Origin of the sequence: Allohoeflea poritis, from assembly GCF_027889715.1 — a bacterium.
Lineage (GTDB): Bacteria > Pseudomonadota > Alphaproteobacteria > Rhizobiales > Rhizobiaceae > Hoeflea_A > Hoeflea_A poritis.
In genome coordinates, this window is sequence record NZ_JAPJZH010000001.1 from 115,344 (window position 1) to 228,541 (window position 113,198).

Here is a 113,198-nt window from a genome sequence, read left to right on the forward strand (position 1 = left end):
CATGTTGCTCGATGAACCAAGCCTTGGTCTCAGCCCATTGCTGGTCGGTGAGATCTTCACCATCATCCGCCGCCTCAACGAGGAGCAGAATGTAACGATGATGCTGGTGGAACAGAACGCCAAGGTCGCGCTTGAAGTGGCCCACTATGGCTATGTTCTTGAACTTGGGCGTATTGTGATGAGCGGCGAGGCCAAAAAACTGCAACAATCGAAAGACATTCAGGAGTTTTACCTGGGTGCGCAGCAGGAATCGCAGCGCGGACAAAGACGCTGGAAACAGCGCAAGACCTGGCGATAGGCCGAAGGGAGATACATATGGGCAACATGGAGTCCATTCCGCCGCAATCGAAGATCAATGGCGTGAGCGTCAATACGGATCTGGAAAAGGGTCCTTATTTCCTGGACGGCTGCGACACACTGCCGAAGTTGTTTCATCAACGCTGCAAAGAGCTCGGTGAGCGCACCTCCCACCGGGAAAAAGACTATGGAATCTGGTTGTCCTACTCATGGAATGATTTTTTCGAGCATTCCAAACTGATCGCACACGGATTGATCTCTTTAGGTCTCGAGCGCGGCGAAGTCGTTTCGATCCTTTCCGAGGACAACAAGGAATGGGTTTATTGCGATCTCGCAATACAGTGCGCGGGCGGCATCGCCTCAGGCATCTACACGACCGATTCCTCGAGCCAGCTATCCTATCTCGTCAACGATTCAGACAGCCGGTTCCTGTTTGTCGAAAACGATGAGCAACTGGACAAGTACCTGACCGTGCGGGATCAGATGCCGGGCCTGAACAAGGTCATCGTCTTCGACCGCGAAGGCCTGCACGATTATCACGACGATCAGGTGATGTTCATTGAGGAGTTGTACGATCTCGGCCGTGTCCACGCCAAGAAGCATCCGGAATTGTTCGAGCAGGAGATCGCCAAATCGAAGCCTGAGGACATCTGCATCCTGGTTTACACATCCGGCACGACCGGTCAGCCGAAGGGTGCCATGATATCGCACAGCAATGTCATGTTTTCCCTGTCCATAGGCGCGTATACGCTTCCGGCTTTCGAAACCGACGAGCAGGTCTGTTTCCTGCCACTTTGTCATATCCTCGAACGCTTCATATCGGTGCTTTCTCCGATCGCCGCCAGATCGACGGTGAATTTCGCGGAAAGCCCGGAGACCGTTTTTGACAATGTGCAGGAAGTCAGCCCGCACATATTCACCGCGGTGCCAAGGGTCTGGGAGAAGATCTATTCGCGGATCTCGATCATGGTCGGCGATGCGACTCCGTTCGGCCGCTGGGCCTTCAAGCTGGCAACCTCGGCCGGTCAGGCGCGTGCCACGCTGATTGAGGACGATGAACCTGTTCCGGCACTGCTTGAATTGCGCTACCGGATCCTGGACGCGCTTGTGCTGAAGAACATCCGCAGGATGATCGGCATGGACCGGCTGCGGCGCGGCACGACCGGCGCTGCGCCGATCTCGCCGGACCTTTTGCGCTGGTACAAGTCAATCGGCATCGACGTGTTCGAGGGCTACGGCATGAGTGAGACCGCCGGTATCATCTCGCTCAACATGTACGGAAAGAACAAGATCGGTACCGTCGGACAGGTCGTGCCGGGCGGCAAGGTACGGATCGGCGAAGGCGCGGAAATTCAGTACAAGGCCGGCAACGTCTTCGAGGGTTACTGGAAAAAGCCGGACAAGACGCGCGAAACCATGACCGACGACGGCTGGCTGAAAACCGGCGATGTCGGGCACATTGACAATTCGGGTTACGTCAACATCACGGGCCGGCTGAAAGACATCATCATCACGGCTGGCGGGAAAAACATCACGCCGGCTGAGATCGAGAACAAGCTGAAATTTTCTCCTTATATTTCCGATGCCGTGATCATCGGAGACAAGCGCAAGTTCCTGTCCTGCCTGATCATGATTGACCAGGAGAATGTCGAAAAATTCGCCCAGGACAGACGTGTGCCCTTCGGAGACTTCGCATCGCTCTGCGCAACTGCGGAAGTGCAGGAACTGATCGGCGGGGTGGTCAGCGAAGTGAACGATGAATTCGCCCGCGTCGAACAGATCAAGGCATTCCGCCTGATTGATGTCTTGCTGACCGCCGAAGACGATGAATTGACTGCCACCATGAAGCTCAAGCGCAGCTTCGTGGAGGATAAACACAAAGCGCTCATTGACGAGATGTATGCCTAAGCCAAATTAGAGATCTGCATTCCAAGGAGGAAACAATGAAGAATCTCATGAAAACAATGGCTTTTGCCCTGGCTATGTCTGCGGCCTTCCTGCCGCAGTCAAATGCCCAGACGCAAGGAGTCACCGACACGGAAATCCTGATCGGCTCGAACAACGACCTTTCCGGACCGTTCGCAGCGTTCGGCGCGCCGGCGATCGGCGCGGCCAAGCAGTATTTCGATGAGGTGAATGCCGCCGGCGGCGTGCACGGCCGCCAGCTCAAACTCGTGGCGGAAGATCACGCCTATCAGATGCCGAAGGCCATGCAGAACATCAACAAGCTGGTCAACTCGGACGAAGTCTTTGTCATGCTGCTTTCGCTTGGCACGCCGATGAACATCGCCAGCTTCCCGCTGCTGGAGCGCAAAGGGATTGCCAATATAAGCCCGCTCACATCGGCGCGTCAGATGCTCGAGCCGCCGGCACCATACAAGTTCGCCGGGTTCTCATCCTATTACGATCAGATGAAAGCCGGCGTGAACTACCTGAAAGAGAACAATGACAGGAAGGTGTTCTGCGCCATGTTCCTGCCGACGGACTTCGGCAAGGAAATCCAGGAAGGAACCAAGGACGGGGCAACCGAGCTCGGACTTGAATACAAGGCCGAGACGACCCACAAGCCCGATGAACAGGATTTCGTGGGCTCCCTGACCAAGCTCAAGGATGAAGGCTGCGACGCGATCGCCACGGCGCTGACCGTGCGTCAGACGATCACCGTTCTCGGCACGGCCAAGAAGATCGGCTGGGATGACGTCGACTTCATCGGTTCCGCAGCGGCCTTTCACACGGCAATCGCTAAGGTTCCCAACGGCATCACGGAAGGTTTTTATGCAGCCGCCGGATGGCCGGACCTGAACACACGGCTCGACGATCCCTATGTCGCAAAGTGGGTTGAGGACTACACGGCCGAATTCGGTGAAGCGCCCAGCACTGGCGCGGTACTCGGCCGTTCGGCAGCCGAAAACCTGGTCATGGCACTTGAAGCCGCCGGGCCGGATCTGACGGCGGAAAGCTTCCTGAAAGCCATGGAAGGCCTTGACTATATCGACCGCATCACTGGTGTGAAAACAGACTACAGCACCACCGATCATCAGGGCGGCGATGCGATCATCATCTCCAAAATCGAAGGCGGTGACTGGCAGGTCAAAGGCCAGAAATAGTCCTGCGCGAAATGCCGGCCGGCGCTGTTAGAGGCGCCGGTCGAAAATGACTTTACACAATTCCAATACAGCCCGTCTCAGAGAGTTTTCCCGGTGAGTGTCATGTCCGAAGCCGTTTCCTATGAAGTTGTGTCCGATGAAGCCGGCGACATTGCCGTCATCTCCATCGACAATCCGCCCGTCAACGCGGCAAGCCATGCCGTCCGTCAGGGCCTGGCCGATGCCACGAGCAAGTTTGCCGAAGGTTCCGCGAATGTCGCGGTCCTGGTCGGCAAGGGCCGCACATTCATCGCCGGAGCCGATATCCGGGAGTTCGGCAAACCAATGCAGGCCCCGGGGCTTGGAGACGTTATCGACGCCATCGAGAACCTCGACAAACCGGTTGTCTGCGCAATCCATGGCACGGCGCTCGGCGGGGGGCTGGAAACCGCCCTCTCCTGCCACTATCGCGTCGCCGTCAAATCGGCCCGCGTAGGGCTGCCGGAAGTTCTTCTTGGCCTTTTACCGGGCGCTGGCGGGACGCAACGCCTGCCGCGACTGACCGGCATCGAGACGGCTGCTGAAATCATCACGTCCGGCCGGCATGTGCCGGCGCCGGAAGCGTTGAAACTGGGCATCATCGATGCGGTCGATGATGGCGACGATCCGCTGACGGCAGGATTGACCTTTGCCCGTCGCGTGCTGAGCGAGAATATGCCCGTGCGCCGCACGCGTGAGCTTGAAGAGAAGGTGCTTGCCGCACGCGGAAATCAGGCGCTCTTCGATGAGTTGCGTGCAGGCGTTAAAAGGAAAGCCAAGGGGCAATTGTCACCGCAGCTGTGTCTCGAGGCGGTAATCGCTTCGGCGGAACTTCCTTTCGCAGAGGGACTGAAGCGCGAGCGCGAGCTGTTCATGGAGCTTATGGCTTCTCCGCAGCGTGAAGCGTTGATTCATGTATTTTTCGCCGATCGGCAGGTCGGCAAGGTGCCGGAGCTTGAAACCGGCACGCCGCGGCCGCTGGACCGGGCCGCTGTCATTGGCGGTGGCACGATGGGATCGGGCATCACCGTTTCCATGCTGTTTGCCGGCATGCCCGTGACGATGATCGAACGGGACGAGGAGAGCGCGGCGTGCGGCCGGCAGAATGTCGAGCGCATACTCGATGACGGCGTGCGGCGGGGCAAGTTCGACCAGGCGCACCGTGATCGTCTGGCCAATGATCTTTACAGCGTCAGTTCCGACATCTCCGCGCTCGCCGACGCCGATATCGTGATCGAGGCGGCCTTTGAGAATATGGAGGTCAAAAAGGACCTTTTCCAGCAGATCGACCAGCATGCCAAGAATGGTGCAGTTCTTGCCAGCAACACCTCCTATCTGAATATCAACGAAATTGCTTCGGTGACCGGCCGTCCGCAGGACGTGCTCGGACTGCACTTCTTCTCGCCGGCCCATGTCATGCGTCTGCTTGAAATCGTGGTCGCCGACAGAACCGATCCGGACGTGGCGGCGACCGGCTTTGCACTGGCCAAGAAACTCAAGAAGGTCGGTGTACGCGCCGGCGTTTGCGACGGCTTCATCGGCAACCGCATCCTCGAGCGTTACCTCTCGCAGGCTGCCTATATGGTCGAGGACGGCACCAGCCCCTACGATATCGACAAGGCAGTGCTGAGTTTCGGATATCCCATGGGGCCGAACCAGATGGGCGACCTCGCCGGCCTCGACATCGGCTACGCCAACAGGAAACGCAAACGCGAGGAAGGCTGGGAGGGGCGCTACGCGGCCGACTATATGGACCGGCTCGCAGAGCTCGGGCGGCATGGACAGAAAACCGGCCGCGGCTTCTACATCTACGAGGACGGCAGCCGCGTCGGCAAGCCCGATCCGGAGGTTCTGGAGATCATCAGCCAGGTGCGCTCCGAAAAGGGCATCACACCGGTGGCGCTGGATGAAGAGACAATCATGCGGCGCTACATGGCTGCCATGATCAATGAGGGCGCGCGCATCGTCGAGGAAGGCATCGCGCTGCGCCCGCTCGATGTCGATATCACAATGCTCTACGGCTACGGATTCCCACGCTGGCGGGGCGGTCCGCTGAAATATGCCGACATGATCGGCCTCGACAAAGTGCTCGCCGATATCCGTGAATTCGAGAAGGACGACCCGGTGTTCTGGAAACCGGCACAGCTTCTCGTAGACCTCGTGGAGCGCGGTGAGAATTTCGACAGCCTGAACAAAAGCGCCAACCGCTGAGGATCAGATATCATGCGTGAAGCTGTAATCGTTTCGACTGCCCGAACCGGAATCACCAAGGCCTTCCGGGGCGGTCTCAACATGACCCACGGCGCCGAGTTCGGTGGAGCCGCCGCCCGTGCCGCCGTGCAACGATCGGGTGTCGATCCCGATCTGATCGAGGATACCGTCATCGGTTGCGGTTTGCCGGAAGGAGCGACAGGCGGCAATATCGCCCGGCAGATTGCAATTCGAGCCGGAATGCCTGTGACGACCGCCGGAATGACCGTCAATCGCTTCTGTTCGTCCGGACTGCAGGCCGTGGCGCTCGCCTCTCACGCCATTACGCAGCAGGGAGCGACGGCGATGCTTGCCGGAGGGATCGAGTCGATCACTCTGGCGCAGGGCAATGCCAACACCCATATGGCGCAGAGCCCCTGGATCCTGGAGAACAAGCCGGCAATTTACCTGCCGATGATCGATACCGCCGATATCGTCGCAGACCGTTACGGCATCAGCCGGCAGGCTCAGGACGAATATGCCCTGTCCTCGCAGCAGCGGACCGCCGCCGCGCAGGAAGCCGGCCGCTACGCTGACGAGATCATCCCGTTTTCCACCGTCATGGCGGTCAAGGACAAGGAAACGGGCGAGATCTCGAAGCACGAGATCACCATCGAAAAAGACGAATGCAACCGGCCCGGCACGACGCTTGAGGGCCTGCAGTCCCTGGAGCCTGTTCGTGGCCCCGATCAGTACATTACCGCCGGCAATGCGTCGCAGCTCTCGGATGGTGCATCCGCCTGTGTCCTGATGGAAGCGAGCGAGGCCGAGAAACGCAACATCGAGCCGATGGGCGCGTTTCGCGGTTTCGTCGTCGCCGGCTGCGAGCCGGATGAGATGGGCATCGGCCCCGTCTTCGCGGTACCGCGCCTTCTGGAGCGCGCGGGGCTCTCGATGGACGATATCGGCCTTTGGGAACTCAATGAAGCCTTTGCCAGCCAGGTGCTTTACTGCCGGGACAAGCTGGGCATTCCAAGCGAGATCCTCAACGTCAATGGCGGCTCGATTTCCATCGGTCACCCCTATGGCATGACGGGCGCCCGCCAGGTCGGCCACGTGATGTATGAGGGCAAGCGCCGGGGCGTCAAGCATGTGGTGGTGACCATGTGTATCGGCGGCGGTCAGGGCGCGGCCGGCCTGTTCGAAATCTACTGATGGAGCTCGATCATGGATCTCAACTACACCGACGAGGAACTGACCTTCCGCGACGAGGTCCGTTCTTTTCTTGATTCCGAACTGCCGGCCTCGCTCTCCAACAAGGTTAAGGCCGGCAAGCGCCTGACCAAGGAGGACATGGAGAACTGGCATGCGATCCTGAACCGGCGTGGCTGGCTGGCGGAATCATGGCCGGTCGAATATGGCGGCACCGGATGGAACGCTGTCGAGCGGCAGATATTCGAGGATGAGTCCTGCGCCGCGGGCGCACCGCGCACGGTGCCGTTCGGCTTGAAGATGCTGGCGCCCGTCTTGATGAAATACGGGTCGGAAGAGCAGAAGAACCACTATCTGCCGCGCATCCTCGACGGCACCGACTGGTGGTGCCAGGGCTATTCCGAACCCGGCGCGGGTTCAGACCTTGCCTCGCTCAAGATGCGCGCGGTGCGGGACGGCGACCACTATGTTGTCAACGGCCAGAAGACCTGGACGACGCTCGGCCAACACGCCAACATGATTTTCTGCCTCGTGCGCACCTCGACGGATGGCAAGCCGCAGGAGGGTATATCCTTCATCCTTGTGGACATGGACACGCCGGGCGTGACCGTCCGGCCGATCATCCTTCTGGAGGGCACGCACGAGGTCAATGAGGTGTTCTTCGACGACGTTCGCGTGCCGGTGACCAATCTCGTGGGCGAAGAAAACAAGGGTTGGACCTACGCGAAATACCTGCTGACGCATGAACGCACGAATATCGCCAATGTCGGCGCCAACAAGGTCTCGCTCGATCACCTGAAATATATAGGCCGCACACAGAAGAAGCGTGGCCGTCCGCTGATCGAGGACCCGCTATTCGCGGCGCGCCTGGCGCAGATCGAGATGGAGCTCGACGCCATGGCGACGACCAATCTGCGGCTGCTGTCATCGCCGGACAGTGTCGCCAATGCGGGCCCGATGAGCTCCATGCTCAAGATCAAGGGAACGGAAATCCGCCAGGCACTCAACGACCTGACGCGCCGGGCGCTCGGTCCCTACGCCATGCCGTTTGTCTCCGAAGCGCTGGATGCCGGATTCAACGAAGAGCCGATCGGGCCGGACTACGCGGCACCGGTATCGCAGGAGTATTTCAACAACCGCAAGATCACCATCTATGGCGGTTCAAACGAAATTCAGCGCGGCATCATTACCAAGATGATGATGGGACTGTGAGGCATCATGGACTTTAATCACACCGAAGACCGGGCCATGCTCAAGGACATGGTCGCGCGCTTTATTGCCGACAACTACGCCTTGGAGGCCCGCAACGAGACGGTCAAGAGCGCCGATGGGTTTTCGCGGGAGATTTGGGCCCGGTTTGCCGAACTGGGATTGATCGGCGCCCTGTTCAGCGAGGATGATGGCGGCTTCGGCGGTACCGGCTTCGATATCAGCGTGCTGTTCGAGGAACTCGGCAAGGGCCTCGTGGTCGAGCCGTTCCTGGCAAGCGCCGTGCTTTCGGGCAGCGTGCTGGCGCAACTCGGCAGTGCGGAGCAGAAGGCACTGATCGGTGAAATCATTGCCGGCTCCAAACTGCTCGCCCTCGCCCATGGCGAGCCGGACAGTCATTACGATCTTGCGCATGTCGGAACGTCGGCCGTTCGGGACGGTGACGGTTGGTCGATCAACGGCAGCAAAGCGGTGGTGTTTAACGGCGACAGCGCGGATTATCTGATCGTAACAGCGCGCACCTCCGGCGATACCTGGGACGAGGACGGAATCTCGGCTTTCCTGCTCCCCGCCGATACGGAAGGAGTCGCCATTCGCGGATATCCGACAATGGATGGCCTGCACGCCAGTGAAATAGCGCTGGATACTGTCCAAGTACCCGACAGCGCGCTGCTCGGCGAAGCCGGCCAGGCATATCCGGCAATCGAAATGGCTGCGGCACGGGCCAATGTCGCCCTGGCCTCGGAAGCGGTCGGCCTCATGGAAGTGTGCCGCGACATGACGCTAGACTACCTGCGCACACGCAAGCAGTTCGGCGTACCGATCGGCAAGTTCCAGGCGCTGCAGCACCGCATGGCAACGGTTTTGACCGAAATCGAACAGGCACGCTCTGCGGCCATCAATGCAGCCGGACGGTTGGACCAGCCACGTGCTCAAAGAGAGATGGCGATCTCGTCAGCAAAGGCCCTGAGCGGCCGCATCGGCAGGCTGGTGGCGGAAGAAGCCATCCAGATGCATGGCGGCATCGCCATGACCTGGGAGTACGGTCTTGGCCATTTTGCCAAGCGGCTGATCATGATCGATCACCAGCTGGGCGACGTGGACTATCACACCGCCAGGTTTGCCGAGTTTTCACGGCAAGCGGCCTGATCCCGCTCCGGCGATGAAAGTCATTCGCGACCAGACCGGCACGCAGCAGACGCTGGGCTATATCGTGGAGATCGATGCGGGAACCCCGCGTGTTTATCTCGATATCGATCACCGGCACATCAATCGCGGCGACAGCCTGCATGGCGGGGTTATCGCCACCATGCTCGATGCGGCGTCGGGTTACGCGGTGAGCCTTTCGGTGGACGGCGAAACGCTGCACTACACATCGACATTGTCACTGACCGTGAATTACCTTTCGCGGGTTGCCGAGGGCCGTGTCGTGGCCACCGCGAAAGTCACCGGCGGCGGCAGGAAGATCGTTTTTGTCGATGCGCTGCTGTCCACGGATGCGGGCGTCCCGGTCGCATCAGCCACCGGAACCTTCAAATTATACAGGGACAGCGTGCGCGATTAAATTCGATGGACCGGAAAAGGCATTGGCAGGGATCAATGATCGTGCGCCCACGGTGTCTCGATTGTGGGAGCTTTTGGCGAGGATTTGATATACGAGACGATCACGCGCTCGATTGCGTCTCGCGCCAGCTTATTGTGATCGGGCGAAAAGCCCAGAGTCGCGACGTAACTCCAATGCGCGTGCATCATCGAAACGAAAACAAAAGATAGCTCCCTGCATGCGGCGGCATCCAGCTCCGGGTGCGCAATCGCCAACTCATGAACGATAACCTGACCAAGTATTTTGTATTTGTCGCGCAAGCGCTCCCTCAAGGACTCCGAGCCCACCGCATAGGCGAACAAGGCGTCATAAGCCTCGAGATTATCAGGCATCGGGTGGTCCTCAGCCAGGCCAAAGAAAAAATCCAGGAAGAACCTGAGGCGCTCAACCTGACGGACTTCAACGATACCTGAAACCAGGCTGTGCTGATAAACCAACATAAGATGGTCGCATAGATCCAGCATCAAGGCATCGAGATGCGGATAGTAATATCTGACAAGCTGCCGGGACAGACCCGCTTCGTTTGCCACGGCTTCAAATGACAGCATCTGCAGGCCCTTGACCGTCAGCAGTCGCGTGGTGGCGTTCAGTATCTGAGTTTTTTTGTCGTGGGTCTGATCGTCTTCTTTTGAATCGTTATCCAATTGCCCCTCCCGGAAACCGCGTTGCCGGACGCGATCATACGAAAAATTTGAGTCCGGGAAATAAATTTGAGAGGCGTTTTCGAATTGAAAGTGTACGATTTTTCAGATCACCAACTCGAACTTGTTCAAGCATTTGTTGTTAATGAACTTGTTTAGGTTGCAACGTTAATTTCGCCGGCGTTATTTTTCGAAATGAAAGTGCCGGCGTCAATTGACTATATCCTACTGATTTTAATAGTATTTAGTCAGTCGTTTTACTCGGATCTCGGGTGATTGCGACTGCGAAACTCGATTTTGAATCTCGAAATTGGCTTGAACTAAACCTGGGCGCGTATCGTAACCGGGGGGAAGGTTTATGCGCTCGATGCTACCGCGCCGCATCCTTACACAAAGATCCTCTTGCGCCGGCTCAACACCATCCGTCGGCCGGACGCGGTGGCAAACTTCAACACGACAGCCAATCCGATCAAGGGCAACCGTGCCGCAAACGACTGAGGGAGCGGGCCGGATGTCGTTGGTCCGATTGGTCAGGAAGCGATCATTCCGGGGGAAGACATTACATTGTATCGGTCCTGTCTGAACAACCATCACCCGTCCCATCGCCGGCGCCTTCTTTGTGGCACGGCATTGACGCTGCTATTCGCGGCGCTCGGCGGAACACCGTCACAAGCACAATGTGTCGCAACGGGCAGCACGCTTAACTGTTCGGGTGATCTGTCCAACGGGGTGAGTTCGTCGACCAACGATCTCGACACGTTGAACATCTTCGATTTGACGACCGACATAGGCCAGCGCGGCGTCGACTTTCGAAACAACGCTGGCCTGGACATCAATTTCAACGCCGTCCTGAACGATCCGTTTGCTTTCGCCTTGATGCCGCCAAGCAATGGCTCGTTCCGTAACGGTTTTCACATCAGAACCGATGGCAGCATCACGGGCACCCTGACAGGCGATGTCACCGGTCCGACACTCAGAGGCGGCAGCATCGGTGCTCTTTCGAGCGCCCTGATTCAGAACTTCGGAGCGATTGGTCTCGACGCAGGCGGCGCCATTGATTTTCAACATGATGGCCAAGTCAATGTTTCGCGCGAGGATATCTCCAGGAGCAGCGCTGCCGGCAGCAACCGTGTCGACCTGACTGCCGGCCGCTTTGCAGCCATCCGGCTGGAATCCGAAAGCGGCAATGTTGATGTTGTCAACAACGGCAATATTACCATCGATGGCGGTTCGCGGACCGTTGCCAATGACGATACCTCCATGGACCCGACGGGAACCGCGACCATCACCTTCACCAATGGGGTGTCGGAGAATATCGGCCTATTTGCTCAGGGCAATGACGATCTGAATATTCGGCAAACCGGCGACATCACGATTACGCGTGGGGATGCATCGGCCTTTTCGCGCACGCAAGCGAACATTGCCGATGCGCAGGCCGATGCCAGCGACAGCTTCGGCATCTATATTCCCAGATTTATTCTAAGAGGCGGAACCGTAGATCCGACTCTGCCGGTCTTTGAAAATATCGACATTGCAATGACCGGCAACATCTCAATTACCGGTGGTGAATCGCGTGCGGAAGCCATCGGTTTCAACCTTGCTGCAGACGGCACCGGGCAAGAGGCCGTTGCGCAGGCGATCCGCGTTTCCTCATTTGCCGCCGGCGTCAATATCGCAAATGGCGAGGCCGTTACCTATGTGCAGACCGGCAATGTTTCGGTCACAGGCGAGAATAGCACTGCCGAGGCCTTCGCCGTCGGTTCGGCAATCGATGACGCAAACGGCCCGGTACATGCCGATGCACGTGGTCAGTCCGCCCAGGGATATTCCGTCAGACCCGCTTTCACGTTCAACGGCCCACGGCCGGACACAACACGCGTCGATCTGACCGTAAACGGTGATACCACTGTGGTTGGCGGTGACGCGAGCGCCCGGGCGACGGGTACCGATATCGCCACGCTCAATCAACTCGCGCTCGATCTGCCTAACAACCAGGCCAGCGAAGCTCTGGAGTCGTCCGCTGGCGGCGCCATCGGCATTTCCGCTTCCGCCAATGCCCTGAGCCTCGATGTCAATGGTACAATCGACGTGACCGGGGGAAACGCAAGCGGTGAACTTTCCGGCGCCGGCATCAATAGCGAAATCGTTGGCGGCAATGCGACGGGGCTTTCCTATTCGTCCAGTCAAACTCAATTCATCTATGTCCACGATCAAATCATCACGGCCACGGGCGGCAATGCGACCGCCACGCTGAACGGTGACGGCCTGTCCACAACTGTCAGGGGTGGTTCGGCAACAGGCCTGCAATCGTCACTGAACGGCATCACCGGCAGTTCTCACACGCAGCGTGCGGCGATCACCGTAACCGGGGGTGATGCGTCCTCCACCGGACCGGCGGATGCAACGGTGGACGTCAATGGCGGTGGGGCAATCGGAATCTCCGGTTCAACCTCGGGCCCGATCGCCCAGGGCAACGAACGGGCGATGTTCCGCAACGAAGCCGTTGTCACTGCACGCGGCGGCAATGCGACCCGTAACAATGGAACCAGCAGCGGCATCAGCCGTGGTGGAGCCGCCACCGGATTTCGAACAACGATTTTCGGGCCGCTGGCTCCGTTGGTTCAACATGCCGGTACTATCGAGGCAATCGCCGGCACCGGCCCGGAACGGCGAGGCACTGCGAGCGGCGTGTTGGCCACAGATTTCGGTGCCGCCAGTATCGGGACGGATGGCAGCCAGGTCGGGAACAACGTCATCCTGGAGGTTACCGGCGATATCTCCGTTACCGGAGAAGGCGACAGCTTCAGTTTTGGGGCCTCGGACTTCAGCGGCGGCGTCATCGCGAAAATGAGCGGCAATGCCGATATATCCGTCGATGGCGCGGCTATCAACGCCGCTGGAGCCGGTACGACAGGCATCACTGTTGCGGCCCAAACCTCAACCGTCAATGTCGTCAACGGCGCCACTATTCGTTCCACAGGCACTGACGCTGCCGGCATAATGCTGGCGCCCAGCGAAAACGTCTTCGTGCCGGAACAGAAAATCGCCTCTACCAACAGGGTGAACATCGCCGACGGCGCCAGCGTCGTAGCCGAAGACGGCACAGGCATTCGTGATGTCGGCACGACGATGATCAGCGTCCGCAATCCGGACACGCTGGAGTTCGAAGAGGTCGAAGTTGAACGCGACAACGCGACCACAATCGACATTGCCGGCATGGTGACGGGGGGTAACGGTACAGCGATCGATCTGGGCAGTGGGGCGGACACGGCGATCTTCCGCCAGACCGCAGTCATCAACGGCAACACGCTGCTCGGCGTCGGCGAGGATCGTTTCCTCTATCAGGGCTTCACCGAGACCAAGGCGGTCGACGGCGGAGCCGATCGTGACAGGGTTGTTGTCAACGCGGCTTCCGGCACCGACGACATGTTTGACCCGACCGTCAACATTCCCAACTTCACCAATTTCGAGGCAATCACGAAAACCGGTGCCGGCACGCTGACCATCAACGGCGTACCGTTTACCGGCCCGCTCGATTTCGAAGTCGATGAAGGGCTTGGAATCATCGGCAGCGATCAGCCGAATATCGGCGTTATCGTTGCTTCCGGCGCAACTTTCCGGACTGACCAAAATGTCGGTGACATAACCAATCTGGCGGGCGGTCTGGTAGAGGGCACCGGGACGTCCGGCAACTTCACCAACAGCGGGACATTTTCGCCGGGAAACTCCATTGGAACCTTCACGGTGATGGAGGATCTGATGCTGCAGCCGGACGGCACGCTTGCCGTCGAGATCGAAGCCCCCGATCAGGCTGACCTTGTCGACGTCGGCGGCACGACGACGTTGGATGGCACGCTTTCGGTGACCGGAATCGGCATGCTGAATGCCTTTAGCGAAGGCCAGACCTATACGGTCATTGACGGCGACGGGCCGGTGTCCGGGGCGTTCGCCGAGGTGATCGACAATCTGCCCGATTTCGACGTGGTGCCGGAGATTGTAAACGACGGCGGCGGTCAGAATGTGGTGCTGGCTCTTGCAGTCGAAGGCTCCGGCTCCGATACCGACCTGTCCGACAAATCGATCGTGCCCAACGGGCAGCAGGCGCAGGTTAAAACGGGCCGGGTGTTCGCCGGCACGCTGGAAGATCGCATGGCGGGCGCCGAAACCGCGCGGATTGCTGTACTCGACAATGGCACGATCAATGCCTATGCGCCGCAGCCCAAAGCCCCTGCTCCTGCTGCGCTTGGCGGCATCTACAACGCCGATGCCGGTTTCGGCGATATCGTTGCCCGGCCAGTCCGCACCGCCTGGTTCTCGGGGATCGGCGGCTTTGGTGAAGCCGATGCGACGGCGTTTGCTCCCGGATACCAGAATGACATTTACGGTGTTGCCGCCGGTGTCGATATTGAGCACAAGACCGAAGGCTTCGACTGGATCATCGGCGGTGCGGCCGGCTATACCGCTTCGGATGTGACATCAGGCTCCGGATCGAGCGATGTGGATACGTTCCACCTTGGGGTCTATGGCCGCATCGACCGGGGCCCGGCGCGGCTTTCGGCGCAGATTTCCTATGGCTTCCAGTCCTACGACTTTGCCCGCGTGATTCCCGTCGGCGCTACGACGGCAACCGCCGCAGGCAGCGCGGACGGCCAATTGTTCACCGCCGCGGTCAAGGGCGCATACGACATCGCACCACGCTTCGGCTGGGGTCAGGACTACGGCCTGCGCGTCGCGCCGGCCGCCGCCCTCGGTTATGTCTATACCCGCCGTAATGCCTTCACCGAGACCGGCGCGGGCATCCTCAACCAGGCCTATGGCGCTGATGTTTTTGAGCGCGGCTATCTGCGCACCGGTGTCGAACTGGGCGCGGCAGTGACACTGGACAACGGGAGCACTTTCCGCCCGCATGGCGGCCTCTACTGGGAATGGGGCTTCGGCGACGACAACATTGTCGCGAATTCAACCGCGCCGGCCGTGCCGGGCAGCGCCTTTGCATCACCCGGCGCCATTGAAAGCGACGGCGGGCCAATCATCGAAGCGGGCTTCGATCTCGATTTCACAAGGGATGTCTCCGCCCAGGCCAACTATGAGGGCGCTTTCTCCGATACCGGCAACAGCCACCGTTTTTCAGGCGGCATCAAGATCAGGTTCTAGGCCGTGTCCGGATGGGTTTGAACATTTTGCCGAGATGATTTTGGTCCCTGGCCAGGCGGATTGCGCGCTGTGCCGACGCGCCCCGCACAAGCGCGAACCAACGCCGCCAGGGGCCAAAATCGCCCGGCTCAATCTTCTCTGAGCTTCGGCACGTTGCCTTTGCAGGGTGGCAAAACCGGCTCACCGGTTGTCGACAAGCGATTTCTCGCTTCATCGGCAGCAAGATTTCATCAGAAAATCTCACTGGACACTTCCTTGGATTGCATTCAACACTATGTTGCAGTGCAGCACCAATGAACGATCCATGGAGATTTGCCGTGTCAGATGCAAAAACCGCTGTTGTTACCGGTTCCTCGAGCGGTATCGGTCTCGGCATCGCCGAAGGATTTGCCGCAAAGGGCATGAATATCGTCATGAACGGCATCTCGCCAGCGGAGAAGGTTGAACCGCTTCGTCAACGCCTGGAGGAGACACATGGCGCCAAGGTGATCTATGTCGAAGCCAATATCATGAAGCCTGAAGGCGTGCGTGCGCTCATGGCTTCCGCTGCGGAGGCTTTCGGCCGGGTTGACGTTCTCGTCAACAATGCCGGGATTCAGCATGTCGCACCGGTCGAAGAGTTTCCCGAAGACAAGTGGGACGCGATCATTGCGCTCAATCTTTCCGCCGCCTTTCACACGATCCGCGCCGTCGTGCCCGGCATGAAGGCGAGCGGTTGGGGCCGTATCATCAACATCGCCTCGGCTCACGGTCTTGTCGCCTCGCCTTTTAAGTCTGCCTATGTGTCAGCCAAGCACGGCCTTGTCGGGCTGACGAAAACCGTGGCGCTGGAAGTTGCCGAGCACGGTATAACCGTCAATGCCATCTGCCCCGGCTATGTTTGGACGCCGCTTGTGGAAAGACAGGTGCCCGATACGGCGCAAGCCCGCGGCATAAGCGAGGAAGAGGTCAAGCGCGACGTTCTCCTGGCCGCACAGCCGACGAAAGAGTTCGTAAGCGTCGAGCACCTGTCGGCCGTGGCCAGTTTTCTGTGCTCCGACGACGCTTCATCCATTACCGGCGCATCACTTCCGGTTGATGGCGGCTGGGTCGCGCAATGACGACGATGCCGCGCGCCGAAGGGGATGGCCCGTCATGAGCAGAAAGCAGAAATGCGTCAATCTCGCGCTGCAGGGCGGCGGAGCGCATGGCGCCTTTACGTGGGGCGTGCTCGACCGATTGCTGGAGGATGGCCGCCTCGACATTGAAGCAATATCCGGAACATCGGCCGGCGCCATGAACGCGGTAGCCGTCGCGGACGGGTTGGTGCGCGATGGCCCGGACGGTGCCCGCGCGACACTGGAGCAATTCTGGCGCTCGATCAGCCAGCGATCGGCAATGAGTCCCATCCAGCGCCTGCCCTTCGATGTGCTTATGGGCAATTGGAGTCTCGACCACACACCGGGCTATCATTTTTTCGATGCAATGACACGTATCGCATCGCCCTATCAGTTCAATCCGCTCAACATAAACCCTTTGCTCCAGCTTCTCGAAGAATGCATTGACTTCGAGCGGGTGCGCAGTTGCAATCAGATGAAACTCTTCGTTTCGGCGACGGATGTCGAAACGGGCCGCGTGAAGATCTTCGATCGCAACGAACTTACGGCTGAAATGGTGATGGCCTCGGCCTGCCTGCCATTTCTTTTCCAGGCCGTCGAGATCGATGGCGTGCCCTATTGGGACGGCGGCTATATGGGCAACCCATCGCTGTTTCCGTTTCATACGCAGTCCGAGTCCGGGGATATCATCGTCGTGCAGATCAATCCGATCGAGCGCAAGGGTGCGCCGCGCACCGCGCAGGAAATCCTTAACCGCATCAACGAGATCAGTTTCAACGGCAGTCTGCTGCGGGAGTTTCGTGCGATCGATTTCGTTCGGCGCCTTATCGAAGAAGGCAAACTGTCACCGGAGCACTATCGCAAGACCCGGGTGCATGTGATCGAGAACCAGGAAGAACTGAAACCGCTGGGCGCCTCCTCGAAGGTCAATGCCGAATGGCAGTTTCTCGTCCATCTTCGCGATATCGGGCGTCAGACCGCCGAGGACTGGCTGGCGGCCAACTACGGCCAAGTCGGCAAGCGTTCCACGGTTGATCTTCGCGCCATGTTTCAGGGCATCGGCGCTGAGCACCATGGTTAGCTCGGCGCCTTTATACTGAAAGTTTTTCGCTTTGCTGCGGCGCCAATCTGTAAACTGTTCAACAGTAGTGATAAAGTACAACGAATCTGTTCAGTAAAACTTTAGTTTGCGTGCGCTTTTCGTCCTGATGCAACGCTCTATTTGGAGCAAGAAAGGAGGATGAGACCATGCGTATACTCGGTTTATCCATCACGGCTGGCTTTCTGATGGTTGCGTCCTCGCTCGCGAGCGACGTGGATATGGATCTGGCCACAGCAAGAGGTGTTGTTGAGAAACAGATCACCGCGTTCCTCAACGACGATATCGATACCGCTTATTCCTTTGCCGCGCCTGGCATAAAGAGGCTGTTCCCCGAACCGCAGCGCTTCATCGAAATGGTCAAGCGCAATTACCAGCCGGTCTATCGCCCCGGGAACTACGCGTTCGGCCGCTCGCACAGCGCGACCGGCGGTAAGACAATAGCTCTGGAGCTGCTGATTACCGGGCCTGAAGGCAAGGACTGGCGGGCAATCTATATTCTCAACAGACAGGACGACGGGAACTATCAGATTTCCAGCGTCCGTCTGATGAAGCTGGAAAGCTCCGCGATATAACGGCACGACATTTCCAAGCGATCACGTCGAACGGACGATGAAATGCCGGTCGACCGCTTGCGCTGCCGGCCTGTGCATCAGCCTGCCACGGACGGTTCCCGCTCGCGCTTTCTGAGATAAATCATCGTCAGCCGGTAAAGTACGACCGAATTGAAGATATGCCAAAGGAAATGCGTGCCGAGCGGAACGACGCGGCAGACGGGCTCGTCTGCCATGCGGAAGCCGATGGACACCAGGAAAACGCCGCCGGTGACGATCAAGCCCATGGCCAGTTTCCTGTCGCGCCCAAGCATCAGCAATCCGACGATGAAAATTGCCAGGAGAGCCGGAACATATCCGGAGGATGATCCGACGAGAGGTTCAATGAGCGGCACGACAAAATAGCTGACCGGGATGTAGGCAAGCGCCACGACCGCACTCTGCCAAAGCGGAAGTCCAAGATAATACCGCACGGCCAGAAACAGATAGCTGAGAATGAAGATCAGGATCGGGATGACGTCCGCCGCCAACGACCAGATATTGGCGAATGTATGGAACAGGAACGATCCGATCCCGATGACGGCGATCCAGAAACTCAGATAAAGGACCGCGGGCGACCGTGCCGTGCTTTTCTGCCAGGCAAGCAGAAGCAGAATTGCCGCAATAACGAAAGCCAGATTGGTGACGGCGTTGATCGGTTCGGCCCAGAATGCGGTGCCGACCCGTTCGCAGTAATTGTCGACGTGTTCGTGGATGGCCCCTCTCCCGCTTTAGAACTTCTCGACCCAGGGCCGCACGGTCACCTCGTTGGACCAGGCCGAGCGGTCCTGATTTATCAGATCCAGATAGGTCCTGGCTATGGCATCGGGATCGAGCATGGAATCGGGCCGGTCGGCCGGCTCGGTCCGTCCGGGATTGCGGATGCCGCCGTCGATATTGATCCAGCCGACATGGACGCCTTGCGGGTGCAGTTCACGCGCCATTGACTGGGCAAGGCCGCGCTGCGCAAATTTACCCATCGCGAAGGGCGCCGAATGCGGAAAGCCCTTCACGCCGGCCGAGGCACCGGTGAAGAGAATGGTTCCCCGCACGCCATCTTCATCGCTCTGAGCCAGCATCGCCTTTGCCGCCTCCTGCCCCACGAGAAAGGCACCATATGCCGTCACCTCTATGGCATGTTTGACAGCCACCGGATCGAGTTCGATGAGCGGTCCGCGCTGGCGGGCGGACGGGTTGTAGATAGCGACACGCAGCGGACTCGGAACGATATCGAAGAGTTCGCGGACGCTTTCCGGCTCGGATGCGTCGCAGGACACCGTCGTCGCGCCCGTTTCATCCGCAAGCGCGGACAGCTTGTCCCGATTGCGGGCGGCGAGCACCAGGCTGTAGCCTTCCTTGTGCAGCAGGCGCGCGAGGGACGCCGAAAGCCCATCTCCGACGCCGACGATCAATGCAGTCCTGGATGCCATGTTTGCTACTCCCGGTGTTCGAAGAATGATAGCGCTCGCAACGTAACTAGAGCAATTCTGAGTTAGATTGGATCATTTGACCGTGGCGATTTTGGTCGCTGGTTAGGCGGATTGCGCGCCGTGGTGCTACCCCACCACAAGCGCGAGCCAACGACGCCAGGGGCCAAAATCGCCCGGCCCATTCATCTTTGATTTTCAATACGATAATCCATTCGAGGGTGGGGAAAATCAGCCCATCGGCGTTGTTGCGCCGCTTGCCCGATGCACCACATCGCGCTGCGCGACGCGCCTGGCCGAGTGAACCGATTTTCCGCCATCAAATGTTCCAAGCTAACTCAGAATTGCTCTAGGCGGTGGTGGCGCGATTGCCAGAGCAAGCCGTCAATATAGCGCCTTGAATGCCCTGTCGGCCGCCTGCATTTCGCCCCAGCGAAAATCGCGACGCGCCTTGGCTTGCGCATCCTCGCCCCACTGTTCGGCGTTCCAGTCCTCGTCGACATGCGCCGCCGCCCAGGCTTCTTCTGCTGTCAGGTATTCCTTGGCAATGGCAACCGCCAGCAGCGCCGAGCCCGTCAATGTCGTGAAGGTGTGGAGGCTCGCAAGCGCAATCGGATTGTCGAAGCCGGAAAGATGGATGCCGATAGCCGTGATGGCTTCCTTTGGCTGCTCCACATGCATGACGCCTTCCGCCAGGACAAAGCGCGTGCCCAAGGCCGTGTGGACCCATTCGATGACCGGGTCCCAATGCTCGGTCTGACGATCGACCAGGCGCTGCGGACCGTCGGCGCGATAGCAGATGAGGTCGGTGCCGGCGAAGCGAAGAATATCCTCGACGATCGCCTGCGGGTCCGATGCTATTCCGTCGATCGCCGTATTCACCAGCCGCGTTGCCGGCATGGTCACCGGATTGATTTCATCGCGCTGTGCATTCCATTCTTCACAAATGAGCGCGGCGAGTTTTTTCGTGGGAAGCTCCAGCAGTTTTTTTGCAGGCGTTCGGATCGGCTTTCCATCGAGAAGGATCGAAAACCCCTCCTGCGTTTCGCCGACCTCGGCTTTTTCGTAAAAGCGTTTGGGAAGTTCCTGCCGCGACTTGATCTGCGCCCGCCGGACGGGATCCGCATCGCTCAGCATGTCGCTGAGATCATTCAGGATATCGCGCATGACCGATTTTCCTCATTGAACACCGATGATGGGCAGCAACTCCGCCGGCGCATCGACAACACGATGTGCACCGGCTTCGCGCAACAGCTGCGTATCGGCATAGCCCCACGAAACACCGATCGCCGACGCACCGGCGTTGCGTGCCATTTCCATGTCATAGATAGCGTCGCCGATGACGATTGTCTGCGCCGGGTCCATCCCCGCGTCGGAACAGCATTCGAGCACCATGGCCGGATGCGGCTTGGACGGACATTCATCGGCAGTGCGTGTCGCGATCATTGTCCTGGCGAGGCCGTGTTTTTGAAGCAGGTTGTCGAGACCCCGGCGCGATTTTCCCGTGACGACGCCCAAAAGGATGTCGTCCCGAACTGAAAGGGCCTGCAGCAACTCCCATATGCCTTCGTAAAAGGGCTCCTCGCAATCTTCCGCATCGCGCATTCTCAAGCTGTGATGCTTGTAGCTGCGCACCAGGCGATGAACCACCGCGTCGATTTCCCTTTCCAGCAGGCGCGAGATCGCGACATCGAGCGTCAGCCCGATGATCGACTTCGTCTGCGACAGTTCCGGCGCGGGATGTCCTTCATCCGCGAATGCCCTCTCCATGCTGGCTTGGATGATCGCTGCGCTGTCGATCAGCGTTCCGTCGCAGTCGAAGAGCACCAGCTTCATTCTTCATGGTCCTTGTCAAAGCCAAGCAGATTCCAGCTCTGGACCATATGCGGCGGCAGCGGCGCGGTGACATCAACCGTTCCGCGCCCATCGGGGTGCGGAATTGAAATCCTTCGGGCATGGAGGTGCAATCTCTTTTGCATGCCGCCCGGAAATTCCCAGTTGTGATCGGCCTCGAAATATTTCGGATCGCCCAGGATCGGGCATTTCAGATAGGCCGCGTGGACGCGCAACTGATGGGTTCGCCCGGTATAGGGCTCCATCTCCAGCCAGGACAGCCACTGGCCGGCCTGCTCGATAATGCGGTAGTGCGATATGGCATGGTCGGCATCCGGCTCGCCATGCTTGCAGACACGCATGCGGTCGCCGTCCGGGGTCTGTTCCTTGACGAGCCATGTGGAGATACGCCCCTCACGTTTCGGCGGAACGCCCTTGACCAGCGCCCAATAGGTCTTTTTCGTTTCACGGGCTCGAAAAGCGGCTGTCAGTGCCTGGGCGGCGCCCCGGGTGCGGGCGACAACCAGAACGCCGGAGGTGTCCCGGTCAAGGCGGTGCACGAGACGCGGCTTCTCGCCCCTGCGGTTCCGCCAGGCCTCCAGCAATTTGTCGACGTGACGCGATACGCCCGAACCGCCCTGCACGGCCAGCCCCGCCGGCTTGTTGAACACGAAGACCTTCGGATCCTCGTAGAGCAGCATCTTGGACAGGAACTCGCCGTCAGCGCTGTTCGTGACGACATCTTGTCCGGCGGGCCCGGCACTCTTTTCGTCCGTTCCCATGGGCGGAATTCGGATCGTCTGACCGGGCTGAACGCGCGTGTCGTGCTTGGCACGGCTGCCGTCGACCCGTATCTGGCCGGACCGCAGCAACTTCTGCAGCTTGCCGAAGCCAAGGCCCGGAAAGTGTGCCTTGAACCAGCGGTCGAGCCGCATTCCCGACTCGTCCGGATCAACCCTGCGCTGCTCTACTCCTGTCATGGAACGTTTTCCTCTAGACGAATGCTCTGACCGTCGCCAGACCAGCGAACAGGGCGGCGATGGAAAGCACGACGCTCGAGACGGCATAAACAGACGCATTGAGCAGGGCGCCACGTTCCCACATCACGGCGAAATCCAGCGAAAAAGCGGAAAATGTCGTAAAACCGCCGAGAACACCGGTCGCAATCAGCAGGCGCAGTTCCTGCGAGCCGTCCAGACGCCGCATCAGCAGCTCGATGAACAGGCCCATGGCAAAGGACCCGACGATGTTGACGGTCAGCGTGCCCCAGGGAAAACCCGGGCCAAACATCCTCAGCGTTGCCAGATTGGCGAGATGCCGCAGCGTCGCGCCGACGGCGCCGCCCAGCGCGACAATGAGTATATGTGACATGAAAGTGCGTTTAATCGCTTTTGGGTCCGCAGGAAAGGTCAGAGCAGAAATTTCCTAGTCCACGCCGCCCTTTGGCAGGCGCAGAATTTCTTCACCACTGAAACCCGGTGAATGGCCGGATTTGAATGCCTCTTCAACCAGTGCAATGACCTTGCGGTTGATGGGCGCGGGCGTGCCGACCTCACCTGCGAGCCGAACGACGGCGCCGTTGAGGAAATCGATTTCCGGCTGGCGCCCATTCTTCAGATCGTCCCACATGGATGAGCGCGCCTTGGCATCCATGGCCAGCATGGACTGGGCGACGCGCATGAAGAGCCAATCGGGCAACCGCAGGATAAGGGGAATAAGCCAGGGACGGACCTTGCCGATCGCCGCCGGCCTGATACCGGCCTTTCCAATCGCGGCCAGGGCCTCCGACACCATGTCGGCAAGGACCAGGCGATAGGCCCTGTTCGAAAGCTGTTCGACCAATGGTATATCGGAAAGCACATTCAGCGCGTTGTTGAGGTTCAACAGCAGCTTGCCCCACAGGACCTCGTTCATATCCGTGCGTGTCGTCGCGATGATGCCGGCGCGCGTCAAAAGGACCGACAGCTCGCGCGTTTTTGGGGTGTCGGCCATCAGCAGGTCGCCGGCCGTGCCACGATGGTAATTTCCGTTGCCGGAGGAAAGCACATTGAACGGCACCATGGCGGGGCAAACGCGCTCCGGGCCGAGAGCATCGGCAAGCGTCTTTGCGTTGTCGACACCATTTTGGAGCGATACCACGCACGCGCCTGATTTCATCCGCGAGGCCATATCCACGGCAGCCTCGGGCGTTGCCTGGGATTTGACGCACAAAAGGATAATGTCGCAGTCGGAGAGAATGGAAGGGTCCGTGGATATGACGATATCCTCCGGTTTGACGAAGACCTGCGGACCGTCGAAACGCGAGAGTGTCAGCCCGTTTTCCCGCAGCGTCGCAGCGACGTGTTCGCGCCCAAGAAAGCGAACATCGGCTCCGGCTGCCTTCAACATGCCACCGACATAACAACCGATCGCGCCGGCACCGAAAACACCGATCGGCCCCAAATCAGCGGTCATCGCTGCCCCGCTCGGCTCTCAGCTTGGCCCAGTATTCCAGGCGCTTGCGCAGTTCCCGCTCGAAGCCTCTTTCCGGCGGGTCGTAGAATGTCTGTCTTCCCATCTTTTCGGGAAAATAATCCTGACCGGAAAAAGCATCCGGCGCATCGTGGTCATATTCGTAACCTGCGCCGTAGCCCTCGTCCTTCATCAATCGGGTCGGCGCATTGAGAATGTGTTTGGGTGGCAGCAGGGAGCCATGTTCGCGCGCCGCACGGGTCGCCTGTTTGAAGGCGGTATAAGCCGCGTTGGATTTCGGCGCCGTGGCGATATAGATGCAGGCCTGTGCCAGGGCCAGCTCACCTTCCGGCGAACCCAGAAAATCATAGGCATCCTTGGCGGCATTGGCGACGACCAGCGCCTGCGGGTCGGCAAGACCGACATCTTCCGACGCCATGCGCACCAGACGCCTTCCGATGAAGCGCGGGTCTTCGCCTGCATCGAACATGCGGCACAGATAATAGAGCGAGGCGTCCGGGTCCGAGCCGCGCACTGCCTTGTGCAGCGCCGAGATCAGATTGTAATGCCCGTCCTGACCCTTGTCGTAGACCGGCGCGCGGCGTTGCACGATCTCCTGCAGTTTTTCCGCGTCGAAGACCTCGCCTTCTCGAGCCGCCCGCCAGACTTCCTCGGCAAGGGTCAGAACGGCGCGCCCGTCGCCGTCCGCCATGCGAAACAGGCTCAGCCGCGCTTCGTCATCGAGCGGAAGCGCCCTGCCCTGCGCAGCTTCGGCCCGCTCGACCAGCATCCGCAGGCTTTGCTCGTCATGCGGCCTGAAAGTCAGGACACGGGCGCGCGACAAGAGGGCAGCGTTGAGCTCGAAGGACGGATTTTCAGTCGTCGCGCCGATCAGGATCACCGTCCCGTCTTCCATGACGGGCAGGAAACTGTCGAGCTGGGCCTTGTTGAAGCGGTGGATCTCGTCCACGAACAGCAGCGTCTGCCTGCCGGACATGCGCCGTGCGCGGGCCGCCTCGAACGCCTTTTTAAGGTCGGCGACACCCGAAAAGATCGCGGAGATCTGTTCGAATGCGAGATCGGTCTCACCGGCCAGGAGCCGGGCGACCGTTGTCTTGCCGGTGCCGGGCGGACCCCAGAAAATCATGGAGCCGAGCGTGCCGTCCGATATCATGCGGGTGAGCACGCCATCTTCGCCGGTCAGGTGCGGCTGACCGGTTACCTCCGCGAGGGATTGAGGCCGCAACCGGTCTGCCAGCGGCCTTGCCTTTTGTGCCGTTTCATCGGCAAGCGATGAAAACAGGTCACTCATCAGCGCACCACTTGCCGAAGCCTGCGTCCGTTTCGGGTAATTTCGAACTGCCAGAATGCGGGATCCTGCGCGATGGCCGCAGCGACATCGCTCGCCTGCCGCATCGTTTCGCCATTGATCTCGACCAGAATATCGCGCGGCCGTAATCCGTACCGGTTGGCGGGCGAACCGCGCTCGACTTCCTTCACGACCACGCCTCTGATGTTGAGCGGCAGCCGAAGCTGTTCTGCAATGCGGGGATCGATATCGACAACCACGGAGCCTGCGAACGGGTTTTCGCCCGTTATGCGCAATTCGCCCGGACGCTGCGGATCGCGCGGCTCACCGAGCCTGACCTTCAACCTGCGGACGGTAGAGCGCGAGATGACCTCAAGCTCGATCACCTTGCCGACGCCGGACGTCGCAAGACGATAGCCAAGGGCGTCGGGATGCTGGACGGTCCAGCCATCCAGGCTGATCACCAGATCGCCGACCCTCAGGCCACCCTTGTGCGCGGGGCCTTCCCTTACGACATCCGTGACAATCGCGCCGAACGCACGCTCCATGCCGAGCGCTTCGGCCATATCAGCAGTGACCGGAACAAAAGATGCGCCGATGAAAGGCCGCAGGAATTCGTCCTCGCCGCTACGGGCCGCGTCAACGACGGCGCGAACCATATTGGCCGGAATGGCAAAACCGATCCCATTGGATCCGCCGGAACGCGAGAATATGGCGGTGTTGATGCCGACCAGCCGCCCGTTCATGTCGATCAGCGCGCCGCCCGAGTTGCCGGGATTGATCGCTGCATCCGTCTGGATGAAGAAACCGAAGTCGGAGATACCGACACCGTTTCGCGCCAGGGCGGACACAATGCCGCTGGTGACGGTCTGCCCGACACCGAAGGGGTTGCCGATTGCCAAAAGCACGTCGCCGACTTCCAGACGATCGGAATCGCTGTAGTCGATCGCCGTGAACGGTTCCGAATTGTCGATCTTGAGAACAGCGAGATCCACCCGCTTGTCCTTCAGCAGCACCCGGCTCGGATATTCGCGCCCATCGGCCAGGGCGATCCTGATCTCGTCGGCCCCGTCAATCACATGATTGTTCGTTACCACAATGCCCGAAGCGTCCACGATAACCCCGGAACCGAGCGAGGATTGGCGCTGCGAACGGCCGGGAGGCCCCTGCCCGAAGAAGCGCTCGAAGAAGGGATCGCCGGCAAATGGCGAGCGGGTGCGGACCATGCGCTCGGCGTAGACATTGACGACGGCAGGCGCCGCGAGCTTGACCAGCGGGGCATAGGAATATTGCAGCGCCGGACGCGATGGCGGCACGACACGCTGCGGCTCGTTGGCCCTGTTACCGGATTTTCCAAGAATCTCGGAAATCACGCCGCGCAGCCTATCGGTTGCCGGCTGTTCCTGGGCACCGGAGACCGGCAGCATGATTCCGATGGCAGCGATGGCGAGGACGATCAGTCCGGCCCATCTGTATCGGCGCATTCGATTCCCTCCAATAGAATCCCTATCCTATATAAATAGTGAGCAATTACCGATCAAAAAGGCTGGAGCAAGACAAGTCGAAATCATCTACAAAACGAAAAAAGGCCGGGGCAAAACCCGGCCTGTTCAGCTTTCAGGTTGCAGTTCTTACGCTGCTTCGGTTTCCTCGGTGGCCTCTTCCGCCTCGATGCGGGCAAGGTCCTTCGCGCCCTTGGCATCCGCATCGCGGTCGACGAATTCAACGACGGCAAGCGGTGCATTGTCACCCTTGCGGAAGCCGGCTTTCATGATGCGGATATAGCCGCCGTGACGGTCGGCATAGCGGGTGGCAATTGTGTCGAACAGCTTGCGCACCATTTCGACATCGCGGACCTTCGAGATCGCCTGGCGGCGGGCATGCAGGTCTCCCCGCTTGCCGAGCGTGACAAGTTTCTCGACGATCGGACGGATTTCCTTGGCCTTCGGCAAGGTGGTGACGATCTGTTCGTGCTCGATCAGGGACGCCGCCATGTTGGCAAACATTGCCTTGCGGTGGCTGGCGGTCCGGTTCAGCTTGCGGCCTGACTTACGGTGGCGCATGAGCCTTCTCCTAAATTGCGGGCGCGCCCGCGGGTTCGGTTAGTATTGGTCCTCGTAGCGCTTGGCGAGATCTTCGATGTTTTCCGGCGGCCATGCGGGAACTTCCATGCCAAGATGGAGCCCCATGGAAGCCAGAACTTCCTTGATCTCGTTAAGCGACTTGCGTCCGAAGTTCGGTGTACGCAGCATTTCCGCCTCGGTCTTCTGAATCAGATCGCCGATGTAAACGATGTTGTCGTTCTTCAGGCAGTTCGCGGAGCGTACGGACAGTTCCAGTTCGTCGACTTTCTTGAGCAGAGCCGGGTTGAAAGCCAGTTCCGTTGCCTGGACTTCCTCGACCTCTTTCTGCGGCTCGTCGAAGTTGATGAACACGCCGAGCTGGTCCTGCAGGATGCGGGCGGCGAATGCGATCGCATCCTCGCCGGAAACCGAGCCGTCGGTCTCGAGCGTCATCGTCAGACGGTCATAGTCGAGAACCTGGCCCTCACGGGTGTTCTCGACCTTGTAGGAGACCTTCTTGACCGGCGAATAGAGGCTGTCGACCGGAATGAGGCCGATCGGCGCGTCTTCGGCGCGGTTGCGGTCGGCCGGCACGTAGCCCTTGCCGTTCTGAACCGTGAACTCCATGCGGATCTCGGCGCCCTCATCGAGAGTGCAGATGACGTGCTCGGGATTGAGAATCTCGATGTCACCGACCGTCTGGATGTCACCGGCAACCACGGTGCCGGGGCCCTGCTTGCGCACGACCATGCGCTTGGGCTCGTCGCCTTCCATGCCGATGGCGATTTCCTTGATGTTGAGGACGATGTCCGTGACATCTTCGCGTACACCCGGGATGGACGAGAATTCATGCAGAACGCCGTCGATCTGGACCGCGGTGACGGCAGCGCCGCGCAGCGACGACAGCAGCACACGACGCAGGGCATTGCCGAGCGTCAATCCGAAGCCGCGTTCAAGCGGTTCGGCAACCAGGGTCGCCTTTGTGCGGCCCGCAGCGCTGAACTCGATCTTGTTCGGCTTAATCAGTTCCTGCCAGTTTTTCTGGATCATTTGATTACCTTCCGTTCCTTACCACCATCCAATCGTGGCAACAGAGCTGGAGCGCCGAGCGGAGCGGATACCCGCTCATCGGCAGACGATCGCACGTTAGACGCGCCGCTTCTTGCGCGGACGGCATCCATTGTGCGGGATAGGCGTGACATCGCGGATTGACGTGATGGTAAAGCCGGCGGCCTGCAGTGCGCGCAGCGCCGATTCACGTCCGGAGCCGGGTCCGCAGACCTCGACCTCAAGCGACTTCATTCCGTGTTCCTGCGCCTTCTTGGCACAGTCCTCGGCAGCAATCTGCGCCGCAAACGGCGTCGACTTGCGCGAACCCTTGAAACCCTTGGCACCGGCGGACGACCAGGCAATCGCATTGCCCTGCGCGTCGGTGATGGTGATCATGGTGTTGTTGAACGTCGAATTCACGTGGGCAACGCCCGACGAGATATTCTTGCGCTCGCGACGGCGAACGCGTGTGGCTTCCTTTGCCATTACGACCCTTTCATCGATCTCTACACCGCCGTAATTCCAGCGGCTCCACCAGCCGGGGCGCTATGACCGCCCCAACAATTCTTACGCAAAAAGCCGGCTTCCCGATCAAGGAGCCGACCCTTACCGGAGCGTTTCCGGCTGCTTACTTCTTCTTGCCTGCGATCGCCTTTGCCGGACCCTTGCGGGTGCGGGCATTGGTGTGCGTGCGCTGACCGCGAACCGGCAGGTTGCGGCGATGGCGCAGACCGCGATAGCAGCCCAGATCCATCAGGCGCTTGATGTTCATCGCCGTCTCGCGGCGCAGATCGCCTTCGACCTGGTAGTCGCGGTCGATCGCTTCACGGACCTGGATGACTTCGGCATCCGAGAGTTCGTTGACACGGCGCTCAGCAGGAATACCGACCTTTTCGGTAATCTGCTTGGCAAATGCCGGTCCGATCCCGTGAATATACTGCAGCGCGATGACGACGCGCTTGTTCGTTGGAATGTTGACGCCAGCGATACGGGCCACGTCTAGTCTCCTTGCCTTCCAAGCCAGAATGGCCTGGCCGGTTTGATATGCAGCCGCCGGGCTGCTGGTTGCTCATAGCCGGGACATGTATAAGCGATCAGCCCCGGTTCTCTCTTTCGAAAACCGCGCCAATCGCTCGACAATCTCGAATTGGCGGGTTTCTAACGGACTCGATATGCAATCGTCAACAGTCCAGGTGCCTAAAATCAGGCGCAATGCGTATTTTTGGCGAATAAATTCCCCACAGGCTCACAGTGTGGCCAGCAGATTGTCGATCTGCGCCGTGACATCATCGATATTGGCCATACCGTCAACCGGCCTGATCAGGCCTTTTGCATAGTAATAGCCCAACAGCGGCGACGTTTCCTTGTAATAGGCCTGCAGCCGCGTGCGCACGGTATCCGGTTTGTCGTCCGGGCGCCGCTTGAACTCGGTCGAGCCGCATTTGTCGCAAACGCCTTCCTGGGCAGGTTTCAGAAATTCATCATGATAGCCGGCACCGCAATTGGCGCAGGTGTAGCGGCCTGCAATGCGATCGACGAGCACGTCGTCATCGACCTGCATCTCGATCACGGCCGACAAGGGCATGTCCTTTGCTTCAAGCATTGCCGCGACCGCATCCGCCTGGGCAAGTGTGCGCGGGTAGCCGTCGAGGATAAACCCGTTCTGACAATCCGGCTGGTCGAGGCGCTCCGACACGATGGCATTGACGATATCGTCCGAGACAAGCTTGCCCGCATCCATGACCGCCTTTGCGCGCAGCCCGACCTCGGTGCCGGCCGCCACAGCCGCCCTCAACATGTCGCCGGTCGAAAGCTGGGGTATGCCGTGCTTTTCCACCAGCCTGTGTGCCTGGGTCCCCTTCCCCGCACCCGGCGGGCCGAGCAAAATCAGTCTCATCGTCCCCTCTTTCCTCCCCGAAGCTTGGATTTCTTGATCAGCCCCTCATATTGCTGGGCGATCAGATGGCCTTGAACCTGTGCGACGGTATCGAGTGTCACGCTGACGACGATCAGAAGCGATGTCCCGCCGAGATAGAACGGAATGCCGGTCTGGGCGATCAGCACCTCGGGCAGAAGACAGACGAAGATAAGGTAGATCGCGCCGACAACCGTGATGCGTGTCAGCACGAAGTCGATATATTCGGCCGTGCGCTCACCCGGCCGGATGCCGGGAATGAACCCGCCATGGCTCTTCAGATTGTCAGCCGTATCCTTCGGATTGAAGACGACGGCCGTGTAGAAGAAGGCAAAGAAGCCGATCATGACGGCATAGAAGAGCATGTAGAGCGGCTGGCCGTGACCAAGCAGCGCCAGCACCGTCGTCGCCCATCCGGGCAGATCGGTCGTGCCGGAGAAGCCGGCCAACGTCGCCGGCAGCAACAGCAGCGAAGAAGCGAAGATCGGCGGGATGACACCGGCCGTGTTGAGCTTCAACGGCAGGTGCGAGGAATCGCCCTGGAACATGCGATTGCCGACCTGGCGCTTGGGATACTGAATCAACAGCCGCCGCTGCGCGCGCTCCATGAAGACGATGAAGGCGATGACCGCGATGGCGATGACGATGACCATGATGATCAGGCCGGTCGACATCGCGCCCGTGCGGCCGAGTTCCAGCATGCTGGCGATGGCGCCGGGCAGCGCGGCGACAATGCCGGCGAAGATGATCAGCGAAATACCGTTGCCGATGCCGCGTGCGGTGATCTGCTCACCGAGCCACATGAGGAACATGGTGCCGCCGACAAGCGTTATGACCGTTGAAATGCGGAAGAACCAGCCCGGGTCGGTGACAATATTCGTGCCGGATTCCAACCCGATCGAGATCCCGTAGGCCTGCATGGTCGCCAGAAGCACGGTTCCGTAACGCGTATACTGGTTTATGACCTTGCGGCCCTGCTCGCCTTCCTTCTTCAGTTGTTCGAGCGTCGGCACCACCGACGTCATCAACTGCATGATAATGGAGGCGGAAATATACGGCATGATGCCGAGTGCGAAGATCGCCATACGCTCCACGGCGCCGCCGGCAAACATGTTGAACAGCCCGAGGACGCCGCCAGCCTGCTGCGCAAACGCCTGCGCAAATGCTTCGGGGTTGATTCCGGGCAGCGGGATATAGGTGCCCAGCCGATAGACCAGAAGCGCACCCAGGGTAAACCAGATGCGCTTCTTGAGATCCTCGGCTTTCGCGAAGGCAGAAAAATTCAGATTGGCTGCGAGTTGTTCGGCTGCAGATGCCATACGAAATCTCCGAGAGACCCGGCCCCATTTACCACGACGATACGGACATACCGCAGGACAGGGTCACCTTTGCTGTTGTCGGGGCGTTTGTGCAATAGGACATAATGACCATGCGACGTACGCCCCTTCATTGACGCCCACAATGGGTAACTTGCGTGCGTCACCCATATGGGAACAAAAGAGCCCATTGCAAATCACAACGGGCCACCTTCTGTTTACTCGGCAGCCTCGGCGGCCGCGCCGGTGATCTTGATCGATCCGCCGGCCTTTTCAATCTTCTCGATCGCCGATTTGGAAGCACCGGCAACTTCGAGCTTGAGCTTGGCCTTCAATTCGCCGTCCGACAGGATGCGAACGCCGTCTTTCTCGCGACGAATGACGCCCGCTTCAAGCAGCGCAGCCGCATCGACCGTCTTCTTGGCGTCGAGCTTCTTCGCATCCACGGCAGTCTGAAGCCGGCCCAAGGAAACGATATTGAAGTCCTTCTTGAATATGTTCACGAAGCCACGCTTGGGAAGCCGGCGGTAGATCGGCATCTGGCCGCCTTCAAATCCGTTGATGGCAACGCCGGAACGCGATTTCTGGCCCTTGACGCCGCGGCCGCTTGTCTTGCCCTTGCCGGAACCGATGCCCCGACCGACACGCTTGCGATTTTGCGTGGCGCCTTCGTTGTCACGAATGTCGTTCAGTTTCATGTTTTCAACTCCCCTCAGCCTTCGTCGACGACGCGCACGAGGTGACTGACCTTGCGGATCATGCCGCGCACGGCCGGGGTATCTTCCAGGGTGCGGCGGCGGTGCATCTTGTTCAGTCCGAGTCCGACCAGCGTCTGACGCTGCTCGGCCGGGCGGCGGATTGGGCTACCGATCTGCTCGACGGTAACCGTCTTGCCCTTTTTCTTTTCAGCCATGACAGTCCGCTTCCTTACTCTTCATTGCCGATGATGGATGCGCGGCGTGCCTGCAGCGTCGAATATTTGATGCCGCGCTGTGCAGCGATATCCTTGGGGTGCATCTGGTGCTTGAGCGCATCGAACGTGGCGCGAACCATGTTGTACGGGTTCGAGGATCCGGTCGACTTGGCAACCACATCCTGCATGCCGAGCGTTTCGAAAACAGCACGCATCGGACCACCCGCGATGATACCGGTACCGGGCTTGGCGGAACGCAGCAGGACCTTGCCGGCGCCGTGGCGGCCGCTCACGTCATGGTGCAGCGTGCGGCCGGACCGCAGCGGCACGAAAATCATGTTGCGCTTGGCAGCTTCGGTCGCCTTACGGATCGCTTCCGGCACTTCACGGGCCTTGCCGTGACCGAAGCCGACGCGGCCCTTCTGGTCGCCGACAACCACCAGTGCAGCGAAACCGAAGCGGCGGCCGCCCTTGACGACCTTCGCGACGCGGTTGATGTGTACGAGCTTGTCGACGAATTCGCTGTCGCGCTCGTCCTCCTTACCGCGATTGTCGCGGCGTGCTTCTCTTGCCATTGTCCTTGTCCTTTTTCTTTTCCGGGTGCAACGGGCAGTTGGTTAGAAATTCAGGCCGGCTTCACGCGCGGCTTCCGCCAGCGCCTTGATACGGCCGTGATAGATGAATGCGCCGCGATCGAAGACCACTTCCTTGACGCCCGCCTTGGAGGCGCGCTCGGCAACGAGCTTGCCGACGGCGGCGGCGGCATCCTTGTCGGCGCCGGTCTTCAGCTTCTTGCGCAGATCGGCATCAAGCGTGGAAGCGGCGACAATGGTATTGCCGGCCTCATCGTCGATGATCTGGGCATAGATGTTCTTCGAAGAACGGTGAACCGACAGGCGCGGACGCCCGTCGGCGACCGATTTGAGCTGGCGGCGGACACGCGCGGCACGACGCGCAAGTGTTTCTTTCCTGCTGGCCATTTTGCGTAATCCTTACTTCTTCTTGCCTTCTTTGCGGACAATCCGCTCTTCGGCATATTTGACGCCCTTGCCCTTGTAGGGCTCCGGCTTGCGGAAACGGCGGATCTCGGAAGCGACCTGGCCAACCTGCTGCTTGTCGATACCGGTAACCACAATCTCGGTCGGTTTCGGGCAGGCAATCGAGATGCCGTCCGGCGTTTCGTAAATCACATCGTGGCTGAAACCCAGCGCAAGCTGCAGGTTTTTGCCCTGCATGGACGCGCGATAGCCAACGCCGTTGATTTCCAGCTTGCGCTCATAACCGTCGGAGACGCCGGTGATGATGTTTTCAATCATCGTGCGGCTCATGCCCCACTTGGAGCGTGAATCCTTCGACTGGTCGACCGGGGAAACCACGACCTGATTTTCTTCCATTTTTACAAGAACTTCGTCATTGACGACGAAGCTCAACTCACCCTTCGGTCCCTTGGCGGTGACCTTCTGTCCCTCGACAGTCGCAGTGACGCCGGCGGGAACCGAAACGGGCTTTTTACCGATACGAGACATTTTTCAAACCTGTCTGACCGTTATGGAGGCCCGTCACATCAGAAGATGTGACAGAGAACCTCGCCACCAACATTCTGTTCACGCGCCTCGTGGTCGGCCATCACGCCTTTCGGGGTGGAAAGGATGGAGATGCCGAGGCCGTTCGAGACCTGCGGAATGGATTTCACCGAGACATAGACGCGGCGGCCCGGCTTGGAAACGCGAGCGATTTCGCGAATGACCGGAGCGCCCTCAAAATACTTGAGTTCGATGTTGATCTCGGATTTGCCGTTGTCGTATTTGACCTCGGAATATCCGCGGATATAGCCCTCGGACTGCAGCACGTCCAGAACGCGGGCGCGCAGCTTGGAGGCCGGGGTCGAAACCGTCGCCTTGCGGCGACCGGCTGCGTTACGGATACGGGTGAGCATATCGCCCAGCGGATCAGTCATAGCCATTTGCCTGTCTCCTTACCAGCTGGACTTTACGACGCCCGGAACGCGACCGAGCGAACCGAGTTCGCGCAGTGCAATACGGGACATCTTGAGCTTGCGATAATAGGCGCGCGGACGGCCCGAAACTTCGCAGCGGTTGCGAATGCGGGTCTTCGATCCGTCGCGGGGCATCTCGGCAAGCTTAAGCGTTGCCTTGAACCGCTCTTCGATCGGCGCTTCCTGGTTCCTGATGATCGCCTTCAGCGCTGCACGCTTTTCGGCATGAGCCGCAACCGTGCGGCGACGGCGCTTGTTCTTTTCGACTGCGCTAACCTTAGCCATGTCAAATATCCTCTCTACGCTTGCCGTTACTGCCGGAACGGGAAGTTGAACTCTGCCAGCAGAGCCCGGGCTTCGTCGTCCGTCTTGGCGGTCGTACAAACGATGATATCCATGCCCCAGATCTGATCGACCTTGTCATAATCGATCTCCGGAAACACGATGTGTTCCTTGATGCCCATGGCGAAATTGCCGTTGCCATCAAAGCTCTTGGGGTTGAGACCCCGAAAGTCGCGAACGCGCGGCAGCGCAATGTTGACCAGGCGATCCATGAATTCATACATGCGCGTCTGACGCAACGTCACCTTGGCACCGATCGGCATGCCTTCGCGGACCTTGAAACCCGCGATCGACTTGCGCGCGTGGGTCACGACGGCCTTCTGACCTGAAATCGCTGCGAGATCCTCGGCTGCCGCCGCGGGCCTCTTGGAATCCGTTGTTGCTTCGCCAACACCCATGTTGATCACGATTTTCTCAACACGGGGAATTTCCATGACGTTCTTGTAGGAGAACTTCTCCTGCATGGCCTCGCGAATGCGGTCGCCATATTCGGTCTTGAGCCGCGGCTCGTAATTTGCCTCAGCCATCGATTACTTCTCCTGAACGCTTTGCAACGCGAACCTTGCGGCCGTCATCATTGATCTTGAAGCCGATGCGGGTCGGCTTGCCTTCGCTGTCGGCCACGGCCAGATTGGACAGGTGGATCGACGCTTCCTTGCTGATGATGCCAGCCTGCTGGGTCTGCGTCTGCTTCTGGTGGCGCCGGACCATGTTGATGCCACGGACAAGCGCCCGGTTTTCCTTCGGCATCACCTGGATGACCTCACCTGTGCGGCCTTTGTCCTTGCCGGTCAGTACAACGACACTGTCGCCTTTGCGGATCTTCTGCATCGTTATCTCCTTAAAGAACTTCCGGCGCCAGCGAGATGATCTTCATGTGCCGCTTCGCGCGAAGCTCGCGCGGGACCGGCCCGAAGATACGTGTGCCGATGGGTTCCTGCTTGTTGTCCACCAGGACCGCCGCGTTCTTGTCGAAACGGATGACGCTGCCGTCCTGCCGGCGGATATCCTTGGCCGTGCGCACGACGACCGCTTTCATGACATCGCCCTTCTTGACGCGGCCGCGCGGGATGGCTTCCTTGACCGAGACCACAATAATGTCTCCGACGGATGCGTATTTCCGCTTCGAGCCGCCCAGCACCTTGATGCACATGACACGACGGGCGCCGGAATTGTCAGCGACGTCGAGGTTTGTTTGCATCTGAATCATGTCAGACCGCCTTCTTTCACTTGCCCGGGGTTTCGTTCGGCCCCGGCGATTTCATTGTCTTGTCGGTTCGGACAAACCTATTCGGTAACCACCGTCCAGCGCTTGTCCTTTGAGATCGGCGCGCATTCCTGGATGGAAACCTGGTCGCCGGTCTTGAACTGGTTGCTTTCGTCATGCGCCTTGTACTTCTTGGAGCGGCGCACGGTCTTTCTCATCATCGGGTGGGCAAAGCGACGCTCAACGCTCACGACGATGGTCTTGTCGCTCTTGTCGCTGACGACAGTGCCCTGCAGAATGCGTTTTGGCATTTTTGTCGGTCCTTAGGCCTTGGCTTCTGCCGCCTTCTGGCGGGCAATTGTCTTGATGCGCGCGATATCGCGACGGACTTCCTTGATGCGAGAGGTCTTCTCGAGCTGTCCGGTGGCCTGCTGGAAGCGCAGGTTGAACTGCTCCTTCTTCAGCTTGGCCAGCTCATCGGTCAGCTGGTCGGCACTCATCACACGTACATCTACGGCTTTCATGGTCTTGCTTCCTAGTCTGCTATGCGCTGTACGAAGCGGGTTTTCACCGACAGCTTGGCCGCGCCCAGGCGCAGGGCCTCGCGGGCGATTTCCTCGCTGACACCGTCGATCTCGAACATGATCCGGCCGGGCTTGACCTTGCATGCCCAGTATTCAACCGAGCCCTTGCCCTTACCCATGCGAACCTCGGTCGGCTTCTGGGTGACCGGGGTATCGGGGAAGATGCGAATCCACACGCGCCCGGCACGCTTCATGTGACGGGTGATGGCACGGCGGGCAGCCTCGATCTGACGCGCGTTGACGCGATCAGGCTCCTGGGCCTTGAGGCCGTAGGAACCGAAGTTCAGCTTCGTGCCACTGGATGCGACACCCTTGATACGGCCCTTGTGCTGCTTGCGGTACTTCGTACGCTTTGGCTGCAACATTTTGTTTTTCTCCGAACTGACTTACCGCGCGGATGTCTACGCGTTTTCGCGACGACGTCCGCCACCGCCCTGATTGTCATTTTCCGTTGCACGGCGTTCCGAGGCCATCGGGTCGTGCTCAAGGATCTCGCCCTTGAAGATCCAGACCTTGATGCCGCAGACGCCATAGGCAGTGTGCGCTTCGGCGGTGCCGTAGTCGATATCGGCACGCAGCGTGTGAAGCGGAACGCGGCCTTCGCGGTACCATTCCGTGCGGGCGATTTCCGCGCCGCCGAGACGGCCGCCGCAGGTGATACGGATGCCTTCGGCGCCCAGACGCATGGCCGACTGAACGGCACGCTTCATGGCCCGGCGAAACGCGACGCGGCGCTCGAGCTGCTGGGCGATCGACTGGGCGACCAGCGTGGCATCAACCTCGGGCTTGCGAACCTCGACAATGTTGAGGTGCGTTTCCGAGTTGGTCATCACGGACAGCTTGCGGCGCAGCTTCTCGATATCCGCGCCCTTCTTGCCGATGATGAGGCCGGGGCGTGCGGAATGGATCGAAACACGGCACTTCTTGTGCGGGCGCTCGATAACGACCTTGGAAATGGCCGCCTGCTTGAGCTCCTGCGTCAGGTAATCGCGGATCTTCAGGTCTTCCTGAAGCAGATCGCCATATTCGCCCTTCTCGGCGAACCAGCGCGAATCCCAGGTACGGTTGATGCCGAGGCGAAGGCCGACCGGATTAATCTTCTGACCCATTACGCGGCCTCCCCTTTTTCCTCGACTTCACGCACGACGATTGTCAGGTGCGAGAACGGCTTTTCGACGCGCGATGCGCGACCGCGGCCGCGGGCGTGAAAACGCTTCATGACGATCGACTTGCCGACATAGGCTTCGGCGACGACCAGCGAGTCGACGTCGAGATCATGGTTGTTTTCAGCGTTGGCAATCGCGGATTCCAGCGTCTTCTTGACGGTTTCCGAAATACGCTTGCGCGAGAATTCCAGATCCGCCAGAGCGCGCTCGACCTTCTTGCCGCGGATCATCGCAGCCACAAGATTGAGCTTCTGCGGGCTGACGCGGATCGTGCGGGCAACCGCTTTTGCCTCGTTGTCCTTTAGCCGGCGCTCGGCCTTGGCCTTGCCCATTGCTACTTCCTCTTCGCTTTCTTGTCCGCTCCGTGACCGTAATAGGTACGGGTCGGGGAAAATTCACCGAGTTTGTGTCCGACCATGTCTTCGGACACCGAAACCGGAATATGTTTGCTGCCGTTGTAGACACCGAATGTCAGGCCGACGAACTGAGGCAGGATGGTGGAGCGGCGGCTCCACGTCTTGATCACCTCGTTGCGGCCGCTTTCACGAACCGTCTCCGCCTTCTTGAGCAGATAGCCGTCAACAAACGGACCTTTCCAAACTGAACGAGCCACTTGAGACTTCCTCTCTTACTTCTTGCGCTGATGGCGGGAGCGCATGATGAACTTGTCGGTCGACTTGTTGGACCGCGTACGCTTGCCCTTGGTCGGCTTGCCCCAAGGGGTGACCGGGTGGCGGCCGCCGGAGGTGCGTCCTTCACCACCACCATGCGGGTGGTCGATCGGGTTCATGACAACACCGCGGACCGTCGGGCGCTTGCCGAGCCAGCGCGAACGACCGGCCTTGCCGTCGTTGCGGTTGGCGTTGTCCGGGTTGGATACAGCGCCGACCGTCGCCAGGCAGCTGCCCGGAACCAGACGCTGTTCACCGGAGTTCAACCGCAGGATGGCCATGCCCTGGTCGCGTCCAACGAGCTGGACATATGTTCCGGCCGAACGTGCGATCTGACCGCCTTTGCCGGGCTTCATTTCCACGTTGTGGACAATGGTGCCAACCGGCATCGACTGAAGCGGCATGGTGTTGCCGGGCTTGACGTCAACGGCGGACTGCGAGGCAATCACCTTGTCGCCAGCGGACAGCCGTTGCGGCGCCAGGATATAAGCCAGTTCGCCGTCGTCATATTTGACCAGCGCGATAAACGCCGTGCGGTTCGGGTCGTATTCCAGGCGCTCGACCGTGCCTTCGACGTCGAACTTGCGACGCTTGAAGTCAACGATGCGATAGGTGCGCTTGTGGCCGCCACCGCGATGACGGACGGTCATGCGACCGGTATTGTTGCGGCCGCCCTTTGCCGACAGGCCCTCGGTCAACGCCTTGACCGGCTTGCCCTTGTGAAGGCCGGAGCGATCGACAATGACCAGCTGGCGCTGGCTCGGCGTCGTCGGCTTGAAAGATTTCAGTGCCATTTGCTTCTTCTTTCCTTTGGGCTAGCCGTCAAAGACCGGTGGTGACGTCAACGGATTCACCGTCGACCAGTGTCACGACCGCTTTCTTGACGTCGCTCTGACGACCTGGCCGGCCACGGAACCGCTTGACCTTGCCCTTGCGGACGAGCGTGTTCACGGCCTTGACCTTGACGCCGAACAGAGCTTCGACAGCCGCCTTGATTTCCGGCTTCGTCGCTGTCTTTGCGACGTTGAAAACGATCTGGTTCTGCTCCGACACGAGGGTCGATTTTTCAGTGATCACCGGCGAGGTAATCACGTCGTAGTGGCGAAGATCCGTCATTTGAACCGCTCCTCGAGAGCTTCGACAGCAGCCTTGGAAAGCACCAGCTTGCCACGGCGCAGAATGTCGTAAACATTGATGCCCTGGACCGGCAGCACATCAATATTGGGTATGTTGCGCGCCGCCAGTTTGAAATTGCTGTCGAGCTCGGCGCCGCCGATGAACAGAGCATTGGAAAGGCCGAGCTTTTCCAGCGATCCGCTCAGCGCTTTTGTCTTTGCTTCCTTCGTGGCGATCTCGTCGACGATGATCAGGTCCTCGTCACGCAGTTTTGCCGAAAGCGCGTGGCGCAGCGCGAGGGCGCGCACCTTCTTCGGAAGGCCGTGCTCATGGCTGCGGACGACCGGGCCATGGGCCTTGCCGCCGCCGCGGAACTGCGGTGCGCGTGCCGAGGAATGGCGTGCGCGGCCGGTTCCCTTCTGGCGGAACATCTTGGCGCCGGTGCGGGAAATTTCCGAACGGCCCTTGGTCTTGTGCGTACCCTGCTGCTTGCGGGCAAGCTGCCAGCGAACCATGCGCTGCAGGATGTCCTGGCGCGGCTCGAGACCGAATACGGTCTCGGACAGGTTTACCTTGCCGGCAGCCTTGCCTTCGAGGGTTGTTACTTTGAGATCCATTACTCGGCTCCCTCACTGGCTTCTGCGGCCGGTGCTGCTTCGGCCGCGGCAGCGGCGCGCAGACCTGCCGGCTTCGGCGCATCTGCCGGCACCGGAGCCTTGATTGCGTCCTTGACGATGATCCAGGAACCCTTGGAACCGGGGACAGCGCCCTTCACGAGGATCAGACCGCGGTCACCATCTGTCGAAACGACTTCCAGGTTCTGGGTGGTCACCCGGGTATTACCCATGTGACCGGCCATTTTCTTGCCCTTGAAGACCTTGCCCGGATCCTGACACTGACCGGTCGAACCGTGCGAGCGGTGCGAGATCGAAACACCGTGCGAGGCGCGAAGACCGCCGAAATTGTGCCGTTTCATGGCACCGGCAAAGCCTTTACCGACAGACGTTCCGGTCACGTCGACCTTCTGTCCGGCGACAAAGTGCTCGGCGGTGATCTCGGCACCGACGTCGAGCATATTGTCTTCGCTGACGCGGAACTCGGCAAGCTTGGCTTTCGGCTCCACCTTGGCAGCAGCAAAATGGCCGCGCATCGGTTTTGTCGTGTTCTTGGCCTTGGCGATGCCGACACCGAGCTGAACTGCGGTGTAGCCGTTCTTTTCTTCCGTACGCTGGGCAACAACCTGGCAGTTCTGGAGCCGCAGAACGGTCACCGGAACATGCTCGCCGGCGTCATTGTAGACCCGGGTCATTCCCACTTTCTTTGCAATTACACCTGAACGCATTGGTTCGTCCTTGTCGAAGTTTGGGTCCGGTCTTGCGCGAAGGTCCCGTATCGGTTTTTCGCAACCGGCCCCACAGACTGCTCGTTAAAGCTTGATTTCCACGTCTACGCCGGCCGCCAGGTCGAGCTTCATCAGCGCATCGACGGTCTGGGGTGTCGGGTCGACGATGTCGAGAAGACGCTTGTGGGTGCGCATCTCGAACTGCTCGCGGCTCTTCTTGTCGATGTGCGGCGACCGGTTGACCGTGAATTTTTCAATTCGCGTAGGCAACGGAACAGGTCCGCGCACACTGGCGCCCGTACGCTTGGCCGTCGACACGATTTCACGCGTGGAGGCATCGAGAATCCGATGATCAAACGCCTTCAGGCGGATACGGATATTCTGGCCGTTCATTCGACTTAATCCTTAGTTCACGGACTGAAAATCCAGTCCAATTCTCGTTGTTTGCGGATCGCAACCGCCGGAGTTGCAAAACGCGCCGGTTTTATCCGGCGCGTTTGCGCTGTTGTCTGCTTATTCCGTGATGCTTGCGACGATGCCGGCGCCGACGGTGCGGCCGCCTTCGCGGATGGCGAAGCGGAGCTTCTCTTCCATCGCAATCGGAACGATCAGCTCAACGTCAACCGTCACATTGTCCCCGGGCATCACCATCTCGGTGCCTTCCGGAAGCGTCACAACACCCGTCACATCCGTCGTGCGGAAATAAAACTGCGGACGGTAGTTGGTGAAGAACGGCGTATGACGGCCACCCTCTTCCTTCGTCAGGATGTAGGCCTCAGCCTTGAACTTCGTGTGCGGCGTAACGGAACCAGGCTTGCAAAGAACCTGGCCACGCTCCACGCCGTCACGGTCAACACCGCGAAGCAGCGCGCCGATATTGTCGCCGGCCTGGCCCTGGTCCAGAAGCTTGCGGAACATCTCAACGCCCGTGCACGTCGTCTTCGTCGTGTCGCGGATGCCGACAATCTCGATCTCGTCGCCGACATTGATGATGCCGCGCTCGACACGGCCCGTCACAACCGTGCCACGGCCGGAAATCGAGAACACGTCCTCGATCGGCATCAGGAACGGCTGGTCAACAGGACGCTCGGGCGTCGGGATGTAGGCGTCAACCTGAGCCATCAGCTCGCGAACCGCATCCTCGCCGATCTCCTTGTTGCTGTCTTCAAGCGCAGCAAGCGCCGAACCCTTGACGATCGGAATGTCGTCGCCCGGAAACTCATAGGTGTCCAGAAGCTCACGCACTTCCATCTCGACAAGCTCAAGAAGCTCCTCGTCATCGACCTGGTCGACCTTGTTGAGGAAAACCACAATCGCAGGAACACCGACCTGACGGGCAAGCAGGATGTGCTCGCGGGTCTGCGGCATCGGACCGTCGGCCGCCGAAACAACCAGGATCGCGCCGTCCATCTGCGCGGCGCCGGTGATCATGTTCTTCACATAGTCCGCATGGCCCGGGCAGTCGACATGGGCGTAGTGACGCGCATCCGTCTCATATTCAACATGCGCCGTCGAAATGGTGATGCCGCGCGCACGCTCTTCAGGCGCCCCGTCAATCTCGTCATAGGCCTTGAAGTCCCCGAAGAACTTCGTGATCGCGGCCGTCAATGACGTCTTGCCATGGTCAACGTGACCAATCGTGCCAATGTTAACATGCGGCTTATTTCGTTCAAACTTGCCTTTAGCCATTTTCGGCTCTCCATTTTCCTGGCCCCGTAGAGGGACAATTCAATCTGTCTTCTATTCGATCCGCGATCAGGCGTATTTTTCCTGAATTTCCTGTGCCACGTTGGAGGGCACCGGTGCGTAGTGGTCGAACTGCATCGTGTACTGGGCGCGGCCCTGTGACATGGAACGCAGGTTGTCCACGTATTTGAACATGTTCGCCAGCGGCACATGGGCGTTGATGACAACGGCGATACCGCGCACTTCCTGCCCCTGGATCTGACCGCGCCGCGAGTTCAGGTCGCCGATGACATCGCCGACATATTCCTCAGGCGTTACGACCTCGACCTTCATGATCGGCTCAAGCAACTGAGCGCCGGCTTTCTGTGCGCCTTCGCGGAAGGCTGCACGGGAAGCGATCTCAAAGGCCAGGACCGAGGAGTCCACATCGTGGTAGGCGCCATCGATGAGGGTCGCCTTGACGCTCAGCATCGGGAAGCCGGCCAGCGGTCCGGACGAAAGAACGCTTTCGATACCCTTCTGGACACCCGGGATGTATTCCTTCGGAACGGCGCCGCCGACGATCTTGGATACGAATTCGAATTCCTCACCATCGGGGTTCGGTTCGAAGATGATCTTGACGCGGGCGAACTGACCCGAACCACCGGACTGCTTCTTGTGGGTGTAGTCCACTTCAGCTTCGCGGGTGATGGTCTCGCGGTAGGCGACCTGCGGCGCGCCGATATTGGCCTCGACCTTGAATTCACGCTTCATACGGTCAACGAGGATGTCGAGGTGAAGCTCGCCCATGCCTGCGATGATGGTCTGACCGGATTCCTCGTCCGACTTGACGCGAAAGGACGGGTCTTCGGCTGCCAGGCGGTTGAGCGCGATGCCCATCTTTTCCTGGTCGCCCTTGGTCTTCGGCTCGATGGCGATCTGAATGACCGGCTCGGGGAACTCCATGCGCTCGAGGATAACCGGCTTCAGCGGATCGCAGAGCGTGTCGCCCGTCGTGGTTTCCTTGAGGCCGGCCAGAGCGACGATGTCACCGGCATAGGCAACATCGATGTCTTCACGGCTGTTGGAGTGCATCTGCAGCATGCGGCCGATACGCTCACGCTTTTCCTTGACCGTATTCATCACCGACGAGCCCTTTTCAATGGAGCCGGAGTAGATGCGGGCAAAGGTGAGCGAGCCGACAAACGGGTCGTTCATGACCTTGAAGGCGAGCATGGAAAGCGGCTCGTCGTCGGACGCCTTGCGGCTGATTTCTTCTTCAGTCTTGACGTCGATGCCCTTGATGGCCGGGATATCGACCGGGCTCGGAAGGTAATCGACCACTGCGTCGAGCAGCGGCTGCACGCCCTTGTTCTTGAAGGCACTGCCGCAGAACATCGGGAAGAAGTCCACATTGGTGGTACCCTGGCGGACAAGCGCACGGATCTCATCATTGGAGGGCATGTTGCCTTCCAGATAGGACTCCATTGCGGCTTCGTCGATTTCGACAACCGTCTCGATCAGCTTTTCGCGGTATTCTTCGGCCTGATCCTTCAGGTCGTCCGGAATTTCCACGACGTCCCACTGGGCGCCGAGCGATTCATCGCGCCACACCAGTGCGTTCATCTCGATCAGGTCGACGACACCCTTGAAGTCGCTCTCAGCGCCGATCGGCAGCTGCATGACGACAGGCGTTGCGCCGAGGCGCGATCCGACCATCTCGACCGAACGGAAGAAGTCGGCGCCGATCTTGTCCATCTTGTTGCAGAAGATCATGCGCGGAACGTTGTACTTGTCGGCCTGGCGCCAGACCGTTTCGGTCTGCGGCTCAACGCCGGCATTGGCATCGAGCAGGGCCACGGCACCGTCGAGAACACGCAGGGAACGCTCGACCTCAATGGTGAAGTCGACGTGTCCGGGCGTGTCGATGATGTTGAAGCGACGCATATTGCCGTCACGGCCTTTCCAGAAGGTCGTCGTGGCGGCGGAGGTGATGGTGATACCACGCTCCTGTTCCTGCTCCATCCAGTCCATGGTGGCCGCACCGTCGTGAACTTCGCCGATCTTGTGCGACTTACCCGTGTAGTACAGGATGCGCTCGGTCGTCGTCGTCTTGCCGGCGTCGATATGCGCCATGATGCCGAAGTTTCGGTAGTCTTCAATTGCGTATTCGCGGGCCATTTCAGTGCCTTTCAGTGCAAATGTCGTGTGCGACCGGTTACCAGCGATAATGCGAGAACGCGCGGTTCGCGTCGGCCATCTTGTGCGTGTCCTCACGCTTCTTGACCGCACTGCCGCGATTGTTGGCGGCATCCATGAGTTCGCCGGACAGGCGCTCGACCATGGTGGTTTCGTTGCGGTTGCGTGCAGCGCTAATCAGCCAGCGGATCGCCAGGGCCTGACGGCGCTCGGGACGAACATCGACGGGAACCTGGTAGGTGGCGCCACCGACGCGGCGGGAGCGGACCTCAACCTGCGGCGCGACATTGTCGAGTGCCGAGTGGAAGGTTCCCACGGGTTCCTGCTTGGTCTTTTCTTCGATGACATCGAATGCGCCATAGACGATGCTCTCGGCGACGGACTTCTTGCCGTCCAGCATGATGGCGTTCATGAATTTGGTGATCACCAGATCGCCGAATTTGGGATCCGGGTTGATCTCGCGTTTTTCTGCTCTGTGACGTCGGGACATGCTCTAGTCTCTCAACTGCCGTCGGATCCGAGACGCCCCTGCGCCAAGATCCGAACCGTTTCCTATTTCGGACGTTTGGCGCCGTATTTCGAGCGGCGCTGTTTGCGGTCCTTGACGCCCTGTGTATCGAGAACGCCGCGGATAATGTGATAGCGCACACCCGGAAGGTCCTTCACGCGACCGCCGCGGATCATCACCACGGAGTGCTCCTGAAGGTTATGCCCCTCGCCGGGGATATAGCCGATGACTTCGAAGCCGTTGGTCAGGCGAATCTTGGCGACCTTCCGCAGGGCCGAGTTCGGCTTCTTCGGAGTCGTCGTGTAGACGCGGGTGCACACACCACGCTTCTGCGGGTTGGCCTCGAGGGCCGGAACCTTGTTTCGCTTAACCGGCGCCTGGCGCGGCTTGCGGATCAGCTGGTTTACGGTAGGCATTCAACCTTCCTTTTAAACAAAACCTTGCATATGCCCTTGCGGGCGCTCCCTGCACGTATAATGCATGCGCAAATGGGCAAACCCGCCATTGGCGGTTTGCCCCCAAAATCGCAGAGGACACGATGTCACCGTGTCATGCATGCAGCATTTTCATCAACGTGCAGTAAGAACCGTGTCTGGAGCGAACTTCAGGACGAGTCATCCCGAACCAGCCAGCCCCACATCGGCTCTGGTGGCCGCTAGATACTTATTTGCCGGGATGCCGTCAAGTGGTTCCGGCAAATATTATGGGCCGCAGGACGATAAGAACAACGTTTAGACCAGAAAGCCTTCACGTGGCCACCTCCAGAAGCGATTTTTCTTGCAGATTCCCGCCCGCAGGCGCACATGTGGCGCACAATCTCCTGCCCGGCCGTGATACCGGGAATCAGGGAATCAGCAGTCCCGACCGAGAAAGGCGATCCGCCATGAATTCAACGGACCAAGAGGCCGACGAGGATCGCAATGTCTTCGTCATCATCGGGCGTGTCTTCGAACAGAAGGACGATGATCCGATCGACGTGCATATCCTGCTTGCCGCGCCCGACGACGACACGGCGGTGCGCACCGCGCTCAACGCGCTGGCGGAAGAAGGCTACGAGGAAGCCGAACTCGACCAGATCGGCGTGATGGACGGCATGCCGGATGAAGAGCCGCACGCTTCGGCATTTCAAGGCGCCCTCGAAGGCGAGATCGCCATCATCCAGCTTTAGCGCTTCGAGCGATTAAATTGCGCTGCCGAATTCGGCGAGCTCAAAGCTGATACAATTTGTGCTTCTTGAGCAGCTCGATCAGCACTTCCCTGGCATGGCGGCGATGGCTTCTGTGCCGCTCGCGTGCCGCGGCCGCATCGCCTCGCCTGATCGCGTCATAAACAGCGCGATGATCTTCGTTGGATTTGACCGGCAAGGGCCGGATATAGAGCGTCATGGCGCGGGCGCGCCGCACCTGATTGGCCATCATGGAGACGATCGTCTCAACTCGTGAATTGCCGCCGAGGCGAACAAGCTCTTCGTGAAAGGCATTGTCACCCACGGCCCAGGCTTCCCTGTCCTCGCGGGCAAGCGCTTCTTCCATTGCCTCGATCGCCTGCTGAAGGGTCGCGAGATCCTCTTCGGAATACCCTTTTAATGCGGCCTCTTCGGCTGCAAGGCTCTCCAGCTCGGTCAGAACCGCATAGATTTCTTCCATGTCCTTCAGCGAAAGCGTTGCAATGCGAACACCCTTTCTGGGCCGCACCTCAAGCAGCCCCTGCTGGGCCAGCATCAAGGTCGCCTCGCGGACCGGCGTCCGCGACATGCCGAGCCGGTCCGCGAGTTCGCTTTCGAGATGGTCGGAACCTGCTGCAAGCTCGCCGTCGAAGATCAGCTGACGGATCTGCTCCATCGCCCGCGTCGTGATGGTCTTCGGTTTCGGTGCCTCAAGCACGTTCAAACTCCCGGATTTTCTTCCCCTGGCGATCCGACTCATAAATCGCTTCTTCAATTGCAATCACCTTGAGATAGTCTCTTGCCTCGTTTTCCAGCGGCGTTCCGTCGATGAGTCCGTCGACAACGTGACATATCAGATTCTTGACGCAGTCACCGCCGAAGCCTTTCCAGTTTCTGGCGGCCAGCAACACCTTCTCCTCATGTGAGCCGAAACGCCTCATGCGAACGCTACCATCCCCCGAAAGGGAAAGCGTTCCTCCCGTCCCTTCCACCAGCGCTTCACCCAACGTCGTGCGGCAATCTTCCGCAGCGTGGTCAAGCAGCCTGTTACCGTCAAAGAGTGCCCTGACCCCATTGGGATATTCGAAGATGAAAAAGGCCGCATCCTCGCCCTCGATGACCGGGTTGAGTTTTCTCAAATCCGCATAGACCGCTTCCGGTTCTCCGAGCAGATAGCGAAATGTGTCGATCCAGTGAACACCCGTCTCGCGAACAAGCAGCCTCGGCATCTTCTGGAAATAAGGCTGCCGGTCCAGGTAGGCCTGTGGCCCTTGCCCATCTCCCGTGCGCAGGCGAAACGTCACTTGCAACAGATCTCCGATGAGCCCGTCATCGAGTGCCTGTTTTATCGTACGGTACCAGGGCTGGAACCTGAAATTCTCGTGGACAACAAGGAGAGCACCGGCGGCCTCTGCAATGTCCGCAGCCTCTCTTGCCTCGGCCAGCGAACTGCAAAAGGGTTTCTGGCAGATGATTGCCCTGGCGCCGTGCGCGACTGTGGCCCGGATCGCCTCCAGATGCGTCTCAGGCGGTGTTATGATATCCAGGACATCAGGACTGGTCATCTTCAGCATCGTTGCAAGATCGTCGAACGCGGACACGCCGATAGCTTCAGCTTTTTCGCGGTCCTTGTCGCACGCGCCGATGAGCCTGACACGCGGTAGTGATCTCCAGACCTCGTAGTGAAACCGGGCGAAATAGCCAGCTCCGAAGCAGGCAACGCGCAAGGCTTCACCGCCTTCTTTCATGAAATTCCCCCCACCTGTTCGGTTTTGAAGAGATCGGCCGGACCACATTCCCTGCCCTCAGCGGCAGTGCCCGGTTCCTCTTTATTATTAGTCGACATCCGTCAAGTTGACAAGGGATTGTATAATGTATACGAAATTACATGTGTAGTTTTATGCAAACCAATATCCGATCGTGGGAGGAATCCAACATGCTAGATAAGAAATGCCTGCATCGCCTACTGTTGAGCGCGGCTATCGTCGTCGCCAGCGCCGGCAGTGCGATTGCAGCCGAAACCCTGCGCTTCAGTCACACCGACAATCCCGGCGGGTCGCGGCAGGCGGCCGCGGAACTCTTCGCCGAAAAAGTCGCCGAATACACCGACGGCCGGTATGAGGTTCAGATTTTCCCGTCCGGACAACTGGCAAACGATCCAAAAGCGATCGAAATGCTCCAGCTTGGCGGTATCGATTTCACCGTGTCCGCGACGGGCAGCTATGCAACACATCTGCCGACATTGAACCTGACAGCCATGCCGTTCCTGGTCGACACCTATGAACAAGGCTGGGAGCTTTACGACAATTCCGAGTGGCTGCAGGGCGAGTTCAACCGACTTCCGGAAAAGGGCTTCCGGGTGCTGTCAACCTGGGAAGCCGGCTTCCGCAGTTTCACGACAAATGAGCCGCTTGCCTCTCCTGAAGACGCTCAATCCATGAAGATGCGGGTGTTTCCGAACGACATGATCCGTTGGTCCATGGAAGCCATCGGGTTCCAAACCGTCGTCATGCCGATTACCGACGTCTATCTGTCGATCCAGCAGGGCATTGTGAACGGCCAGGAAAACCCGGTCGACACCATCAATTCCCTGCGGTTTTACGAAGTTGCGCCGTACATCACGCTGACACGCCACGTCTACAGCCCGCTGCCCCTGACGGTTGCGGAAAAAACCTGGCAGTCTTTCTCCGACAAAGACAAGGAAGCTGTCCTGAAAGCGGCCGCTGAATCCGCTGCCTTCAGCCGGAACCTCGTAAAGAACTCCGTCGACAGCCAGCTGGCGCAGATGACCGGGGACGGTGCCAAGGTCAGCGTTCCGAACATCGAACCTTTCCGCGAAGCCGTTCAGCCGGTCTATGCGAAAGCCAAGGATGTTTACGGCGCGGAAGCCGTCGACAACATTCTTTCAGACGCCGCATCCATCCGTGAGGCACTCCCGGCACAGAACTGATGGAATAGCGCGCAAATTGAGCGTCAACTGACCGGAGCCCGATCGGCTCCGGTCCATTTCAGGAAGAGAAGACCGTTGGATTACCGAGATCATTATCCGGCCGCGCTGCGCTGGCTTAGCCACCTGGTTGACGCGTGCCTGATGCTGGCCGGCTTCGCGATCGTAACGCTGGTGTTCTGCAACGCCTGGCTCCGCGGGTTTGCGGGCTTTGACCTTGCCTGGTCACTGGAAGTCACCAGCTTTTTGCTGCTTTGGAGCACATTCATCGGCTGCGCAGCGGCTATGGCCCGTGGCGCGCATATGCGTGTGACCGAAATCGTCGAGCAGCTTGTGCCGCTCACCGGAAAAAGGGTTCTTTCCATCGCAATCGATGCGATCATCGTCGTTCTGCTCATCAGCCTGATCTACACCGGATACAATATCTCGGTTCATACCTGGGCGCAGAAGACGACCGTTCTCTACTGGCCCGTCGGTCTTCTCTACGCGTCCATGCCGGCAGGTATGGCGCTGAGCCTGATTTTTCATCTCTACAACATGGCGTTCGATATCCGGAACCCGGTCATTCCACACGGAAGCCATTCGGACGGCGGCGAGGCACTGTCATGATTCTGCTCTTCGTCGTCGCGGTGTTTCTGACCACAGTCTTTCTCGGCATTCCCCTGGTCTGGGCGATCCTCATCACCGCCGTGCTGCCGATCATCGTTTTCGATCTCGGCTACCCGCTGCAGGCGCTGTTCCTCAACTTCATAGGCGGGGTCGAGCCGAACCACTTCCTTGCGATCCCGCTTTTCATCGTCGCGGGCGAGATGATGAGCCGAGGCGGTGTCGGGTTGCGCATCATCGGCTTTGCAAAAGCCGCCTTCGGCTTCATGGCCGGTGGCCTCGGCATGGTCGTCGTCGGTGCGTCAATGATCTTCGGCGGCATCTCGGGATCAGCAATCGCCGACAGTGCGGCGATCGGCTCCGTCATGATCAAAAACATGTCCCGGGAAGGATACAACACCGCATTTGCGGCCGGGCTTGTCGCCGCGGCCGGCACAATCGGAATTATCATTCCTCCCTCCATTCCGATGCTGATCTACGGTTTCGTCGGCAATGTCTCGGTCGCGGACCTATTTCTCGGCGGCATGATCCCGGGCATCCTCTTCGGCGCCATGTTCATGGCCGTTTGCTACTATGTCGGAAAGACGAGCAATTGCGATCCGGGCGGGCGTACCACGACACTGAAGGAGCTGACCAGTTCCTTTATCGGCACTGCCCCGGCGCTCTTCATGCCGGTGCTCATTCTCGGGGGGATATTCACCGGCTGGGTCACGCCGACCGAGTCCGCCGCGCTTGCCGTCGTCTATGGCCTCTTCGTCACCACGGTCGTCTATCGCGATTTCAAACTGCGGGACCTGCCCCGGCTGCTGGTTGATTCCTTCGTCACGAGTTCGGTCGTCATGGTGGTCATCGGCGCGACAACGGTCCTTGGTTGGCTGATCACACTGGAACAGATGCCGCAGATCCTGGTCGGCTTCGTCCAGGAGTTCTCAAGTGGCCCGTGGATGTTCCTGCTTCTTGTGAACATCGTCCTTCTTATCCTCGGGCTTGTGCTCGATCCGGTGCCGGCCATCCTTTTGACCGCGCCACTGTTCCTGCCGACCGCGAAGGCCTTCGGCGTTGACCCCGTGCATCTCGGCGTAATCATGACCTGCAATGTCGCGGTCGGCCTGTTCACGCCGCCTGTCGGAGCCACGCTATACGTGGCGTCCAGGATCTCCGGGGTCGGGGTGCTTTCGATCGCCCGCAATATGGCTCACCTTTATCTCGCGGCCATCGCCGCTCTTCTTGCCGTCACCTATATCCCTGTCGTTTCGATGGGGATGGTGCACCTGTTCCGGTAGAAAGGTGGGGCAGGTGTTCGCAGTCACGGTTCATTTTCAGATTAAAAACGGCATGTTCGACACATTCATGCCGCTCATGCTGGAAAACGCCAGCATATCGCTTCAGTCGGAACCTGGATGCAGACATTTCGATGTCTGCACCGATCCCGAAAGACCCGGCGAAGTTTTTCTCTACGAGACCTATGACGATGCGGCGGCCTTCCGGATCCACCTCGGATCGGCGCATTTTCTGGCCTTTGACTCGCAAGTGTCTACGATGATTTCAGAAAAGACAGTTGCGACTTATTCGAAGGTGAACTCATGACGCCCTGGGAAGTCTTCGCGGTGAAATATGCGGACCGGAACGAGCGGACGCGGAAGGACAGCTTCCTGTTCGACGATGACCATCACCTGCCCCACGATATGGATTACTTCATCTGGGTGCTGCGGCGGGGAAACGAAATCGTCCTGGTGGATACCGGATATGATCAGGAGGAAGGTGACCGGCGCGGACGGCCGGTGCGTCTGAACCCGGTCGAAGCCCTCGCACCGCTCGGCATCGATCCGCTGTCGGTGTCCACAATCATCGTCACGCATCTGCATTACGACCATGCCGGCGGACTGAAACATTTTCCCAACGCGACCATTCACCTGCAGGCTGCCGAAATGGCCTACGCCACCGGTCCGTGCATGTGCCACGGCACCTTGCAGGCGCCTTTCACAGCGGACCATGTTTGCGAGGCGGTGCAGCGTCTCTACTCGGGGCGGGTTGTCTTTCACAATGGAGATGGAGAGGTCCGCGAAGGCGTGACCGTTCACCATACCGGCGGCCACAGCAAGGGCCTGCAGGCCGTGCGCGTCCTGACGGAGGTCGGCTGGATGTGCCTTGCCTCTGACACGTCCCACTATTACGAAAATTTTCTCGAGGCAAAGCCCTTCCCTATCGTCGTTGATCTCGACGACATGCTCGACGGATTCCGTATCATTCGAAGTCTTGCCAGTTCGGACAAGCTCGTGATTCCGGGGCACGACCCGCTGGTGCGCGACTATTTTCCTGCCCACGGCCCGGAGCATGTCATCCGTCTTGATCGCGGCCCGGTCAAATGGGAGGCGTCATGAAGCTCGGCGTTATCGCAGACGATTTCACCGGCGCATCCGATATCGCCTTGACCCTTTCAGAGGGCGGGATGCGCTCCGCACAGTATGTCGGCATCCCGGACGGTCCGGCGGAGGCCGGAACCGAAGCCGGGATTGTCGGTTTGAAGTCACGAACCGTTCCGGTCGACGAAGCGGTAGAAAAATCGCTCAAGGCCTGCGGCTGGCTTCTGGAACAGGGCTGCGAGCAGATCGTCTTCAAGATTTGCTCGACATTCGACTCCACCGACGATGGCAATATCGGTCCGGTCGCCAGTGCTCTCGCCGGACGCCTCGACGAGACCTCGGTTCTGGTCTGCCCGGCGTTTCCCGAAAACGGACGCACCGTCTATGAGGGTCACCTCTTCGTAAAAGACAATCTCCTTAGCGAAAGCGGTATGCAGAATCACCCGCTGACACCCATGCGCGATCCTGACCTGCGCCGCGTGCTCGCGCGTCAGACGGACTGGCCGGTTACACATGTCCCGATTTCAACGGTCCGGGAAGGTGCGGATGCAATCGCGTCCGGCTTATCGAGAGCCGGCAAGGCCATGATCATCGCTGACGCCATTCGAAACGAGGATCTCGTTGAAATCGGCGGAGCAGCAAAAGACCGCAAGCTGATCGTCGGCGGCTCGGGTATCGCGCTCGGACTGCCAGGCAATTTCGGTGCACGAAGCGACGGTGGCCGCTGGACCGGTCTTGGCGGCAAGGCGGTTGTTCTTTCAGGATCCTGCTCGACGACAACGCGAGGCCAGGTTGAGAAATACCTGAGCGTCGCGCCGTCGCGCGAAATCGCCGTGGCCGATCTCATGAAAGAGCAATTATCGCTTCAAGAGCTTGTCGAATGGGTGCTTCAGCAGGATATGCCACCGCTCGTGTATTCGTCAGCAGACCCCGAAACCGTTGCTGCGGCACAACGGGAATTCGGAAAAGCCGAGAGTTCTGAATCAGTTGAGCGGCTTTTTTCCGATCTTGCCGCAGCTCTCTCACAATCCGGTGTAACGCGAATTGTCGTTGCCGGTGGCGAAACTTCCGGTGCAGTCGTATCCGGGCTTCAAGCCGAAACGCTGGAAATCGGCCCCCGGATCGCTCCGGGTGTTCCGGCACTCAAAGTTTGCGGCCGCGGTCTGGCTCTTGCATTGAAATCCGGTAATTTCGGCGGTCCCGACTTTTTCAGCGAAGCCTTGTCGGTGCTGGAGGGCCGCGCATGAGCGACATCGCAAAGGCCCGCGAGACAATTGCGCTTCATGCGAAGTCGCTGTTTGACAGGGGACTCACCCATGGTTCGACCGGAAATATCTCCGTTCGTCTTCCTGATAGCAGTGTTTTGGTCACCCCGACCGGATCCTCCATGGGATTTTTGGATCCGGAACGGATCAGCCATCTTGCCGCAAACGGCGAGCACCTCTCCGGCGACAAGCCGACCAAGGAAATGCCGCTTCACGCCGCCTTTTACGAAACGCGCCGGAAAACCGGGGCGGTCGTGCACCTGCATTCGTGCCATTCGGTCGCGTTGTCCTTGCTTCCGGATATCGATCTGGACAACGTCCTGCCGCCATTGACCGCCTATGGGATCATGCTGCTTGGAAAGGTCCGCTTGTTGCCCTTCTTCGTACCGGGAGACCCGGCAATGGGAGACGCGGTGCGCGGGCTCGCGGGAAAGCGCTCCGCCGTGCTCCTTGCCAATCATGGCCCGGTCGTCGCAGGCGAGAACCTGGAGGCCGCCGTGAACGCGATGGAGGAACTGGAGGCGACGGCAAAGCTCGCGCTGCTTTTACGCGGCGTTGGTGCCACAGCCCTGAACACCGATCAGATCGGTCGGATTGTTGATCGGTTCGATGTCGATTGGACCTTGGGACGGACCAGATGAGAATTGCCTTGATCAAAGGTGACGGAATTGGCGTCGATGTTTCTGAAGCCGCGCTTGCGGTACTCGAGGCAGCACTTGGAAAAGTCGGGCAGGACGCGCCGTCATGTGACGAGATCAGGGCCGGTGCCGGTTATTTCAGCGAAACCGGGCTTGATATCGAAGCTGACGGCGAAACACGTGTTGATGCTGCCGACGCAGTCTTTCTCGGCGCCATCGGATTGCCTTCCATCCGTCACACGGACGGAACGGAAATATCACCGCATCTCAGACTACGCGACACCTTCGGCCTTTACGCCGGGGTTCGGCCGGTCAAAGCCTATCCGAACGCCCCCCAGCGCTTGGCCGATCCGCGTGCGGCCGGTATCGACCTTATCATCCTGCGGGAATCAACGGAGGGGCTGTTCTATTCGGCCGCCACACACAAACGAAGCCTCGTCGTGACCGATGACGAAGTTCAGGATGTTTTGCGGATCACACGAAACACCACGACGAAACTGCACACATTCGCCTTCAATCTGGCTCGCAAACGCCGCGAACGTGGCAAGTCCGGGAAGCTGACCTGTGTCGACAAGGCGAATGTGTTCACGTCGCTCGCCTTTTTCCGACAATTGTTCGACGAGGTAAGACACGACTTCCCGGATGTGCCGGTAGGGTACAACTATGTCGATGCACAGGCGCTGGACCTCGTGCGCAAGCCCTGGGAGTTCGACGTGCTGGTGACGGAGAACATGTTCGGCGACATCCTCTCCGACCTTGCCGGCGGGCTGGTCGGCGGCATGGGCATGGCGGCCTGCGCCGAGATCGGCGACAGCACTGGCCTCTTCCAGCCTGCCCATGGCAGTGCGCCGGACATCATGGGGCAGGACAAGGCCAATCCGCTGGCGGCAATCCTGAGCGGGGCGCTGATGCTGGATTATCTGTCAGTGAAACTCGACCGTCCGGAACTGGGCGACGCCGGCGAACTCATCAACGCAGCCGTTGAAGCCGGTTTTCGGGACAATGCTTTAAGACCCATGGAGTTTGGCGGCGACATGGGAACGCGCGCGATCACGCGACAGGTTCTTTCACATATTGAAAAAAGGCCCCGGATCATCGTCGCTGGGGTGTCGAAGCAGCCCGGAGATTAGGCGACGCAGCAAACCAGTTCGGCGAATGTGCACAAAAAACCCGGCCACTGGCCGGGTTTTTCGTTTGTCTTCGGATCGACTATTCGCCGGCCGGCGCTTTTTCCGCCTCTGCCGACATGTCGGCGAGCATTGGGCCAGCCTCCTCGGCTCCGGCGCTCTTCTTGCGCTCTTCCAGGATGAGATCGTCGCGCGAGGTGGCGATGCGGCGAATCTGGTTCATCGCACCACCTGTACCTGCCGGGATCAGCCGGCCGACGATGACGTTTTCCTTCAGGCCCTGGAGGGCGTCCATCTTGCCTGCAACAGCCGCTTCCGTCAGCACCTTGGTTGTCTCCTGGAAGGAGGCCGCCGAGATGAAGGACGGGGTTTGCAGCGACGCCTTGGTGATGCCGAGCAGGACCGGATCGCCGACCGCCGGCTTCTTGCCTTCCTCGGCCAGACGCTCATTGACGATGTCGAGCTCAATGCGATCGACATTGTCGCCAACGATATAGGCCGAGTCGCCCGAGTCGGTGATTTCCACCTTCTGCAGCATCTGGCGAACGATCACCTCGATATGCTTGTCGTTGATGACAACGCCCTGCAGCCGGTAGACTTCCTGGATCTCGTTGACGAGATAGGATGCCAGGGCCTCGACGCCCTTGATGGCAAGGATGTCATGCGGGGCCGGGTTGCCGTCGAGGATGTAGTCACCCTTTTCGATGGCGTCACCGTCCTGCAGGTGGAAGGGCTTGCCTTTCGGAATCAGATACTCGACCGGTTCGGCACCCTCTTCCTGCGGTTCAATGACGATACGACGCTTGTTCTTGTAGTCGCGGCCGAAACGGATCGTGCCGTCGATTTCAGCGATGATCGCGTGATCCTTCGGACGACGTGCTTCAAAGAGCTCGGCAACACGCGGCAGACCGCCGGTGATGTCCTTGGTCTTGGCGCTTTCCATCGGGACACGTGCAAGCACGTCGCCCTCGGAAACTTTCGAGCCCGGCTCGACCGACAGAATGGCGTCAACCGAAAGCAGGAAGCGGGCCTCCCCTCCCCGGCCAAGCTTGGCAACCTTGCCCTTGCCGTCCTTGATGACGATCGCGGGCTTCAGGTCCGCACCACGCGGAGTCGAGCGCCAGTCAATGACCTGGCGCTTGGTGATGCCGGTCGTCTCGTCGGTCGACTCGGAGACCGAAACGCCGTCGACAACATCCTCGAATTCCACGGTACCGGAAACTTCGGTCATCATCGGGCGGGTGTAAGGATCCCACTCGGCCAGACGCTGGCCGCGCTTCACCTTGTCGCCGTCATCGACGAAGATGCGCGAACCATATGCAACGCGCTGCGAAGACCGCTCGACGCCCTGCGCATCGAGGATCTGGATCGACATGGAGCGACCCATGGCAACGAGATTGCCTTCGGAGTTGCGCAGGATGTTGCGGTTCTTGATCTTGACCTTGCCCTCATAGGAGGCCTCGAGGAACGACTGGTCGACCACGGTGGCGGTGCCGCCAAGGTGGAAGGTCCGCATGGTCAGCTGAGTGCCCGGCTCGCCGATCGACTGCGCCGCGATGACGCCGACGGCCTCGCCGATATTGACCGGCGTGCCGCGCGCAAGGTCGCGACCGTAACAGGTGGCGCAGATGCCGTTCTGAACTTCGCAGGTCAGGGCCGAGCGGATCTTGATCGACTGCACATTCGCCGCCTCGATGGCCGCGATATCCGCTTCCTCGATCATCTTGCCGGCAGCGACCAGCACATCACCGGTCTGCGGATGGGTGACATCCTCGAGCGCCGTGCGGCCCAGCACGCGCTGGCCGAGAGACGCGACGACCTGGCCGGCATCGACAATCGCCGTCATGGTCAGACCATTGCTCGTTCCGCAATCCTGCTGCGTGACGATGCAGTCCTGCGCGACGTCGACAAGGCGACGGGTCAGGTAACCGGAGTTGGCTGTCTTCAGGGCGGTGTCTGCCAGGCCCTTGCGGGCGCCGTGGGTCGAGTTGAAGTACTCGTTCACGGTCAGGCCTTCCTTGAAGTTCGACGTGATCGGCGTCTCGATGATTTCACCGGAAGGCTTGGCCATCAAGCCGCGCATGCCGCCGAGCTGACGCATCTGGTTGGGCGAACCACGGGCACCGGAATGGCTCATCATGTAGATCGAGTTCATCGGCTTCTGACGGCCATCATCATCGAACTCGACCGCCTTGATGCGGCCCATCATTTCGTCGGCAACCTTCTCGGTCGCCTTGCCCCAGGCGTCGACAACCTTGTTGTACTTCTCGCCCTGGGTGATGAGGCCGTCATTGTACTGCTGCTCGTATTCCTTCACGAGCATCTCGGTCTCGCTGACGATCTTGGCCTTGGTGGCCGGGATCACCATGTCGTCCTTGCCGAAGGAGATGCCGGCGCGGCAGGCGTGGCCGAAGCCGAGCTGCATGATGCGGTCGCAGAAGATGACCGTCTCTTTCTGTCCGCAATGGCGGTAGACCGTGTCGATCATCTTGGAGATGTTCTTCTTGGTCATTTCCTGGTTACAGGTGTCGAACGGCACATTGACGTTGCGCGGCAGCAACTCGCCGATGATCATGCGACCGGGGGTCGTGTCGTGGATCAGGGACACTTCGTTGCCCTCTTCATCCACGGTCTTGAACCGGCCCTTGATCTTGGCGTGCAGCGTGACGACCTTGTTCTCGAGCGCATGGTGCAATTCGCCCATATCTGCGAAGATCATGCCCTCGCCCGGCTCGTTCTCGTTCATGATCGAAAGGTAGTAGAGCCCGAGGACCATGTCCTGTGACGGAACAATGATCGGCGCGCCGTTGGCCGGGTGCAGGATGTTGTTCGTCGACATCATCAACACGCGGGCTTCAAGCTGGGCTTCCAGCGACAGCGGAACGTGCACGGCCATCTGGTCGCCGTCAAAATCGGCGTTGAAGGCGGTGCAGACCAGCGGGTGAAGCTGAATAGCCTTGCCCTCGACAAGGGTCGGCTCGAAGGCCTGGATGCCAAGACGGTGAAGGGTCGGCGCGCGGTTCAAGAGCACGGGGTGTTCACGGATCACCTCGTCGAGAATATCCCAGACTTCCGGCTTTTCCTTCTCGACCAGCTTCTTGGCCTGTTTGACCGTGGACGAATAGCCCTTGGCGTCGAGACGCGCGTAGATGAACGGCTTGAACAGCTCAAGCGCCATCTTCTTCGGCAAACCGCACTGGTGCAGCTTCAGTTCGGGGCCCGTCACGATGACGGAGCGGCCGGAATAGTCGACGCGCTTGCCGAGCAGGTTCTGACGGAACCGGCCCTGCTTGCCCTTGAGCATATCGGACAGCGACTTCAGCGGGCGCTTGTTGGCGCCGGTGATGACACGGCCGCGACGTCCATTGTCGAACAGCGCATCCACGGATTCCTGCAGCATACGCTTTTCGTTGCGGATGATGATGCCAGGCGCACGCAACTCGATCAGCCGCTTCAGGCGGTTGTTCCGGTTGATGACGCGGCGGTACAGGTCATTGAGGTCGGAAGTCGCGAAACGGCCGCCATCGAGCGGCACCAGCGGACGCAGATCCGGCGGAATGACCGGAACGACCTTGAGGATCATCCATTCGGGACGGTTGCCGGATTCGATGAAATTCTCGACCAGCTTCAGCCGCTTCATCAGCTTCTTGGTCTTGAGTTCCGAGGATGTCGCGGCAAGATCGTCGCGCAGATCAACCGCAATCTTCTCGAGATCCATCGCAGCAAGCAGTTCGAAGATCGCCTCGGCGCCGATCATGGCGGTAAAGGCATCCTCGCCGAACTCGTCGACGGCGAGCATGAAGTCTTCCTCTGAGAGAAGCTGGTTCTCCTTCAGCGAGGTCAGGCCCGGCTCGGTGACGATGTAGTTTTCGAAGTAAAGGACGCGCTCGATATCCTTCAACGTCATGTCGAGCAGCGTTCCGATGCGGCTCGGCAGCGATTTGAGGAACCAGATATGGGCGACCGGCGCGGCCAGTTCAATGTGGCCCATGCGCTCGCGGCGCACCCGGGAGAGCGTGACTTCGACGCCGCACTTTTCGCAGATAATGCCCTTGTATTTCATGCGTTTGTATTTGCCGCAAAGGCATTCGTAGTCCTTGATCGGACCGAAGATACGTGCGCAGAAAAGGCCGTCACGCTCGGGCTTGAACGTGCGGTAGTTGATGGTTTCCGGCTTTTTGATTTCGCCGTAGGACCAGGAGAGTATCTTCTCCGGAGACGCAATCGAAATCCGTATGGAATCAAAGGTCTGCACCGGAGCCTGCGGGTTGAAAAGGTTCATGACCTCTTGGTTCATGCCTGTCTCCTTCGTGGGGCTTGGCCCCTTTGAGAACGGTGGTGCGGCCCTGCCTTGCCACATTCCGTCCAAATCGTTCCGCCGCATTTGTCGATTTCAGCGCAAACGGCAACCGCGCTGAGGGCGGCGCGCCGGCAAAGGCGCGCCGCACAGCATCATTCAGCCGCGTCCGGCAACTGTTCCGAATCCTGATCCATTTCCGGATCGACCCGGGTGTTCTCCAGCTCGACGTTGAGACCGAGCGAACGCATTTCCTTGACGAGAACGTTAAAGCTCTCGGGAATGCCGGCCTCGAACGTGTCGTCGCCGCGCACGATCGCCTCGTAGACTTTCGTGCGGCCTGCCACATCGTCGGATTTGACGGTGAGCATCTCCTGCAAGGTGTAGGCCGCGCCATAAGCCTCGAGCGCCCAGACCTCCATCTCGCCAAACCGCTGGCCGCCGAACTGCGCCTTACCGCCCAGCGGCTGCTGGGTGACGAGCGAGTACGGACCGATCGAACGGGCGTGGATCTTGTCGTCGACCAGGTGATTCAGCTTCAGCATATAGATGTAGCCGACGGTTACCTGCCGGTCGAAGGGCTCGCCCGTGCGTCCGTCATAGAGCGTTGACTGGCCGGATTCGTTGAGGCCCGCCTTGGTCAGCATCTCGTTGACATCGGCCTCGACGGCACCGTCGAAGACCGGTGTCGCGATAGACACGCCGCGCTTGGTCTGCTCGGCAAGCCGGACAATCGAGTCGTCATCATATTTGGCAATCGGCTCGCCCTTCGGCCCCGATCCGATGACGGTATCGATGGTCTTGCGCAGCGGCTTGATGTCGCCGCCGTCCTTGTAGGCTTCCAGCATGTCGCCGATGCGCTGTCCCATGCCGGCGCAGGCCCAACCCAGATGGGTTTCGAGGATCTGACCGACATTCATACGCGAGGGCACGCCAAGCGGATTGAGCACGATGTCCACATGGGTTCCGTCTTCGAGGAACGGCATGTCTTCGATCGGAACGATGCGGGAGATCACACCCTTGTTGCCGTGACGTCCGGCCATCTTGTCACCGGGCTGAACCTTGCGCTTAACAGCCACGAAGACCTTGACCATCTTCATGACGCCGGGCGGCATCTCATCGCCGCGCTGGACCTTTTCGACCTTGTCCATGAAGCGCTGCTCAAGGCGTTTCTTGGATTCGTCATACTGGGCGCGCAGCGCCTCGATCTCGCCCTGGAGCTTCTCGCTCTCGACAGCGAACATCCACCACTGCGAACGGGGATATTCCTGCATGAGATCGGCGTCGAGCTTGGTGCCCTTCTTGAAGCCTTTCGGGCCGGCAACTGCCTTCTTGCCCTTGAGCATGTCGGAAAGACGGCCATAGACGTTGCGGTCGAGGATCGCCTGTTCGTCGTCGCGGTCCTTGGCGAGACGCTCGATTTCCTCGCGCTCGATCGCCATGGCGCGTTCATCTTTCTCAACGCCGTGACGGTTGAACACGCGGACTTCAACGACGGTGCCGAAGGTGCCGGGCGGCATGCGCATGGACGTGTCGCGCACATCCGATGCCTTTTCACCGAAGATGGCGCGCAGGAGCTTTTCTTCCGGCGTCATCGGGCTTTCGCCCTTCGGCGTGATCTTTCCGACCAGAATGTCGCCTGGGGCAACTTCCGCGCCGATATAGACAATGCCGGCCTCGTCGAGGTTCTTCAGCGCCTCTTCCGACACATTCGGAATATCGCGGGTGATTTCCTCCGGTCCGAGCTTGGTGTCACGCGCCATGACCTCGAATTCGTCGATGTGGATCGATGTGAAGACGTCGTCACGCACGATGCGCTCGGACAGCAGGATCGAGTCCTCGTAGTTGTAGCCGTTCCAGGGCATGAAGGCGACGAGCACGTTGCGTCCGAGGGCCAGGTCACCCAAATCGGTGGACGGGCCGTCGGCGATGATATCGCCCTTCTGGATCTGATCACCGACATTGACCAGCGGGCGCTGGTTGATGCAGGTGTTCTGGTTCGAGCGCTGGAACTTCTGCAGCGTGTAGATGTCCACGCCGGACTTCGACGGATCGAGTTCCTCGGTGGCGCGGATAACGATACGGGTCGCATCCACCTGGTCGACAACACCGGTCCGGTGTGCGGCAATCGCGGCACCGGAATCGCGGGCGACGACCGGCTCCATGCCGGTTCCGACGAACGGCGCCTCGGCCCGAACGAGCGGCACCGCCTGGCGCTGCATGTTGGAGCCCATCAGCGCGCGGTTGGCATCGTCGTTTTCCAGGAACGGAATGAGCGCCGCGGCCACCGATACGAGCTGCTTGGGCGAAACGTCCATCAGATCGATGGAATCGCGCGGCGCAAGCATCACGTCTCCGGCGTGACGGCAGACGACGAACTCGTCGACGAAGGAGCCGTCCTTATTGAGGATCGCGTTGGCCTGGGCGACGTGATATTTGGCCTCTTCCATGGCCGACAGATACATCACCTCATTGGTGACCTTGCCGTCGACAATGCGACGGTACGGGCTTTCGATAAAGCCGTATTTGTTGACACGGGCGAAAGTCGCCAAGGAGTTGATCAGGCCGATATTCGGACCTTCGGGCGTTTCGATCGGGCAGATCCGGCCGTAATGGGTCGGGTGCACGTCGCGCACCTCGAAACCGGCGCGCTCGCGCGTCAGGCCACCCGGTCCAAGCGCCGACAGGCGCCGCTTGTGGGTAATCTCCGACAGCGGGTTCACCTGGTCCATGAACTGCGACAGCTGCGAAGAGCCGAAGAATTCGCGCACGGCCGCGGCCGCCGGCTTGGCGTTGATAAGATCCTGCGGCATGACCGTGTCGATCTCGATGGACGACATGCGCTCCTTGATGGCGCGTTCCATGCGCAGAAGACCCAGACGGTACTGGTTCTCCATCAATTCGCCAACCGAGCGAACACGCCGGTTGCCGAGATTGTCGATGTCGTCGATCTCGCCCTTGCCGTCGCGCAGTTCAACCAGCGTCTTGACGACCGCAAGGATGTCTTCCTTGCGAAGGACACGGACGGTGTCTTCGGCATCGAGGTCCAGGCGCATGTTCATCTTGACGCGGCCGACCGAGGAAAGGTCGTAGCGTTCCGGGTCGAAGAACAGCGAATTGAACATCGCTTCCGCCGATTCCATGGTCGGCGGCTCGCCCGGGCGCATGACCCGGTAGATGTCGAAGAGCGCGTCTTGACGGCTTTCGTTCTTGTCGGCCGACAGCGTGTTGCGGATATATCCGCCGACATTGACGTGGTCGATGTCGAGAATCGGAATCTCTTTGAATCCGGCCTCGATCATAACCGGTAGCGTCTTTTCGTCGAGCTCATCGCCGGCTTCGAGATAGATCTCACCGGTTTCCATGTTGACCATGTCGCGGGCGAGATAGGTGCCGTAAAGGTCCTCGTCGGTGCATTTCAGCGCCTTTACACCCTTTTCACCCAGTTGCTTGAGGAAGCGCGGAGTGAGCTTCTTGCCGGCCTCGGCGACAACCTTGCCGCTATCGGCATCGATCAGGTCGGTGACAGCCTTGGTGCCCTTGAGGACATCCGGCTGGAACGGAATGCGCCAGCCATCGCCTTCCCGCGCATAGGTCGAGTGGGTGTAGAAGGTATCGAGGATTTCCTCGCTATCCATGCCGAGCGCCATGAGAAGCGAAGTGGCCGGGATCTTGCGGCGGCGGTCGATACGGGCGTGGACAATGTCCTTGGCGTCGAATTCGATGTCGAGCCAGGAACCCCGATACGGAATGACGCGCGCGGCAAACAGCAGCTTGCCGGATGAATGGCTCTTGCCCTTGTCGTGATCGAAGAAAACGCCCGGCGAGCGATGCATCTGCGAGACAATGACGCGCTCGGTGCCGTTGACGATGAAGGTGCCGTTATCCGTCATCAGGGGCATGTCGCCCATATAGACGTTCTGCTCCTTGATATCCTTGATGGATTTGGCGCCCGTATCCTCATCGATATCGAAGACGATCAGTCGCAGAGTTACCTTCAGCGGCGCGGCATAGGTCAAATCGCGCTGCCGGCACTCCTCGACGTCGAATTTCGGCGGTTCGAACTCGTAGGAGACGAACTCCAGCATGGACGCGCCGGAGAAATCGGAAATCGGGAAGACGGATTTGAAAACCGCCTGCAGCCCCTCATCGGGGCGCCCGCCTTCCGGCTCGTCAATCATCAGGAACTGGTCGTAGGATGCCTTTTGAACCTCAATCAGGTTCGGCATCTCTGCAACCTCGGGTATTTTTCCAAAAAACTTGCGTACGCGCCTGCGACCGTTAAACGAAAGGGTCTGAGCCATCGTCGCTCCTTGTGCTTGCATCCGGGCCTGCAAATGACGAAGCCTCTGGCCAGGGGGCTTCGAATAAAGGGTTTTTGAGAACCCATTACCCAAGAGCCGTTTTCAGGCCCTTGGGTAATCGGTCCGACGTTCAAAAAACGCCTGAGGCGGAGCCGCGATGCAGCTCCGCCCCGTAACGGTAAAGCCGCTTATTTGAGCTCAACGGAGGCGCCTGCTTCCTCGAGCTTGGTCTTGATTTCCTCGGCCTCTGCCTTGGCAACACCTTCCTTGACGGCTTTCGGTGCGCTTTCGACGAGGTCCTTGGCTTCTTTCAGGCCAAGGCCCGTGATGCCGCGGACTTCCTTGATGACGTTGATCTTCTTGTCGCCAGCGGAGGCAAGAATGACGTCAAACTCGTCCTTTTCTTCGGCAGCAGCGGCATCGCCGCCACCTGCTGCAGCGGCTGCGATGGCAACCGGTGCTGCGGCGGAAACGCCCCAGTGCTCTTCAAGCATCTTGGAAAGCTCGGCGGCTTCCAGGACGGTCAGGTTGGAAAGGTCTTCTACGATCTTTGCAAGATCAGCCATGATTTTGTTTCCTTACACGTTCGGTTCGAACTGGTTTGAACAGCGAAGTTCCGCCTAAGCGGCTTCGTCCTTCTGGGCATAAGCATTGACAACGCGGGCAAGCTGGCCGGCAGGTGCGCCGACAACCTGAGCAATGCGCGTGGCCGGCGTATTGATCATGCCGACAATCTTCGCACGCAGCTCATCAATGGACGGAAGCGAGGCAAGTGCCTTGACGCCGTCTGCATCGAGCTCGGTTGCCCCCATCGCTCCGCCAAGGACCACGAGGTTCTCGTGTGACTTGGAGAATTCGACGGCGACTTTCGGAGCTGTGACAGGATCATCGCTGTAGGCGATGACGGTCTGCCCCTGGAAGAGACTGGAAATCCCTTCCGACTCCGTGCCCTGAAGAGCAATTTTGGCCAGGCGGTTCTTCGCGACTTTGACGGTGCCTCCGGCTTCACGCATTCTCGAGCGAAGATCGCTCATCTGCGCAACCGAAAGACCAGCATAGTGGGCCACGACGATGGAACCCGAGGTCTTGAAAACCTCGTTCAGCGCCGAGACGAATTCGCGTTTTTCCGCTCTTTCCACTGCTACTCTCCAGTTGACAGGCCCTTTGCGGGTACCTGTCGGGTTTTGCCTTGCCGCATGGGGCCATTTGCGACCCGCAAGCGACGCTTGAGGATCCTGTCCCCTCGAGCCGGCACAGCGCCGACGCAAGGCAAAGAAGGTTCGAACCGAATTGCAGTGCGCGAGGCGCATGAATTTCGGATCTTACCCGTCTCATGCGGGCCAAGTGATTAAGGAAAACCACCCGCAATCTCGGACAGGAGTTCCGGGTTTTAAGGCCCGGATTTTTCGGCCCGAAGGCCGAAAAACAGTTTGGACCGGTCAGCGCCGGTCATAGGTTCGACAATCAGGCCGAAGCCAGGCTTGCCGGATCGATCTTCACGCCAGCGCCCATGGTCGACGAAATGGCGACCCGCTTGACGTAGTTGCCCTTGGCCCCGCTCGGCTTTGCCTTCATCACCGCATCGGCAAAGGCGCGGACATTTTCTTCAATCGCCTTCGGATCGAACGAGGCCTTGCCGACACCGGCATGGACGATGCCGGCCTTTTCGACGCGGAACTCGACCGCACCGCCCTTGGAGGCGTTGACGGCTGCAGTCACGTCGGCGGTCACCGTTCCAACCTTCGGGTTCGGCATCATGCCGCGCGGCCCCAGCACCTTGCCGAGACGGCCGACGAGCGGCATCATGTCGGGCGTTGCAATACAGCGGTCGAAATCGATCTGACCGCCCTGCACTTTTTCCACCAGGTCCTCGGCGCCGACGACATCGGCTCCCGCAGCCTTGGCTTCGTCCGCCTTGGCATCGCGCGCAAACACGGCGACACGAACAGAACGGCCTGTGCCATTCGGCAGGTTGACGACACCGCGCACCATCTGGTCTGCGTGACGCGGATCGACGCCAAGGTTCATGGCGACTTCAATCGTCTCGTCGAACTTGGCGGTCGCGCGCTCCTTGACCAGGGAAACAGCTTCACTCAGGTCGTACAGTTTTGTCGGCTCAAGGCCGTCGCGGATCTTCTGAACACGTTTTGCGATCTTGGCCATCTTGATTACTCCGTCACTTCCAGACCCATGGAGCGGGCGGAGCCCTCGACCATTCTCATTGCACCTTCCACATCGGCGGCATTGAGGTCCTGCATCTTCGCTTCCGCGATGGTGCGAACCTGTGCCTTGCTGATGGAACCGGCGGTGGTCCGGCCCGGTTCACTGGAACCCGATTTCAGCTTGGCTTCCTTCTTCAGGTAGTAGCTGACAGGCGGCTGCTTCATCGTGAAGGTGAAGGACTTGTCCTGATAGTAGGTAATGACGCATGGAATCGGCGCGTTTCTTTCCATTTCCTGCGTGGCCGCATTGAAGGCCTTGCAGAATTCCATGATGTTGATGCCACGCTGACCAAGCGCGGGACCGATCGGCGGCGACGGATTCGCGGCGCCTGCCGGGACCTGCAGCTTGAGCTGACCTGCAACTTTCTTAGCCATTTCTCTCTCTGCCTTTACACACTGGACCGCAAAGGCGGCCCGTTTCATGTTTGCGGCCCGGAGCGACTCTATTCGTCGCGCGGACCGATGCCGGATTTCCGGCGGCTGCGGTTGCGTGGTCCGGAAAACGAGGCCGGCTTTGCCTCATCCGCCTCCCACGCGGTGTGCAGGTTCCCCTGCCAGCGGTCAGACCTTTTCGACCTGACCGTATTCCAGTTCGACCGGCGTGGCGCGACCGAAGATCGACACCTCAACCTTGAGCCTCGAACGCTCCTCATCCACTTCCTGCACAGTGCCGGAGAACGAGGCGAACGGGCCGTCGGACACTCTGATCTGCTCGCCGATCTCGAAGGAAATCGAGGGCTTCGGCCGATCGACACCTTCCTGGATCTGGGTAAGGATTGCCTCGGCTTCCGAGTCCGGTATCGGAACGGGCTTGTTGTCCGATCCCAGGAATCCGGTGACCTTGGGCGTATTCTTGATCAGGTGGTAGGCCTCATCCGTCAGATCGGCGCGCACCATGACATAGCCGGGAAAGAACTTGCGTTCGGAATCGACCTTGCGGCCGCGCCGTACTTCGACCACCTTCTCCGTCGGCACAAGAATTTTGTCGAAGAGATGATCCAGCCCCTTGGCACGCGCCTGCTCCTCGATGGATTCGGCGACCTTCTTCTCAAAATTCGAGTATGCGTGGACTATGTACCAACGCGCTGCCATTAAATTCTCCTGCCCGCACTAGCTGCCAACGTTCAGGACCAGCCCGACAAGCCAGCCCAGAAGTTGATCGGCCGCAAAGAAAAACGTCGCTGCCAGGACAACCATGACAAGCACCATCAGCGTGGAGATCATCGTCTCCCGCCGCGAAGGCCAAGTCACTTTGGACGTTTCAGCGCGCACCTGCTGCAGAAACGTAAATGGATTGGTTTTTGATGCCATGAGCCGCTCACGCATTTACGGCGCGTAAACAGGGCCGGCCAGCCCCACGCGCCGCGTGTCTGTTTTTCCCCTTATTAATTGGCGATTCCCAAAATCACAAGGGGGTTGTGTGGAATTATTTCAATAATTGGTGAGGCAATACGGCCAAATCAAGACCGCCCTTGCAGTGCGAAAAAGACCGGACACCGATCCGTTTGCTCAAATTCCGGTTCCTGCCGTGCGAATACGCCTCGAGCGGGAGCGAAACCACAACCTTGGATACCATGCAATAATGATGGTCTCGGAAAATGGCAGGGGCAGAGAGGCTCGAACTCCCGACCTACGGTTTTGGAGACCGTCGCTCTACCAACTGAGCTATACCCCTAAGGCCGTGTCGCGGTTTATCCGCATTTGTGTTCGGGTTCAAGCCTGAAATCAGGCCCGCGGAAGCAATTGCATCCTAACGCGGCAATCAGCTTACAACCCCACACAAACGAAGATGCGCCGGTCTCCCAGCGCATCCAAATATCATAACGCTTAGCTCTCAGATCGAGCGTACGTTTATTCCGTGATGCTTGCGACGATGCCGGCGCCGCGGCAAAGCGCGCTTGCGCGCCCTTTGCCCATGTTAAGTGCGTCGGCAGCTTTCGGCACCACGCAAGATCACTCCGTGATGCTTGCGACGATGCCGGCGCCGACGGTACGGCCGCCTTCGCGGATGGCGAAGCGGAGCTTCTCTTCCATCGCAATCGGAACGATCAGCTCAACATCAACCGTCACATTGTCCCCGGGCATCACCATCTCGGTGCCTTCCGGAAGCGTCACAACACCCGTCACATCCGTCGTGCGGAAATAAAACTGCGGACGGTAGTTGGTGAAGAACGGCGTATGACGGCCACCCTCTTCCTTCGTCAGGATGTAGGCCTCAGCCTTGAACTTCGTGTGCGGCGTAACGGAACCAGGCTTGCAAAGAACCTGGCCACGCTCCACGCCGTCACGGTCAACACCGCGAAGCAGCGCGCCGATATTGTCGCCGGCCTGGCCCTGGTCCAGAAGCTTGCGGAACATCTCAACGCCCGTGCACGTCGTCTTCGTCGTGTCGCGGATGCCGACAATCTCGATCTCGTCGCCGACATTGATGATGCCGCGCTCGACACGGCCCGTCACAACCGTGCCACGGCCGGAAATCGAGAACACGTCCTCGATCGGCATCAGGAACGGCTGGTCAACAGGACGCTCGGGCGTCGGGATGTAGGCGTCAACCTGAGCCATCAGCTCGCGAACCGCATCCTCGCCGATCTCCTTGTTGCTGTCTTCAAGCGCAGCAAGCGCCGAACCCTTGACGATCGGAATGTCGTCGCCCGGAAACTCATAGGTGTCCAGAAGCTCACGCACTTCCATCTCGACAAGCTCAAGAAGCTCCTCGTCATCGACCTGGTCGACCTTGTTGAGGAAAACCACAATCGCAGGAACACCGACCTGACGGGCAAGCAGGATGTGCTCGCGGGTCTGCGGCATCGGACCGTCGGCCGCCGAAACAACCAGGATCGCGCCGTCCATCTGCGCGGCGCCGGTGATCATGTTCTTCACATAGTCCGCATGGCCCGGGCAGTCGACATGGGCGTAGTGACGCGCATCCGTCTCATATTCAACATGCGCCGTCGAAATGGTGATGCCGCGCGCACGCTCTTCAGGCGCCCCGTCAATCTCGTCATAGGCCTTGAAGTCCCCGAAGAACTTCGTGATCGCGGCCGTCAATGACGTCTTGCCATGGTCAACGTGACCAATCGTGCCAATGTTCACATGCGGCTTATTTCGTTCAAACTTGCCTTTAGCCATGATATTCCAGTCCTGTCATACTCAAAGTTTGCACCAAGGCGCTCAAGATCGGGCGCTCCCGGCGAAGCATACCCAGATGATCGAAGGCCAAATAAGACTTTCAGCGCCGCGAAGCAAGACCAAATCGCTTCCTCGCAGCAGTTGACCTGCCGATCGCGCCGATCAGCGCCGCTGCCCATAAGATAATGCGTTCTTACAAGAATTTAACCACACGGCACGGGCAAACATGCCAGTGCGTGAATCTGCGCGAAGTTACAACGGTTGGTGATTGGAGCGGGTAGCGGGAATCGAACCCGCATATTCAGCTTGGAAGGCTGCTGCTCTACCATTGAGCTATACCCGCGCAGCCAGTGGGAGATGGTGGAGGGAGCTGGATTCGAACCAGCGTAGGCATAGCCAACGGATTTACAGTCCGCCCCTTTTAACCGCTCAGGCACCCCTCCAATTCCACTGACGGGGTCAAGTGACAAGGCAAATGACCAATTCAACGCGGCTGACGCCGGTGAATCTGCGCCGGGGTTATGAAGGTCGCGCCAGTTTCTGTCAACACGCATTTGCGTAAATTTTCGGCTTTGTGCCATCGTCCCCAAATCGACCTTACAAAGAATGATGCGGCGCTTTGCCAAACCGTTTCGCGCATCTATAAGGACCGGCCATGAGCCAAGACGAATCCAATTCACGCAACGACCGCGACAGCTTCTACGCGAAGCGCCGAAGGGCTTATCGCGATGCCAAGGCAACCCAGGCAACCCGCGGCGGCAAGGGCGGAACGGATGCCCGCTCGCTACCCGACTCGGTTTTGCTCTATGGACTGCACTCCGTGAGAGCCGCTGTCGAGAATCCCGACCGCACAATCACACGCATGACCGTCACCCGGAACGCTCTGGCGCGTTTGGCAATTGACGACCCGAAGTCCCTGCCCTTTCCGGTCGACGTGGCGACACCCCAGGCGATCGACAAGATGCTGCCCGGAGATTCGATCCACCAGGGTGTGGTCGTGGAAGCCAAGCCGCTTGCCGCCCATCCCATCTCAGCACTGGAAGACTGCCCGCTCCTGCTTGTCCTCGATCAGATCACCGATCCGCACAATGTCGGCGCAATCATGCGTTCCGCCGTGGCGCTGGGCGCCGGCGCGATCATCACAACCATGCGTCACAGCCCGCAGGAATCGGGCGTGCTTGCAAAATCGGCCTCCGGCGCACTCGAACTGATCACCCACATTCAGGTGGTTAATCTGGCCGAGGCCATTGAAGAGCTCAACCGGCTTGGCTTCCTGACGATCGGGCTCGATTCGGAAGGTCCCGACCAGCTTGAGAAGTCCTTCTCGGGCGGGCGGATCGCACTGGTGCTCGGTGCGGAGGGAAAGGGGCTGCGCCAGAAGACGCGGCACACGGTCAAGACACTGGCCCGTCTCGACATGCCCGGCGCTATCAAGTCGCTGAACGTTTCCAACGCGGCCGCGATCTCGCTTTACGCCGCCCGGCAGTTTCTCGACAATCACTGACCGGTCCTGTCCTCAAGCACGCGTCGCAGTTCCGTCTTCAGGACCTTGCCATAGTTGTTCTTGGGCAGTTCATCGAGGAAATGGTAGCGCTTGGGCCGCTTGAAGCGGGCGATGTTGTCGAGGCAATAGGCATCCAGGACTTCGCTGTCCACTTCGGCGTCCGCATGGATGACGATGAAAGCGATGACCACCTCGCCCCATTCGGGATGGTCCTGCCCGACGACGCTCGCCTCCCGGACGCCTGGAAAACGCAGCAGAACCTCTTCGATCTCGCGCGGATAGATATTGCTCCCGCCGGAGATGATCACATCCTTGGACCTGTCCTTGAGGGTCAGGTACCCGTCATCGTCCAGGGTACCCATGTCGCCGGTCCACAGCCAGCCGCCGCGAAGGGTTTCGGCGGTAGCTTCCTCGTTACGCCAGTAACCGGCCATCACCGGCGCGCCGCGCACGAGGATCTCGCCCGTCTCGCCGGCCGGCAGTGCGTGTCCATCCTCGCCGGCAATGCGTATCTCAACGCAGGACTGCGCCGTTCCGACCGACGCCAGGCGCTCGCGCCAGCGCGGGTGGGAACGGTCGGCAATGGTGTGGCGCGGCAATGCTGTGATGGTCATGGGCGATTCGCCCTGCCCGTAGATCTGGCAGAACCGCGAACCGAAAACCTCGACCGCCTCGATAATATCCTCCAGATACATCGGCCCGCCGCCATAAACGATGGTGCGTATCCCCTCACCTTTCGTCTCTCGCTGTTTGCCGGCATCGACAAGGCGGCGCACCATGGTCGGCGCGGCGAACATGTGGACATTTTTGAGTTCCGCGGCAAGGTCGAGAATCTCATCCGCATCGAAGGCGCCGGATTCCGGAACGACGTGCCGCGCGCCTTTCATCACATGCTGGATGTTGTAGATGCCCGCGCCGTGCGACATGGGTGCCGCGTAGAGTGCGGCATCGTCCGGCATGACCGAATCCACATCGACGAAATATGAGAAGGCCATGGCGTGCAGGTTACCGTTGGTCAGCATCACGCCTTTCGGCCGACCAGTGGTTCCCGACGTATAGAACAGCCAGGCAAGATCGGCGGATGCCCGCTCCACAGGATCGTCCATTTCAGAACCGCTGTGCAACGCGTCCATCTGCTCATCATCCGCGGCGACCAGTTTGCATGCGCCGGCGGGCAATCGGCGATCCAATTCGCCTATTGTCTTTGCATCGCAGAACGCCAGCCGAGCCTCTGCGTTTTCGATGATCCAGGCTGCTTCTGCCGCGTGAAGCTTGGCGTTGATCGGCACCGCCACCGCGCCCGCGTGCCAGATCCCGTAGAGTAATTCGAGATAGGCAAGCGCGTTCTGCGCGTAAATCGCCACATGTGCGCCTGGCTGAATGCCCTCCATTGCACGCAGACCGCCCGCGATGGAGCGAACCCGGCGCGCGAATTGGCGATAATCGGCCATCATCCGCGTGCCGACAAACAATGCCGGCCGATCCGGATTGAGCCGGGCGGTGCGTTGCAGCCAGATAGCGAGATTCATGGATCCCTCCCTGAAACCGGCCCGTTTTTACGGGCTGATTGTCCCACATCCAATTCGTATTTCTACGAAAAATCCGCGCTTTGCGACGGGCCTAATCAGAATCGCGGGGTCAATCCGGATGGAGCCCAGCCGTGCAGCCATCCATCAACCAAACGCGTCTTCAGGAGGGTTTCCTGATTCTGCTTTCCGGTATCGCGGCGCGCAGGCGCAGCACGGGGCGCATCAAGCGCCAATAACGGCGCTTCCACCGTCCAGCGGGCCGACGCTCGTAACTGCCGTAAAACGGCGATTCCATTCCCGCCTGACTAAGGTGGCTGTTTGCAATTTCCAACACCGTTTCCAGTTCGGACATGCGGTAATTGGAGCCTTTCGTACCCGCGCGATGCATCAGATTGGAAATTCGAATCCGATTGGCCTGCAGACACTCCTTCCGGTAGCACCGGTGCAGAGTCTGCTGAAATATCTCACATGCGATCCACCAGGAGACATCATCGTAATCGGTGACAAGCGGATAGATGCTGCTGCGTTGAATAAACTCAGCCGGAACATAATACATCTGGCCATCGATAATGAGCGGCCTTTGAAATTCGCGATCAAGCACTCCCCTGCCCAGAACCGTTCTTTCGACAACCGGCGCGATCACCAGGTTCGAATTGGCCCGGCACAGGCCGATGAATTGATGCATGTCACCTTCAATGAAGGCCACATCGTCATCCATGAAAATAAAGCCATGGAACCTTCCTGCCGCAACCGCTGCCGAAAAGAGCGCGTTACGTCCGGCAGCCCAGCTGCAATCCGGATCAAAGATACTGAAGACCCTCAGTCCTTCATCGACCGGGCGGTCATAGCTGAGAACGTAGATGTTCTCCTGATCCAACCATTGGTGATCGGCAACAAACGCTTCGATGCGCTCAGCCATCCCTTGAATGAGAACCGCAATGCCTAGCATGCCCTGTGACGCTCCCTGTCGTAGTCTGCCGGCCGGAAAAGACGGTGCGGCCGCCCTCCCAAACGGAACCACTTATGGACGCATCGCCGGCTTTCGTCACGAAAATATGTTGGTTCGGGAATTGCCGCTGCCACGGATCGATTTTGCAATCGAACAACGCGCTATAAGAGCCGAGCTGCGGGAAATTGAAGGACAGGTTTTGTTTCTACTTTGTCAAACCTGCCGCTTAATGGTGCCCCCGGAGAGACTTGAACTCCCGACCCCCTGATTACAAATCAGGTGCTCTACCAACTGAGCTACAAGGGCATAGCGTGCAATTAACATAAATCCTGCGGGAGTAAAGTAAATTAAAAGCGAACATCATGGTTTATTCGCCACCTTGGCGCTAAGCCCTTGTCGTAAGTGCCATTTCTCGCCATGTTAGGCGCAAATTCAACCGGAAACCGGATGTCGATGACACGCGAATTCTCTTCCCTGTCCTTTATTTCAAGCGACACCGAAAGCGCGCGCGCCGCCGCCCAACATCTCGCGTCGCTGTATGGGCAGGCGGATCCGGAACAGGCCGATGTCGTGGTGGCGCTGGGTGGCGACGGCTTCATGCTGCAGACGCTGCACGACACGATGGATTCGGGAAAGCTGATCTACGGCATGAACCAGGGCTCTGTCGGCTTCCTTCTCAACGAATACCGGGAGGACGGTCTGCGGGAACGCATACAAGCCGCCGTCGAACACCACATCCATCCGCTGGAGATGACGGCCACCGACAGCGACGGCAATTCCATCCATGCCTACGCGATCAACGAGGTTTCGCTGCTGCGTCAATCCTATCAGGCGGCCAAGCTGCGGGTCCTTGTCGACGATCGGGTACGGCTTGAGGAACTGATCTGCGATGGGCTGATGGTTGCGACACCGGCGGGATCGACCGCGTATAATCTCTCGGCCCACGGGCCGATCCTGCCGCTCGAGGCGCCGTTGCTAGCGCTCACGCCGGTCAGCCCGTTCCGGCCGAGGCGCTGGCGCGGCGCGCTTCTGCCCAACCGCGTCACGGTGGAGATCGATGTGCTGGAATCGGGCAAGCGCCCGGTCAACGCGGTCGCCGACCATACGGAAGTCAAGTCGGTGCAAAGGGTCGTCGTCAGGGAAACGGAAAAGGTAACGGCGCGGATCCTGTCCGATCCCGACCACAGCTGGGATGACCGGATTTTGGCCGAACAGTTCCTCTATTGATCCGCAACTCCCCATGTAAGGAGTAGGAGATGTACTTTATGCGATCTGTTTCTCGCTTTGCCGCTGCCTGCCGAATGCCTGTGGCCGGAATGCTCGCCGCATTGCTGGCGGTCGTCGCGACACCTGCGGCTGCGAACGATGCACCGGACGCCATGGCGACGACCACTCCGGTGCGCGTTCTTGCCGTGGTGAGCGGCGGCTTCTGGTCGGACGAGGTCGATGCGGACGAAGCTTCCGATGCGGAAGCGAATGCGGGCGAGCGTGCCAAAACAAGCCGCCGGGGATATTACCGGTCCGTTGCCATCCGTTCACAGGACAACACATCGCGCCTGTTCCTGCAGAGAATCCAGCTGACCGAGAACGGACCCGAATTGCTAGACACGCGGGAAATCGCGGAGCTGACGGATATGAAGGCCTATATCACGGATATGCGGCCCGAGGATTCCACCGGGATCGCCAAGCTGCCCGGTTTTGTCACCTTCGTTTACCTCAAGCGCGATCCGTCAACAGCGGAGCCCGACACCTGGGAGCTGTATGTCGACGAATTCGGCGATCTGGCGTTTACCCCGGCGAGCAACTAAGGCCGCGAGAAACGACCCGCTCAGTCAATGTCTTCGACCACCTCATCGCCGCCGTGGACACGATGGGCGAGTGCCGCCTCCATGAACGCATCGAGGTCGCCATCCAGCACATCCTGCGGACTCGTGCTCTCGGTACCGGTCCGCAGGTCCTTGACGAGCTGGTAGGGCTGCAGGACATATGAGCGGATCTGGTGGCCCCAGCCGATCTCGGTCTTCGAGGCTTCCTGTTCGTTGGCTTCGGCTTCCCGCTTCTTGAGTTCTTCCTCGTAAAGGCGCGAGCGCAGCATCTCCCACGCGGTCGCCCGGTTCTTGTGCTGGGATCGCTCGTTCTGACACTGCACGACGATATTGGACGGGATGTGGGTGATGCGAACCGCCGAATCCGTCGTGTTGACGTGCTGTCCGCCTGCACCGGACGCCCTGTAGGTATCAATGCGGACTTCCGATTCCGGAATTTCGATCTCGATCGTGTCGTCAATGACCGGGTAGACCCAGATCGACGAGAACGAGGTGTGGCGGCGGGCCTGGCTGTCGAACGGCGAGATGCGCACCAGCCGGTGAACGCCGGATTCGGTCTTCAGCCAGCCATAGGCATTGTGCCCCTTGACCAGCAGGGTCGCCGATTTGATCCCCGCCTCTTCGCCGTCGTGGACTTCCAGAACCTCGACCTTCATGTTGCGCTTTTCGGCCCAGCGGCTGTACATGCGCATAAGCATGGCGGCCCAGTCCTGGCTTTCCGTGCCACCGGCGCCGGAGTGAATCTCGACATAGGTATCGTTCGGGTCCGCCTCGCCCGACAGCAGGATGTCGATCTGACGCCGGTCGATTTCCGACTTCATGGCGCGCAGGGCATCTTCCGCCTCACGCACGACGTCATCGTCACCCTCTTCCTCGCCGAGTTCGATCAGGCCGGTATTGTCATCGAGGCGCGATTCCAGATCACGCAGGCGGGAGATGTTCTCCTCGAGCTGCTGACGCTCGCGCATCAGCTTCTGTGCCTCCTGCGGATCGTTCCAGATATCCGCATCCTCGGCCTTGACGTTCAGGAATTCCAGTCGTTTGAGCGCCTGATCCCAGTCAAAGATGCCTCCTCAGCAGGCTTATGGCCTGCCTGATTTCATCGACAATCACCTGAATTTCGGAGCGCATAGTCTTTGCTTTTGTCCTTTTTTGATAACGCTTTATCGCATTGCGGCCGTCAGCCGGGCCGGACCATAGTCACACGCTCACGGCAAGTAAAGACGCGGCGGAACCGCGCCTGGCGTTTATCCAAATCGGATTGTCAGTACAGTCCGCCGGCTCCGGAAATGATCGCGCGGTTTGCCTGCGGCGACACGTTGAGGATTTCCTCGCCCGTCGCATATTCCTCCAGGCCGATAACGGAGAAGAAATCCGCCGGTCCGGTGCCCGGTTTGAAGGACTCGTAGATCACATCCGGTTCGCCCGGCTGGGCTTCCATGCCGGTCTTGCGGTTAATCGGAATGAGCTGCAATCCCGGCGGCACACGGAAATCCACCGGCAGGCTTTCTTCGAGCGCAGCGGTCATGAATTCGTTGAAGATCGGCGCCGCCAGCTCACCGCCGGTCGAGCCGCGGCCCATCGGCGTCGGGGTATCAAAGCCGATAAAGACACCCGCCACGAGATCGGGGGTGTAGCCCACGAACCAGGCATCCTTTTCCTCATTGGTCGTGCCGGTCTTGCCGGCGACGGGACGCTCGAGCTTCACCTTGCCTGCCGCGGTGCCGCGCGTCACGACACCCTCCAGCATCGATGTCACCTGATAGGCCGTCATCGGATCGAGCACCTGCTCGCGGTTGTCGACCACTTCCGGCTCCTGCTGATTTTGCCAATCGGTGACCGTGCAGGCATCGCAGGTGCGTTCCTCGTGCTTGAAGATCGTCTTGCCGTAGCGGTCCTGAATGCGGTCGATCAGCGACGGCTTGATCTGTTTGCCGCCATTGGCCAGCACCGCATAGGCGGAAATCATCCGCAGTACAGTGGTCTCGCCGGAGCCGAGCGACATGGCCAGCACCGGCAGCATGTCTTCGTAAATGCCGAAACGCTCGGCATATTCGGCGACAAGGTTCATGCCCATATCCTTGGCGAGGCGCACCGTCATCAGGTTGCGCGAGCGTTCGATGCCGAGACGCAATGTCGACGGGCCGGCTGAGCCGCCACCATAGTTCTTCGGCTGCCAAAGTTCCCCGCCGGACACCAGTTGGATCGGCGCGTCGAGCACCACCGAGGCCGGGCTGTAGCCATTGTCAAGCGCAGCGGCATAGACGAACGGCTTGAAGGAAGAGCCGGGTTGGCGCATCGCCTGGGTGGCGCGGTTGAACTGCGACTGCGCGTATGAAAACCCGCCGACCAGCGCAAGAACGCGGCCCGTATGCGGATCGATTGCCGCAATGGCGCCCTGAACCTGCGGCAACTGCCGCAATATGTGTTTCTTGCCATCGTCGCCGGCGGCGACTTCCTCGACATAGACAACGTCGCCGGGCTTGAGGATCTCGGCAACGGTCTTGACCTTGCTGGCCTTTCCGTCGGTTCTGACCCGGTACGCCCATTCCATGTCGGCCCCGGCCAGCGCCACGGTCTGCCGTTCCTCGGACACCTTGCCTGAAGCCGAACGGGTCGGGCGCAGACCGACGGTTGCCTTTTCATCATCGGCATCCAGCACGACGGCGAGACGCCATTCAGGCAGGTCCCTGAGCGGATCGACCTCGGAAAGCGCGATGCCCCAATCGCCGCTGACGGAGATGTTGGTGACCGGACCGCGATAACCCTGCTTGACATCGTAGCGCATCAGGCCGCGCTGCAGCGCCCGACGCGCCTTGACCTGAAGTTGCGGGTCAAGGGTCGTGCGCACGGAAAGCCCGCCCTCATAGAGCGCATCCTCGCCGTAGCGGGCGATGATCTGCCGGCGGACCTCTTCGGCAAAATAATCGGACGCAAACAGATTCGCGCCGCCAATGCGCGGATTGACGCCGAGCGGCTGTTCCTTGGCGCTGTCGGCATCCGCCTGCTTGACATAGCCGTTCTCGACCATGCGGTCGATCACCCAGTTACGACGGGTAATCGCCTGATCGGTCTTGCGGTATGGATGGTAGTTGGACGGTCCCTTGGGCAGAGCAGCCAGATAGGCCGCTTCCGGAAGCGTCAGTTCGTTGACCGACTTGTTGAAGTAAGTCAGCGCCGCGCTGGCAATGCCGTAGGAGTTGAGGCCGTAGAAAATCTCGTTGAGGTACAGTTCCAGAATGCGGTCCTTGGAATAGGCCTGTTCGATGCGGAAGGCGAGAATCGCTTCGCGCACCTTGCGCTCAAATCTCTGTTCGGACGTGAGCAGGAAGTTCTTTGCCACCTGCTGGGTGATCGTCGAAGCGCCGACCAGCCGCTTGCCGGAGGAAAAGTTCTCGACATTGGTGATCACAGCGCGAACGAGACCGGTGTAGTCGAGTCCGTTGTGCTGATAGAAATTCTTGTCTTCCGCAGAGAGGAATGCGGCCTTGACCCGGTCCGGGACCGCCTGGATCGGAATATAAAGCCGGCGCTCCCTGGCGTGTTCGGCCATGAGCGCCCCGTCCGAGGCATGGATCCTGGTGGTTACCGGCGGTTCATACGTGCTGAGAACCTCGTAATCCGGCAGGTCGCGGGCCACGTCTCCGACGTACCAGGCAACGCCCAGTGCCGCCACGAAAAACAGGACCGCGCCCATTCCAAACAAATATCCGATCAACCTAAGCATAGATTCCTACCGGTGCTGCCTCTGCCGTAGAGCGAGTCGGGTCGCCCTCCACTATACACCGACTACTGTGTCGAATGTGCGGAAAATAGGGCTTAAACCGTTTTTAATAAGATAATCTAGGATGTTACTTATTCAATGTGGCATCTATCACACAATCCGGGAAAGGGATTCGAACAGCGCTCGCATGGTCAATTGCTGACGTTGCCGATCTTCTCGCGATAGGCCTTTATCGCCTCGACCAGCAATTCGGCCGCCTTTTGTCGCCACTCGGGGTCATTCAAGAGTTCCTCGTCCTCAACATTGGACAGGTAACCCAACTCAACGAGAACAGATGGCACCTCGGGCGCCCTGAGGACCCGGAAACCTGCCGAACGGTGCGGATTGGTGATCAGGTTGATCCTTCCGTCAAACGCATCGATGACTTCGCGGGCAAGGCCAATTGAAAAGACTTCCGTTTCCCGGCGCGTCAGATCGATGAGAATGTCGGCAACGGTATCCGGCTCGTCCTCAAGAGACAGGCCGGCAATCAGGTCAGACTTGTTTTCGCGGTCCGCCAGTTGCCGTGCCATCTCGTCGGATGCCCTGTCCGAAAGCGTATAGACCGTGGCACCGCGAACGCCACGCAGCCGAAAGGAATCCGCATGGATGGAAACCAGCAGGTCGGCACCGTGCTGACGGGCGACACGGACCCGTTCACCGAGCGATATGAAACGGTCGTCGTCGCGCGTCAGCACGACCCGGGCATCGGTCGCCTCCTCCAGGACCGACTTCAGGGTCTGGCCGAACGCCAGCGTTATGTCCTTCTCCTGCGTTCCGTTGCGGCCTCGCGTTCCGGTATCGATCCCGCCGTGCCCCGGATCGATGGCGACGGTGAAGATGTCGTCCGCGCCGTTCCGCGGCTCAGCCATTGCGACATCGGGTTCGGCCGCGCCATCCCAGCGTTGCTCACTGACCAGCCGAGCGAATTCGGTGTCTGAGGTGGCGGCAATATCCAGAACCAGCCTGAAGGTTCCTTCAGCGTCGTTTTCAAGAACCTTCGCCATTTCAGCCTTGATCGGTCCACGCGCCGTCAGGACGACGCGTGAGCGGCCGGGCGCCATGGCTCCATAACGGATATCGGTGATCAAGCCACGTGGCCGGGCCGCCTTGTCCGGAAAGCCGAAGATCGTTTCAGGAAGGTCGACAACCAGCCTGTAAGGTGACGGCAGGTGATGGAACGAAAATTCGGGCTGTTGCTCGAATTCGATGACAATACGCGTTCGCACTTCGTCGCCCGCGATCCGAAAATCGAATGCAACTATTTGATTCTGATCACTTTCTTGGGCCAAGACATAACTGATCGTACCGGACAGGAACAGAGCAGCCACGGCGGTGATGAAGCAATTCAGGAAGAATATGGTGCGGCCGGGTCCGGCGGATATCTTCATCGAATGTGGAACCTTGGGTTCTTCCGGCTTTGGCGAAACAAAGCTGCTGACGCGCGAAGCGGATCGATCCTTAATGTACGAATCGCCGCCTCTCCGCAAGCTGTGAGCAGAGAAAAGCGGACTTGTTCGATCGGTGTTGCAAACCCGCATCCCAACCGTTGCCGCACGCCGAAGCACGGACCGTTCCAGATGCGGAGAAACGGCCGCAAACGCGCCCATGACCGCAGGGCCTGTGCACAGATCAGGGCGGGCCGAGGGACGCTCAGCCAAGCGCCGGCCAATTTGTCCCGGCGGTAAACCATTCTTACAGAGTCGAACAGCTTTCCCCTTGCCAGAATGAATTCAAGAACATAAAAGCGGAGACGAGGGTTGACATGCTGACGAGATAGAATCGGCAATTCCGGCAGCCACCTGTTTCAGGAATTCGGGGCGCCATAAGCCAATTCGTCTGACGTCATAGCAGCTAAACTTCTCGGACTGAATCGATGGAGCCCGGGCAATACCGGGCATCGAATTGCGGCAATGGCCGTATGCTTCTCCCAAGGAAGCAAAACTCATCGGTCTGAAACAGACCTAGTGTTCATAAGTTTCCTGTCTGGAATTTGGATGGAAATGCAACCGGCTACAGTTACTGACAAGGATTTCCGGACCTGCGGTGCTCCGGACCCTGTAGACGTGATGCTCCGAATTCGGCCAGGACGTATCAATTTCGGCACAACGGCAACAATAAAGCTTCGGACCAAACCTCCGGGCCTGAATGCGTTGCCGGCTGTCGCCGAGGAGCATCTCTTACATGGCAGACAAAATGCTAATCGACGCGTCCCACGAGGAAGAAACGCGCGTCGTCGTCGTTCGTGGAAACCGGATTGAGGAATTCGACTTTGAATCGCAGCACAAAAAGCAGCTGCGCGGAAATATCTATCTGGCGAAAGTAACGAGGGTCGAACCCTCCCTGCAAGCGGCGTTTGTGGAATATGGCGGCAACCGCCACGGTTTCCTCGCCTTCTCCGAAATTCATCCGGACTACTACCAGATCCCAGTCGCGGACCGTCAGGCACTGCTTGAAGCGGAGGCCGCAGAGGCGCGCGAAGACGACGATGACGAGGTAGAAAAACCCGCCAAGAAAAAATCCCGCTCCCGCCGCAGCCGAGGCAAATCGCGGAAGGACAAAAAGGCGGAAACCGCGGAAGCGAGTGCAGCACAAGCGGATACTGACGATCAGGACCGCTCGGTCGCCGATGCGGCTGACCCTTCCGGGACCGCCGAGACCGAAGCGAATGCGGAACGCCCGACCTCCGATACGGGCGATGCGACCAGCTCTGAACCCGACCCGTCAGACAGCGAGGCCAAGACCAAAGCGACCGGGTCAGACGAGGCACTTGCCGGGTCCGCGGCGGATGATCAGGACACCGATACCGAAGGCGACGATGAGACGCCGCCCGATACGATTGCCGCGGCAATCGATGCGGACGAGGTTTCCGAATCCGTAAACGTCAAGAAAACCGATGAAGACGAGGAGGATGACGAAGCCGAAACGTCCGAAGGTGATGACGAAGCGGAAGCCGCAAGCCTGAAAAGGCCGGACGACAAGGGTGATGATGCCGACGACGGCGATGATGACGATGATGACGGCGATGCGTCCGTTGAATCCGTCGGCGCCGAAGACGCGCTGGAAGAAGTTCCGGACCGGGCGCGCAAACAGCGCAAGCAGTACCGCATCCAGGAGGTCATCAAGCGGCGTCAGATTCTTCTGGTGCAGGTCGTCAAGGAAGAACGCGGCAACAAGGGCGCCGCGCTGACAACCTATCTGTCGCTTGCCGGACGTTACTCCGTGCTGATGCCGAACACGGCACGCGGCGGCGGCATCTCTCGCAAAATCACCAATGTGCAGGACCGCAAACGCCTCAAGGAAATCGCGCGCGGCCTGGAAGTGCCGCAGGGCATGGGCGTCATTCTGCGTACGGCCGGTGCCAATCGCACGAAGAGCGAGATCAAGCGCGACTTCGAATATTTGATGCGGCTGTGGGAAAATGTCCGCAACCTCACCCTGACCTCAACGGCGCCGTGCCTCGTATACGAGGAAGGCAGCCTGATCAAACGGTCGATCAGGGATCTGTACAACAAGGATATCGGCGAGGTTATCGTCTCCGGTGAAGCCGGCTATCGTGAAGCCAAGGACTTCATGAAAATGCTGATGCCAAGCCATGCGAAGGCGGTGCAGCCCTATCGCGATGTGCAGCCGATTTTCGCGCGATCCGGCATTGAGGCCCAGCTCGACAAAATGCTGCAGCCGCAGGTCACGCTCAAATCGGGCGGCTACATCATCATCAACCAGACCGAGGCACTGGTAGCCATCGACGTCAACTCGGGGCGTTCCACCAAGGAGCACTCCATCGAAGATACGGCGCTGCGCACCAATCTCGAGGCCGCGGAGGAAGTTGCCCGTCAGCTACGCCTGCGCGACCTGGCGGGGCTGATTGTCATCGACTTCATCGACATGGAAGAAAAGCGCAACAACCGCTCCGTCGAGAAGAAGCTCAAGGATTGCCTGAAAAGCGACCGCGCCCGTATTCAGGTCGGTCGCATCTCGCATTTCGGCCTGCTGGAGATGTCGCGCCAGCGCATTCGCGCGAGCGTTCTGGAAAGCACCATGCAGGTCTGCGACACCTGCGGCGGCACAGGCTATGTCCGGTCCATCTCATCGGTGGCGCTGCACGTCCTGCGCTCGGCTGAGGAGCATCTGCTCAAGAACACGACGCACAACATCACCATCCGCACCCTGCCCGAAATCGCGCTCTACGTTCTGAACCAGAAGCGCGATACGATCATCGAGCTCGAAAACCGGTTCGGCCTTATGATTTCGGTCGAGGCCGATTCCGATGTGGGCCTTCAGCATATTGCGATCGACCAGGGCGAGCCGGTGGATTCGCCTGTGGTCATCGAAAATGCCGTGCAGGTCGATACCGAATATGCCGATGTGGATGCCGAAGACAATCTGGCGGTGCAGCCGACGGACGATGAAGGCAATGGCCGCAAGCGCAAACGCCGCAGACGCCGCCGGGGCGGCCGCGGCGGCGAGGATCGCGGTGATGCACAGGCTGACGCTTCCAGCAACGGAGACGGCTCCGGCGAACGGGAGACCGATGCGGAAGAACGTTCCGATGATGATGGCGAGTTCCGCAAGAAACGTCGGCGCCGCGGCAAGCGCGGTGGAAAGCGCAACCGGGAACAGGAAACGGCAGAAGCCGCTGAAAGCTCTGCGGAGCAGCCGGAAGCCGATGATGCAACCGTTGAGCAGGTAGCAGCAGTTGATGAAAGTTCGGCGGCCGAGGCTGTCACGATAGAGGTGAGCGCGCAGGCCGAAAACGTGGACCAGCCGGCGGAAGAAAAACCGAAACGCCGTCGCGGATCACGCAAAAAGCAGACTGAGGAGGAATCAGCAGCGCCCGCCGAAGCTGCAGCCGATGCCGAAGACGTTGCTGCTGCGGTCGCTGATGTGGCTGCGTCGGAAGCGGTCGAGACGTCTGCTGCCGATATCGAGCCGGAAGTGGCCGAGAAACCCAAACGGCGTCGCAGAAGCTCGAGTGACGACGCTTCGAGCGAACCGAAACTGACGTCCACCGTTAGTGAAACGGCCGACGAAGAAACCACGGACGCCAAGCCGAAAAGGGGCGGCTGGTGGCAACGGCGCGGATTTCTCTGATCAGGTGAATTCGGCCAGCCGGTTTTCCGGCTGGCTGTTCATCGTATCGTCTCAGGACAACCAGGCAGCCATGCGGTCAAGCGCCTCTTCCATTTCGGCATGGGAGCCGGCATAGGAAAACCGTATCGTCCGATGCCCCTCGACCGGATCGAAATCCCGTCCGGGTGTCGCCGCGACATTGATTTCCGCCAACATGGTTTTCGAGAACTGCATCGAGTCGTTGGTGAACCGTCCGGCATCCACATAGGCATAGAAGGCGCCATCCATCGGCGAGGCAATTTCAAAGCCAATTTTCGGGAGGCGCTCCAGCAACAATTGCCGGTTGGCCACATAGCCGCTCTTGATCGCTTCGAGTTCCTCCGTAGCGTCAAATGCCGCGCAGGCAGCGATCTGGGACAGTTCCGGCGCACTTATGTAAAGGCTCTGAGCGACCCGTTCCAGTGGGCGGATCGCAGCGTCGGGCAATACCATCCAGCCGATGCGCCATCCGGTCATGCAGTAGTATTTCGAGAACGAGTTTATTACCAGAACCCGGTCGGAAACTGACAAAGCGGTCGTCTCTTCGCCCGCATAGGTCAGGCCGTGGTAAATCTCGTCCGAAAGAAAGGTTACCCGGTTGGCGTCGCAATAGTCGATCAGCGCTGACAAAGCCTTTCGTGCAGTCACGGTTCCCGTAGGATTGGCCGGGCTGGCGAGCAGAACCCCTGAAATCCGTCCATGCCGGCTTGCTGCTTCGTCAAGCAATCCGGGGCTCAAGGTGAAATCGGTCGCCTGCCCAGCCGGAATTTCAACGACCTCAAGGCCCAGCGCGGTCAGGATGTTTCTGTATGCCGGGTATCCGGGTCGCGTGATCGCAACACGATCACCTGCATTGAACATTGTCAGGAAGGCGAGATTGAAGCCGGCCGAAGATCCCGTGGTCACCGCAATCCGGCTTGCATCGACGTCGACGCCATAGTGGGTACGGTAATGGCGGGAGATCCTCTCGCGCAGTTCCAACCTGCCCAAGGCATCGGTATAGGCGATACGTTCGGTCCGCAGCGCATTTCTGGCCGCATCGACCACGGCACGCGGCGCACCGTGCGCCGGCTGACCGACTGCCATTGATATGACGGGATGTCCGTCCCTTTTCCGCTTCGTGGCCTCTGCGAGGACGTCCATCGCATGAAAGGGTTCGATGGCGCTGCGCCCGGATGTCTTGATCACAATTGCTTCCCGATCGAGTTCGCTGCGCCTCACAAATGCCCGATTGGCATGGCGATCACAACCGTGTTTGCGCAATCACATTCACGCGAAGTTCAATATGACGCACTGTGCATTGCGCGCAAATGGCTGCTATGGTCGCCAGGAGAATCCCCACTATGTCCGCACACCGATGTAAAAGGTCCGCAACATTGCCGCTTTATTCGAGCCTCATGCGCACCATCCTCTTGTTCCTGTTGAGCTTTGCCATCGTTTACACACCGGTGTCGCTGGCAGTCGCACAAGGGCGTATCGCTGTTGTCCGGGATGCGGAGATCGAAGGCCTTCTGCTTGATTATGCGCGGCCGATATTCAAAGCCGCCGGCCTCAGCCGCAAGGGAATCGACATCATTCTGGTGAACAATCCCTCCTTTAACGCGTTTGTCGACGGGCGAAGGATCTTCATGAACACGGGCGCCCTGGCGACGGCCGCGACGCCGAATGAAATCATCGGCGTGATCGCCCATGAATCCGGCCATCTGGCGGGTGGCCACCAGCAAAGGCTTCGAGAACAGATCGCGCGCGCACGCACGCTCGCGGTCGTCGGCGCGCTTGCCGGTATTGGCGCGGCGGCGGCAGGCAGCCTGAGCGGCACCGAAGGCGCAGCGGCGGTGGGTGGCGGCCTCGCGCAGGTGGCACCGTCAGTCGCGCAACGGGCCCTTTTGAGCTATCGCCGTTCGGAAGAAATCACCGCCGACCGCGCGGCCATCAAATATCTGAACGCGACGGGTCAATCCGCGAAGGGAATGTTGACCACATTCCAGCGGTTCTCGCAGAATAACGTCCTGGCCGGCGTTCGTGCCAACCCCTATGAGCAAAGCCACCCGCTGCCGCGGGACCGGATTGCCCTGCTTGAGGAACTGGCCAAGAAGAGCAAGCACTACAACAAGAAGGATTCGGCTTCTCTTCAAAGGCGGCACGACATGATCCGCGGCAAGATCGCAGCCTATTCCGGCGGCGCGCCGGCCGTAGGACGTGTATTCCGCAACAATCCAAAGAATGTCGGCGCCAGATACGGTATGGCCATATCGTCCTATCTGCGGGGAGATACAAGGCGGGCAATGGCCGAGATCGACAAGCTGATCGCCGGTGACAAGAACAACGCTTATCTCCATGAGATGAAAGGCGAAATTTATCTCAAGGCGCGACAGCCAGCAAAGGCGGCCTCGGCTTTTGCCAAGGCCGTACAACTGGACAAATACAAATCCGGCATCCTCAGGGGCCGACTGGGCTTCGCCTATGTTTCGACGGGCGATCCTTCCCTGATGAAAGAAGCCATAAGAGAACTTCGGGCGGCCCTCACATCAGATCCGAACAACTTCAACGCCTACACCTATCTGTCCCGTGCCTACGCCAAGGCGGGTGATGTGGCCAATGCGGAGCTGACCCAGGCCGAAGGTTACTTCAGGGCAGGAAAAGTCCGGGACGCAAAACGCTTTGCCGCGCGAGCCCAGCAGAAAATGAAAAAGGGCACGCCGAGCTGGCAACGGGCGAACGACATCGTCAAATACAAATCAAAATAGTGGCCGCGAGCCGGCTGGAAGGAACAGGCAATCATGATCAGGAAACTTTGCGGATATCTCGGGGGCGCGGTGATTGCTGCACATATTGTTGCCGCCCCTCTGCCGGCCCACGCACTCGATGATGCGGAAAAAGAGGAAATCGGGCAGTTCATCAGGGAATATCTGATCGAGAACCCGGAAATCCTCTTCGAGGTTCAGGCTGCATACGAGGCCAAGCAGGAAAGCATCCAGCGTGAGCAGGCGAAGCAGGTCATCGCCGATTCCCGCGACGCCATCTACAATTCGCCGCACAATGTCGTCCTCGGCAATCCGGAAGGCGATGTGACCATTGTCGAGTTCTTTGACTACAATTGCGGCTTCTGCAAGCGGGCGCTGAAGGACATGGAAGAGATCATTGCCAGCGATCCGAATGTCCGCTTCATCCTGAAGGAATTTCCCATCCTCGGCGACGACTCGATCGCTGCGCACCGCGTGAGCGTAGCCGTTCGGCTCGTGGCGCCTGACAAATACGAGGCGTTTCACCTGGAACTGCTTGGCGGTCGCGACCGTGCGACGGAAGACAGCGCGATTGCCGTTGCCAAGAAGCTCGGCATCGATGAGGCCAAGTTGCAGGCGGCCATGGACGAGGATTCCATTACCGAGAGCTTCCGCGAATCCTACAGGATCGCCGACGGTCTCGGCATTTCCGGAACGCCGTCCTATATCGTCGGCGACGAGGCCGTTTTCGGCGCGGTGGGAATTCCGACGCTGATGGGCAAGGTCGCAAATCTGCGCGACTGTGAGAGCGCGACCTGTTGACCAGCTGGCCGGACACGGCCGAGACATAAGGCTAATACCGGCGCGCAAGCGCCGGTTTTCACAATTCAATTAATTATCCAACAGAATTTTAAGCCGGCTCCCAATAGCGGGGCTTTTTATTCCGCATCGGGCCGTCTATATGTCTGGGACTAAATTTCTCCAGGTGTAATGCCATGGCCCGCACAGTGTTCGTCCTCAACGGACCCAATCTGAATGCCCTCGGCATACGAGAGCCTGGCATCTATGGCGGCAGTACCCTCGCGGACATAGAGAAACAATGCCACGACCTGGCCAATACGCTTGGATTTGCCGTCGATTTTCGCCAGAGCAATCACGAGGGCGAGCTGGTCGACTGGATCCAGGAAGCCGGTGAAAAGGCAGCAGGCGTCGCGATCAATCCCGGCGCCTACAGCCATACATCCATTGCGCTCCACGACGCCATTCGTTCCATAGACATCCCGGTGGTCGAAGTGCACCTGTCGAATATTCATGCGCGCGAGGCTTTCCGGCACACATCGATGATTTCGCCTGTTGCGGCCGGCGTCATCCTCGGCTTCGGCCCGGACAGCTACGGGCTGGCCCTGCGGGCATTGGCACAAATCTTCGAAAACTAAGAACAGGTTCGTAAAGGACACGACCCGATGGCAACAAGAAAAACAGGTATCGATCAGGATCTTGTCCGCGATCTCGCCAACATACTGACCGAAACCGATCTGACCGAGATCGAAATCGAGCAGGACGATCTGCGCATTCGGGTTTCCCGAAGCGGCACGCCCATGGCGCCGGCCACGCAGATATACGCCCCTGCCCCTGTCCCGGCCGCGCCTTCTGCACCAGTGGCTGCTGCAGCGGCCGCGGATGCGCCAACCGAGAGCGGTGCCAATATGAGCAACGCCGTCACGTCTCCGATGGTCGGAACCGCCTATCTTGCGCCCTCGCCCGACGCCGATCCGTTCGTGCAGATCGGTCAGACAGTGGACGAAGGCGAGCCGGTCCTGATTATCGAAGCAATGAAGACCATGAACCAGATCCCGGCACCGCGGGCGGGTAAAGTGACGGCGATCCTTGTCAGTGACGCGCAACCGGTCGAGTTCGGCGAACCGCTTTTAGTAATCGAATAGGCCGATTGATGCTGTCGAAAATCCTCATAGCCAATCGTGGCGAAATTGCCCTGCGCGTTCTGCGCGCCTGCAAGGAGCTCGGCATTGCCACCGTTGCCGTGCATTCGACCGCCGATGCGGACGCCATGCATGTACGCCTTGCCGACGAGAGCGTGTGTATCGGACCGCCTGCGTCCCGGGACAGTTATCTGAACATCCACCAGATCGTATCGGCCTGCGAGATAACCGGTGCGGACGCCGTCCACCCCGGCTACGGGTTCCTTTCCGAAAACGCGAAATTTGCTGAAATTCTGGAAGCGCACGGCATCACCTTTATCGGGCCGACCGCCGAACACATCCAGATCATGGGTGACAAGATCACCGCCAAGAAAACCGCCGAGGAACTTGGAATTCCCGTTGTGCCGGGATCGGGCGGCGAAGTTTCCGACGAGCATGAAGCGGTGCGAATTTCCTCTGAAATCGGCTATCCGGTGATCATCAAGGCGACGGCGGGCGGCGGCGGTCGCGGCATGAAGGTCGCCAACAATGAATCGGAACTTTCGCTTGCCCTTGCCACGGCGCGGACGGAAGCCGGCGCCGCCTTCGGCAATGAAGCCGTTTATATCGAGAAATATCTCGGCAAGCCGCGGCACATCGAAATTCAGGTCATGGGTGACGGCAACGGCAACGCCGTGCATCTAGGCGAGCGCGACTGCTCGCTGCAGCGGCGCCACCAGAAGGTCTGGGAAGAAGCCAATTCTCCCGCGCTGAACGAACAGCAACGTAGCGAAATCGGCAAGATATGCGCCGATGCGATGAAGAAGCTGAAATATCGCGGCGCCGGGACAGTCGAATTTCTCTACGAGAACGGACAGTTCTATTTCATCGAAATGAACACCCGGCTACAGGTCGAACACCCCGTCACGGAAGCGATCACGGGCATCGACCTGGTCAACGAGCAGATCAGGGTGGCATCAGGCGCCGGCCTTTCGGTGACCCAGGATGAAATCCGCTTCAATGGTCATGCCATCGAGTGCCGCATCAATGCCGAGGACCCGAGGACCTTTACGCCATCGCCTGGACGCATCACCCATTATCATCCGCCGGGCGGGCTTGGCGTGCGCGTCGATTCCGGTGTCTATCAGGGCTATTCCATCCCGCCCTACTACGACAGTCTGATCGGCAAGCTGATCGTTCACGGTCGCACGCGTGTCGAGTGCATGATGCGCCTGCGCAGGGCGCTCGGCGAATTTGTCATTGACGGCATCAACACGACAATTCCGCTGTTCATGGATCTGCTGGAAAATCAGGATATCGCAAACGGCGACTATGACATCCATTGGCTGGAGAAATATCTCGAGAACCAATAGACCGCCCTCGTCACGATTGCGAACGGAGCGGGTGTCACCTCACACAAAGCTTGCCCTTGGTTGAAGCGTGGTTATACAAATACAGTTGGGCCGGGCGGGTTGCCCGCTGACAATGGTGCTGTGCCGGGCGCAACCGGTGTGATCGGACACGGCAGGTTTCGTCAGCCATCAGCCTCGTCATGGTCCGAAATGGTATAAACCGGGAAACCGAATGGACCATGCACAGGAGTGAGGACCGTCTCAACATCTCTCCGCAGCTGCTGATCAAGGCCTATAGCTGCGGCCTGTTTCCCATGGCTGAGTCGGCGGAAGATCCGGAGGTATTCTGGGTCGAGCCGGAGGTTCGCGGGATCATACCGCTGGATCAGTTCCACATCCCGAAAAGCCTGGCCAAGACGTGCCGCCAAAACCGTTTCGAAGTGCGGATCAACACGGCTTTCACAGCGGTTATCGATGGCTGTGCGGAACCGGGGCCCGGACGCCGGAAAACATGGATCAACCGTACGATCAGACGGCTCTATTGCCAGCTTCACGACCTCGGCCATGCACACAGCGTCGAAGCATGGCGTGATAATCAGCTCATTGGCGGACTTTATGGCGTTTCGCTGCGCGGCGCTTTCTTCGGCGAGAGCATGTTCTCGCGCGAACGGGATGCATCGAAAGTATGCCTCGTTCATCTTGTCAAACGACTGCGCCAGCAGGGATTCATTCTGCTCGACACGCAATTCACCACCGAACATCTCAAACGGTTCGGCGCGATTGATGTGCCGAAAGAAGCCTACGATTCGCTTCTGAGCGAAGCCATGATGCTGGAAGCCAATTTCGTTTGATCCGGTCAGGTCGGCGGCGGGACTTCCGATTCCATGCGGCAATCCTTCAGCCAGACATCATAGACGGCGTGGTCCACGGCGTTGAGGCCGGGAGAATCGGCAAACATCCAGCCCGTGAAGATACGACGGATCTTTCGGTCGAGCGTGATTTCGTCGACCTCGACAAATGTCGTTGTCTTCGGCTTTTGCGTTTCGTCGCGGCTGTAGCAGACACGCGGGGTGACCTGCAGCGCCCCGAACTGAACCGTTTCGTTGATATAGACATCGAACGTAATGATGCGGCCGGTAATCTTGTCGATACCGGAAAAGACGGCGACCTTGTTTGAGATGCGCGGATCCTGTGCCGGCGCGAGTTCCTGGGTCTCGACGTTATCCTGGGCAAACGACATGCCCGGGATCAACGTGCACAACACCAGAAACAGGAACCTTGCGATGAGCTTGCCAACCATGTTCCAACGGGTCCGCATCCGTTTATGGTGCACCTAGGAACCGGGCGTCCAGGCGTCATAGTCGCCGGTGACGCGCGGACGGTGCGCGGGATTGAGGATCGAGCCCTTCGGCCGATAGGCAGCGCCGGTACCCGTATGGTTGGGCTCGTGCGGCTTCTGCCAATCGCGCGGCTCATAGGTTTCGTCTGCCGGCGAGATGTCCGTCCTGTGGTGCATCCAGCCATGCCAGCCTGGCGGAATGGCGGAGGCTTCAGAGAGACCGTTGTAGATCACCCAGCGGCGGGTCCGGCCTTCGCTGTCCTTGTCGCCCTCATAGTAGACGTTGCCGAATTCGTCCTCACCAACCCTGGTTCCCTTGCGCCACGTATAGAACCGTGTTCCCGGAGTTGATCCGTTCCACCAGGTAAGCATATGGAGCAGGAATTTCTTCATGGATATCCTCGTGCGGAATTCAGCTCTCTGACCTTGTCGCCTTATGCCCCGCCCGGGCCGCGTTGTCCAGTTGCAAGACCCAACTGACGACGCGAATACGCCAATTGCGTGGCCGACTGCCTAATCGAGACTTCGCTCGAGAATGAGCGCGGGCAGTCCGGATTCGTCCTGGCCGCAATTGGCGGTTCGTCCGACCTCGACGAATCCCTTGTTCTGATAAAATTCAATGGCCTGCGCGTTGGTTTCCTCGACTTCAAGCCGGACCCGACTCGCCTCGGGAAACGAATCGATGACCTCGTGCATCAGCAGGCCGCCGGCGCCCTTGCCCTGCGCGTCCGGAAGCACATAGAGCTGATGCAGGTCGATGACGCGACCGTCCTTGGACGACGCGAATGCAACCGCGCAGATCCGCTCTCCTGCGTCGGCGACCACGAATTCGCTGTTCGGCTGTGTCAATCGCGGCCTCAGCGCAGCGATACTATGCCAGCTGTCGGTGATCTCGGTGACCTTATCGACACCGTAGATCCGGTCATAGGTGTCGTGCCATGTGGAAACCAGAAGCGACCGTATTTCGGCGAGATCCCGCTCGCTGGCCGTCCGAACCCACATGCCCTACTCCACGCCGAGCTTCTTGCGCACCAGCGCATTGACCGCCTGCGGGTTCGCCTTGCCTTGCGTCGCCTTCATGACCTGGCCAACGAACCAGCCGGCCATGGACGGCTTTTCCTTGACCTGCGCAGCCTTGTCCGCATTGGCGGCAATCACCTCGTCGACAGCGGCTTCGATAGCCCCGGTGTCGGTTACCTGTTTCATGCCGCGCTCTTCGACAATCGCGTTCGGGTCGCCGCCTTCCGTCCAGACGATCTCGAACAGGTCCTTGGCGATCTTGCCCGAGATCGTGCCTTCCTTGATCAGATCGATGATGGCACCGAGCTGATCCGGCGAGACAGGCGTTTCTTCAATCGTGCTGCCCGCCTTGTTGAGCGCGCCCAGCAGATCATTGATGACCCAGTTTGCCGCCGTCTTGCCGTCGCGCCCGGATGCCACGGCCTCGAAATAATCCGCAATGGATTTCTCCGACACCAGGATCGACGCATCATAGGCGGAAAGCCCCATATCGGCCATCAGCCGGTCCTTCTTGTCGTCCGGAAGTTCCGGAAGGCCCGCCTTCAATGCCTCGACAAAGGCATCGTCAAATTCGAGCGGCAGAAGATCCGGATCCGGGAAATAGCGATAGTCATGCGCGTCTTCCTTGGAGCGCATGGACCGTGTCTCGCCCTTGCCCGGATCGAACAGCCTTGTTTCCTGATCGATGCTGCCGCCATCTTCCAGGATGGCGATCTGGCGGCGCGCCTCGTGTTCGATCGCCTGGCCGACGAAACGAATGGAGTTCACATTCTTGATCTCGCAACGGGTGCCGAATTCCTCGCCAACCCGACGCACCGAAACGTTGACGTCGGCGCGCATGGACCCTTCGTCCATATTGCCGTCGCAGGTGCCGAGATAGCGCAGGATGGTGCGCAGCTTGGTGAGGTACGCTTTCGCCTCGTCCGATGAACGAAGATCCGGCTTGGAGACGATCTCCATCAGCGCCACGCCCGAGCGATTCAGATCGACATAGCTCATGGACGGATGCTGGTCGTGCATCGACTTGCCGGCATCCTGCTCCAGATGCAGCCGCTCGATGCCGATCTCGATGTCCTCGAAATCGCCTTTCTTGTCGGGACCGACGGAAATGATGATGGTCCCCTCTCCGACTATCGGGTCCTTGTACTGCGATATCTGGTAGCCCTGCGGCAAATCCGGATAAAAGTAGTTCTTGCGATCGAAGATCGAACGGTGATTGATCTTCGCTTTCAGCCCGAGGCCGGTGCGCACGGCCTGGCGTACGCATTCCTCGTTGATCACGGGCAGCATGCCGGGCATTGCCGCATCAACCAGCGACACATTGTCGTTCGGCGCGTTGCCGAATTCCGTCGAGGCGCCCGAAAACAGCTTCGAATTCGACAGCACCTGGGCATGGACCTCCATGCCGATGATGACTTCCCACTCACCGGTGGCTCCCGGAATCAGTCGCTTGGGTTCTGGCGTGCGTGTGTCGATTATCGTCATTTCGAAGCTTCTTGCCGCTTGATTTTACAGGAAAACGATTGGGTTGTTAGGCCGCGATATCGGTTAGAGCAAAGGGCGTGAATATGGCATCATTTGATGGCGGTCAATCGGTTCACTCGGCAAGGCGCGTCGCGCCGCGCGATGTGGTGCATCGGGCAAGCGGCGCAACACAGCCGATGGCCGATTGTCCGCCACCCTTGCGGGGCCTTTCGTGTTGAAACACAGCGGTGAGCGGGCCGTGCGATTTTGCCCACTGGCGTCGTTGGCCCGCACTTGTGGTGGGGATACACCACGGCGTGCGAGCCGCCTCGCCAGAGAACCAAATCGCACGGTCAAATGGTGCCATATTCACGCCCTTTGCTCTAACCCAATGCTCAGACAGGTTCAAGCCTTTCCGCCTGCGGGGCAAGCTGCGGCAGGACACCGCACCGGGCCGGATTCGCCGAAAAGTTTGACATAAATCAAATTGTGCGAATTTCAGCGGGCGTAATATCAGCCACGAACGGCAAAATGAACGGAGGGATGACTATGAATCTTAAGCGCTTTTTGTCCCGCATTGACCGTCATGCCGGCCTGTTTGAGCGTATGACGGTAAAGCTTGGACTCCGCAAGGAGCTTTCCGAGTTGAACAATGTCGGGCCGATCTATCGCAGAGCCGCCATGCGGTGCCTGAGTTGTGAAAAGGCCGATGAATGTCAGGCGTGGCTGGAAACAAGGAATGAACCGGCAAACGCACCCGAGTACTGCCGCAACCGCGGACTGTTCTCACGGCTCAAAGCAACGCATGCGTTGCACCACTAATTGAAATGGTCCGCGCGGTATCCGCAGCGGACCATTTCCAAACAGCTCCCTATGGGAGAGTATCCCTCAACTCGCCCCGGTCGTTAACGCGATCCGGGGCCTTTTTTGTTGCACAACCCTCCCATAATTGCCGGTTCGCGTAAAGCTCGCTGCGGTTGTATATTCGATATACTGCCATCCTACGTGTGTTCCTTGAGGAAAATCCGATGGCCGGCTTGTCAACGATCAGGACCGCCGTAAGATGAGGCTCGACTCGTTCGCAAAGCCTGATTGAATCGAACGCCGCAGGCTGCTCAAACCCTTGGTAGGGATGGACAAGTGGATATCAAAGCCGGGATGCGACGACTGAATAGGCTGCCGGTGCTGCTGACCGCCCCGTTGCTGTCGGGCTGCGGCCTCGGCACGGCTCCCATCCTCAACCCGAAAGGCCCGATCGCACTTGCAGAGCGCGATTTGCTGTTCACCGCCTTCTACCTGATGTTGATCGTCGTGATACCGGTCTTTGTGCTGGCATTCGTGTTCGTGTGGCGCTACCGGGCAAACGGCGGCAAGGGGCAATACAAGCCCGACTGGTCTTATTCTGCCGGCATCGACGCGCTTATCTGGCTTGTACCCGCCCTGCTCGTCGCGGCGATCGGCTATCTTCTCTGGACGGAGACACACAAGCTCGATCCCTACAAGGCGATTGCCGGTACGGAGAATCCCATCGAGGTCGAGGTCGTCGCGCAGGACTGGAAGTGGCTGTTCATCTATCCCGAATACGGCATTGCGACAGTCAACGAGCTGGCATTTCCGCAGGAGCGGCCGCTGTCGCTGCGAATCACATCCGACACGGTGATGAACTCCTTCATGATCCCGGCACTTGGCGGTCAGATCTACGCCATGGCCGGCATGACCAGCCGGCTGCACCTGATCGCCGATGAGACGGGGCAGTTCACCGGCCGCAATACCATGTTCAGCGGCGATGGTTTCGCCGATCAGCATTTCCAGGCGCATTCCATGACCAATGAGGATTTCAACGCCTGGGTCCAAAAAGTCAGGCAATCGCAGACGGCGCTGGATGAGGTCGCATACGCCACGCTGGCCCAGCCGAGTGTCGCGCACGATGTCGAATATTATTCGACCTACGAGGCGAACCTGTTCGAGACCATTCTGGCGAAATATGCTGCGCGGCCGGCACATTCGGCGGCCGGAATGGAACAGTAGCCCGAAACGGAGGCGAGCATGCTCGGAAAACTGACGATCGATGCACTTCCGTTCTACAGCTGGGTCGCAATGGCCGGCGCCGGCGTGACCGTCGGCGGCGGTCTGCTCGTGGTCGCCATCATCACCTATCTCGGCGCCTGGCGTTATCTGTGGACCGAATGGCTGACAAGCGTCGACCACAAGAAGATCGGCATCATGTATATCGTGCTGGCGCTGGTCATGCTGATCCGCGGTTTCATCGACGCGATCATGATGCGCGCCCAGCAGGCCTTTGCACTGAACTCGGACGGCTACCTGCCACCGGAGCACTTCGAGCAGATCTTCACCTCGCACGGCACGATCATGGTGTTTTTCATGGCGATGCCGTTCCTGACTGGGCTTTTCAATATCGTCGCGCCGCAGCAGATCGGCGCGCGCGACGTCGCCTTTCCATTCATGAACTCCATCAGCCTGTGGCTGACGGCGGCCGGCGCGGGCCTGGTGCTTGTCTCACTCGTCATCGGCAAGTTCTCGACTGCCGGCTGGACGGGATATCCGCCTTATTCCGGTATCGAGTTCAATCCCGGTGTCGGTGTCGACTACTGGCTCTGGGCGCTGCTCGTCAGCGGTGTCGGCAGCACCATGACCGGCATCAATTTCGTGGTGACTATCCTGAAGAAACGCGCGCCCGGCATGACGCTCATGCGCATGCCGATGTTCGCCTGGACAACGCTGGTCGTCAGTATCCTGATCGCTTTTTCCTTCCCGGCCCTGACCGTCGTCGCGATCCAGCTCGGCCTCGATCGTTATCTCGGCTTTCATTTCTTCACCAATGGCGATGGCGGAAACATGATGAATTTCGCCAATCTGCTTTGGATCTGGGGCCATCCGGAAGTCTATATCCTCATCCTGCCCGCCTTCGGCGTCTACTCTGAGGTCGTTGCGACCTTCTCCGGCAAGCGCCTGTTCGGATACGATTCGCTCGTCTATGCCACCGGCTGCATCGGCATCCTGTCCTTCACTGTTTGGCTGCATCACTTCTTCACCATGGGCTCCAGCGCCAATGTGAACGCGTTCTTCGGCATCGCGACCATGATCATCGCCGTACCGACCGGGGTGAAGGTGTTCGACTGGCTGTTCACCATGTTCCGGGGCCGCATCGTGTTTCACCCGTCCATGTACTGGACGATCGGCTTCATCGTCACCTTCGTGATCGGCGGTGTCAGCGGCGTCCTGCTTGCCCTGCCGCCGGCCGACTACCTGATGCACAATTCGACCTTCCTGGTGGCGCATTTCCACAACATGCTGATTCCCGGCGCCCTGTTCGGCTACCTGGCCGGCATGAACTACTGGTTCCCGAAGGCCTTCGGGTTCAAGCTCGACGAGACATGGGGCATCCGCGCCTTCTGGTTCTGGATTATCGGGTTCTACCTCGCCTTCATGCCGCTCTATGTGCTGGGTTTCATGGGCATGGTGCGCCGCATGGAGCACTACAACGTTCCGGAATGGCAACCCTACCTGGTGGTCGCGGCGATCGGCGCGGTCTTTGTCCTAGTCGGCATCTTCTGCATCGCAATGCAGCTCTATGTCAGCGTGCGCGACAGGGCACAGGCGGTCGATACGACGGGCGACCCATGGAACGGCCGGACGCTCGAATGGGCGACCTCGTCACCGCCGGCACCCTATAATTTCGCGATCATCCCTAAGGTCGAGGACATCGACGCCTTCGCCGACATGAAACGACGCGGCGTGGTCGGCGCGAAACCGGAACGCTACGAAGACATAACGATGCCGAAAAACACCGCTGCTGGCGTGTTCCTCGGCGCGGGCGGCTTCGTCCTCGGCTTTGCCATGATCTGGCACATCTGGTGGCTGGCCGCGCTGTGCCTCGTCGCAGCGGTGGCGATCCTGATCATGAGGGCCAGCAATGACGATGACGAGTTCACGATCCCCGCGGCCGAGGTCGAGGCAATCGAGAGCAAGCGTCAGCACTCGACCCTGAAGCTTCCGACCGACCAGCCGGAACCGGGCGTGGACCCTGCCGGAAAGCAACCGATGCCGGGGAATATCTGACATGGCGATCGCTGACACACACCCTGCTCACGAAGAACCGGCTGTTCATCTCGGCGGCGGCGAGGAATTCGAGGAACGCGAATTCGGGTTCTGGCTTTACCTGATGACCGATGCGGTGATCTTCGCCCTCTTATTCGCGACCTATGTGGTGATGAGCGGCAATATCGCCGCCGGACCCGACGCCAAATCGCTGTTCAGCCTGCCGCATACGGCGGGCGAGACACTGCTGCTACTGTGCTCGAGCATAACCTTCGGTTTCGCCACGCTGGCGTCGCTCGCGGGTCAGAGCGGCCGTGTCATCCAGTGGCTGATCGTGACGATGCTGCTCGGCGCAGGATTTGTCGCCATGGAGATCATCGAATTCGCCGGCATGATCAGCGCCGGCGCCGGACCGGGAACGAGCGGGTTCCTGTCGGCCTTCCTCACGCTGGTCGGCACCCATGGTCTGCATGTCAGCCTCGGCATTGTGGGGATTGCCGTAATGGCGGTTCAGGTTTCCATCAAGGGGCTCACCAATCCGGTGCGTTCGCGGCTCTACCGGCTCGGCCTGTTCTGGCATTTCCTTGACATTATCTGGATCGGGATCTTCTCGGTCGTCTATCTGCCGGGGGTCATGTGATGCAAAAACCGGCCGGCACGCACACCCACAAATCCTATCTCACGGGTTTTGTTCTTGCGCTTATCCTGACGATCATTCCCTTCGCACTGGTCTGGGCGGGCGCCCTGCCCGTCATGGCAACGCTGATCGCGATCGTTGTTGCCGCTGTCGCGCAGATGCTGGTGCATATGTATTATTTCCTGCACCTCAATTTCAGGACCACGCCGCGTGACAACATCCTGGCACTGGCTTTCGCCATTGTGCTCATCTGCATCCTTGTCGGCGGCACACTCTGGATCATGTTCGACCTGCATTACCGGATGATGGGCTGAACGGCCAGGAAATCACCCCCTGCATCGCATAATTCTCGCAGCCCGAAGGAAAGCACTTCGAGAACCACACAATCGTGTTCGCGTCAATCCTCCCGCAAGGTCCGCGTGGTAACTATTCGTTAACCCCGATTCAAATAGTGTCGGGTTAAGGATTGTTAACGAAGATGACCGAAGTGCTAACCGACACCAAACCAATACGCCTCAAGGGACGCTCCTTCCTTGCGCTGGTGCTGAGCCCCGAGCCGCCATTCGATGACTGGCTGGCACGGCTTGACGACCTTGCGGCGCGTTCGGCGGGTTTCTTCCTTCGGCGTCCGATCGTACTCGACGTGGACGGGCTCGATATTGACGGCGATGAACTGCGCGGTCTGATCGGCCAGCTCAAGGAACGGCATGTGCGCATCATGGGCATCGAGGGGGCTGACCCTTCCCTGCTCGGCAGTGACATCCCTCCGGCAATGACCGGCGGTCTTCCGGCCTCCGACATGGAGGCACCGGAAGAGGACGCGGCGGAGATCGACGGCGAAGCGCCGGCTCCCTCGCTGATGGTGACCCAGCCGGTTCGTTCCGGACAGCTCCTGTCTTCGGAGGGCGATATTACAATCGTCGGTTCGGTGGCATCGGGCGCCGAGGTCGTCGCCGGCGGTTCGGTGCATGTCTACGGCACCATTCGCGGCCGCGTCATCGCGGGCTCCATGGGCAATGCCGAGGCGAGGATTTTCTGTCGCAAGCTCGAAGCTGAGCTTGTCGCCATCGCGGGCTACTACAAGACATCCGAGGATCTTGAAGAGGAACTGCGCGGACAGGCCGTGCAGCTCCGGCTGGAGAATGAAGCAATCCTGGGGGACACACTCGGCTGAGCCTATGGCCGGCCAATTAAGGAGAAGGATATGGGCAAAGCGATCGTGATCACATCCGGCAAGGGCGGCGTTGGCAAAACGACATCAACAGCCGCCATTGGTGCCGCGTTGGCGCAGAGGAACGAAAAAGTCGTCGTCGTTGATTTCGACGTCGGCCTTCGCAATCTCGATCTTGTCATGGGCGCCGAGCGGCGCGTGGTCTTCGATCTGATCAACGTCATCCAGGGAGAGGCAAAGCTCTCGCAGGCGCTGATCCGGGACAAGCGGCTGGAAAACCTTTTCCTTCTGCCGGCATCGCAGACCCGGGACAAGGACAAGCTGACACCCGAGGGCGTCGAGCGGGTCATCACCTCCCTCAAGAAGGCCTTTGACTGGGTGTTGTGCGACAGCCCGGCCGGCATTGAACGCGGTCCGACGCTGGCGATGCGCCATGCCGATGCTGCCATTGTCGTCACCAACCCGGAAGTCTCCTCGGTGCGCGACTCGGACCGCATCATCGGCCTGCTTGACGCTAAGACGGTCAAGGCAGAGCGCGGCGAGCAGATGGAAAAGCACCTGCTTCTCAATCGTTATGACCCGGTGCGGGCGGCGACTGGCGAGATGCTGAACGTCGACGACATGCTCGAAATCCTGTCGATCCCCCTCCTCGGCATCATACCCGAGAGCACGGATGTACTGCGCGCCTCCAATCTCGGCGCGCCGGTCACGCTGGCAGACAGCCGCAGCGAAACGGCACGCGCCTATTGCGACGCCGCGCGCCGGCTGTCGGGCGAAGCCATACCGATCACGGTGCCAGGTGAAAAACGCGGATTCTTCGGCAAGATCTTCGGAAGGAAGGCTGCATGAATATACTACGTTTTTTCGGAAGGCGAAGTTCGGCCTCCGCAGCCCGGGAGCGGCTGCAGGTCCTGCTTGCCCATGAACGAGCGTCGATGGGTGGAACCGACCTTGTGGAGATTCTCCGCGAGGAAATCATTGACGTACTTTCCAAGCATGTGCGGATCGAAGGCCGCAAGGTGCACGTCAAGATGGAGCGCGGCGCCCAGGTCTCGACACTCGCGGTCGACATTGAAATCCCGTTCGACACGGGCGTGCGGGCCGCCTGATCAGGCAGCTTTCAGCGGTTCGCAATGAGCGAATACAAGACCCCGGCTTCAGGCCGGGGTTTTTGCATATCCGGCGAGACGTGCTCACCAAGCCAAAGCGAGCGGGTACAAATCGGAACGGATCATGGGTGATTTTGGTGCGGTCGAGAAGACTCGAACTTCCACGGGTTGCCCCACAGCGACCTCAACGCTGCGCGTCTACCAATTCCGCCACGACCGCACGTGGTAGAAGCCGTTACCGGCGCGCCGCATGTACCAAATCGCCTGTGGCGAGACAAGGGGCCGTGACGTTTTTTTGTCGGCCCGCACACAGGCTTGAACGCAACCCTTGCGGCCGGTCGCGCGCAGACCTTGCACTGACCGGCCGCGTGCTCCAAATAGGCCTGCAAGGAAGCAACTCATTACGATCGACATGCAACGCAACGACATCGAAACCGGCTTTTTCGCGACCGCGGGGTCACCGCCGGTGCGCTGGCTCGTCGCGCCCGGGCTGACCGACTACGAAGAGGCGGTGGCGTTCATGGAAGGTCGCGCGGAAGCGATCGCAAAAGGAACCGCCGATGAACTGGTCTGGCTGGTCGAACACCCGCCGCTCTACACCGCCGGAACCAGCGCCGATGAAGCGGATCTTCTGACACCGGACCGGTTTCCGGTCCATCGGACGGGACGGGGCGGCGAATACACCTATCACGGGCCGGGACAGCGGGTCGGCTATGTCATGCTCGATCTCAAGCGCCGCCGCTGCGACGTGCGCGCCTTCGTCTCGGCGCTGGAAGCCTGGGTGATCGAAACGCTGGACAGCATGAATATCAAGGGCGAACGACGGGAGGACCGTGTCGGCGTGTGGGTCACCCGTCCGGAGCGGCCCGCCCTGCCCGACGGATCGCCGGCCGAGGACAAGATCGCCGCCATCGGCATCAGGCTCCGCCGCTGGGTCAGCTTTCACGGCATATCGATCAATGTCGAGCCGGATCTGGAACATTTCTCCGGCATCGTGCCGTGCGGCGTTACCGGACACGGGGTGACCAGCCTGGTGGACCTTGGCCTGCCGGTCACCATGGCGGATACGGATGTAGCCCTCAGGCAATCCTTCGAAACGATCTTCGGACCGACATCGGACGCGCCCTAGAAATGCTTGCCGGCCTGAAACGGGCCGATGCGCGTCGAAGCAGCCACCAGATAGGCGGTCGACCAGCCGATCAGAACAAAACCGCTGAGGCCCTCCATGCCGGCCATCAATTGCCACTCCTTGGTGATGAGCGCATCGCCGTAGCCGAGTGTCGAAAATGTGATGGCGGAAAAATAGAGCGCATCCGAGAATGTCTCTATGGCGCCGGCGAGCTTGTAGAACACCGCCCAGATCCAGATTTCGACGGAATGCACGATGATCACGCCGTGCACCAGGATCACCATGGAGAAAACCTTACTGCGGAACTCGTGTATCGGATGCCGGCCGGCAACACGGTTCATGACGTTCGCGACTCCGACAAGGCCCAGCGTGTGGACGAGGACCGTCAGCGATACCACGGCAGTTCCCAGTATTAGATCCGGCAGCATGTAGACCCACTCCCAATTTCGCTGTTTCGCCCGTATTCGTTGGTTGGCACAATTCACCGAACCGCGCAAATACATCGGCATTCGGCAGATATTTGGCGGAATCAAGAAACAATACGCCAATCGGCGGCACTAATAATGCCTCTTGCGAATGGAGAAACCATCCGGTGCCTTGTACGGCGTATACGGACATAGTGACGCGTGCGCCGACATTTCCTTTCGCAACCGTTCTGCCTGCCATGAAACGTGACGCAAATCGTCGGAAGCAGGAGCGCAACAGGAGCAGCCCATGTCGACCCAATTGGATATTTCCGTCGAACATCCGGACTACGATACGCTCGGCGGGCGGATCTCGCGGGCGCGCGATGCGCTCGATCTGACCACATCGCAACTGGCGCGGCGGCTTGGCGTCAAGACAGACACCGTCCAGGCCTGGGAGACGGACCGGTCGGAACCGCGCGCCAACCGGGTTACAATGCTTGCCGGCGTACTCGGCGTATCGCCGACCTGGCTTCTCAACGGTATCGGCGAAGCGCCGCACATGCCGCTCGTTCATTCCGAGATGCGGGTCCTGGTCACGCAATTGTCGAAGCTCAAGAAGTCCCATGAAGCGATGGGCCAGATGATCGAAGCGCTCGAAGCGGAAGCCAATCGGGTGTCGGCTCAGATCGGCGAGTAAACGACTGACATCGGTAGGATTTTTTTCGGCCCCGGCTATTGAGGCTTCGCCCGCCTTTTGACAGTGTGCCATTCTGGAGCATCAAAAAGACTTCTGGGGAGGAAGATATGGACGTTCGCGCAGCACTGGCAGTGGAGGCCGGCAAGCCTCTTGAGATAACGACCGTGCAACTTGACGGTCCTCAGGCCGGTGAAGTCCTGGTCGAGATCATGGCGACGGGAATCTGTCACACGGACGAATTCACCCTGTCGGGCGCCGATCCGGAAGGCATTTTCCCGGCGATCCTTGGCCATGAAGGCGCCGGCATCGTCCGCGAGGTCGGCCCGGGTGTTACGTCGGTGAAGCCCGGCGATCATGTGATCCCCCTTTACACGCCGGAATGCCGGGAATGCGAATACTGCCTCAATCCGAAAACGAATCTGTGCCAGGCGATCCGCGTGACCCAGGGACAAGGCCTGATGCCGAATGGCACCAGCCGCTTCTCAGCGAACGGCGAGAAGATTTTCCACTATATGGGCACCTCCACCTTTGCCAATTTCACGGTCCTTCCCGAAATCGCCCTGGCGAAAATCAATCCGGACGCACCTTTCGACAAGGTCTGCTATATCGGCTGCGGCGTCACCACCGGCATCGGCGCTGTCATCAACACCGCCAAGGCCGAGCCCGGGTGCCGGGCCGTCGTGTTCGGCCTCGGCGGTATCGGTCTTAATGTCATCCAGGGGCTGCGGCTGATCGGCGCGGAGATGATCGTCGGGGTGGACCTGAACAACGACAAGAAGGAATGGGGCGAGAAGTTCGGAATGACCCATTTCGTCAATCCGTCGGAGGTGGAGGGCGACCTCGTCCCCCATCTGGTGGACCTGACAAAGGGCGGCGCCGACTATTCCTTCGAGTGCATCGGCAATGTGAAGGTCATGCGCGACGCTCTGGAATGCTGCCACAAGGGCTGGGGCGAATCGATCATCATCGGCGTTGCCGGCGCCGGACAGGAGATCGCGACCCGCCCGTTCCAGCTGGTGACCGGACGCTCATGGCGTGGTACGGCCTTCGGCGGCGCGCGCGGCCGCACGGATGTTCCCAAGATCGTTGACTGGTATATGGAGGGCAAGATCGAGATCGATCCGATGATCACCCATACGCTCAGCCTCGATGAAATCAACAAGGGCTTCGATCTCATGCATGCCGGGGAATCCATCCGATCGGTCGTTGTCTACTGACCGGGGAATGGACTCAGGGCCTGCGATTTTCGTCGATGCGGACGCCTGTCCGGTAAAGGACGAGGTGGTCAAGGTGGCGGAACGGCACGGCTTGCCCGTGACGTTCGTTGCCAATGGCGGCCTGCGCCCTTCCCGCGATCCGATGATCCGCAATGTCGTCGTCTCGGCCGGCTTTGACGCCGCCGATGACTGGATTGTCTCCAATACCGGCGCGACCGATATCGTGATCACCGCGGACATTCTGCTCGCCGGGCGGTGTGTCGAAGGCGGCGCCGGGGTGCTGGGCCCCACCGGCCGGCTGTTCGATGAAACGACCATCGGCATGGCGACAGCGATGCGTAATCTCAATCAGGACCTGAGAGAGGCCGGAGAAATCAAAGGGCGGAACGCACCGTTTTCGCAGCGTGACCGGTCGCGCTTTCTCAGCGCGCTGGACCAACTGGTCCGGCAGAAGATGCGGGAGCGCCCGTCATGATCATGTATGGCGCGGAAGTCTCGTACTTTTCGGGAAAGCTGCGGGCCTATCTCGACTGGAAAGGTTTGGAATACAAGGAAATTCAGGCGAGCCGAGACATCTACATCCACAAGATCCTGCCGAATATCGGATGGCTGGTCATCCCGGTGATCGAACGCGAGAACGGCACCTATATGCAGGACACCACCGAAATCATCCGAAGCCTGGAGGCTGAATATCCGGAGCCGCCGGTCCTGCCCGCCGGGCCCGTTCAAGCCATTGCGTCGATGATCCTGGAGCTCTACGGGGATGAGTGGCTGGTGCTGCCGGCCATGCACTATCGCTGGAACCACAATCGCGAATTCGCGATTGCCGAATTCGGCGCACTTTCGGCGCCGGGACTCGATGCCGATGCGCAGCGTGCCGTTGGCGAGCGGATCGCCAAACCTTTTGCGGGCGCCCTGCCCGCGCTCGGCGTGTCCAACGGAACGACCGAAGCAATCGAAGAAAGCTACATGGCTTTGTTGCGCGAGCTCGAGCGTCATTTCAGCGTTCATCATTATGTGCTCGGACGCGCGCCATCGCTTGGCGATTTCGGTCTGTTCGGACCGCTTTACGCACATCTTTACCGGGATCCGGCCTCCGGGGCGCTGATGCGCGAGAAGGCACCGGCCGTGGCCGGCTGGGTGGAACGCATGCGCGGCGCCACTCACCGAGGCCAGTCCATGAGCGGTGCGGACGCGGTGCCGACGACACTGCTTCCGGTCCTCCGGCGTGCCATGGACGAGCACCTTCCGGTGCTGCTGGACACAGTTCGGCAGGTCGCACAATTTGCAAAAACAACGGCCGACAGGGAATTGCCGCGGGCGATCGGCTTTCATCAATTCCGGCTCGGCGAGGCAACGGGTCAGCGAGCGGTGTTTCCCTATGCGCAATGGATGCTGCAGCATGTGGTTGACAAGATCCAATCCGTTGCGGCCGATGAACGATCATCGGTAATGAAATTTCTGGATGAAATCGGCGCTACGGAACTGGCCAAACTGCGCTTTACAACACGCGTGAGACGCAAGGATTTTCAACTTATTCTGGACAATTAATGCACACTATATCAAGGAGATATAGACTGTTATGAAGACTGTTTCTGAAGTAAATGCGCATGGCGGCGTCCAGGGTGTCTACAGCCACGCGTCAGAGTGCTGTGCCTGCGACATGACATTTGCGGTTTTCGTCCCGCCGCAGGCCGGCAAAAGGCCCTGCCCGGTTGTCTGGTACCTGTCCGGGCTGACCTGCACCCATGCCAATGTCATGGAAAAGGGCGAATACCGGCGCCTGGCGACCGAGCTAGGCCTGATCATCGTCTGCCCCGACACCAGCCCGCGCGGCGACATCCCGGATGTCGAGGACAATTGGCAACTGGGAAAGGGGGCCGGTTTCTATGTCGATGCGACCCAGGCTCCGTGGTCGGCAAACTACCGCATGTATTCCTATATCACCGACGAATTGCCGGCGCTGATCGGGGAGCATTTTCCCGTCGATATGGGCCGTCAGGCCATCTTCGGCCATTCGATGGGCGGCCATGGCGCCTTGACCATCGCCCTGAAAAATCCCGCGCGCTTCAAGAGCTGTTCGGCCTTCGCCCCGATTGTTCACCCAATGGGCGCCGACTGGGCGATCGGCGCCTTCCGTTCCTATCTCGGAGAGGACGAGAATTTCTGGCGCGAGCATGATGCCTGCGCGCTTATCGAGGACGGGGCGCGGTTTCCGGAATTCCTCGTCGACCAGGGCAGCGCAGACGGATTTCTCGACGAGGGGCTCAGGCCGTGGCTCTTCGAGGAGGCCTGCAAGGACACCGGAATTGGCCTTACACTGCGCATGCAGGAAGGCTATGACCACTCCTATTACTTCATTTCCAGTTTCATGGAGGACCATCTGCGCTGGCATGCGGCCAGGATAGGCTAAACGGGCTCGATGTCGCCACGTTCCCATTCGGCTTGCGTTTCCGCCATGAAGTCGGCGTAACAGCCGGCCTCGATGGCATCGCGGATGCCCTGCATGAGGTGCTGGTAATAGACCAGGTTGTTCCAGCTCAGGAGCATTCCACCCAGCGCTTCGTTTGAGCGTACCAGGTGATGCAGATAGGCGCGTGAGTAGTCGCGGGCCGCCGGGCAATCGGACTGCTCGTCGAGCGGGCGCGTGTCTTCCGCATGGCGCGCATTGCGCAGATTGATCTTGCCCCGGCGCGTATAGGCCAGACCATGACGTCCGGCACGCGTCGGCATGACACAATCGAACATGTCGATGCCCCGCGCGACGGATTTCAGGATGTCGTCGGGCGTTCCGACGCCCATCAGATAGCGCGGCTTTTCCTGCGGCAGCATGGGACAGGTGACATCCAGCATCGCCAGCATGACCTCCTGCGGCTCGCCGACAGCCAGCCCTCCAATGGCGTAGCCCTTCAGATCCATCTCCTTGAGAGCCGTCGCAGAACGTTCGCGCAGATGGACCACATCGCCGCCCTGCACGATGCCGAACATCGCCTTGCCCGGCTGATCACCAAAAGCAATCTTGCACCGCTCGGCCCAGCGCAGGGACATTTCCATGGATTTTTCGATGGCACTTTCGTCCGCCGGCAGCCGGACACATTCGTCGAGCTGCATCTGGATGTCAGATCCCAGAAGCCCCTGGATTTCGATCGATCGTTCCGGCGACATCTCGTGCTTGGTGCCGTCGACATGCGACTGGAAGGTCACGCCCTGTTCGGTGATCTTGCGCAGGCCCGCCAGCGACATGACCTGGAAGCCGCCGCTATCGGTCAGGATCGGATATTGCCAGCGGCAGAATTCATGCAGGCCGCCGAGACGCGCGACCCTTTCCGCGCCGGGCCGAAGCATCAGGTGATAGGTGTTGCCCAATATGACATCCGCGCCAAGCGCCCTCACCTGGTCCATGTACATCGCCTTGACGGTGCCGCCTGTGCCGACGGGCATGAAGGCGGGCGTGCGGATTTCGCCGCGCGGCATGGTGATCGACCCGCGCCGTGCATTGCCGTCCTCGGCCAGCAGTGAAAACCGGAAATTCTCTGTCATGGATGTGTCCTGTCCGCGCGCGAAAGCAGGCTCGCGTCGCCATAGGAATAAAAGCGATAGCCATGATCAATTGCATGGCGATAGGCGCCGCGCATCGTGTCGTAACCCGAAAACGCGCAGACCAGCATGAACAGCGTGGAACGCGGCAAGTGAAAGTTGGTCATCAGCAGATCGACGAAACGGAAGCGGTAGCCGGGCGTGATGAAGATATCCGTGGAACCGCGCCAGGCGTGAAGCCGCCCTGCCGGGTCGCTGGCGCTCTCCAGAAGGCGCAATGATGTCGTCCCCACGGAAACAACCCGGCCGCCCCGCGCCTTGACGGCGTTCAGAGCCTGTGCCGTCTCCTCGGACACCTCACCGATCTCAGCGTGCATGACATGATCGTCCGTATCGTCGGCCTTGACCGGCAGAAACGTGCCGGCACCGACATGCAGCGTAACGAAGTGACGCTCGATCCCGGCCTCTTCCAGGCGCATGAACATATCATCGGTGAAATGAAGGCCCGCCGTCGGAGCCGCAACGGCCCCCTCCTCGCGGGCATAGACGGTCTGGTAATCCTTGCGATCCCGTTCATCATCGGCCCGCTTGGACGCGATATAGGGCGGCAGCGGCACATGGCCGGTGGCGGCGATCGCCTCGTCGAGCGCCGGGCCCGAGAGATCGAATTTGAGGACCACTTCGCCGGCATCGCCCTTGCTTTCAATGCTGCCGTCCACGGACGCGCCGGCGCAAGCATTGTTCCGCGTGCCGAAACTGAAGCGGTCGCCGGCCCTCAAGCGCTTGGCCGGTCTTGCGAATGCCTTCCAGCGGTCCGGCGCCACGCGCATATGAAGAGTTGCCGAGATGTTGACGGCTGTTTCGTCCCCATCGGTCTGCCGGCGCCGGATGCCTTCCAGCTGGGCCGGAATCACCTTGGTATCGTTGAGCACGAGCGCGTCGCCGGGCCGCAGCAGGTCAACCAGATCGGTGACGACGTGATCGGAAAGGCCGTTCGGCGGATCGACGGCCAGCAGCTTTGCGCTGTCACGCGGCACCGCCGGGCGCAGCGCAATGGCGCTGTCCGGCAAATCGAAATCAAACAGGTCGACGCGCATAATTCAGGCTCAACAACAAACCAGCGCCCGCCTCAAGGAAGCGGGCGCCGTATTCTTACTGCCGATTCAGTCAGCTGTCAGCGGCGACCCGCATGGTCGTGATGCTGTCAGGATCGTTGACGGGCTCGCCGCGCTTGATCTGATCGATCACATCCATGCCTTCGATCACCTGGCCCCAGACGCTGTACTGCTTGTTGAGCCACGGCGCCTCGTCAAAGCAGATGAAAAACTGGGAATTGGCCGAGTTGGGGTTCTGCGAGCGGGCCATGGAACAGGTGCCGCGAACATGGTTCATGTTTGAGAATTCAGCCTGAAGGTCGGGTTTGTCCGAGCCGCCCATTCCCGTGCCCGTCGGATCGCCCGTCTGGGCCATGAACCCGTCGATCACACGGTGGAAGACGATGCCGTCGTAGAAATTCTCCCGCGACAGCTCCTTGATCCGGGCAACATGATTGGGTGCAAGGTCGGGCAGCAGCTCAATGACGACCTTGCCCTTGCTGGTTTCCATGACAATCGTGTTTTCCGGGTCCTTGTACTCGGCCATGACGACCTCCTTCTTCTGGTTTATTCGCCGACGCGCACCTTGATCATGCGATCGGGATTCTGGACGGCGCCATTGGCCGCGTCGTTGCCGCGCTTGATGTTATTGATGTGTTCCATGCCGTCCACGACCCGGCCGAATACGGTGTATTTGCCGTCAAGCGAGCCGACACGTTCGAACATGATGAAGAACTGCGAATTGGCCGTGTCCGGATGGCTTGAGCGTGCCATTCCGACGACGCCGGGCTCAAATGGAATATCGGAGAATTCCTGGCGCAGGTTCCCGTCCCGAGATCCGCCGGTTCCGACGAGGCGGGCGTTGTAGCCATCTTCCAGATTGCCGTATTCAACATCGCCAGTCTGGGCCATGAAGCCGTCGATCACGCGGTGAAAGGCCACATTGTCGTATCTGCCGGCATTGGCAAGGTCCTTGATGCGCTTTACGTGCTCCGGCGCGACATCGGGCAGAAGCTCGATCACCACATCGCCGTCCTTGAGCGTAATGGTCATCTTGTTTTCCGGATCCATGTCGGCGCGCGCCAGGGAAAGAATGCCAATCGCAAGCAACGCCGCTACGGCCAGTGGTCTCAAGAATTTCATGATAACTCCGTCAGTTCTCGGAAAGGTTGGCCGGCTGAGACCAGGCGTTTCGCTCAGGATTTGCGTTCCTTCAGTGCCGCCAGGACGGGGGCCGGTACGAAAGCGCTAACATCTCCCCCCATGGCAGCGATCTGCCGTACCAATGTGGCAGTAATGGGCCGGTTTAGCGGGCTGGCGGGCAAAAACACCGTCTGGATCCCGGGTGCCATTTCGCGATTCATTCCTGCCATCTGCATTTCATAGTCGAGATCGGAACCGTCCCGCAATCCGCGCATCAGGATTGTCCCGCCGCAATCGCGCGCCGCGTCGATCGCGAGCCCGTCAAAGGCGACAACGGACACACGTTCTTCCTGCCCCGGAAGAATATCCGACAGGGAGGCCTTGATGAGATCGGAGCGCTCGTCGAACGAAAACAGCGGTTTCTTGGATGCCTGGATACCGATGCCGACCACCACCTTGTCAGCGACATTCAGGGCCTGAACCAGAACGTCCAGATGGCCGTTGGTGATCGGATCGAACGATCCCGGATAAAATGCAATCGACATGGGCAACTCGTGTCAGCGATCCGCTGCGGATCCGTCCCGCAGCTTTTGTCACGACCGCGCCGCCGGCGCAAGCAAAACAAGCCCGCAACGGCTTGCAAAGACCCCGCCAATTCCTTTCCCGCCACATGAACACCGGCTGAACGGCCGTTTCAGAAACGCTTCAGCACACGGTCTCTAAGCTGATCGGGACAATTTGAAAGGAATTCACAATGCTAATTTTATCTTTCATCGCTACGCTGTTCGTAACGATAAGCATTGCCGCCGCGGCGCTCCTGGCATCCGAACCGGAACAGAGGCAGCCAGTCAAAAATCAACGCCGGCGCTGAACGACACGGGAAACAGGGGACCAATCCGGGATCACAAGCATGTGTGCGAAACAGGCGTGAAGATCACAAGGCCTTTTGCACACATTGAAGAACCGGCGAAAAGTTCCCATATCATTTGTCAAGGGCGCAACTAGTGCACTCGATGGTCATTCGGAAATGACGTCACGGAGACGAAAATGGTTACAGCACTGACGATCCTGGCAGTTCTCATCGCCTCGATGTTCCTTGCAACCATGGGCGCGGCAATGATGGCCATGCACCGCGAGCAGGTAGAAGCAACCGAGAGAGCGCGAAGCAGGATCAAGAACTAGGTTCTTATGGATTTACCCAGGGACTCTTCTGACCTCCAATCAATCAAGTCCCCACCTGATCCGGATGGTTCCCCGCCATCCGGATTTTTTATGCGCTGTCCCCTTCCGGCTGCACACCATCCGGTGCGCCTTCGGTTTCAGCGCCGTCACCGTTCTCTTCCTCGTCCTCTTCCGGTTCGCTGATACGCTCCACGGATACGACCTTTTCCTGTTTGGCTGTGGAGAAGATCGTGACGCCCTTGGTCGCGCGGCTGGCAATGCGGATGCCCTCGACGGGAACGCGGATGAGCTGGCCGCCGTCGGAGACAAGCATGATCTGATCGTCCGGCTCGACGGGGAATGTCGCCACGAGAGGACCGATTTCATCGACCTTGCTGGTATCAGTCGCCCGGATGCCTTTGCCGCCCCTGCCCGAAATGCGGAAATCATAGGACGATGAACGTTTTCCGTAGCCCTTCTCGCTGACGGTCAGCACGAACTGCTCCCTGGCCTGCATATCCTTTGCCAGATCGTCGCTGAACTCGTCGCCATCACCGGCCGAAGCGTCCTCGCCGACAAGCTCGACATCATCCGCCCTGCTCCACTTTATGTAGGCGGCCCGCTGCGCCGGCGTCGCCTCCACATGAGCCAGGATCGTCATGGATATGACCTTGTCGCCATCGGCAAGCTGGATGCCGCGCACGCCAACCGAGTTGCGTCCGGCAAAGACGCGCACATCGGTGACGGGAAAGCGGATGCATTGTCCGAGCGCGGTGGTCAGCAGCACATCGTCATTCTCATCGCAGGTCTCGACGGCCAGGATCTCGTCCTTCTCATCGTCGAGCTTCATGGCGATCTTGCCGTTGCGATTGACCTGGACGAAGTCCGAGAGCTTGTTCCTGCGCACGGTTCCGCGTGTCGTCGAGAACATGACGTCGAGCTGGCTCCAGCTCTCCTCGTCCTCGGGCAACGGCATGATCGAGGTGATGCGCTCGCCCTGCTGCAGCGGCAGCATGTTGATCAGCGCCTTGCCGCGCGATTGCGGGGAGCCGACCGGCAGGCGCCAGACCTTTTCCTTGTAGACGATGCCGCGCGAGGAGAAGAACAGAACGGGCGTGTGGGTATTGGCGACGAACAGGCGATTGACGAAATCCTCGTCACGCGTCGCCATGCCGGAACGGCCCTTGCCGCCGCGCCGCTGTGCCCGGTACGTGGCCAGCGGCACGCGCTTGATGTAGCCGGAATGGGAGACGGTGACCACCATGTCCTCGCGGGCAATCAGGTCTTCGTCGTCCATATCGGCGCCGCCTTCGGTGATTTCCGTGCGGCGCGGCGTCGCGAACTCGTCGCGGACGTCGGTCAGTTCCTTCTTGACGATTTCAAGGATGCGGATCCGCGATGCGAGGATTTCAAGGTAATCCTTGATCTCGGTGCCGATCTCGTTGAGTTCGTCGGCAATCTCATCGCGTCCCAGGGCCGTCAGGCGGGCAAGACGCAGTTCAAGGATCGCGCGGGCCTGCTCTTCGGAGAGATTGTAGGTGCCATCCTCATTGATGCGGTGACGCGGATCGTCGATCAGTTCGATCAGCGGTGCCACGTCCTTGGCCGGCCAGCGGCGTTCCATCAACTGGCTGCGCGCAGTGCCCGGATCGGGCGCGTTGCGGATGAGGCTGATCACCTCGTCGATATTGGCGACGGCTATGGCAAGCCCGACGAGGACATGAGCGCGTTCACGCGCCTTGTTCAAAAGGAACTTGGTCCGGCGGCTGATGACCTCTTCGCGGAAGGCGACGAAGGCCTTCAGCATGTCCATCAGGGTCAACTGCTCCGGCTTGCCGCCGTTCAGCGCCACCATGTTGCAACCGAACGAAGTCTGCAGCGGTGTGAAGCGGTAGAGTTGATTCAATACGACATCGGCCACGGCGTCACGCTTGAGCTCGATGACAACACGGTAGCCGTCGCGATCGGATTCATCGCGGAT

Annotated in this window: 114 protein-coding genes, 5 tRNA genes and 1 pseudogene (2 of these 120 cut by a window edge); 46 read left to right on the plus strand and 74 right to left on the minus strand. The window is 59.5% G+C overall.

Going from position 1 to position 113,198, the window contains the following annotated elements:
- The 8 genes from OOZ53_RS00520 to OOZ53_RS00555 all read left to right on the plus strand — a co-directional run.
- Nucleotides 1-298, plus strand: partial view of an ABC transporter ATP-binding protein gene (locus tag OOZ53_RS00520; protein ID WP_271087321.1) — the 3' portion only. Its footprint begins 488 nt before the window's first position; only the last 298 of its 786 coding nucleotides appear in the window; its start codon lies beyond the left edge, outside the window; the stop codon is at nt 296-298.
- A 17-nt stretch (nt 299-315) separates the two neighbouring features.
- Nucleotides 316-2,205: an AMP-dependent synthetase/ligase gene (locus OOZ53_RS00525; RefSeq protein WP_271087322.1), complete on the plus strand. Its 1,890-nt coding sequence runs from the start codon at nt 316-318 to the stop codon at nt 2,203-2,205.
- A 35-nt stretch (nt 2,206-2,240) separates the two neighbouring features.
- A complete protein-coding gene (locus OOZ53_RS00530) occupies nt 2,241-3,404 on the plus strand; it encodes an ABC transporter substrate-binding protein (RefSeq protein WP_271087323.1) in 1,164 nt (387 codons plus the stop codon).
- Between the two features lie 102 nt (nt 3,405-3,506).
- Nucleotides 3,507-5,633: a 3-hydroxyacyl-CoA dehydrogenase NAD-binding domain-containing protein gene (locus OOZ53_RS00535; RefSeq protein ID WP_271087324.1), complete on the plus strand. Its 2,127-nt coding sequence runs from the start codon at nt 3,507-3,509 to the stop codon at nt 5,631-5,633.
- 12 nt (nt 5,634-5,645) lie between these two features.
- The gene (locus OOZ53_RS00540) at nt 5,646-6,827 is read left to right on the plus strand and encodes an acetyl-CoA C-acyltransferase (RefSeq protein ID WP_271087325.1); all 1,182 of its coding nucleotides are present in this window, start codon (nt 5,646-5,648) and stop codon (nt 6,825-6,827) included.
- Nucleotides 6,828-6,839: 12 nt separating this feature from the next.
- Complete coding sequence (locus tag OOZ53_RS00545; RefSeq protein WP_271087326.1) at nt 6,840-8,036, plus strand: acyl-CoA dehydrogenase family protein; 1,197 nt, start codon at nt 6,840-6,842, stop codon at nt 8,034-8,036.
- Nucleotides 8,037-8,042: 6 nt separating this feature from the next.
- Nucleotides 8,043-9,182, plus strand: coding sequence for an acyl-CoA dehydrogenase family protein (locus tag OOZ53_RS00550; RefSeq protein WP_271087327.1), 1,140 nt, complete (start codon nt 8,043-8,045; stop codon nt 9,180-9,182).
- A gap of 13 nt (nt 9,183-9,195) precedes the next feature.
- Nucleotides 9,196-9,597 (plus strand): PaaI family thioesterase, encoded by a 402-nt coding sequence (locus OOZ53_RS00555; RefSeq protein WP_271087328.1) that lies wholly within the window; start codon nt 9,196-9,198, stop codon nt 9,595-9,597.
- A gap of 32 nt (nt 9,598-9,629) precedes the next feature.
- Here the strand turns inward: OOZ53_RS00555 and OOZ53_RS00560 are convergent, their stop codons facing one another.
- Nucleotides 9,630-10,280 (minus strand): TetR/AcrR family transcriptional regulator, encoded by a 651-nt coding sequence (locus OOZ53_RS00560; protein WP_271087330.1) that lies wholly within the window; start codon nt 10,278-10,280, stop codon nt 9,630-9,632.
- A gap of 627 nt (nt 10,281-10,907) precedes the next feature.
- Between OOZ53_RS00560 and OOZ53_RS00565 the strand changes: the two genes are divergently transcribed.
- From OOZ53_RS00565 to OOZ53_RS00580, 4 genes are all read left to right on the plus strand, one after another.
- Complete coding sequence (locus OOZ53_RS00565) at nt 10,908-15,431, plus strand: autotransporter outer membrane beta-barrel domain-containing protein (RefSeq protein WP_271087331.1); 4,524 nt, start codon at nt 10,908-10,910, stop codon at nt 15,429-15,431.
- Nucleotides 15,432-15,748: 317 nt separating this feature from the next.
- Nucleotides 15,749-16,531: a 3-hydroxybutyrate dehydrogenase gene (locus OOZ53_RS00570; RefSeq protein ID WP_271087332.1), complete on the plus strand. Its 783-nt coding sequence runs from the start codon at nt 15,749-15,751 to the stop codon at nt 16,529-16,531.
- Between the two features lie 34 nt (nt 16,532-16,565).
- On the plus strand, nt 16,566-17,609 hold the full coding sequence (locus tag OOZ53_RS00575; RefSeq protein ID WP_271087333.1) for a patatin-like phospholipase family protein: 1,044 nt from the start codon (nt 16,566-16,568) through the stop codon (nt 17,607-17,609).
- Nucleotides 17,610-17,776: 167 nt separating this feature from the next.
- Nucleotides 17,777-18,202, plus strand: a complete 426-nt coding sequence (locus tag OOZ53_RS00580; RefSeq protein WP_271087334.1) for a DUF4864 domain-containing protein — start codon at nt 17,777-17,779, stop codon at nt 18,200-18,202.
- Nucleotides 18,203-18,279: 77 nt separating this feature from the next.
- Here OOZ53_RS00580 and OOZ53_RS00585 read toward each other — a convergent pair whose 3' ends face one another.
- The 40 genes from OOZ53_RS00585 to rpsL all read right to left on the minus strand — a co-directional run bounded on the left by OOZ53_RS00585 (nt 18,280) and on the right by rpsL (nt 45,709).
- Entirely contained in the window at nt 18,280-18,936 is a 657-nt protein-coding gene (locus OOZ53_RS00585) for a ceramidase domain-containing protein (RefSeq protein ID WP_271087828.1), read from the minus strand.
- A gap of 15 nt (nt 18,937-18,951) precedes the next feature.
- Nucleotides 18,952-19,650, minus strand: a complete 699-nt coding sequence (locus OOZ53_RS00590; protein WP_271087335.1) for an SDR family NAD(P)-dependent oxidoreductase — start codon at nt 19,648-19,650, stop codon at nt 18,952-18,954.
- 381 nt (nt 19,651-20,031) lie between these two features.
- Nucleotides 20,032-20,814, minus strand: coding sequence for an ATP12 family chaperone protein (locus OOZ53_RS00595; RefSeq protein ID WP_271087336.1), 783 nt, complete (start codon nt 20,812-20,814; stop codon nt 20,032-20,034).
- Nucleotides 20,815-20,826: 12 nt separating this feature from the next.
- Nucleotides 20,827-21,483 (minus strand): HAD-IA family hydrolase, encoded by a 657-nt coding sequence (locus tag OOZ53_RS00600; protein WP_271087337.1) that lies wholly within the window; start codon nt 21,481-21,483, stop codon nt 20,827-20,829.
- On the minus strand, nt 21,480-22,460 hold the full coding sequence (locus OOZ53_RS00605) for an RluA family pseudouridine synthase (protein WP_271087338.1): 981 nt from the start codon (nt 22,458-22,460) through the stop codon (nt 21,480-21,482). Before OOZ53_RS00605 ends, OOZ53_RS00600 begins: the two co-directional genes overlap by 4 nt.
- A 13-nt stretch (nt 22,461-22,473) precedes the next feature.
- Nucleotides 22,474-22,851 carry a fluoride efflux transporter CrcB gene (gene crcB, locus OOZ53_RS00610; protein WP_271087339.1) on the minus strand — a complete coding sequence of 126 codons (378 nt, stop codon included), beginning with the start codon at nt 22,849-22,851 and terminating at the stop codon, nt 22,474-22,476.
- A 54-nt stretch (nt 22,852-22,905) separates the two neighbouring features.
- The gene (locus tag OOZ53_RS00615; protein ID WP_271087340.1) at nt 22,906-23,934 is read right to left on the minus strand and encodes a 2-dehydropantoate 2-reductase; all 1,029 of its coding nucleotides are present in this window, start codon (nt 23,932-23,934) and stop codon (nt 22,906-22,908) included.
- Nucleotides 23,924-25,243: a replication-associated recombination protein A gene (locus tag OOZ53_RS00620; RefSeq protein WP_271087341.1), complete on the minus strand. Its 1,320-nt coding sequence runs from the start codon at nt 25,241-25,243 to the stop codon at nt 23,924-23,926. The genes OOZ53_RS00615 and OOZ53_RS00620 overlap by 11 nt, the downstream gene beginning before the upstream one ends.
- On the minus strand, nt 25,243-26,724 hold the full coding sequence (locus tag OOZ53_RS00625; RefSeq protein WP_271087342.1) for a DegQ family serine endoprotease: 1,482 nt from the start codon (nt 26,722-26,724) through the stop codon (nt 25,243-25,245). The genes OOZ53_RS00620 and OOZ53_RS00625 overlap by 1 nt, the downstream gene beginning before the upstream one ends.
- Nucleotides 26,725-26,871: 147 nt before the next feature.
- On the minus strand, nt 26,872-27,303 hold the full coding sequence (rplQ, locus tag OOZ53_RS00630) for a 50S ribosomal protein L17 (RefSeq protein WP_271087343.1): 432 nt from the start codon (nt 27,301-27,303) through the stop codon (nt 26,872-26,874).
- Nucleotides 27,304-27,342: 39 nt separating this feature from the next.
- Nucleotides 27,343-28,353: a DNA-directed RNA polymerase subunit alpha gene (locus OOZ53_RS00635; RefSeq protein WP_136657420.1), complete on the minus strand. Its 1,011-nt coding sequence runs from the start codon at nt 28,351-28,353 to the stop codon at nt 27,343-27,345.
- 96 nt (nt 28,354-28,449) lie between these two features.
- Nucleotides 28,450-28,839: a 30S ribosomal protein S11 gene (gene rpsK, locus OOZ53_RS00640; RefSeq protein ID WP_136657421.1), complete on the minus strand. Its 390-nt coding sequence runs from the start codon at nt 28,837-28,839 to the stop codon at nt 28,450-28,452.
- Between the two features lie 142 nt (nt 28,840-28,981).
- Nucleotides 28,982-29,350 carry a 30S ribosomal protein S13 gene (gene rpsM, locus OOZ53_RS00645; protein ID WP_271087344.1) on the minus strand — a complete coding sequence of 123 codons (369 nt, stop codon included), beginning with the start codon at nt 29,348-29,350 and terminating at the stop codon, nt 28,982-28,984.
- A 249-nt stretch (nt 29,351-29,599) separates the two neighbouring features.
- Entirely contained in the window at nt 29,600-30,250 is a 651-nt protein-coding gene (locus OOZ53_RS00650; RefSeq protein ID WP_271087345.1) for an adenylate kinase, read from the minus strand.
- Nucleotides 30,247-31,587, minus strand: coding sequence for a preprotein translocase subunit SecY (gene secY, locus OOZ53_RS00655; RefSeq protein WP_271087346.1), 1,341 nt, complete (start codon nt 31,585-31,587; stop codon nt 30,247-30,249). The genes OOZ53_RS00650 and secY overlap by 4 nt, the downstream gene beginning before the upstream one ends.
- A gap of 215 nt (nt 31,588-31,802) precedes the next feature.
- Nucleotides 31,803-32,282 (minus strand): 50S ribosomal protein L15, encoded by a 480-nt coding sequence (gene rplO / locus OOZ53_RS00660; protein ID WP_271087347.1) that lies wholly within the window; start codon nt 32,280-32,282, stop codon nt 31,803-31,805.
- Between the two features lie 14 nt (nt 32,283-32,296).
- Nucleotides 32,297-32,497, minus strand: coding sequence for a 50S ribosomal protein L30 (rpmD, locus tag OOZ53_RS00665; RefSeq protein ID WP_271087348.1), 201 nt, complete (start codon nt 32,495-32,497; stop codon nt 32,297-32,299).
- 14 nt (nt 32,498-32,511) lie between these two features.
- Complete coding sequence (gene rpsE / locus OOZ53_RS00670) at nt 32,512-33,072, minus strand: 30S ribosomal protein S5 (protein WP_271087349.1); 561 nt, start codon at nt 33,070-33,072, stop codon at nt 32,512-32,514.
- Nucleotides 33,073-33,114: 42 nt separating this feature from the next.
- Nucleotides 33,115-33,477, minus strand: a complete 363-nt coding sequence (gene rplR, locus OOZ53_RS00675; protein ID WP_271087351.1) for a 50S ribosomal protein L18 — start codon at nt 33,475-33,477, stop codon at nt 33,115-33,117.
- 12 nt (nt 33,478-33,489) lie between these two features.
- A complete protein-coding gene (gene rplF / locus OOZ53_RS00680; RefSeq protein WP_271087352.1) occupies nt 33,490-34,023 on the minus strand; it encodes a 50S ribosomal protein L6 in 534 nt (177 codons plus the stop codon).
- Between the two features lie 38 nt (nt 34,024-34,061).
- Nucleotides 34,062-34,460, minus strand: a complete 399-nt coding sequence (gene rpsH / locus OOZ53_RS00685) for a 30S ribosomal protein S8 (protein ID WP_271087353.1) — start codon at nt 34,458-34,460, stop codon at nt 34,062-34,064.
- Between the two features lie 12 nt (nt 34,461-34,472).
- Entirely contained in the window at nt 34,473-34,778 is a 306-nt protein-coding gene (gene rpsN, locus OOZ53_RS00690) for a 30S ribosomal protein S14 (protein WP_271087354.1), read from the minus strand.
- Between the two features lie 26 nt (nt 34,779-34,804).
- On the minus strand, nt 34,805-35,362 hold the full coding sequence (gene rplE / locus OOZ53_RS00695) for a 50S ribosomal protein L5 (protein ID WP_271087355.1): 558 nt from the start codon (nt 35,360-35,362) through the stop codon (nt 34,805-34,807).
- Nucleotides 35,355-35,666, minus strand: coding sequence for a 50S ribosomal protein L24 (gene rplX / locus OOZ53_RS00700; RefSeq protein ID WP_271087356.1), 312 nt, complete (start codon nt 35,664-35,666; stop codon nt 35,355-35,357). The genes rplE and rplX overlap by 8 nt, the downstream gene beginning before the upstream one ends.
- 10 nt (nt 35,667-35,676) lie before the next feature.
- Nucleotides 35,677-36,045 (minus strand): 50S ribosomal protein L14, encoded by a 369-nt coding sequence (gene rplN / locus OOZ53_RS00705; protein ID WP_271087357.1) that lies wholly within the window; start codon nt 36,043-36,045, stop codon nt 35,677-35,679.
- 77 nt (nt 36,046-36,122) lie between these two features.
- Nucleotides 36,123-36,353, minus strand: coding sequence for a 30S ribosomal protein S17 (rpsQ, locus tag OOZ53_RS00710; RefSeq protein WP_271087358.1), 231 nt, complete (start codon nt 36,351-36,353; stop codon nt 36,123-36,125).
- A gap of 12 nt (nt 36,354-36,365) precedes the next feature.
- Nucleotides 36,366-36,566 (minus strand): 50S ribosomal protein L29, encoded by a 201-nt coding sequence (rpmC, locus tag OOZ53_RS00715; RefSeq protein ID WP_271087359.1) that lies wholly within the window; start codon nt 36,564-36,566, stop codon nt 36,366-36,368.
- Nucleotides 36,567-36,577: 11 nt separating this feature from the next.
- Nucleotides 36,578-36,991, minus strand: coding sequence for a 50S ribosomal protein L16 (rplP, locus tag OOZ53_RS00720; protein ID WP_271087360.1), 414 nt, complete (start codon nt 36,989-36,991; stop codon nt 36,578-36,580).
- 36 nt (nt 36,992-37,027) lie between these two features.
- Complete coding sequence (rpsC, locus tag OOZ53_RS00725) at nt 37,028-37,735, minus strand: 30S ribosomal protein S3 (RefSeq protein WP_271087361.1); 708 nt, start codon at nt 37,733-37,735, stop codon at nt 37,028-37,030.
- Nucleotides 37,735-38,124 (minus strand): 50S ribosomal protein L22, encoded by a 390-nt coding sequence (rplV, locus tag OOZ53_RS00730; protein WP_271087362.1) that lies wholly within the window; start codon nt 38,122-38,124, stop codon nt 37,735-37,737. The genes rpsC and rplV overlap by 1 nt, the downstream gene beginning before the upstream one ends.
- A gap of 2 nt (nt 38,125-38,126) precedes the next feature.
- Nucleotides 38,127-38,405 carry a 30S ribosomal protein S19 gene (gene rpsS / locus OOZ53_RS00735; RefSeq protein WP_271087363.1) on the minus strand — a complete coding sequence of 93 codons (279 nt, stop codon included), beginning with the start codon at nt 38,403-38,405 and terminating at the stop codon, nt 38,127-38,129.
- A gap of 15 nt (nt 38,406-38,420) precedes the next feature.
- Nucleotides 38,421-39,257: a 50S ribosomal protein L2 gene (rplB, locus tag OOZ53_RS00740; RefSeq protein WP_271087364.1), complete on the minus strand. Its 837-nt coding sequence runs from the start codon at nt 39,255-39,257 to the stop codon at nt 38,421-38,423.
- 28 nt (nt 39,258-39,285) lie between these two features.
- The gene (locus OOZ53_RS00745; protein WP_271087365.1) at nt 39,286-39,579 is read right to left on the minus strand and encodes a 50S ribosomal protein L23; all 294 of its coding nucleotides are present in this window, start codon (nt 39,577-39,579) and stop codon (nt 39,286-39,288) included.
- Nucleotides 39,576-40,196 carry a 50S ribosomal protein L4 gene (gene rplD, locus OOZ53_RS00750; protein ID WP_271087366.1) on the minus strand — a complete coding sequence of 207 codons (621 nt, stop codon included), beginning with the start codon at nt 40,194-40,196 and terminating at the stop codon, nt 39,576-39,578. The genes OOZ53_RS00745 and rplD overlap by 4 nt, the downstream gene beginning before the upstream one ends.
- Nucleotides 40,196-40,921 (minus strand): 50S ribosomal protein L3, encoded by a 726-nt coding sequence (gene rplC, locus OOZ53_RS00755; RefSeq protein WP_271087367.1) that lies wholly within the window; start codon nt 40,919-40,921, stop codon nt 40,196-40,198. Before rplC ends, rplD begins: the two co-directional genes overlap by 1 nt.
- 84 nt (nt 40,922-41,005) lie before the next feature.
- Nucleotides 41,006-41,314, minus strand: coding sequence for a 30S ribosomal protein S10 (gene rpsJ, locus OOZ53_RS00760; RefSeq protein WP_003547547.1), 309 nt, complete (start codon nt 41,312-41,314; stop codon nt 41,006-41,008).
- Between the two features lie 120 nt (nt 41,315-41,434).
- Complete coding sequence (tuf, locus tag OOZ53_RS00765; RefSeq protein ID WP_271087375.1) at nt 41,435-42,610, minus strand: elongation factor Tu; 1,176 nt, start codon at nt 42,608-42,610, stop codon at nt 41,435-41,437.
- Between the two features lie 66 nt (nt 42,611-42,676).
- Nucleotides 42,677-44,767: an elongation factor G gene (gene fusA, locus OOZ53_RS00770; protein ID WP_271087376.1), complete on the minus strand. Its 2,091-nt coding sequence runs from the start codon at nt 44,765-44,767 to the stop codon at nt 42,677-42,679.
- Between the two features lie 37 nt (nt 44,768-44,804).
- Nucleotides 44,805-45,275, minus strand: coding sequence for a 30S ribosomal protein S7 (gene rpsG / locus OOZ53_RS00775; protein WP_271087377.1), 471 nt, complete (start codon nt 45,273-45,275; stop codon nt 44,805-44,807).
- A 62-nt stretch (nt 45,276-45,337) separates the two neighbouring features.
- Entirely contained in the window at nt 45,338-45,709 is a 372-nt protein-coding gene (gene rpsL / locus OOZ53_RS00780; protein WP_136661774.1) for a 30S ribosomal protein S12, read from the minus strand.
- Between the two features lie 467 nt (nt 45,710-46,176).
- On the opposite strand from rpsL, the gene OOZ53_RS00785 reads away from it, so the two are divergent.
- Nucleotides 46,177-46,461: a transcriptional regulator gene (locus OOZ53_RS00785; protein ID WP_271087378.1), complete on the plus strand. Its 285-nt coding sequence runs from the start codon at nt 46,177-46,179 to the stop codon at nt 46,459-46,461.
- Between the two features lie 40 nt (nt 46,462-46,501).
- Here the strand turns inward: OOZ53_RS00785 and OOZ53_RS00790 are convergent, their stop codons facing one another.
- Nucleotides 46,502-47,176, minus strand: coding sequence for a GntR family transcriptional regulator (locus OOZ53_RS00790; protein ID WP_271087379.1), 675 nt, complete (start codon nt 47,174-47,176; stop codon nt 46,502-46,504).
- Nucleotides 47,169-48,254, minus strand: coding sequence for a Gfo/Idh/MocA family protein (locus OOZ53_RS00795; RefSeq protein ID WP_271087380.1), 1,086 nt, complete (start codon nt 48,252-48,254; stop codon nt 47,169-47,171). Before OOZ53_RS00795 ends, OOZ53_RS00790 begins: the two co-directional genes overlap by 8 nt.
- Before the next feature lie 140 nt (nt 48,255-48,394).
- Here OOZ53_RS00795 and OOZ53_RS00800 point away from each other — a divergent pair, with 140 nt between their 5' ends.
- The 8 genes from OOZ53_RS00800 to OOZ53_RS00835 all read left to right on the plus strand — a co-directional run bounded on the left by OOZ53_RS00800 (nt 48,395) and on the right by OOZ53_RS00835 (nt 55,407).
- Complete coding sequence (locus OOZ53_RS00800) at nt 48,395-49,408, plus strand: TRAP transporter substrate-binding protein (RefSeq protein ID WP_271087381.1); 1,014 nt, start codon at nt 48,395-48,397, stop codon at nt 49,406-49,408.
- Nucleotides 49,409-49,483: 75 nt separating this feature from the next.
- Nucleotides 49,484-50,014, plus strand: coding sequence for a TRAP transporter small permease (locus OOZ53_RS00805; RefSeq protein WP_271087382.1), 531 nt, complete (start codon nt 49,484-49,486; stop codon nt 50,012-50,014).
- Nucleotides 50,011-51,294 (plus strand): TRAP transporter large permease, encoded by a 1,284-nt coding sequence (locus tag OOZ53_RS00810; protein ID WP_271087383.1) that lies wholly within the window; start codon nt 50,011-50,013, stop codon nt 51,292-51,294. The genes OOZ53_RS00805 and OOZ53_RS00810 overlap by 4 nt, the downstream gene beginning before the upstream one ends.
- Before the next feature lie 13 nt (nt 51,295-51,307).
- Complete coding sequence (locus OOZ53_RS00815) at nt 51,308-51,598, plus strand: putative quinol monooxygenase (RefSeq protein ID WP_271087384.1); 291 nt, start codon at nt 51,308-51,310, stop codon at nt 51,596-51,598.
- Nucleotides 51,595-52,392, plus strand: a complete 798-nt coding sequence (locus OOZ53_RS00820; protein ID WP_271087385.1) for an N-acyl homoserine lactonase family protein — start codon at nt 51,595-51,597, stop codon at nt 52,390-52,392. Before OOZ53_RS00815 ends, OOZ53_RS00820 begins: the two co-directional genes overlap by 4 nt.
- Nucleotides 52,389-53,621, plus strand: coding sequence for a 3-oxo-tetronate kinase (gene otnK / locus OOZ53_RS00825; RefSeq protein ID WP_271087386.1), 1,233 nt, complete (start codon nt 52,389-52,391; stop codon nt 53,619-53,621). The genes OOZ53_RS00820 and otnK overlap by 4 nt, the downstream gene beginning before the upstream one ends.
- The gene (gene otnC, locus OOZ53_RS00830; protein ID WP_271087387.1) at nt 53,618-54,280 is read left to right on the plus strand and encodes a 3-oxo-tetronate 4-phosphate decarboxylase; all 663 of its coding nucleotides are present in this window, start codon (nt 53,618-53,620) and stop codon (nt 54,278-54,280) included. Before otnK ends, otnC begins: the two co-directional genes overlap by 4 nt.
- Nucleotides 54,277-55,407: an isocitrate/isopropylmalate dehydrogenase family protein gene (locus OOZ53_RS00835; protein WP_271087389.1), complete on the plus strand. Its 1,131-nt coding sequence runs from the start codon at nt 54,277-54,279 to the stop codon at nt 55,405-55,407. The genes otnC and OOZ53_RS00835 overlap by 4 nt, the downstream gene beginning before the upstream one ends.
- A gap of 79 nt (nt 55,408-55,486) precedes the next feature.
- Here OOZ53_RS00835 and rpoC read toward each other — a convergent pair whose 3' ends face one another.
- The 12 genes from rpoC to OOZ53_RS00895 all read right to left on the minus strand — a co-directional run bounded on the left by rpoC (nt 55,487) and on the right by OOZ53_RS00895 (nt 69,799).
- Nucleotides 55,487-59,701 carry a DNA-directed RNA polymerase subunit beta' gene (gene rpoC, locus OOZ53_RS00840; protein ID WP_271087390.1) on the minus strand — a complete coding sequence of 1,405 codons (4,215 nt, stop codon included), beginning with the start codon at nt 59,699-59,701 and terminating at the stop codon, nt 55,487-55,489.
- A gap of 155 nt (nt 59,702-59,856) precedes the next feature.
- A complete protein-coding gene (rpoB, locus tag OOZ53_RS00845; RefSeq protein WP_271087392.1) occupies nt 59,857-64,005 on the minus strand; it encodes a DNA-directed RNA polymerase subunit beta in 4,149 nt (1,382 codons plus the stop codon).
- A 188-nt stretch (nt 64,006-64,193) separates the two neighbouring features.
- Nucleotides 64,194-64,571 carry a 50S ribosomal protein L7/L12 gene (gene rplL, locus OOZ53_RS00850; RefSeq protein WP_271087393.1) on the minus strand — a complete coding sequence of 126 codons (378 nt, stop codon included), beginning with the start codon at nt 64,569-64,571 and terminating at the stop codon, nt 64,194-64,196.
- A 54-nt stretch (nt 64,572-64,625) separates the two neighbouring features.
- Nucleotides 64,626-65,144 carry a 50S ribosomal protein L10 gene (gene rplJ / locus OOZ53_RS00855; RefSeq protein WP_271087394.1) on the minus strand — a complete coding sequence of 173 codons (519 nt, stop codon included), beginning with the start codon at nt 65,142-65,144 and terminating at the stop codon, nt 64,626-64,628.
- Nucleotides 65,145-65,469: 325 nt separating this feature from the next.
- Nucleotides 65,470-66,168 carry a 50S ribosomal protein L1 gene (gene rplA / locus OOZ53_RS00860; RefSeq protein WP_271087395.1) on the minus strand — a complete coding sequence of 233 codons (699 nt, stop codon included), beginning with the start codon at nt 66,166-66,168 and terminating at the stop codon, nt 65,470-65,472.
- A 5-nt stretch (nt 66,169-66,173) separates the two neighbouring features.
- On the minus strand, nt 66,174-66,602 hold the full coding sequence (gene rplK / locus OOZ53_RS00865; RefSeq protein WP_271087396.1) for a 50S ribosomal protein L11: 429 nt from the start codon (nt 66,600-66,602) through the stop codon (nt 66,174-66,176).
- A 186-nt stretch (nt 66,603-66,788) separates the two neighbouring features.
- Complete coding sequence (gene nusG / locus OOZ53_RS00870; protein WP_271087397.1) at nt 66,789-67,319, minus strand: transcription termination/antitermination protein NusG; 531 nt, start codon at nt 67,317-67,319, stop codon at nt 66,789-66,791.
- Between the two features lie 18 nt (nt 67,320-67,337).
- Complete coding sequence (gene secE, locus OOZ53_RS00875; RefSeq protein ID WP_136661765.1) at nt 67,338-67,538, minus strand: preprotein translocase subunit SecE; 201 nt, start codon at nt 67,536-67,538, stop codon at nt 67,338-67,340.
- Nucleotides 67,539-67,826: 288 nt separating this feature from the next.
- Nucleotides 67,827-67,902 (minus strand) — tRNA-Trp (locus tag OOZ53_RS00880).
- Nucleotides 67,903-68,180: 278 nt separating this feature from the next.
- Nucleotides 68,181-69,356, minus strand: coding sequence for an elongation factor Tu (tuf, locus tag OOZ53_RS00885; RefSeq protein ID WP_271087375.1), 1,176 nt, complete (start codon nt 69,354-69,356; stop codon nt 68,181-68,183).
- A gap of 269 nt (nt 69,357-69,625) precedes the next feature.
- A tRNA-Gly gene (locus OOZ53_RS00890) sits at nt 69,626-69,699 on the minus strand.
- Between the two features lie 15 nt (nt 69,700-69,714).
- Nucleotides 69,715-69,799: transfer RNA gene (locus OOZ53_RS00895), tRNA-Tyr, on the minus strand.
- A gap of 212 nt (nt 69,800-70,011) precedes the next feature.
- Here OOZ53_RS00895 and OOZ53_RS00900 point away from each other — a divergent pair.
- The gene (locus tag OOZ53_RS00900; protein WP_271087398.1) at nt 70,012-70,860 is read left to right on the plus strand and encodes a TrmH family RNA methyltransferase; all 849 of its coding nucleotides are present in this window, start codon (nt 70,012-70,014) and stop codon (nt 70,858-70,860) included.
- Here OOZ53_RS00900 and OOZ53_RS00905 read toward each other — a convergent pair.
- The 3 genes from OOZ53_RS00905 to OOZ53_RS00915 all read right to left on the minus strand — a co-directional run bounded on the left by OOZ53_RS00905 (nt 70,854) and on the right by OOZ53_RS00915 (nt 73,644).
- Nucleotides 70,854-72,389, minus strand: coding sequence for a class I adenylate-forming enzyme family protein (locus OOZ53_RS00905; protein WP_271087399.1), 1,536 nt, complete (start codon nt 72,387-72,389; stop codon nt 70,854-70,856). The genes OOZ53_RS00900 and OOZ53_RS00905 overlap by 7 nt on opposite strands.
- 160 nt (nt 72,390-72,549) lie before the next feature.
- Complete coding sequence (locus tag OOZ53_RS00910; RefSeq protein ID WP_271087400.1) at nt 72,550-73,338, minus strand: hypothetical protein; 789 nt, start codon at nt 73,336-73,338, stop codon at nt 72,550-72,552.
- 230 nt (nt 73,339-73,568) lie between these two features.
- A tRNA-Thr gene (locus tag OOZ53_RS00915) sits at nt 73,569-73,644 on the minus strand.
- Between the two features lie 147 nt (nt 73,645-73,791).
- On the opposite strand from OOZ53_RS00915, the gene OOZ53_RS00920 reads away from it, so the two are divergent.
- Together OOZ53_RS00920 and OOZ53_RS00925 are read left to right on the plus strand one after the other, a co-directional pair.
- Nucleotides 73,792-74,565 (plus strand): NAD kinase, encoded by a 774-nt coding sequence (locus OOZ53_RS00920; protein ID WP_271087829.1) that lies wholly within the window; start codon nt 73,792-73,794, stop codon nt 74,563-74,565.
- Nucleotides 74,566-74,603: 38 nt separating this feature from the next.
- Nucleotides 74,604-75,146, plus strand: a complete 543-nt coding sequence (locus OOZ53_RS00925; RefSeq protein WP_271087401.1) for a hypothetical protein — start codon at nt 74,604-74,606, stop codon at nt 75,144-75,146.
- Nucleotides 75,147-75,166: 20 nt separating this feature from the next.
- On the opposite strand, the gene prfB is transcribed toward OOZ53_RS00925, so the two are convergent.
- The 3 genes from prfB to OOZ53_RS00940 all read right to left on the minus strand — a co-directional run bounded on the left by prfB (nt 75,167) and on the right by OOZ53_RS00940 (nt 80,318).
- A protein-coding gene (gene prfB / locus OOZ53_RS00930; protein WP_271087402.1) for a peptide chain release factor 2 occupies nt 75,167-76,295 on the minus strand; the annotation gives its coding sequence in 2 pieces (ribosomal slippage) (nt 75,167-76,228 and nt 76,230-76,295; 1,128 coding nt in all).
- Nucleotides 76,296-76,428: 133 nt separating this feature from the next.
- Nucleotides 76,429-78,891 (minus strand): penicillin-binding protein 1A, encoded by a 2,463-nt coding sequence (locus OOZ53_RS00935; protein WP_271087403.1) that lies wholly within the window; start codon nt 78,889-78,891, stop codon nt 76,429-76,431.
- A 188-nt stretch (nt 78,892-79,079) separates the two neighbouring features.
- Nucleotides 79,080-80,318, minus strand: a complete 1,239-nt coding sequence (locus OOZ53_RS00940) for an N-acetylmuramoyl-L-alanine amidase (RefSeq protein WP_271087404.1) — start codon at nt 80,316-80,318, stop codon at nt 79,080-79,082.
- A 793-nt stretch (nt 80,319-81,111) separates the two neighbouring features.
- Between OOZ53_RS00940 and OOZ53_RS00945 the strand changes: the two are divergent.
- Nucleotides 81,112-83,260 (plus strand): annotated as a pseudogene (locus tag OOZ53_RS00945) (Rne/Rng family ribonuclease); the annotation flags it as partial.
- An 812-nt stretch (nt 83,261-84,072) separates the two neighbouring features.
- Here the strand turns inward: OOZ53_RS00945 and OOZ53_RS00950 are convergent.
- Complete coding sequence (locus tag OOZ53_RS00950) at nt 84,073-85,227, minus strand: pyridoxal phosphate-dependent aminotransferase (RefSeq protein WP_271087406.1); 1,155 nt, start codon at nt 85,225-85,227, stop codon at nt 84,073-84,075.
- A 209-nt stretch (nt 85,228-85,436) separates the two neighbouring features.
- Here OOZ53_RS00950 and OOZ53_RS00955 point away from each other — a divergent pair, with 209 nt between their 5' ends.
- The 6 genes from OOZ53_RS00955 (at nt 85,437) to aat (ending at nt 90,884) form a co-directional block, all read left to right on the plus strand.
- Nucleotides 85,437-86,786 carry a M48 family metalloprotease gene (locus tag OOZ53_RS00955; RefSeq protein WP_425499091.1) on the plus strand — a complete coding sequence of 450 codons (1,350 nt, stop codon included), beginning with the start codon at nt 85,437-85,439 and terminating at the stop codon, nt 86,784-86,786.
- Between the two features lie 33 nt (nt 86,787-86,819).
- Nucleotides 86,820-87,584, plus strand: a complete 765-nt coding sequence (locus tag OOZ53_RS00960) for a DsbA family protein (protein ID WP_271087408.1) — start codon at nt 86,820-86,822, stop codon at nt 87,582-87,584.
- Between the two features lie 173 nt (nt 87,585-87,757).
- Complete coding sequence (aroQ, locus tag OOZ53_RS00965) at nt 87,758-88,198, plus strand: type II 3-dehydroquinate dehydratase (protein WP_271087409.1); 441 nt, start codon at nt 87,758-87,760, stop codon at nt 88,196-88,198.
- A gap of 27 nt (nt 88,199-88,225) precedes the next feature.
- The gene (accB, locus tag OOZ53_RS00970) at nt 88,226-88,705 is read left to right on the plus strand and encodes an acetyl-CoA carboxylase biotin carboxyl carrier protein (protein WP_271087410.1); all 480 of its coding nucleotides are present in this window, start codon (nt 88,226-88,228) and stop codon (nt 88,703-88,705) included.
- Nucleotides 88,706-88,713: 8 nt separating this feature from the next.
- The gene (gene accC / locus OOZ53_RS00975) at nt 88,714-90,054 is read left to right on the plus strand and encodes an acetyl-CoA carboxylase biotin carboxylase subunit (protein ID WP_271087411.1); all 1,341 of its coding nucleotides are present in this window, start codon (nt 88,714-88,716) and stop codon (nt 90,052-90,054) included.
- A gap of 218 nt (nt 90,055-90,272) precedes the next feature.
- Entirely contained in the window at nt 90,273-90,884 is a 612-nt protein-coding gene (gene aat, locus OOZ53_RS00980) for a leucyl/phenylalanyl-tRNA--protein transferase (protein WP_271087412.1), read from the plus strand.
- Nucleotides 90,885-90,889: 5 nt separating this feature from the next.
- On the opposite strand, the gene OOZ53_RS00985 is transcribed toward aat, so the two are convergent.
- The 4 genes from OOZ53_RS00985 to gatB form a co-directional block, all read right to left on the minus strand.
- Nucleotides 90,890-91,273: a DUF2155 domain-containing protein gene (locus OOZ53_RS00985; RefSeq protein ID WP_425499092.1), complete on the minus strand. Its 384-nt coding sequence runs from the start codon at nt 91,271-91,273 to the stop codon at nt 90,890-90,892.
- Between the two features lie 93 nt (nt 91,274-91,366).
- A complete protein-coding gene (locus OOZ53_RS00990; protein ID WP_271087413.1) occupies nt 91,367-91,765 on the minus strand; it encodes an NADH:ubiquinone oxidoreductase subunit NDUFA12 in 399 nt (132 codons plus the stop codon).
- Between the two features lie 120 nt (nt 91,766-91,885).
- Entirely contained in the window at nt 91,886-92,374 is a 489-nt protein-coding gene (locus OOZ53_RS00995) for a GNAT family N-acetyltransferase (RefSeq protein ID WP_271087414.1), read from the minus strand.
- A 3-nt stretch (nt 92,375-92,377) separates the two neighbouring features.
- Complete coding sequence (gene gatB / locus OOZ53_RS01000; protein WP_271087415.1) at nt 92,378-93,877, minus strand: Asp-tRNA(Asn)/Glu-tRNA(Gln) amidotransferase subunit GatB; 1,500 nt, start codon at nt 93,875-93,877, stop codon at nt 92,378-92,380.
- Nucleotides 93,878-94,405: 528 nt separating this feature from the next.
- Here gatB and OOZ53_RS01005 point away from each other — a divergent pair.
- The 8 genes from OOZ53_RS01005 (at nt 94,406) to minE (ending at nt 100,832) form a co-directional block, all read left to right on the plus strand.
- Entirely contained in the window at nt 94,406-94,678 is a 273-nt protein-coding gene (locus OOZ53_RS01005; protein WP_271087416.1) for a DUF6455 family protein, read from the plus strand.
- Nucleotides 94,679-95,014: 336 nt separating this feature from the next.
- Nucleotides 95,015-95,884, plus strand: coding sequence for a ubiquinol oxidase subunit II (gene cyoA / locus OOZ53_RS01010; protein WP_271087417.1), 870 nt, complete (start codon nt 95,015-95,017; stop codon nt 95,882-95,884).
- 18 nt (nt 95,885-95,902) lie between these two features.
- A complete protein-coding gene (cyoB, locus tag OOZ53_RS01015) occupies nt 95,903-97,936 on the plus strand; it encodes a cytochrome o ubiquinol oxidase subunit I (protein ID WP_271087418.1) in 2,034 nt (677 codons plus the stop codon).
- A 1-nt stretch (nt 97,937) separates the two neighbouring features.
- Entirely contained in the window at nt 97,938-98,555 is a 618-nt protein-coding gene (gene cyoC / locus OOZ53_RS01020; protein ID WP_271087419.1) for a cytochrome o ubiquinol oxidase subunit III, read from the plus strand.
- The gene (cyoD, locus tag OOZ53_RS01025) at nt 98,555-98,866 is read left to right on the plus strand and encodes a cytochrome o ubiquinol oxidase subunit IV (protein ID WP_271087420.1); all 312 of its coding nucleotides are present in this window, start codon (nt 98,555-98,557) and stop codon (nt 98,864-98,866) included. Before cyoC ends, cyoD begins: the two co-directional genes overlap by 1 nt.
- Before the next feature lie 164 nt (nt 98,867-99,030).
- A complete protein-coding gene (gene minC, locus OOZ53_RS01030) occupies nt 99,031-99,726 on the plus strand; it encodes a septum site-determining protein MinC (protein WP_271087421.1) in 696 nt (231 codons plus the stop codon).
- A gap of 30 nt (nt 99,727-99,756) precedes the next feature.
- Entirely contained in the window at nt 99,757-100,572 is an 816-nt protein-coding gene (gene minD, locus OOZ53_RS01035; protein ID WP_271087422.1) for a septum site-determining protein MinD, read from the plus strand.
- Complete coding sequence (gene minE / locus OOZ53_RS01040; protein WP_271087423.1) at nt 100,569-100,832, plus strand: cell division topological specificity factor MinE; 264 nt, start codon at nt 100,569-100,571, stop codon at nt 100,830-100,832. Before minD ends, minE begins: the two co-directional genes overlap by 4 nt.
- A gap of 135 nt (nt 100,833-100,967) precedes the next feature.
- Here minE and OOZ53_RS01045 read toward each other — a convergent pair.
- Nucleotides 100,968-101,052 (minus strand) — tRNA-Leu (locus OOZ53_RS01045).
- Between the two features lie 192 nt (nt 101,053-101,244).
- On the opposite strand from OOZ53_RS01045, the gene lipB reads away from it, so the two are divergent.
- Complete coding sequence (lipB, locus tag OOZ53_RS01050; protein WP_271087424.1) at nt 101,245-101,961, plus strand: lipoyl(octanoyl) transferase LipB; 717 nt, start codon at nt 101,245-101,247, stop codon at nt 101,959-101,961.
- Here the strand turns inward: lipB and OOZ53_RS01055 are convergent.
- On the minus strand, nt 101,958-102,389 hold the full coding sequence (locus tag OOZ53_RS01055; protein ID WP_271087425.1) for a potassium channel family protein: 432 nt from the start codon (nt 102,387-102,389) through the stop codon (nt 101,958-101,960). The genes lipB and OOZ53_RS01055 overlap by 4 nt on opposite strands.
- A 286-nt stretch (nt 102,390-102,675) precedes the next feature.
- Between OOZ53_RS01055 and OOZ53_RS01060 the strand changes: the two genes are divergently transcribed.
- From OOZ53_RS01060 to fghA, 5 genes are all read left to right on the plus strand, one after another.
- The gene (locus tag OOZ53_RS01060) at nt 102,676-103,065 is read left to right on the plus strand and encodes a helix-turn-helix domain-containing protein (protein WP_271087426.1); all 390 of its coding nucleotides are present in this window, start codon (nt 102,676-102,678) and stop codon (nt 103,063-103,065) included.
- Nucleotides 103,066-103,172: 107 nt separating this feature from the next.
- Nucleotides 103,173-104,282, plus strand: coding sequence for an S-(hydroxymethyl)glutathione dehydrogenase/class III alcohol dehydrogenase (locus OOZ53_RS01065; protein WP_271087427.1), 1,110 nt, complete (start codon nt 103,173-103,175; stop codon nt 104,280-104,282).
- A gap of 7 nt (nt 104,283-104,289) precedes the next feature.
- The gene (locus OOZ53_RS01070) at nt 104,290-104,757 is read left to right on the plus strand and encodes a YaiI/YqxD family protein (protein WP_271087428.1); all 468 of its coding nucleotides are present in this window, start codon (nt 104,290-104,292) and stop codon (nt 104,755-104,757) included.
- Nucleotides 104,754-105,833 carry a glutathione S-transferase family protein gene (locus tag OOZ53_RS01075; protein WP_271087429.1) on the plus strand — a complete coding sequence of 360 codons (1,080 nt, stop codon included), beginning with the start codon at nt 104,754-104,756 and terminating at the stop codon, nt 105,831-105,833. The genes OOZ53_RS01070 and OOZ53_RS01075 overlap by 4 nt, the downstream gene beginning before the upstream one ends.
- 31 nt (nt 105,834-105,864) lie before the next feature.
- Nucleotides 105,865-106,695: an S-formylglutathione hydrolase gene (fghA, locus tag OOZ53_RS01080; protein ID WP_271087430.1), complete on the plus strand. Its 831-nt coding sequence runs from the start codon at nt 105,865-105,867 to the stop codon at nt 106,693-106,695.
- Here fghA and tgt read toward each other — a convergent pair.
- The 5 genes from tgt to coaD all read right to left on the minus strand — a co-directional run bounded on the left by tgt (nt 106,692) and on the right by coaD (nt 110,601).
- Complete coding sequence (gene tgt, locus OOZ53_RS01085; RefSeq protein ID WP_271087431.1) at nt 106,692-107,822, minus strand: tRNA guanosine(34) transglycosylase Tgt; 1,131 nt, start codon at nt 107,820-107,822, stop codon at nt 106,692-106,694. The two genes, fghA and tgt, sit on opposite strands and share 4 nt — an antisense overlap.
- Nucleotides 107,819-108,916: a tRNA preQ1(34) S-adenosylmethionine ribosyltransferase-isomerase QueA gene (gene queA, locus OOZ53_RS01090; protein WP_271087432.1), complete on the minus strand. Its 1,098-nt coding sequence runs from the start codon at nt 108,914-108,916 to the stop codon at nt 107,819-107,821. The genes tgt and queA overlap by 4 nt, the downstream gene beginning before the upstream one ends.
- Nucleotides 108,917-108,986: 70 nt before the next feature.
- Nucleotides 108,987-109,460 carry a peptidylprolyl isomerase gene (locus OOZ53_RS01095; RefSeq protein ID WP_271087433.1) on the minus strand — a complete coding sequence of 158 codons (474 nt, stop codon included), beginning with the start codon at nt 109,458-109,460 and terminating at the stop codon, nt 108,987-108,989.
- A 20-nt stretch (nt 109,461-109,480) separates the two neighbouring features.
- On the minus strand, nt 109,481-110,056 hold the full coding sequence (locus OOZ53_RS01100) for a peptidylprolyl isomerase (RefSeq protein WP_271087434.1): 576 nt from the start codon (nt 110,054-110,056) through the stop codon (nt 109,481-109,483).
- A 53-nt stretch (nt 110,057-110,109) separates the two neighbouring features.
- On the minus strand, nt 110,110-110,601 hold the full coding sequence (gene coaD / locus OOZ53_RS01105; RefSeq protein ID WP_271087435.1) for a pantetheine-phosphate adenylyltransferase: 492 nt from the start codon (nt 110,599-110,601) through the stop codon (nt 110,110-110,112).
- Nucleotides 110,602-111,103: 502 nt separating this feature from the next.
- On the opposite strand from coaD, the gene OOZ53_RS01110 reads away from it, so the two are divergent.
- The gene (locus OOZ53_RS01110) at nt 111,104-111,238 is read left to right on the plus strand and encodes a hypothetical protein (RefSeq protein WP_271087436.1); all 135 of its coding nucleotides are present in this window, start codon (nt 111,104-111,106) and stop codon (nt 111,236-111,238) included.
- 88 nt (nt 111,239-111,326) lie between these two features.
- On the opposite strand, the gene gyrA is transcribed toward OOZ53_RS01110, so the two are convergent.
- Nucleotides 111,327-113,198, minus strand: the 3' portion of a protein-coding gene (gene gyrA, locus OOZ53_RS01115; protein ID WP_425499074.1) for a DNA gyrase subunit A. Its footprint extends 897 nt past the window's final position; 1,872 of the gene's 2,769 nt are visible here — the last part of the coding sequence; its start codon lies off the right edge, out of view; its stop codon occupies nt 111,327-111,329.

Coding starts and splice junctions, on each gene's coding strand:
- OOZ53_RS00525 (WP_271087322.1), top strand. CDS start 316: ATGGGCAACATGGAGTCCATTCCGCCGCAATCGAAGATCAATGGCGTG.
- OOZ53_RS00530 (WP_271087323.1), top strand. CDS start 2,241: ATGAAGAATCTCATGAAAACAATGGCTTTTGCCCTGGCTATGTCTGCG.
- OOZ53_RS00535 (WP_271087324.1), top strand. CDS start 3,507: ATGTCCGAAGCCGTTTCCTATGAAGTTGTGTCCGATGAAGCCGGCGAC.
- OOZ53_RS00540 (WP_271087325.1), top strand. CDS start 5,646: ATGCGTGAAGCTGTAATCGTTTCGACTGCCCGAACCGGAATCACCAAG.
- OOZ53_RS00545 (WP_271087326.1), top strand. CDS start 6,840: ATGGATCTCAACTACACCGACGAGGAACTGACCTTCCGCGACGAGGTC.
- OOZ53_RS00550 (WP_271087327.1), top strand. CDS start 8,043: ATGGACTTTAATCACACCGAAGACCGGGCCATGCTCAAGGACATGGTC.
- OOZ53_RS00555 (WP_271087328.1), top strand. CDS start 9,196: ATGAAAGTCATTCGCGACCAGACCGGCACGCAGCAGACGCTGGGCTAT.
- OOZ53_RS00575 (WP_271087333.1), top strand. CDS start 16,566: ATGAGCAGAAAGCAGAAATGCGTCAATCTCGCGCTGCAGGGCGGCGGA.
- OOZ53_RS00580 (WP_271087334.1), top strand. CDS start 17,777: ATGCGTATACTCGGTTTATCCATCACGGCTGGCTTTCTGATGGTTGCG.
- OOZ53_RS00590 (WP_271087335.1), bottom strand. CDS start 19,650: ATGGCATCCAGGACTGCATTGATCGTCGGCGTCGGAGATGGGCTTTCG.
- OOZ53_RS00595 (WP_271087336.1), bottom strand. CDS start 20,814: ATGCGCGATATCCTGAATGATCTCAGCGACATGCTGAGCGATGCGGAT.
- OOZ53_RS00600 (WP_271087337.1), bottom strand. CDS start 21,483: ATGAAGCTGGTGCTCTTCGACTGCGACGGAACGCTGATCGACAGCGCA.
- OOZ53_RS00605 (WP_271087338.1), bottom strand. CDS start 22,460: ATGACAGGAGTAGAGCAGCGCAGGGTTGATCCGGACGAGTCGGGAATG.
- crcB (WP_271087339.1), bottom strand. CDS start 22,851: ATGTCACATATACTCATTGTCGCGCTGGGCGGCGCCGTCGGCGCGACG.
- OOZ53_RS00615 (WP_271087340.1), bottom strand. CDS start 23,934: ATGACCGCTGATTTGGGGCCGATCGGTGTTTTCGGTGCCGGCGCGATC.
- OOZ53_RS00620 (WP_271087341.1), bottom strand. CDS start 25,243: ATGAGTGACCTGTTTTCATCGCTTGCCGATGAAACGGCACAAAAGGCA.
- OOZ53_RS00625 (WP_271087342.1), bottom strand. CDS start 26,724: ATGCGCCGATACAGATGGGCCGGACTGATCGTCCTCGCCATCGCTGCC.
- rplQ (WP_271087343.1), bottom strand. CDS start 27,303: ATGCGCCACCGTAAGTCAGGCCGCAAGCTGAACCGGACCGCCAGCCAC.
- OOZ53_RS00635 (WP_136657420.1), bottom strand. CDS start 28,353: ATGATCCAGAAAAACTGGCAGGAACTGATTAAGCCGAACAAGATCGAG.
- rpsK (WP_136657421.1), bottom strand. CDS start 28,839: ATGGCAAAGGAAGCCACACGCGTTCGCCGTCGCGAGCGCAAGAATATC.
- OOZ53_RS00650 (WP_271087345.1), bottom strand. CDS start 30,250: ATGAGACTGATTTTGCTCGGCCCGCCGGGTGCGGGGAAGGGGACCCAG.
- secY (WP_271087346.1), bottom strand. CDS start 31,587: ATGGCATCTGCAGCCGAACAACTCGCAGCCAATCTGAATTTTTCTGCC.
- rplO (WP_271087347.1), bottom strand. CDS start 32,282: ATGAAACTGAACGACATTCGTGACAACGAAGGCGCCACGCAAAATCGC.
- rpmD (WP_271087348.1), bottom strand. CDS start 32,497: ATGGCTGAAAAGAAAAAGGGCAAGACGGTTACCGTCGAGCAGATCGGT.
- rpsE (WP_271087349.1), bottom strand. CDS start 33,072: ATGGCAAGAGAAGCACGCCGCGACAATCGCGGTAAGGAGGACGAGCGC.
- rplR (WP_271087351.1), bottom strand. CDS start 33,477: ATGGCCAGCAGGAAAGAAACACTTGCGCGTCGTGCCGCGCGTGTCCGC.
- rplF (WP_271087352.1), bottom strand. CDS start 34,023: ATGTCTCGTATCGGTAAAAAGCCCGTTTCGGTTCCCGCCGGCGTCACT.
- rpsH (WP_271087353.1), bottom strand. CDS start 34,460: ATGGCTATGACTGATCCGCTGGGCGATATGCTCACCCGTATCCGTAAC.
- rpsN (WP_271087354.1), bottom strand. CDS start 34,778: ATGGCTAAGGTTAGCGCAGTCGAAAAGAACAAGCGCCGTCGCCGCACG.
- rplE (WP_271087355.1), bottom strand. CDS start 35,362: ATGGCTGAGGCAAATTACGAGCCGCGGCTCAAGACCGAATATGGCGAC.
- rplX (WP_271087356.1), bottom strand. CDS start 35,666: ATGCAGAAGATCCGCAAAGGCGACAGTGTCGTTGTACTGACCGGCAAG.
- rplN (WP_271087357.1), bottom strand. CDS start 36,045: ATGATTCAGATGCAAACAAACCTCGACGTCGCTGACAATTCCGGCGCC.
- rpsQ (WP_271087358.1), bottom strand. CDS start 36,353: ATGCCAAAACGCATTCTGCAGGGCACTGTCGTCAGCGACAAGAGCGAC.
- rpmC (WP_271087359.1), bottom strand. CDS start 36,566: ATGAAAGCCGTAGATGTACGTGTGATGAGTGCCGACCAGCTGACCGAT.
- rplP (WP_271087360.1), bottom strand. CDS start 36,991: ATGTTGCAGCCAAAGCGTACGAAGTACCGCAAGCAGCACAAGGGCCGT.
- rpsC (WP_271087361.1), bottom strand. CDS start 37,735: ATGGGTCAGAAGATTAATCCGGTCGGCCTTCGCCTCGGCATCAACCGT.
- rplV (WP_271087362.1), bottom strand. CDS start 38,124: ATGGGCAAGGCCAAGGCCGAGCGCCGGCTAAAGGACAACGAGGCAAAA.
- rplB (WP_271087364.1), bottom strand. CDS start 39,257: ATGGCACTGAAATCTTTCAAGCCGACGACGCCGAGCCAGCGCCAGCTG.
- OOZ53_RS00745 (WP_271087365.1), bottom strand. CDS start 39,579: ATGACGGATCTTCGCCACTACGACGTGATTACCTCGCCGGTGATCACT.
- rplD (WP_271087366.1), bottom strand. CDS start 40,196: ATGGATCTCAAAGTAACAACCCTCGAAGGCAAGGCTGCCGGCAAGGTA.
- rplC (WP_271087367.1), bottom strand. CDS start 40,921: ATGCGTTCAGGTGTAATTGCAAAGAAAGTGGGAATGACCCGGGTCTAC.
- rpsJ (WP_003547547.1), bottom strand. CDS start 41,314: ATGAACGGCCAGAATATCCGTATCCGCCTGAAGGCGTTTGATCATCGG.
- tuf (WP_271087375.1), bottom strand. CDS start 42,610: ATGGCTAAAGGCAAGTTTGAACGAAATAAGCCGCATGTTAACATTGGC.
- fusA (WP_271087376.1), bottom strand. CDS start 44,767: ATGGCCCGCGAATACGCAATTGAAGACTACCGAAACTTCGGCATCATG.
- rpsG (WP_271087377.1), bottom strand. CDS start 45,275: ATGTCCCGACGTCACAGAGCAGAAAAACGCGAGATCAACCCGGATCCC.
- rpsL (WP_136661774.1), bottom strand. CDS start 45,709: ATGCCTACCGTAAACCAGCTGATCCGCAAGCCGCGCCAGGCGCCGGTT.
- OOZ53_RS00785 (WP_271087378.1), top strand. CDS start 46,177: ATGAATTCAACGGACCAAGAGGCCGACGAGGATCGCAATGTCTTCGTC.
- OOZ53_RS00795 (WP_271087380.1), bottom strand. CDS start 48,254: ATGTGGTCCGGCCGATCTCTTCAAAACCGAACAGGTGGGGGGAATTTC.
- OOZ53_RS00800 (WP_271087381.1), top strand. CDS start 48,395: ATGCTAGATAAGAAATGCCTGCATCGCCTACTGTTGAGCGCGGCTATC.
- OOZ53_RS00810 (WP_271087383.1), top strand. CDS start 50,011: ATGATTCTGCTCTTCGTCGTCGCGGTGTTTCTGACCACAGTCTTTCTC.
- OOZ53_RS00820 (WP_271087385.1), top strand. CDS start 51,595: ATGACGCCCTGGGAAGTCTTCGCGGTGAAATATGCGGACCGGAACGAG.
- otnK (WP_271087386.1), top strand. CDS start 52,389: ATGAAGCTCGGCGTTATCGCAGACGATTTCACCGGCGCATCCGATATC.
- otnC (WP_271087387.1), top strand. CDS start 53,618: ATGAGCGACATCGCAAAGGCCCGCGAGACAATTGCGCTTCATGCGAAG.
- OOZ53_RS00835 (WP_271087389.1), top strand. CDS start 54,277: ATGAGAATTGCCTTGATCAAAGGTGACGGAATTGGCGTCGATGTTTCT.
- rpoC (WP_271087390.1), bottom strand. CDS start 59,701: ATGAACCAAGAGGTCATGAACCTTTTCAACCCGCAGGCTCCGGTGCAG.
- rpoB (WP_271087392.1), bottom strand. CDS start 64,005: ATGGCTCAGACCCTTTCGTTTAACGGTCGCAGGCGCGTACGCAAGTTT.
- rplL (WP_271087393.1), bottom strand. CDS start 64,571: ATGGCTGATCTTGCAAAGATCGTAGAAGACCTTTCCAACCTGACCGTC.
- rplA (WP_271087395.1), bottom strand. CDS start 66,168: ATGGCCAAGATCGCAAAACGTGTTCAGAAGATCCGCGACGGCCTTGAG.
- rplK (WP_271087396.1), bottom strand. CDS start 66,602: ATGGCTAAGAAAGTTGCAGGTCAGCTCAAGCTGCAGGTCCCGGCAGGC.
- nusG (WP_271087397.1), bottom strand. CDS start 67,319: ATGGCAGCGCGTTGGTACATAGTCCACGCATACTCGAATTTTGAGAAG.
- secE (WP_136661765.1), bottom strand. CDS start 67,538: ATGGCATCAAAAACCAATCCATTTACGTTTCTGCAGCAGGTGCGCGCT.
- tuf (WP_271087375.1), bottom strand. CDS start 69,356: ATGGCTAAAGGCAAGTTTGAACGAAATAAGCCGCATGTGAACATTGGC.
- OOZ53_RS00900 (WP_271087398.1), top strand. CDS start 70,012: ATGAGCCAAGACGAATCCAATTCACGCAACGACCGCGACAGCTTCTAC.
- OOZ53_RS00905 (WP_271087399.1), bottom strand. CDS start 72,389: ATGAATCTCGCTATCTGGCTGCAACGCACCGCCCGGCTCAATCCGGAT.
- OOZ53_RS00910 (WP_271087400.1), bottom strand. CDS start 73,338: ATGCTAGGCATTGCGGTTCTCATTCAAGGGATGGCTGAGCGCATCGAA.
- OOZ53_RS00920 (WP_271087829.1), top strand. CDS start 73,792: ATGACACGCGAATTCTCTTCCCTGTCCTTTATTTCAAGCGACACCGAA.
- OOZ53_RS00925 (WP_271087401.1), top strand. CDS start 74,604: ATGCGATCTGTTTCTCGCTTTGCCGCTGCCTGCCGAATGCCTGTGGCC.
- OOZ53_RS00935 (WP_271087403.1), bottom strand. CDS start 78,891: ATGCTTAGGTTGATCGGATATTTGTTTGGAATGGGCGCGGTCCTGTTT.
- OOZ53_RS00940 (WP_271087404.1), bottom strand. CDS start 80,318: ATGAAGATATCCGCCGGACCCGGCCGCACCATATTCTTCCTGAATTGC.
- OOZ53_RS00955 (WP_425499091.1), top strand. CDS start 85,437: ATGCGCACCATCCTCTTGTTCCTGTTGAGCTTTGCCATCGTTTACACA.
- OOZ53_RS00960 (WP_271087408.1), top strand. CDS start 86,820: ATGATCAGGAAACTTTGCGGATATCTCGGGGGCGCGGTGATTGCTGCA.
- aroQ (WP_271087409.1), top strand. CDS start 87,758: ATGGCCCGCACAGTGTTCGTCCTCAACGGACCCAATCTGAATGCCCTC.
- accB (WP_271087410.1), top strand. CDS start 88,226: ATGGCAACAAGAAAAACAGGTATCGATCAGGATCTTGTCCGCGATCTC.
- accC (WP_271087411.1), top strand. CDS start 88,714: ATGCTGTCGAAAATCCTCATAGCCAATCGTGGCGAAATTGCCCTGCGC.
- aat (WP_271087412.1), top strand. CDS start 90,273: ATGCACAGGAGTGAGGACCGTCTCAACATCTCTCCGCAGCTGCTGATC.
- OOZ53_RS00985 (WP_425499092.1), bottom strand. CDS start 91,273: ATGTCGTTTGCCCAGGATAACGTCGAGACCCAGGAACTCGCGCCGGCA.
- OOZ53_RS00990 (WP_271087413.1), bottom strand. CDS start 91,765: ATGAAGAAATTCCTGCTCCATATGCTTACCTGGTGGAACGGATCAACT.
- OOZ53_RS00995 (WP_271087414.1), bottom strand. CDS start 92,374: ATGTGGGTTCGGACGGCCAGCGAGCGGGATCTCGCCGAAATACGGTCG.
- gatB (WP_271087415.1), bottom strand. CDS start 93,877: ATGACGATAATCGACACACGCACGCCAGAACCCAAGCGACTGATTCCG.
- OOZ53_RS01005 (WP_271087416.1), top strand. CDS start 94,406: ATGAATCTTAAGCGCTTTTTGTCCCGCATTGACCGTCATGCCGGCCTG.
- cyoA (WP_271087417.1), top strand. CDS start 95,015: ATGCGACGACTGAATAGGCTGCCGGTGCTGCTGACCGCCCCGTTGCTG.
- cyoB (WP_271087418.1), top strand. CDS start 95,903: ATGCTCGGAAAACTGACGATCGATGCACTTCCGTTCTACAGCTGGGTC.
- cyoC (WP_271087419.1), top strand. CDS start 97,938: ATGGCGATCGCTGACACACACCCTGCTCACGAAGAACCGGCTGTTCAT.
- cyoD (WP_271087420.1), top strand. CDS start 98,555: ATGCAAAAACCGGCCGGCACGCACACCCACAAATCCTATCTCACGGGT.
- minC (WP_271087421.1), top strand. CDS start 99,031: ATGACCGAAGTGCTAACCGACACCAAACCAATACGCCTCAAGGGACGC.
- minD (WP_271087422.1), top strand. CDS start 99,757: ATGGGCAAAGCGATCGTGATCACATCCGGCAAGGGCGGCGTTGGCAAA.
- minE (WP_271087423.1), top strand. CDS start 100,569: ATGAATATACTACGTTTTTTCGGAAGGCGAAGTTCGGCCTCCGCAGCC.
- lipB (WP_271087424.1), top strand. CDS start 101,245: ATGCAACGCAACGACATCGAAACCGGCTTTTTCGCGACCGCGGGGTCA.
- OOZ53_RS01055 (WP_271087425.1), bottom strand. CDS start 102,389: ATGCTGCCGGATCTAATACTGGGAACTGCCGTGGTATCGCTGACGGTC.
- OOZ53_RS01060 (WP_271087426.1), top strand. CDS start 102,676: ATGTCGACCCAATTGGATATTTCCGTCGAACATCCGGACTACGATACG.
- OOZ53_RS01065 (WP_271087427.1), top strand. CDS start 103,173: ATGGACGTTCGCGCAGCACTGGCAGTGGAGGCCGGCAAGCCTCTTGAG.
- OOZ53_RS01070 (WP_271087428.1), top strand. CDS start 104,290: ATGGACTCAGGGCCTGCGATTTTCGTCGATGCGGACGCCTGTCCGGTA.
- OOZ53_RS01075 (WP_271087429.1), top strand. CDS start 104,754: ATGATCATGTATGGCGCGGAAGTCTCGTACTTTTCGGGAAAGCTGCGG.
- fghA (WP_271087430.1), top strand. CDS start 105,865: ATGAAGACTGTTTCTGAAGTAAATGCGCATGGCGGCGTCCAGGGTGTC.
- tgt (WP_271087431.1), bottom strand. CDS start 107,822: ATGACAGAGAATTTCCGGTTTTCACTGCTGGCCGAGGACGGCAATGCA.
- queA (WP_271087432.1), bottom strand. CDS start 108,916: ATGCGCGTCGACCTGTTTGATTTCGATTTGCCGGACAGCGCCATTGCG.
- OOZ53_RS01095 (WP_271087433.1), bottom strand. CDS start 109,460: ATGGCCGAGTACAAGGACCCGGAAAACACGATTGTCATGGAAACCAGC.
- OOZ53_RS01100 (WP_271087434.1), bottom strand. CDS start 110,056: ATGAAATTCTTGAGACCACTGGCCGTAGCGGCGTTGCTTGCGATTGGC.
- coaD (WP_271087435.1), bottom strand. CDS start 110,601: ATGTCGATTGCATTTTATCCGGGATCGTTCGATCCGATCACCAACGGC.
- OOZ53_RS01110 (WP_271087436.1), top strand. CDS start 111,104: ATGGTTACAGCACTGACGATCCTGGCAGTTCTCATCGCCTCGATGTTC.